Annotated in this window: 98 protein-coding genes and 6 pseudogenes; 37 read left to right on the top strand and 67 right to left on the bottom strand. The window is 62.1% G+C overall.

From position 1 onward, the window contains the following. Positions 1-7: 7 nt before the first annotated feature. Both PD284_RS26765 and PD284_RS26760 read right to left on the bottom strand, forming a co-directional pair. A complete protein-coding gene (locus PD284_RS26765; RefSeq protein WP_274631386.1) occupies positions 8-817 on the bottom strand; it encodes an SDR family oxidoreductase in 810 nt (269 codons plus the stop codon). A 43-nt stretch (positions 818-860) separates the two neighbouring features. Beyond that, positions 861-1,967 carry a Gfo/Idh/MocA family protein gene (locus PD284_RS26760; RefSeq protein WP_274631385.1) on the bottom strand — a complete coding sequence of 369 codons (1,107 nt, stop codon included), beginning with the start codon at positions 1,965-1,967 and terminating at the stop codon, positions 861-863. 245 nt (positions 1,968-2,212) lie between these two features. Between PD284_RS26760 and PD284_RS26755 the strand changes: the two genes are divergently transcribed. The 7 genes from PD284_RS26755 to PD284_RS26725 all read left to right on the top strand — a co-directional run bounded on the left by PD284_RS26755 (position 2,213) and on the right by PD284_RS26725 (position 11,269). After that, positions 2,213-3,409, top strand: a complete 1,197-nt coding sequence (locus tag PD284_RS26755; protein ID WP_274631384.1) for an ROK family transcriptional regulator — start codon at positions 2,213-2,215, stop codon at positions 3,407-3,409. A 184-nt stretch (positions 3,410-3,593) separates the two neighbouring features. Further along, entirely contained in the window at positions 3,594-4,511 is a 918-nt protein-coding gene (locus PD284_RS26750; protein ID WP_274631383.1) for an ABC transporter permease, read from the top strand. Then, positions 4,511-5,404 carry an ABC transporter permease gene (locus PD284_RS26745; protein WP_274631382.1) on the top strand — a complete coding sequence of 298 codons (894 nt, stop codon included), beginning with the start codon at positions 4,511-4,513 and terminating at the stop codon, positions 5,402-5,404. Before PD284_RS26750 ends, PD284_RS26745 begins: the two co-directional genes overlap by 1 nt. Continuing rightward, the gene (locus PD284_RS26740; RefSeq protein WP_274631381.1) at positions 5,401-6,393 is read left to right on the top strand and encodes an ABC transporter ATP-binding protein; all 993 of its coding nucleotides are present in this window, start codon (positions 5,401-5,403) and stop codon (positions 6,391-6,393) included. The genes PD284_RS26745 and PD284_RS26740 overlap by 4 nt, the downstream gene beginning before the upstream one ends. Continuing rightward, the gene (locus PD284_RS26735) at positions 6,390-7,247 is read left to right on the top strand and encodes an ABC transporter ATP-binding protein (protein ID WP_274631380.1); all 858 of its coding nucleotides are present in this window, start codon (positions 6,390-6,392) and stop codon (positions 7,245-7,247) included. The genes PD284_RS26740 and PD284_RS26735 overlap by 4 nt, the downstream gene beginning before the upstream one ends. A gap of 88 nt (positions 7,248-7,335) precedes the next feature. Further along, positions 7,336-8,865: an ABC transporter substrate-binding protein gene (locus tag PD284_RS26730; protein ID WP_274631379.1), complete on the top strand. Its 1,530-nt coding sequence runs from the start codon at positions 7,336-7,338 to the stop codon at positions 8,863-8,865. A 97-nt stretch (positions 8,866-8,962) separates the two neighbouring features. Further along, positions 8,963-11,269: a penicillin acylase family protein gene (locus PD284_RS26725; protein ID WP_274631378.1), complete on the top strand. Its 2,307-nt coding sequence runs from the start codon at positions 8,963-8,965 to the stop codon at positions 11,267-11,269. Positions 11,270-11,623: 354 nt separating this feature from the next. Here PD284_RS26725 and PD284_RS26720 read toward each other — a convergent pair whose 3' ends face one another. From PD284_RS26720 to PD284_RS26695, 6 genes and pseudogenes are all read right to left on the bottom strand, one after another. Then, positions 11,624-12,826, bottom strand: coding sequence for an aminotransferase class V-fold PLP-dependent enzyme (locus PD284_RS26720; protein WP_274631410.1), 1,203 nt, complete (start codon positions 12,824-12,826; stop codon positions 11,624-11,626). A 15-nt stretch (positions 12,827-12,841) separates the two neighbouring features. After that, a pseudogene (locus PD284_RS26715) lies at positions 12,842-13,294 on the bottom strand (RidA family protein); the annotation flags it as partial. Positions 13,295-13,303: 9 nt separating this feature from the next. After that, complete coding sequence (locus tag PD284_RS26710; protein ID WP_274631377.1) at positions 13,304-14,092, bottom strand: amino acid ABC transporter ATP-binding protein; 789 nt, start codon at positions 14,090-14,092, stop codon at positions 13,304-13,306. A gap of 3 nt (positions 14,093-14,095) precedes the next feature. After that, complete coding sequence (locus PD284_RS26705) at positions 14,096-14,743, bottom strand: amino acid ABC transporter permease (RefSeq protein WP_274631376.1); 648 nt, start codon at positions 14,741-14,743, stop codon at positions 14,096-14,098. A gap of 3 nt (positions 14,744-14,746) precedes the next feature. Beyond that, positions 14,747-15,412, bottom strand: a complete 666-nt coding sequence (locus tag PD284_RS26700) for an amino acid ABC transporter permease (RefSeq protein WP_274631375.1) — start codon at positions 15,410-15,412, stop codon at positions 14,747-14,749. A 64-nt stretch (positions 15,413-15,476) separates the two neighbouring features. After that, positions 15,477-16,355, bottom strand: coding sequence for a transporter substrate-binding domain-containing protein (locus tag PD284_RS26695; RefSeq protein ID WP_411956303.1), 879 nt, complete (start codon positions 16,353-16,355; stop codon positions 15,477-15,479). 140 nt (positions 16,356-16,495) lie between these two features. Here PD284_RS26695 and PD284_RS26690 point away from each other — a divergent pair, with 140 nt between their 5' ends. Then, entirely contained in the window at positions 16,496-17,287 is a 792-nt protein-coding gene (locus tag PD284_RS26690; protein WP_274631374.1) for an IclR family transcriptional regulator, read from the top strand. Between the two features lie 84 nt (positions 17,288-17,371). On the opposite strand, the gene PD284_RS26685 is transcribed toward PD284_RS26690, so the two are convergent. The 12 genes from PD284_RS26685 to PD284_RS26630 all read right to left on the bottom strand — a co-directional run bounded on the left by PD284_RS26685 (position 17,372) and on the right by PD284_RS26630 (position 29,082). After that, positions 17,372-18,367 carry an MDR family oxidoreductase gene (locus PD284_RS26685; RefSeq protein ID WP_274631373.1) on the bottom strand — a complete coding sequence of 332 codons (996 nt, stop codon included), beginning with the start codon at positions 18,365-18,367 and terminating at the stop codon, positions 17,372-17,374. Positions 18,368-18,389: 22 nt separating this feature from the next. Further along, complete coding sequence (locus PD284_RS26680) at positions 18,390-18,962, bottom strand: peroxidase-related enzyme (RefSeq protein ID WP_274631372.1); 573 nt, start codon at positions 18,960-18,962, stop codon at positions 18,390-18,392. A gap of 153 nt (positions 18,963-19,115) precedes the next feature. Next, a complete protein-coding gene (locus PD284_RS26675; RefSeq protein ID WP_274631371.1) occupies positions 19,116-20,117 on the bottom strand; it encodes a TRAP transporter substrate-binding protein in 1,002 nt (333 codons plus the stop codon). A gap of 62 nt (positions 20,118-20,179) precedes the next feature. Beyond that, a complete protein-coding gene (locus PD284_RS26670; protein ID WP_274631370.1) occupies positions 20,180-21,730 on the bottom strand; it encodes an acetolactate synthase large subunit in 1,551 nt (516 codons plus the stop codon). Positions 21,731-21,772: 42 nt separating this feature from the next. Beyond that, the gene (locus tag PD284_RS26665) at positions 21,773-23,035 is read right to left on the bottom strand and encodes a TRAP transporter large permease (RefSeq protein ID WP_274631369.1); all 1,263 of its coding nucleotides are present in this window, start codon (positions 23,033-23,035) and stop codon (positions 21,773-21,775) included. Next, on the bottom strand, positions 23,032-23,583 hold the full coding sequence (locus PD284_RS26660; protein ID WP_274631368.1) for a TRAP transporter small permease: 552 nt from the start codon (positions 23,581-23,583) through the stop codon (positions 23,032-23,034). Before PD284_RS26660 ends, PD284_RS26665 begins: the two co-directional genes overlap by 4 nt. Positions 23,584-23,592: 9 nt before the next feature. Continuing rightward, positions 23,593-24,252, bottom strand: a complete 660-nt coding sequence (locus PD284_RS26655) for an L-fuculose-phosphate aldolase (RefSeq protein WP_274631367.1) — start codon at positions 24,250-24,252, stop codon at positions 23,593-23,595. A 119-nt stretch (positions 24,253-24,371) separates the two neighbouring features. Next, positions 24,372-25,583 (bottom strand): CaiB/BaiF CoA transferase family protein, encoded by a 1,212-nt coding sequence (locus tag PD284_RS26650; protein ID WP_274631366.1) that lies wholly within the window; start codon positions 25,581-25,583, stop codon positions 24,372-24,374. Positions 25,584-25,597: 14 nt separating this feature from the next. After that, the gene (locus PD284_RS26645; protein WP_274631365.1) at positions 25,598-26,341 is read right to left on the bottom strand and encodes a CoA-transferase; all 744 of its coding nucleotides are present in this window, start codon (positions 26,339-26,341) and stop codon (positions 25,598-25,600) included. Beyond that, positions 26,338-27,156: a CoA transferase subunit A gene (locus PD284_RS26640; protein WP_274631364.1), complete on the bottom strand. Its 819-nt coding sequence runs from the start codon at positions 27,154-27,156 to the stop codon at positions 26,338-26,340. The genes PD284_RS26645 and PD284_RS26640 overlap by 4 nt, the downstream gene beginning before the upstream one ends. 10 nt (positions 27,157-27,166) lie before the next feature. Next, entirely contained in the window at positions 27,167-28,198 is a 1,032-nt protein-coding gene (locus PD284_RS26635) for an S-methyl-5-thioribose-1-phosphate isomerase (RefSeq protein ID WP_274631363.1), read from the bottom strand. A 116-nt stretch (positions 28,199-28,314) separates the two neighbouring features. Further along, entirely contained in the window at positions 28,315-29,082 is a 768-nt protein-coding gene (locus PD284_RS26630) for a FadR/GntR family transcriptional regulator (RefSeq protein ID WP_274631362.1), read from the bottom strand. A gap of 231 nt (positions 29,083-29,313) precedes the next feature. Between PD284_RS26630 and mtnK the strand changes: the two genes are divergently transcribed. Further along, on the top strand, positions 29,314-30,615 hold the full coding sequence (gene mtnK / locus PD284_RS26625) for an S-methyl-5-thioribose kinase (protein WP_274631361.1): 1,302 nt from the start codon (positions 29,314-29,316) through the stop codon (positions 30,613-30,615). 483 nt (positions 30,616-31,098) lie between these two features. On the opposite strand, the gene repC is transcribed toward mtnK, so the two are convergent. The 3 genes from repC to repA all read right to left on the bottom strand — a co-directional run bounded on the left by repC (position 31,099) and on the right by repA (position 34,676). Then, a complete protein-coding gene (repC, locus tag PD284_RS26620) occupies positions 31,099-32,328 on the bottom strand; it encodes a plasmid replication protein RepC (RefSeq protein WP_274631360.1) in 1,230 nt (409 codons plus the stop codon). Between the two features lie 156 nt (positions 32,329-32,484). Further along, complete coding sequence (repB, locus tag PD284_RS26615) at positions 32,485-33,468, bottom strand: plasmid partitioning protein RepB (protein WP_274631359.1); 984 nt, start codon at positions 33,466-33,468, stop codon at positions 32,485-32,487. Continuing rightward, positions 33,465-34,676, bottom strand: a complete 1,212-nt coding sequence (gene repA / locus PD284_RS26610; protein ID WP_274631358.1) for a plasmid partitioning protein RepA — start codon at positions 34,674-34,676, stop codon at positions 33,465-33,467. The genes repB and repA overlap by 4 nt, the downstream gene beginning before the upstream one ends. A gap of 108 nt (positions 34,677-34,784) precedes the next feature. Between repA and PD284_RS26605 the strand changes: the two are divergent. The 6 genes and pseudogenes from PD284_RS26605 to PD284_RS26920 form a co-directional block, all read left to right on the top strand. Next, positions 34,785-35,414, top strand: a pseudogene (locus tag PD284_RS26605) (IS630 family transposase); the annotation flags it as partial. 1,151 nt (positions 35,415-36,565) lie between these two features. Beyond that, complete coding sequence (locus PD284_RS26600; protein WP_274631357.1) at positions 36,566-36,793, top strand: helix-turn-helix domain-containing protein; 228 nt, start codon at positions 36,566-36,568, stop codon at positions 36,791-36,793. Further along, on the top strand, positions 36,790-38,046 hold the full coding sequence (locus PD284_RS26595; RefSeq protein WP_274631356.1) for a HipA domain-containing protein: 1,257 nt from the start codon (positions 36,790-36,792) through the stop codon (positions 38,044-38,046). Before PD284_RS26600 ends, PD284_RS26595 begins: the two co-directional genes overlap by 4 nt. A 578-nt stretch (positions 38,047-38,624) precedes the next feature. Then, the gene (locus PD284_RS26590; RefSeq protein WP_338036703.1) at positions 38,625-39,170 is read left to right on the top strand and encodes a DUF1403 family protein; all 546 of its coding nucleotides are present in this window, start codon (positions 38,625-38,627) and stop codon (positions 39,168-39,170) included. A gap of 2 nt (positions 39,171-39,172) precedes the next feature. Continuing rightward, positions 39,173-39,295: a DUF1403 family protein gene (locus tag PD284_RS27015; protein WP_411956302.1), complete on the top strand. Its 123-nt coding sequence runs from the start codon at positions 39,173-39,175 to the stop codon at positions 39,293-39,295. Between the two features lie 198 nt (positions 39,296-39,493). Next, positions 39,494-39,790: an SMC-Scp complex subunit ScpB gene (locus PD284_RS26920; protein ID WP_338036700.1), complete on the top strand. Its 297-nt coding sequence runs from the start codon at positions 39,494-39,496 to the stop codon at positions 39,788-39,790. A gap of 297 nt (positions 39,791-40,087) precedes the next feature. Here the strand turns inward: PD284_RS26920 and PD284_RS26580 are convergent, their stop codons facing one another. The 5 genes from PD284_RS26580 to PD284_RS26560 form a co-directional block, all read right to left on the bottom strand. Continuing rightward, positions 40,088-41,344, bottom strand: a complete 1,257-nt coding sequence (locus PD284_RS26580) for a Zn-dependent hydrolase (protein WP_274631407.1) — start codon at positions 41,342-41,344, stop codon at positions 40,088-40,090. Between the two features lie 42 nt (positions 41,345-41,386). Continuing rightward, positions 41,387-42,886 (bottom strand): amino acid ABC transporter permease/ATP-binding protein, encoded by a 1,500-nt coding sequence (locus PD284_RS26575; protein WP_274631355.1) that lies wholly within the window; start codon positions 42,884-42,886, stop codon positions 41,387-41,389. Positions 42,887-42,943: 57 nt separating this feature from the next. After that, positions 42,944-43,783 (bottom strand): transporter substrate-binding domain-containing protein, encoded by an 840-nt coding sequence (locus tag PD284_RS26570; RefSeq protein ID WP_274631354.1) that lies wholly within the window; start codon positions 43,781-43,783, stop codon positions 42,944-42,946. A gap of 61 nt (positions 43,784-43,844) precedes the next feature. Beyond that, the gene (locus tag PD284_RS26565; RefSeq protein ID WP_274631353.1) at positions 43,845-45,071 is read right to left on the bottom strand and encodes a M24 family metallopeptidase; all 1,227 of its coding nucleotides are present in this window, start codon (positions 45,069-45,071) and stop codon (positions 43,845-43,847) included. Positions 45,072-45,101: 30 nt separating this feature from the next. Beyond that, positions 45,102-46,229: a diaminopropionate ammonia-lyase gene (locus PD284_RS26560; protein ID WP_274631352.1), complete on the bottom strand. Its 1,128-nt coding sequence runs from the start codon at positions 46,227-46,229 to the stop codon at positions 45,102-45,104. A 196-nt stretch (positions 46,230-46,425) separates the two neighbouring features. On the opposite strand from PD284_RS26560, the gene PD284_RS26555 reads away from it, so the two are divergent. Together PD284_RS26555 and PD284_RS26550 are read left to right on the top strand one after the other, a co-directional pair. Next, positions 46,426-46,902 carry an Lrp/AsnC family transcriptional regulator gene (locus tag PD284_RS26555; RefSeq protein WP_274631351.1) on the top strand — a complete coding sequence of 159 codons (477 nt, stop codon included), beginning with the start codon at positions 46,426-46,428 and terminating at the stop codon, positions 46,900-46,902. A gap of 546 nt (positions 46,903-47,448) precedes the next feature. Beyond that, positions 47,449-47,595: a hypothetical protein gene (locus PD284_RS26550; RefSeq protein WP_274631350.1), complete on the top strand. Its 147-nt coding sequence runs from the start codon at positions 47,449-47,451 to the stop codon at positions 47,593-47,595. A 672-nt stretch (positions 47,596-48,267) separates the two neighbouring features. Here PD284_RS26550 and eglC read toward each other — a convergent pair. Next, entirely contained in the window at positions 48,268-49,716 is a 1,449-nt protein-coding gene (eglC, locus tag PD284_RS26545) for an endo-1,3-1,4-beta-glycanase EglC (RefSeq protein WP_274631349.1), read from the bottom strand. 188 nt (positions 49,717-49,904) lie between these two features. Beyond that, a complete protein-coding gene (locus PD284_RS26540; protein WP_274631348.1) occupies positions 49,905-51,047 on the bottom strand; it encodes an acyltransferase family protein in 1,143 nt (380 codons plus the stop codon). Positions 51,048-51,348: 301 nt separating this feature from the next. Between PD284_RS26540 and PD284_RS26535 the strand changes: the two genes are divergently transcribed. Beyond that, positions 51,349-52,125 (top strand): metallophosphoesterase, encoded by a 777-nt coding sequence (locus PD284_RS26535; RefSeq protein WP_274631347.1) that lies wholly within the window; start codon positions 51,349-51,351, stop codon positions 52,123-52,125. On the opposite strand, the gene PD284_RS26530 is transcribed toward PD284_RS26535, so the two are convergent. The 9 genes from PD284_RS26530 to PD284_RS26490 form a co-directional block, all read right to left on the bottom strand. Next, positions 52,126-54,465 carry a polysaccharide biosynthesis tyrosine autokinase gene (locus tag PD284_RS26530; RefSeq protein WP_274631346.1) on the bottom strand — a complete coding sequence of 780 codons (2,340 nt, stop codon included), beginning with the start codon at positions 54,463-54,465 and terminating at the stop codon, positions 52,126-52,128. 187 nt (positions 54,466-54,652) lie between these two features. Further along, a complete protein-coding gene (locus PD284_RS26525; RefSeq protein ID WP_274631345.1) occupies positions 54,653-55,549 on the bottom strand; it encodes a UTP--glucose-1-phosphate uridylyltransferase in 897 nt (298 codons plus the stop codon). Positions 55,550-55,599: 50 nt separating this feature from the next. Then, on the bottom strand, positions 55,600-56,562 hold the full coding sequence (locus PD284_RS26520; protein WP_274631344.1) for a glycosyltransferase family 2 protein: 963 nt from the start codon (positions 56,560-56,562) through the stop codon (positions 55,600-55,602). Next, positions 56,552-57,493 (bottom strand): glycosyltransferase family 2 protein, encoded by a 942-nt coding sequence (locus tag PD284_RS26515; protein WP_274631343.1) that lies wholly within the window; start codon positions 57,491-57,493, stop codon positions 56,552-56,554. The genes PD284_RS26520 and PD284_RS26515 overlap by 11 nt, the downstream gene beginning before the upstream one ends. After that, entirely contained in the window at positions 57,490-58,500 is a 1,011-nt protein-coding gene (locus tag PD284_RS26510; RefSeq protein WP_274631342.1) for a glycosyltransferase family 2 protein, read from the bottom strand. The genes PD284_RS26515 and PD284_RS26510 overlap by 4 nt, the downstream gene beginning before the upstream one ends. A gap of 13 nt (positions 58,501-58,513) precedes the next feature. Then, positions 58,514-59,707 (bottom strand): glycosyltransferase family protein, encoded by a 1,194-nt coding sequence (locus tag PD284_RS26505; RefSeq protein ID WP_274631341.1) that lies wholly within the window; start codon positions 59,705-59,707, stop codon positions 58,514-58,516. A 10-nt stretch (positions 59,708-59,717) separates the two neighbouring features. After that, positions 59,718-60,482 carry an endo-1,3-1,4-beta-glycanase ExoK gene (exoK, locus tag PD284_RS26500; protein WP_411956305.1) on the bottom strand — a complete coding sequence of 255 codons (765 nt, stop codon included), beginning with the start codon at positions 60,480-60,482 and terminating at the stop codon, positions 59,718-59,720. A gap of 212 nt (positions 60,483-60,694) precedes the next feature. After that, entirely contained in the window at positions 60,695-61,078 is a 384-nt protein-coding gene (locus PD284_RS26495; protein ID WP_274631340.1) for a hypothetical protein, read from the bottom strand. A 58-nt stretch (positions 61,079-61,136) separates the two neighbouring features. After that, entirely contained in the window at positions 61,137-62,621 is a 1,485-nt protein-coding gene (locus PD284_RS26490) for a lipopolysaccharide biosynthesis protein (protein ID WP_274631339.1), read from the bottom strand. 117 nt (positions 62,622-62,738) lie between these two features. Between PD284_RS26490 and PD284_RS26485 the strand changes: the two genes are divergently transcribed. Then, positions 62,739-63,698, top strand: a complete 960-nt coding sequence (locus PD284_RS26485; protein ID WP_274631338.1) for a glycosyltransferase family 2 protein — start codon at positions 62,739-62,741, stop codon at positions 63,696-63,698. 13 nt (positions 63,699-63,711) lie between these two features. Then, positions 63,712-64,662 carry a polysaccharide pyruvyl transferase family protein gene (locus PD284_RS26480; protein WP_274631337.1) on the top strand — a complete coding sequence of 317 codons (951 nt, stop codon included), beginning with the start codon at positions 63,712-63,714 and terminating at the stop codon, positions 64,660-64,662. On the opposite strand, the gene PD284_RS26475 is transcribed toward PD284_RS26480, so the two are convergent. Further along, positions 64,653-65,654, bottom strand: a complete 1,002-nt coding sequence (locus PD284_RS26475; protein ID WP_274631336.1) for a glycosyltransferase family 2 protein — start codon at positions 65,652-65,654, stop codon at positions 64,653-64,655. The two genes, PD284_RS26480 and PD284_RS26475, sit on opposite strands and share 10 nt — an antisense overlap. A 161-nt stretch (positions 65,655-65,815) precedes the next feature. After that, positions 65,816-66,067, bottom strand: a complete 252-nt coding sequence (locus PD284_RS26470) for an exopolysaccharide production repressor protein (protein ID WP_274631335.1) — start codon at positions 66,065-66,067, stop codon at positions 65,816-65,818. 592 nt (positions 66,068-66,659) lie between these two features. Between PD284_RS26470 and PD284_RS26465 the strand changes: the two genes are divergently transcribed. The 6 genes from PD284_RS26465 to PD284_RS26440 all read left to right on the top strand — a co-directional run bounded on the left by PD284_RS26465 (position 66,660) and on the right by PD284_RS26440 (position 74,034). Further along, positions 66,660-67,340 carry a sugar transferase gene (locus PD284_RS26465; protein WP_411956304.1) on the top strand — a complete coding sequence of 227 codons (681 nt, stop codon included), beginning with the start codon at positions 66,660-66,662 and terminating at the stop codon, positions 67,338-67,340. A 93-nt stretch (positions 67,341-67,433) separates the two neighbouring features. Further along, positions 67,434-68,672, top strand: a complete 1,239-nt coding sequence (locus PD284_RS26460) for a polysaccharide biosynthesis/export family protein (protein WP_274631405.1) — start codon at positions 67,434-67,436, stop codon at positions 68,670-68,672. Positions 68,673-68,695: 23 nt separating this feature from the next. Further along, positions 68,696-69,970, top strand: a complete 1,275-nt coding sequence (locus tag PD284_RS26455) for an O-antigen ligase family protein (RefSeq protein WP_274631333.1) — start codon at positions 68,696-68,698, stop codon at positions 69,968-69,970. Then, on the top strand, positions 69,967-70,998 hold the full coding sequence (locus PD284_RS26450; protein ID WP_274631332.1) for an acyltransferase family protein: 1,032 nt from the start codon (positions 69,967-69,969) through the stop codon (positions 70,996-70,998). Before PD284_RS26455 ends, PD284_RS26450 begins: the two co-directional genes overlap by 4 nt. Positions 70,999-71,051: 53 nt before the next feature. Continuing rightward, positions 71,052-72,053, top strand: a complete 1,002-nt coding sequence (gene galE / locus PD284_RS26445; protein ID WP_274631331.1) for a UDP-glucose 4-epimerase GalE — start codon at positions 71,052-71,054, stop codon at positions 72,051-72,053. 589 nt (positions 72,054-72,642) lie between these two features. Continuing rightward, on the top strand, positions 72,643-74,034 hold the full coding sequence (locus PD284_RS26440) for an FAD-dependent oxidoreductase (protein WP_274631330.1): 1,392 nt from the start codon (positions 72,643-72,645) through the stop codon (positions 74,032-74,034). Positions 74,035-74,075: 41 nt separating this feature from the next. Here PD284_RS26440 and PD284_RS26435 read toward each other — a convergent pair whose 3' ends face one another. Beyond that, positions 74,076-74,204, bottom strand: a complete 129-nt coding sequence (locus PD284_RS26435) for a hypothetical protein (protein ID WP_274631329.1) — start codon at positions 74,202-74,204, stop codon at positions 74,076-74,078. A gap of 222 nt (positions 74,205-74,426) precedes the next feature. On the opposite strand from PD284_RS26435, the gene PD284_RS26430 reads away from it, so the two are divergent. The 5 genes from PD284_RS26430 to PD284_RS26410 all read left to right on the top strand — a co-directional run bounded on the left by PD284_RS26430 (position 74,427) and on the right by PD284_RS26410 (position 79,906). Beyond that, complete coding sequence (locus PD284_RS26430) at positions 74,427-76,043, top strand: ABC transporter substrate-binding protein (protein ID WP_274631328.1); 1,617 nt, start codon at positions 74,427-74,429, stop codon at positions 76,041-76,043. Between the two features lie 74 nt (positions 76,044-76,117). Next, entirely contained in the window at positions 76,118-77,059 is a 942-nt protein-coding gene (locus PD284_RS26425) for an ABC transporter permease (RefSeq protein ID WP_274631327.1), read from the top strand. After that, the gene (locus PD284_RS26420) at positions 77,059-77,943 is read left to right on the top strand and encodes an ABC transporter permease (RefSeq protein WP_411956301.1); all 885 of its coding nucleotides are present in this window, start codon (positions 77,059-77,061) and stop codon (positions 77,941-77,943) included. Before PD284_RS26425 ends, PD284_RS26420 begins: the two co-directional genes overlap by 1 nt. A 3-nt stretch (positions 77,944-77,946) precedes the next feature. After that, the gene (locus PD284_RS26415) at positions 77,947-79,608 is read left to right on the top strand and encodes an ABC transporter ATP-binding protein (RefSeq protein WP_274631326.1); all 1,662 of its coding nucleotides are present in this window, start codon (positions 77,947-77,949) and stop codon (positions 79,606-79,608) included. 61 nt (positions 79,609-79,669) lie between these two features. Continuing rightward, positions 79,670-79,906 (top strand): hypothetical protein, encoded by a 237-nt coding sequence (locus tag PD284_RS26410; protein ID WP_274631325.1) that lies wholly within the window; start codon positions 79,670-79,672, stop codon positions 79,904-79,906. A 290-nt stretch (positions 79,907-80,196) separates the two neighbouring features. Here PD284_RS26410 and PD284_RS26405 read toward each other — a convergent pair whose 3' ends face one another. From PD284_RS26405 to PD284_RS26350, 13 genes and pseudogenes are all read right to left on the bottom strand, one after another. Further along, positions 80,197-80,829 carry a haloacid dehalogenase type II gene (locus tag PD284_RS26405; protein WP_274631324.1) on the bottom strand — a complete coding sequence of 211 codons (633 nt, stop codon included), beginning with the start codon at positions 80,827-80,829 and terminating at the stop codon, positions 80,197-80,199. 157 nt (positions 80,830-80,986) lie between these two features. Continuing rightward, complete coding sequence (locus PD284_RS26400) at positions 80,987-81,616, bottom strand: TetR/AcrR family transcriptional regulator (protein WP_274631323.1); 630 nt, start codon at positions 81,614-81,616, stop codon at positions 80,987-80,989. 162 nt (positions 81,617-81,778) lie between these two features. Then, complete coding sequence (locus tag PD284_RS26395; protein WP_274631322.1) at positions 81,779-82,516, bottom strand: 3-oxoacyl-ACP reductase family protein; 738 nt, start codon at positions 82,514-82,516, stop codon at positions 81,779-81,781. 508 nt (positions 82,517-83,024) lie between these two features. Beyond that, a complete protein-coding gene (locus tag PD284_RS27005; protein WP_411956300.1) occupies positions 83,025-83,225 on the bottom strand; it encodes a hypothetical protein in 201 nt (66 codons plus the stop codon). Next, a complete protein-coding gene (locus PD284_RS27000) occupies positions 83,131-83,535 on the bottom strand; it encodes an alpha/beta hydrolase family protein (protein ID WP_411956299.1) in 405 nt (134 codons plus the stop codon). The genes PD284_RS27005 and PD284_RS27000 overlap by 95 nt, the downstream gene beginning before the upstream one ends. Before the next feature lie 36 nt (positions 83,536-83,571). Continuing rightward, the gene (locus tag PD284_RS26390) at positions 83,572-83,856 is read right to left on the bottom strand and encodes a hypothetical protein (protein ID WP_274631321.1); all 285 of its coding nucleotides are present in this window, start codon (positions 83,854-83,856) and stop codon (positions 83,572-83,574) included. A gap of 225 nt (positions 83,857-84,081) precedes the next feature. After that, positions 84,082-84,252, bottom strand: a pseudogene (locus PD284_RS26385) (aldo/keto reductase); the annotation flags it as partial. 11 nt (positions 84,253-84,263) lie between these two features. Further along, positions 84,264-84,821 (bottom strand): annotated as a pseudogene (locus tag PD284_RS26380) (aldo/keto reductase); the annotation flags it as partial. Between the two features lie 257 nt (positions 84,822-85,078). Next, a pseudogene (locus PD284_RS26375) lies at positions 85,079-85,419 on the bottom strand (zinc ribbon domain-containing protein YjdM). Positions 85,420-85,930: 511 nt separating this feature from the next. Next, positions 85,931-87,049 carry an acylphosphatase gene (locus tag PD284_RS26365; RefSeq protein ID WP_274631320.1) on the bottom strand — a complete coding sequence of 373 codons (1,119 nt, stop codon included), beginning with the start codon at positions 87,047-87,049 and terminating at the stop codon, positions 85,931-85,933. A 610-nt stretch (positions 87,050-87,659) separates the two neighbouring features. Continuing rightward, positions 87,660-88,535, bottom strand: coding sequence for an HlyD family type I secretion periplasmic adaptor subunit (locus PD284_RS26360; protein WP_274631319.1), 876 nt, complete (start codon positions 88,533-88,535; stop codon positions 87,660-87,662). 127 nt (positions 88,536-88,662) lie between these two features. Continuing rightward, on the bottom strand, positions 88,663-90,264 hold the full coding sequence (locus tag PD284_RS26355; RefSeq protein WP_274631318.1) for a type I secretion system permease/ATPase: 1,602 nt from the start codon (positions 90,262-90,264) through the stop codon (positions 88,663-88,665). 105 nt (positions 90,265-90,369) lie between these two features. After that, a complete protein-coding gene (locus PD284_RS26350) occupies positions 90,370-92,010 on the bottom strand; it encodes a hypothetical protein (protein ID WP_274631317.1) in 1,641 nt (546 codons plus the stop codon). A gap of 243 nt (positions 92,011-92,253) precedes the next feature. Here PD284_RS26350 and PD284_RS26345 point away from each other — a divergent pair, with 243 nt between their 5' ends. Together PD284_RS26345 and PD284_RS26340 are read left to right on the top strand one after the other, a co-directional pair. After that, the gene (locus tag PD284_RS26345; protein WP_274631316.1) at positions 92,254-94,413 is read left to right on the top strand and encodes an ATP-grasp domain-containing protein; all 2,160 of its coding nucleotides are present in this window, start codon (positions 92,254-92,256) and stop codon (positions 94,411-94,413) included. An 18-nt stretch (positions 94,414-94,431) separates the two neighbouring features. Further along, positions 94,432-94,887 (top strand): hypothetical protein, encoded by a 456-nt coding sequence (locus PD284_RS26340; protein ID WP_274631315.1) that lies wholly within the window; start codon positions 94,432-94,434, stop codon positions 94,885-94,887. A 252-nt stretch (positions 94,888-95,139) separates the two neighbouring features. On the opposite strand, the gene PD284_RS26335 is transcribed toward PD284_RS26340, so the two are convergent. The 9 genes and pseudogenes from PD284_RS26335 to PD284_RS26295 form a co-directional block, all read right to left on the bottom strand. Next, positions 95,140-96,297: a serine hydrolase domain-containing protein gene (locus PD284_RS26335; RefSeq protein WP_274631314.1), complete on the bottom strand. Its 1,158-nt coding sequence runs from the start codon at positions 96,295-96,297 to the stop codon at positions 95,140-95,142. A 12-nt stretch (positions 96,298-96,309) separates the two neighbouring features. Next, a complete protein-coding gene (locus PD284_RS26330; RefSeq protein ID WP_274631313.1) occupies positions 96,310-98,370 on the bottom strand; it encodes a CapA family protein in 2,061 nt (686 codons plus the stop codon). Positions 98,371-98,737: 367 nt separating this feature from the next. Continuing rightward, positions 98,738-98,971, bottom strand: a pseudogene (locus PD284_RS26325) (IS481 family transposase); the annotation flags it as partial. Between the two features lie 88 nt (positions 98,972-99,059). Beyond that, positions 99,060-100,424 (bottom strand): M10 family metallopeptidase C-terminal domain-containing protein, encoded by a 1,365-nt coding sequence (locus PD284_RS26320; protein ID WP_274631312.1) that lies wholly within the window; start codon positions 100,422-100,424, stop codon positions 99,060-99,062. A 1,255-nt stretch (positions 100,425-101,679) separates the two neighbouring features. Beyond that, entirely contained in the window at positions 101,680-102,747 is a 1,068-nt protein-coding gene (locus tag PD284_RS26315) for a P1 family peptidase (protein ID WP_274631311.1), read from the bottom strand. Position 102,748: 1 nt separating this feature from the next. Further along, complete coding sequence (locus tag PD284_RS26310) at positions 102,749-103,591, bottom strand: ABC transporter permease (RefSeq protein WP_274631310.1); 843 nt, start codon at positions 103,589-103,591, stop codon at positions 102,749-102,751. Further along, positions 103,588-104,475 carry an ABC transporter permease gene (locus PD284_RS26305; RefSeq protein WP_274631309.1) on the bottom strand — a complete coding sequence of 296 codons (888 nt, stop codon included), beginning with the start codon at positions 104,473-104,475 and terminating at the stop codon, positions 103,588-103,590. The genes PD284_RS26310 and PD284_RS26305 overlap by 4 nt, the downstream gene beginning before the upstream one ends. After that, positions 104,472-105,539 (bottom strand): ABC transporter ATP-binding protein, encoded by a 1,068-nt coding sequence (locus tag PD284_RS26300; RefSeq protein WP_274631308.1) that lies wholly within the window; start codon positions 105,537-105,539, stop codon positions 104,472-104,474. Before PD284_RS26300 ends, PD284_RS26305 begins: the two co-directional genes overlap by 4 nt. A 57-nt stretch (positions 105,540-105,596) precedes the next feature. Next, complete coding sequence (locus tag PD284_RS26295) at positions 105,597-106,619, bottom strand: polyamine ABC transporter substrate-binding protein (RefSeq protein ID WP_274631307.1); 1,023 nt, start codon at positions 106,617-106,619, stop codon at positions 105,597-105,599. A gap of 115 nt (positions 106,620-106,734) precedes the next feature. Here PD284_RS26295 and PD284_RS26290 point away from each other — a divergent pair, with 115 nt between their 5' ends. Both PD284_RS26290 and PD284_RS26285 read left to right on the top strand, forming a co-directional pair. Then, positions 106,735-107,601: a MurR/RpiR family transcriptional regulator gene (locus PD284_RS26290; RefSeq protein WP_274631306.1), complete on the top strand. Its 867-nt coding sequence runs from the start codon at positions 106,735-106,737 to the stop codon at positions 107,599-107,601. A 369-nt stretch (positions 107,602-107,970) separates the two neighbouring features. Further along, positions 107,971-109,080, top strand: coding sequence for an FUSC family protein (locus tag PD284_RS26285; RefSeq protein ID WP_274631305.1), 1,110 nt, complete (start codon positions 107,971-107,973; stop codon positions 109,078-109,080). 428 nt (positions 109,081-109,508) lie between these two features. On the opposite strand, the gene PD284_RS26280 is transcribed toward PD284_RS26285, so the two are convergent. Then, a complete protein-coding gene (locus PD284_RS26280; RefSeq protein ID WP_274631304.1) occupies positions 109,509-109,925 on the bottom strand; it encodes an OsmC family protein in 417 nt (138 codons plus the stop codon). 407 nt (positions 109,926-110,332) lie between these two features. Then, a complete protein-coding gene (locus tag PD284_RS26275) occupies positions 110,333-111,220 on the bottom strand; it encodes an alpha/beta fold hydrolase (protein WP_274631303.1) in 888 nt (295 codons plus the stop codon). 103 nt (positions 111,221-111,323) lie between these two features. Here PD284_RS26275 and PD284_RS26270 point away from each other — a divergent pair, with 103 nt between their 5' ends. Together PD284_RS26270 and PD284_RS26265 are read left to right on the top strand one after the other, a co-directional pair. Beyond that, positions 111,324-111,917: a CGNR zinc finger domain-containing protein gene (locus PD284_RS26270; RefSeq protein ID WP_274631302.1), complete on the top strand. Its 594-nt coding sequence runs from the start codon at positions 111,324-111,326 to the stop codon at positions 111,915-111,917. 406 nt (positions 111,918-112,323) lie between these two features. Then, entirely contained in the window at positions 112,324-113,484 is a 1,161-nt protein-coding gene (locus PD284_RS26265; protein ID WP_274631301.1) for a sulfite oxidase, read from the top strand. 230 nt (positions 113,485-113,714) lie between these two features. Here PD284_RS26265 and PD284_RS26260 read toward each other — a convergent pair. After that, positions 113,715-115,343 (bottom strand): FGGY-family carbohydrate kinase (locus PD284_RS26260; protein ID WP_274631300.1); only part of this gene is annotated, 1,629 nt, incomplete at its 5' end.

Below are 115,343 nucleotides of genomic sequence, written 5' to 3'. Positions count from 1 at the left end.
GCCTGTGTCAGATGCGAAAATCCTTGGTCTCCGGCAGCACCTGCCCGCCATCGACTATGATCGACGTACCGGTGATATAGCTTGCCTCGTCCGAGGCCAGGAAGGCCACGGCGTTGGCGACGTCTATCGGCGTCCCCAACCGGCCGAGCGGGACGGCCGCCTTCATGCTGTCGATAAAATCCTGCGTGCGCTCGGCCTTCATTCCCTCGGTGAGGATGTTGCCGGGCTCGACCGCGTTCACGGTGATGCCGCATGAGGCGAATTCGAGCGCTGCTGTCTTGATGAAGCCGTTGATGCCCGCCTTGCTGGCGGAATAGTGCGCATGGCCAGGGCTGGATACCCGCGGTCCTGTGATCGACGAGATGAATATCAGCCGGCCGCCGCCGTTGCGCTTCATCGGCTCCAGCGCGGCTCGCGCGGTCAGGAATGCGCTGCGCAGGTTCACTCCCAGCACGGCGTCCCACTCCTCAACCGAGATGTCGTGGATGAGCGACCACGGATAGATGGCGGCGTTCTGCACCAGGATATCGAGCCGGCCGAAACGCTCGACCGCGGCCGCCACAAGCTTGTCCGCGGCTTCTCCGCTCCCGATGTCGATATGCATCGCATGCGCGCGTCCGGTCTGCGCAATGCGTTCGGCGGTGGCCTCGGCAAGTGGGAGATCGCGGTCTGCGACGACCACAGTCGCGCCGTCGTCGCCAAAGCGTTCGGCAATCGCCGCCCCGATGCCACGTCCCGCCCCGACCACAATCGCGATCCGGCCGGCCAGCCTGCCTGTCTGCCGCGGCATTGTCGCCGCGCTGCCATGGATGTTCATGCGTTTTCCACTCTACCAGAGGAGGCCAAAGCTCCGGCTTCGCCTAGTTGCTCGGCCCGAATTCGATGACCTTGCCCGTGCGGATGCTCTCGTCGGCCGCCATCACGATGCGCATGCTGTCGACGGCACGGCGCATATGGTCGGAGAGATCGCGGTCGTTGACGATCGCGTCGAGCAGGAATGCCTGCTTGCGTTCGCACAGTTGGGTGTGGTCGAGCTGCTCCGGAATGTCGATGTCCTCGTCGCCGTGGACAAGCCTGTTCTCCGGCCCGATTTCCGAACGGTGCAGACGCAACGGCCTGATCTTGGAATGGGTGTGGATGTCGGAGGACGTGGCAGTCATCGCGCCCGCCGGTGTCGGGTCCACGATATCCGGCGCAAGGACGCTCACCGACCCTTTCGGACCCATGAAGTCCTTCACGATGAAGGCCGTCTGGCTCATCATTGGCCCCCATCCTGCTTCGTACCAGCCCACGGACCCGTCCTCGAAGACGACCTGCAACTGGCCGTAGTTGTACATGTCGGACGCGATCTCGTCGCTGAGCCGCGCGCCTATCGCATGAACGCGAACCGGCTGCGAGCCCGTCACCGCGCACATGAAGTCTACATAGTGGACGCCGCAGTCGACCACCGGTGAAGACGACGCCATGAGATCCTTGTGCCAGTTCCAGGCGGGTCCGATGGACTGCTGGTTGAGGTTCATGCGCATGACCAGCGGCTTGCCCAGGGTCTTGATCACCTCCGCAAGCCTGATCCACATCGGGCTGTGAGGCGCCGAGATGCCCACAAGCAATTTCCGGTTCGCCGCCGTCGCCGCAGCAACCACCCTTTCCGCCTCCTCGACGGTCTGGGAGATCGGCTTTTCGAGGAAGACATGGGCGCCTGCCTTGAAAGCGGCGATCGCATAATCCGCATGCGTATTCGGCCAGGTGCAGATGGCCACCACGTCCGGCGAGAGGGCGGTCAGCGCCTCGTGATAGTCGGCAAAGCGGGGGATGTCGCTCCACCGCTCCGGCAGGTCGTTGCGGGAGGCGATTCCGCGGGCGCACAGACCGGCCAGACGGTATCCATCCAGTCGCTCATAGGCGAGCGCGTGCGACATCCCCATGTGGCCGAGGCCTACAACCAGAACACTGAGTTCGCCCGACATCGCATGATCCCCCGCCGCGAGCCATGGAGGATAGACGGTGCCATTTTTATTTGTCAAGAACCCAGACGAATTGGCTGCCGAGCAGCTGCGGGTTGAGAGGTTGGATCGTCGCGCATTCTTTGGATTGGCAAAATCGGAGCGGTTTGGATAGCTTATCAGCGGGGCGAAGAGACTGATATACCCTAGCTGCAGAAGCGTGGCTTTCAATTAAGTCAGCGACCCTCACTATGTATCCGGTAAAGGCGATGGCCAGACGGCAGGAGACGAACACACCCGTTGCGAGGCAACTGTCCGTGCAGGCAGTCATCGACGCGTTTCTTGAGCGCGGCTCGATTACCCGGGCCCGGCTTGCCGAGATCACCGGCTTGTCGAAACAGACGATGTCAGAGGTCGTGCGCGATCTCGTTGCCGAAGGGTGGCTGCGAGAAAGCGGCCAGGAAACCGGCTCGGTCGGCCGACGGGCGGTCATTTATGAATTCCAGGAGAGTGCCTGCTACGTGCTGGGGGTCGACCTTGGCGGGGTCACTCTGCGCGTGGCGGTCGCAGCCCTGAACGGCAACGTGATCGTCGAAGACGTAGAGGAGACCGACCGCCGCGGCGGCATCTATGTCATCGACCAGATTTCTACCCTCGTGGGCCGTATGTTCGCGCGCTCGGGCGTCAACCGCCGGAGTGTGCGAATGGGGGTGATCGCCGTCTCCGGCATACATCAGCAGAGCACCGGGGCAATTCTTGCCGCCTCGAACATCTCTGGCGTTGCCGACATCGACTTCGCGGGAATCCTGAGCGAAAGGCTTCAGCTGCCGCTGTTCATCGAGAACGCCGTCGACATGGCGACGCGTGGCGAGCGCTGGCGGGGCGGGGCCCGAAACGTCGACAATTTCGTGTTCATAGGCCATGGCGCCGGCATCGGCATGGGCGCGGTGATCGATGGAAAGCTCGTGAAGGGACGGCGCGGCGCGATCGGCGAGATCGCGTTTCTGCCAATCGGCGCAAATCCCTTCGACCCGCGCAACTTTGCGGTCGGCACGCTGGAAGCGGAGGTCGGCGCAGCTGCCATGGTGCGCAAGTTCGAGGGCTATGGCGGCGCAACCGGGGCAAGTGTTCGCGACATCTTCGCGGCGCTTGATGAAGGCTCGGTCGCTGCCGACATGGTGGTAGAGGAAACGGCGCGTCTCGTTGCACTTGCTGTTGCGTCGATCGCCGCCATTCTCGACCCCGAGCTGCTGATCATGGGCGGCCAGATCGGGGTTCATCCAGCGATGATCGAGCGTGTTCGACGATTCCTGCCGCGCTGCTCGCCGATCGTCATGCGCATCGAGTCGGCCACGCTCGGTCCGCGCGCTCAGCTCATCGGAGCCCTCGGCGCTGGCATCGAGCTCACCTGTGGCCAGCTGTTTGGAACGCCGCTTGCGCCGTACCCATTGCGCCCACGGCCCTGAAGAATTCCCACAGGATCGCAGTCAGGCGAGTTTCTCCGCTTCTGGTTGTTGAACAACTGCAGTGTTCGTAGGCCGGAAAAGGGCCAGTTCTACGCCTCTGGCGCGAACATGCAGCGAAAATTAGTCTGGGTCATTGACAAATTTAGATACCTGCTCGATTTTCAGCAAAAAAGGGGGAGTGCGGGTGGCTCGGTACGTCATCAGACAGTTCGCGTTGTCGCTGGCCGTCATGATCGCGGTATCGGTTGTCGGCTTCGTGCTGCTGCGCGCCTCGGGGGACCTGGCGCTGCGGATCGCCGGCGCCGAGGCGCTTGCGGAGGATGTCGAGCGCATCCGGGCCGCCTATGGACTGGATCGTTCGCTGATCGTCCAATACCTGGACTGGGCCTGGAAGGCGCTCCAAGGCGATCTTGGGCGCTCGCTTTTCTTTCCCGAGGACGTTTCCACGCTTATCGCCCAGCGCTTGCCCATCACGCTCGGCCTCGGCGCGCTCGGCCTCGGCGCCGCCATCCTGATCGGACTGCCGCTAGGCACGCTGTCAGCGCTTCGCCCCAATGGCCTTCTGGATCGCGCCGTGCTCGCCGTCGCCGTGCTCGGCCAGGCGATGCCGCCATTCTGGCTCGGGCTGCTGCTCATCATCTTCTTCGGCCTCACCCTTGGGATCTTGCCGGTTTCCGGCTCGGAAACGTGGCAACATCTCGTGCTGCCGACACTGGTGCTTGCCATTGCGACCATGCCCACGATCATGCGCCTGACGCGCTCGGGCATGATCGACGCGCTGCGCGCGGACTACATCCGCACCGCGCGCGCCAAAGGGCTGCAACCGCTGTCGGTCGTAGTCAAGCATGCCCTGCGCAATGCGCTCATTCCAGTCGTGGCCATCGCAGCCGTCCAACTGGGCGCCCTGATCGGCGGCTCGGTCGTGCTGGAAACGGTCTTTGGCATCCAGGGGCTCGGCTACCTCGCCTGGGAATCGATCAACCGGGCTGATTTCCCGGTCGTCCAGGCGACCGTGATGGTGCTCGGTGTCATCTACTGCATCCTCACCTTCGTCAGCGACATGCTGCACGCATTCCTCGACCCCCGGCTGAGGGATCAGTAATGTCTATCGAACAAGCATCTCCAGTCGAGTTCGCTCGGGTTACATTCACGCAGAATGTGCGCCGATGGCTCTCGAACACCGGCGTCACGATCGGTGGCGGCCTGTTCATCCTCATTGTATTCGCCGCGCTGGTCGGGCCGTATCTCGTGCCCAACGACGCCTTCGATCAAAGTCTGGTCAAGCGCCTGCGGCCTCCGGTGTGGAGCGGGGGGACGATGGAGCACCCCCTCGGTACCGACCATCTTGGCCGTGACTACCTCGCGCGCCTGCTTTGGGGCGGCCGCATTTCGCTGATGATCGGCTTCTCGACGATCCTCGTCGCCGGCGTCCTTGGAACCGCGATGGGCGTGCTTGCGGGGTTCTATGGCGGCCGCGTCGATTTCGTCGTGCGCTTCCTCATCATGGTGCGGCTGGCGCTGCCGGCCGTCCTGATCGCGCTGGCGATCGCCTTTATCGCCGGCCCGTCGCTCCTGCTGCTGGTATTGGTGCTGGGTCTGCTTCTCTGGGACCGGTTTGCCGTGGTGGCGCGGGCGACGACCTTGCAGTTGCGCAATCGGGAGTTCGTGACCGCCGCCTTCGCAGTCGGATGCTCTGACGCGACCATCATCCGACGCGATATTCTGCCCAACATCTCCAACCAGATCATCGTTATCGCGACGGTGGAACTGGCCAATGCCGTGCTGATCGCCGCCGCGCTGTCCTTCCTGGGCCTTGGCGTCCAGCCGCCGCTCCCCGACTGGGGCCTGATGATCGCGGAGGGCAAGCAGTATATCCTGTTCTCGCCCTATCTGATCACCTTGCCCGGCCTGGCAATGATGCTGCTCGTGCTGGCGGTGAACCTGCTGGGCGACGGCATCCGCGACGTCACCGATCCGGAGGCCAAGGGACGATGAGCGCCCGCGACCCCGTCCTCAGCGTGCGCGACATGAGTGTCACCCTGCCGCATCGCCTTGGCAAGGTTCATGCCGTGCGCGACGTTTCCTTCGACGTCGGCCGTGGCGAGACCGTCTGCATCGTCGGCGAGAGCGGATGCGGCAAATCGATGTCGGCAATGGCGATCCTCAACCTCTTGCCGCGCGGAGCCGAGCGACAGGCCGCTAGCCTCTCCTTCCTCGGGGAAGACCTTCTGACCGCCAGCGAGAAGCGTCTTCGCGACATTCGCGGGGACCGCATCGGCGTCATCTTCCAGGAGCCGCTGACCGCACTGAACCCCTCGCTGACCATCGGCGAGCAACTGATGGAGGTGTTCAGGCGTCATCGTCCCGGGCAGCGCGGCGATGCCCGCGCGCGCGCCATCGACATGCTCGGACAGGTGGGCGTGCCGAGTCCCGCCGAGCGGATGGACCAATACCCGCATCATCTCTCGGGCGGGCTTCGTCAGCGCGTTGTGATCGCCATGGCGTTGATGTGCGAGCCGGCCCTGATCATTGCCGACGAACCGACGACGGCGCTGGACGTCACCATCCAGGCACAGATCCTGCGACTGCTCATCGATCTCAAGGACCGCTTCGGGCTGGCGCTGCTTTTGATCACGCACGATCTGGCGGTGGCATCGCGTGTCGCCGACCGGATCGTGGTCATGTATGGCGGCCAGGTGGTGGAAACGGCGCCGACCGGCACGTTCTTCGCCGACCCCCTCCATCCCTATGCACGCGGGCTGTTGGGCTGTTTGCCCTCCGTCGGAGCGACGGCGCGCGGTGCGCCGCTGCAGGTCATCCCCGGCACGGTGCCCAGCCTGATCGGCGAACTGCGCGGCTGCACCTTCAGGGATCGCTGCTCCGAGGCTGGCCCCGGCTGCGATGCGGACCGTATCGAATTGCGGATGGATGCAGATCACGGCGTGCGCTGCATACGCGCTGTGCACGCGAGGGTGGCCGAATGACCCAGCACAGCCGGCGTCCCCTCGTGATCGAGGCACGCGACGTGACCAAGACGTATCACGTCACCTCTGGCATCTTCGGCAAACAGCGCACGATCGACGCAGTGAAGGGCGTATCGATCCAGCTGGCAGAGAACGAAGCGCTGGGTCTCATCGGCGAAAGCGGCTGCGGAAAGTCCACGCTTTCACGCATGCTGCTGGGTCTCGAAGCGCCGAGTTCAGGCGAGGTGCTGCTCGACGGCAAGCCCATATCGGGTCTGTCACGCCGCGGCGTGGCCCGTGTATTGCAGCCGGTGTTCCAGGATCCCTACTCGTCGCTCAATCCGCGGGAGACCGTCGAGAGCGCGGTGGAACGCCCGCTTTATGTGCACGCCATCTCCGATGCAGCAGGTCGTCGGAAACGTGTGGCCGAGGTCATCGACGCGGTCGGTCTGCCACGGCGCGCGCTCTCCAGCTACCCCAACCAGCTTTCGGGCGGCCAGCGCCAGCGGGTGGCGATCGCACGTGCCCTGGCGCTGGAGCCACGCATCCTGATCTGCGACGAGCCTACCTCCGCGCTCGACGTGTCCGTGCAGGCCCAGATCCTGAACCTGCTCAACGAACTACGGCATTCCGCCGGCCTGTCGCTGATCCTTATCAGCCACAACCTGCAGGTGGTGCAGTTTCTGGCCGACCGCGTCGCGGTGATGTTCTTCGGTGAAATCGTTGAGGAGGGGCCTTCAGCGCAGATCATGCGCGCGCCGGCCCATGACTACACAAGGCGGCTGCTCGCCTCGGCGCTGGACATCGCGCCAGGCGCCGGGATCCCGGAAATCGACAGAGCGCAGCCAAGCCTCGGCCAGACGAGGCAGGGGTGATCGAACGAAGGGCCGCAGGGCGGCTCATTTGCGGTCAGACCCCATCCGCTCATGCTTGCCGGTCCAACATCAGAGGGAGAAGTAGAACATGAAATTCATCAGGACAGCTGCGGCGATCGCCGCCCTCGCCACGACGGCGCTGGCGCCGGTCGCGGCTCATGCAGGTAAAGCGGACGACACTCTGCGTATCGTTTGGAAGGAGTCCGTGCCGAACGTCGATCCGCACTTCAACCAGCTCCGTTCAGGCATCATCATCAACTCGCTGGTGATGGACACGCTGGTCCTGAAGAATTCCAAAACGGGCGACTTCGATCCGCTTCTTGCCACGGAATGGGACTGGACCGACGATACCACCATCCGCTTCAAGCTGCGCGAAGGCGTGAAGTTCCACAATGGCGAGCCTTTCGACGCCGACGACGTCGTCTACACGCTGAACTTCCTGGTCAACCCCGACAACAAGATCCTGACCCCCAACAATAGCAGCTTCATCAAGGAAGCGCTGAAGGTCGATCAGTTCACCGTTGACGTGAAGCTGAAGACGCCGTTTCCGGCAGCGATGGAATATCTGGCCGGACCGCTCTTCATCTATCCAAACGAATACCACGCCAAGGTCGGCCCGGAGGGCATGGGCAAGGCGCTGGTCGGCACGGGACCGTATGTCATGAAGGAGATCGATGGCGTCAGCCGCTACTTCATGAGCCGCAATCCTGAGTACTTCGAGAGCCCGAAACTTCCTGCGGCGATCGGCAACATTGAGATTCGCGTTGTCAACGACGAGGCGACCGAGCTGTTGGAGTTGATCTCCCGCAAGGCTGACTGGATCTGGAAATTCAACGCGGACCAGGTGGCGCAGCTCGACGCGCAGCCGAATATTCAGGCCAATCTCTACGAGTCGATGCGTATCGGCTTCCTCAATTTCAACATCGTCGGCGCCGGCGATGGCAAGGACAACCCAATCGCCAACGTGAAGGTACGGCAGGCGTTGGCGCACGCCATCAACAAGCAGGAACTGGTGCAGCACCTCGTGCAGGGCGATTCCCGTGCGCTCGACACGCCCTGCTTCCCTGAGCAGTTCGGGTGCAATGCCGATGCGACCGTGAAGTACGAATACAACCCCGAGAAAGCCAAGGCCCTGCTCGCCGAAGCAGGTTACCCTGACGGGTTCTCGACGCAGGTGATCGGCGCGCGCAGCTCGCAGTGGGTCGCGAAGGTTCAGGAGGATTTGACCAAGGTCGGCCTCAAGGTCGATGCCTCCGTGATCCAGGGTGCGGCGCTGGTGGATCTGTTCGGAAAAGGCCAGGTTCCGGTGGGCTACTGGGATTGGGGCTCCTATTCGGTGATGGACGTCTCGGCGATCCTGCCTGCCTTCTTTGGCGGCCAGTCGTCTTCCGACCGGGTGGGCGACGCCGAGGTGGCGGAGCTTGTCGCCAAGGGCGGCAGCGAGGTCGATCCGGCCAAGCGCAAGGCCATCTACGACGAGGCCATCAAGCTGATAACGGAACGCGCTCTCATGGTGCCGATCCACTCCTTCGTGGTTCCTTACGCTTTCACCGAGGAACTGGACTTCACGCCGACCGCGGACGAAACCCCGCGGTTCTACCACGCCAAGTGGAAGTAAGGATGATCACGCCGGTCGCCCCGGCGTGACCACCCGCATCTTTCCGCGATCCGGTCGCAAGGGCCGGATCGCCCGCTCCGAGCAAATGATGGCGCCCATGCCGGCAAGTTCTGAAACCTATTCCATCGCCGGCCTCGAAAGGCCTGTCGAGATCCTGGTCGACCGCTGGGGCGTGCCGCACGTCTATGCGGCCGACGACCTGGACGTGTTCGTCGGTCAGGGCTTTGCGGTTGCCCGCGACCGGCTTTGGCAGATCGATGTTTGGCGTAAACGCGGGCTCGGTCAGCTTGCGGCCGACTATGGGCCATCCTTCGTGGAAGCCGACCGCGCGGCGCGTCTTTTGCTCTATCGCGGCGACATCGAGCCCGAATGGGCGGCCTATGGCGAAGACGCTCGCGCCGTTACCGAGGCCTTCGTGCGCGGTATCAACGCCTATATCGCGCTGGTCGACGCAGAGCCCGCGCGCATGCCGGTGGAGTTTACGCGCACCGGAACACGGCCTGCGCGCTGGAACGCCGAGGACTGTGTGCGCATCCGCAGCCATGGGCCGCTGTACAACTTCGCCCGCGAGTTGATCCGGGCCGACATCGTCGGCGCGTTCGGCATGGAGGCCGAACTCGCCCGCAAGCGCCCGGAGCCGAAATGGACGATCATTCCGGCAGAGGGGCTTGGCGCAGAGCCGATACCGGCGGAGGTCAGGCGCATCTTCGAGCTGGGCACCGGCCAGCCGAATTTTGCCGACGCCAGCAATCCCTCCGCCGAACTCGGCGGAAGCAACAACTGGGCCATCGCCGGTAGCCGCACTGACACTGGCCGGCCGATCCTCGCCAGCGACCCGCACCGGCTGCTCCTGCTTCCGGCGTTGCGCTACGTCTCCCATCTCAGTGCGCCCGGCCTCGACGTCATCGGCGCGGGCGAGCCCGCAATTCCGGGGATCGCAATCGGCCACAATGCGACCAGCGCCTTCTGCCTGACGATCCACCCGGCCGACCAGTCCGACCTCTACGTCTACGAGCTCGATCCGGAAGATTCCTCGACCTACCGCTATGGCGATGGTTGGGAACACATGGAGATTGTCGAGGAGGAGCTGGCGGTTCGCGGCGAGGTCTCGCGCAAGATCCAGCTAACTTTTACCCGGCACGGCCCGGTGCTTCATGTCGATCACCAGGCCCGCCGCGCCTATGTGCTGCGGTCGATCTGGTCCCAGCCGGGCTCGGCGCCCTATTTCGGGGCGCTGCGCTACATTCGGGCGACGTCCTGGGACGAGTTTGTCGAGGCGCGCAGTCATTGGCTGACCCCGACCGTGAACCACGTCTATGCCGATGTTTCAGGCGACATCGGGTGGATAATGTCCGGCCATGTGCCCACCCGACGCGATTGGGACGGGCTGCTGCCCGTTGCCGGCGACGGCAGCCGGGAGTGGGACGGCTTCATGCCGGCCGACGCACACCCGAGCATCCACAATCCGGCGCGCGGCTGGGTCGCCACCGCCAACGAGATGAACCTTCCGGAGGATTTCGACTACGCCACCTGGCGCCCCGGCTTCGAGTGGTGCGACCCAACACGCTATCAGGCGATCGCACGCGAACTGGAGAAGGGCAAGCGGCACGGCCTCGGAGACAGCCAGGCGCTGCAAACGAGCTTTGCCTCCATCACCGCTGAGCGTCTCGTTGCGGCACTTCCGGGCGTTACGCTCGTCGCAGGCGAGGCGCGCCGCGCCGCCGCGCTTCTCGGCGATTGGGACGGCGTCGTTGGCGGAGACTCCGCAGCGGCGATGCTGTTCGAGATATGGTTCCGCCGCCACCTGATAGAAGCAGTCCTGGAGCAGCTCGCACCCGGTGCATTCGCACGTATCGGCGCGACCGACATAGCCGGCTACGACACATTGCAGATCACCGACCTCATGGTGCGGCCGGACGCACGGTTCGGGCCTGCGCCGGAAGCACGGCGCGACGAGATCGTGGATACGACGCTTGCCGCAGCCTGGCGGGAGGCGGTGGCGCATGGCGGGCACGACCCATCTGTCTGGCGATGGGACAAGCTGCACCATGCCCAGTTCGTCCACCCGCTGTCGGCCCTGACGGGGACCGCGGACCTTGACACGCCTCGCGTCGGCAAGGGCGGATCCGGACTGACGCCGAATGCCGCCGACTATCGTCCCGACGATTTCCGGATGACCGTCGGCGCCTCCTTCCGGATGGTGCTCGATATCGGCGAATGGGACCGGGGTGTCTTCATCAACGCACCCGGCCAATCCGGCGAGCCGCGCAGCCCGCATTACTCTGATCACCTGGATTATTGGGGACGGGAAGACTATCTGCCGCTGCTCTTCAGTCGCGCTGCAATCGAGTCCGCAACCGAACTGCGGATCATCCTCGAACCGGCTAGCGATGCCCCCTGGTGAATGCAGACGGCTGGCATGCAAGCGTTTCGGCGATGGTGTGGCAGCATGAAGACCGTCTCCGCTTCTTCAAAGGCGAGCGGGCGTTAGCCCGCCCCCTTCAAAGCCAGCCCCGGGGCTCATATTCGGCGACCGAACCGGGTCCAGATCCCGGAGGCCTTGAGATAGATTCGTCGTCCGCCGCGCCGCTCCGCCTAGCGAAAGCGCTGTTCGATGCTCTCCGGCGCTCGCACGATCGAAATCAGCATGCGCAGGGTCGCAGTCTGTTCAATGAGACCCGCCAGAGGGCGGGGACGAACCGAAGCCAGCGGAACCTCGCTCCCGGTGGCGCTCCCGTACGCAGTTGATGAGTTCTTCTCAGTCCGGCCAGCTCAGGAGCCCGGAGGTATCCTTGCGGATGACCATCGTGGCGTAATCCGGCTTCGGGCTCGCAGCGAGCACCGTCTTCAGGCTCTCGGCCACGATCTCCGCTTCGCCCTCATGTAGATTGCAGGGGTCGAGATAGAAATGGCCGCGCTCGACCTCATGATTGCGCACGATGACCGGCGGGTTCGCCTGCGACAGCGCCTTGGCGAGACCCGCTGCAGAATAGCCGGATTCCGGACCAATCTCGATCAAGATGCGGTCGAGCGGATTGTCGGTCGGATCGGGAACCATGCTGGCTTTTATGCCGGGCAGCCCCGCAAGCGTCCTTTCCCAAAGTCGAAGCGCCGCGGTTTCGCGCTGCCGAATCCCCTCGTGATCCCGGTTCTCCCACGCTTCGAGCGCGGCGATCACTCCCGCAATGCTCTCCTTGCCGACTTTCATGCCGCGGCCGATACCCCGATTCTGAAGAAAGGCGGCGCGCACGAGATCCTTCCTGCCCGCGACGATGCCGCTGGTCGGCCCGCCGAGGAACTTATGGCCGCTGTAGATGACGATGTCCGCGCCCTGCCTGAGGAAGCGCTGCAGGTCATACTCCGACGCGGCGTCGACGATCACCGGTACGCCCTTGGCGTGACAGATCTCGGCGAACCGCGGAAGCGACAGCATGCCGTACTGAACGGTATGGTGCGAAACCACGAAGAGGCCGGCTGCGGTCTTCTCCGAAATGGCGTTGGCGACGTGATAGTCGTGAACGACGCTGACCGTGCCGGCCTGGATGACCCTGGCTCCGGTCATTCGGATCCCTTGGTCGATATTGCCGCCGAAATTGACCATGTGTCCGAACTGGACGATGACTTCGCTCTTCAAGCCGTCGCGGATGTCGGGCAATTGCTCGATCGCCAGCAGATCTGCGCCGCAGATGGCGCCTGCGATGGCAAGCGAGATGCCGCTGGCGCAGGAAGCGGTGATGAAGCCCGCTTCGCCGCCGGTCAGGCGAGCGACTACCTTGCTGGCGGTGCGGTGCAGATCGTCCATCTCGACGAATTGCGGCCCGATCTCCGCCATCGCTTGCACCGCTTCCGGCACCATGATGGAAGCGCCAAGCGCGGTCATCGTCCCGGACACGTTGATGATCGGGCGCAGGCCGAGGCGCTCGCGGATCGTCTGGTTCCGTCTCGTTTCATGGCCGTGCATGATCGTATCCTCAGGGTGGATCTCCACGATCGCCTCGACCTCGACCGTGATGTTGTTGGGTAGCGAAGCGACACCGATCGAGGACCGCGCATGAACGCCGTTCTCGCCGAAGACCTCGACAAGCAGGTCGGAACAGCCGTTGATGACCCGCGGATGGTCCGTGAAATCGTCTGTCGCGTTGACAAAACCCAGGAGCTTCACGATGCGGCGCACGCGCGAAAGATCGCCGAGATGCGTCGACAGAACGGACAGGAGTGTGAGGCCGGTCAGTCTGGCATGCTGATAGGCGGCATCTACGCTGACGTCGCGTCCGACCTTGCCGGTTTGCAGGACACCATCGCGACCGATCGGACCCTGTCCCGAAACATACAGCATATTGCCGACCTGCAGGATGTTGCGAAAGTTCCCGATCGGCGGCGGAGCCGACGGCAGCTCGAGGTCGAGGGCAATCTGGGGGGCAGGCGACATGGGACGCGATCAGTGCAGTTGGCTGGTGCGGAATCGGGACAGGAACGCATCAAGGCGCGTGTTGGAGCCGGCTTGCGCCATGAGTTCCTTTGGTGGGCCTTCGGCCGAGACGCGGCCATCGTCCATGAAGACAATGCGGTCGCTGGCGTCGCGCGCAAAGGCGATCTCGTGGGTGACCATCAGCATGGTCATGCCTTCCTCAGCTAGCTGCCGCACGACGTCGAGCACTTCACTGACGAGTTCCGGATCGAGCGCAGAGGTGATCTCGTCGAGAAGCAGGATCTTCGGCTCCATGGCGACCGCGCGGGCGATGCCGACGCGCTGCTGCTGGCCCCCTGACAGCTCCGCCGGCAGATTGTCGATGCGATGCCCAAGCCCGACACGTTTGAGCCAGTGTTCCGCGATCTGCCGTGCTTCCTGCTTCGACTTCTTCCGCACCTTGACGAGGCCAAGCATGACGTTCTGCGCTGCCGTCAGATGGGGGAACAGATTAAAGCTCTGGAACACCATGCCTGTCTCGGCGCGCATTCGCGCAAGATCGGTCTCGCCACGCCGGCGAGCGTTGTCGGCATCGCGATAGCCGACCTCCTCGCCATCGATCTGGATCGAGCCCTTCTCGTACGTTTCGAGGAAGTTCACGCAGCGGAGCAGTGTGGTCTTGCCGCTGCCTGATGGGCCGATGACCGCAACGACCTCACCCTTGCTCACGGTCATGTCGATGCCCTTGAGCACCTCGACCTTGCCGAAGGATTTCTGCAGGTTCCGAATGCTGAGCAGCGGCTGGTGGGCGGTGGCCATTGGCTAGTCCCGTATATAGGCGTAACGCCGCTCGACGAAGCGGCTCGTCAGTGAAAGCGAGTAGTTGATCGCGAAATAGATGAAGGCGCCGAGCAGGTAGAGTGGCATCGCCTCATAGGTGCGACCGATGACTTCGTTGATCGACTGCATCAGGTCGACGATGCCAAGCAATGAGATCAGTGCGCTGCCTTTGACCGCGTCGGTCACGCCGTTGATCCAGGGCGGGAGGAAACGGCGGACTGCTTGCGGAAAGATGACTGATCGGAGGTTCTCGACAAACGTCAGGCCGATCGCCTTGCCGGCTTCCATCTGCCCCTTGGGGATCGACGAGATCGCGCCGCGGACATACTCGATGACCTGGGCGGCCTTGAAGAGCGTGAGCGCCACGACTCCAGCCCAGAACGCGTTGACGTTGATGCCGAGCGGCGGGAATCCGTAGTAGACCACGAAGATCAGCACCAGGATCGGGATGCCTCGGATGCAGTCGCTGAACAGCCGCACCGTCCACTGGACCGGCTTCGGCCCGAAGACCAGCCCGACGCCGAGGATCACGCCGCTGATCAGCGAGAACACCACGACGAGCGCCGATACGCAGAGGGTGATCAGCAGACCGTGCAGCAGGAAGGGCAGGGCGTAGAGGACCGCGGACATCGTCTATCGCTCCGCCCTGAAGCGCCGTTCGAGCAGGCGCAGTCCGAAGAGAATGCTGTAGCCGGCCACGAGGTACATCACCGTCGTGACGAGGTAGACCTCGACGATCCGGAAGGTGTTGAAGTTGATCCACTGCGCGCCGTAGGTCAGCTCCGGCACCGCGATGACCGAGGCGACGGAGGTGTCCTTGAACAGCGAAATGAAGGTGTTCGAGAGCGCCGGCAGCGTTATGCGCGCCATGGTCGGAAGCCGCACGTGCAGCAGACGCTGCAGCGGCGTCAGGCCGATTGCCTTGCCCGCATCCATCTGGCCGCGCGGCACCGCTTCAAGGCCCGAGCGGAACACTTCCACCAGATAGGCTCCCGCATAGAGCGAGAGCGTACCGACGAAGGAAACTGTCGGGCTATAGGCGAAGTCGACGACCGTCGGTATTCCGTAGAAGACGATGTAGACGAGCAGGATCAGCGGAACGTTGCGGATGAACTCGACGTAGGCCGAGATGAAGCCGCGTACGACCTTGCCGGCGGAGACGTACCAGATGGCGAGCGCCAGCCCGATGATCGCGCCGATGAGGATCGAGATCACGGCCAGTTCGAGGCTCAGCACAAGCCCTTGCCAGAGCTTGTCGAAATGCCGCCAGATCAGATTGAAATTGAGATGGTAGTTCATTTAGCCTTCGCCGCTGCCACGATGGCAGGTAGGCCCGACCGATCAGAGCCGGGCCGTACCGCGATCAGATGGTCGGGAAGCCCGGCTTGCGTTCCGGCGGTTGAAGGCCGAAGAAGTCGCTGAACGCCTTATCGTAGAGTTCGTTCTGATGGCCGAACATGGCGATCGAGAAAGCCGTGTTGACGAACTGAAGCCAATCCAGATCACCCTGTCGAACGCCGCCGCCATAAAGCATGGCGTTCCACTGCTTGCCGGCGTCGAAGTAGCGATCCGGGTTGCGCGACACGAGCCAGCGCACGTTGGAAAGGTCGACAGCGGATGCATCGGCCCGGTTCGAGTCGAGCGCCTGGAAGACGTTCGCCTGCGTGTCGATCTGCATGACCTGCGCTTCCGGCAGCACCTTGTGCACCGTCGTTTCGGCGTCAACGTTCTGCAAGATGGCGATGCGAGCGCCGCTGCCCTTCGCCTTCAACTCGTCGAATGTTTTCGCGGCCGAATCCGGACGCGTCATGAGCGCAACGCCCTCGACGTAATAGGGGCGCGTGAAGTTGATCAACTGTGCGCGGGCGCCGGAGATCGTCATGAACTGCAGGGTGATGTCGACCTTGCCTGTCACGATGTTCGGGATGCGCTGCTGCGCGTCCTGCTTGACGAACTCGACCTTGGTCTCGTCGTCGAACAGCGCCTTGGCGATGATGCGGCCCATGGTGATGTCCATGCCGACCAATTCACCCGCATCGTTCTCGAAATGCCATGGCGCGTTCGTGCTGCCCGTCCCGACGATCAGATGACCGCGATCCAGAACGGTGCGCAGGACGCTGTCCGTCGCAGACTGGGCGGCTGCCTCCTCCGCGTTGAGGGCGACGGTGGTCACGGCAGCGCCGAGCGCCATGCCTCCAAGACCGAGTTTCAGAAAGTCGCGTCGTTCGGTGCCAGATGTCATCGGAAATCTCCCCTTCTCTTGATGACCCATCTTCGGGAGTTGATTATTTTTAGTCTTATATATCGGACCAACTTCCTATATTCAGGACGATAACTTAGCCGGATGCGTGACGCAACCGTTTTCGTGGAGAGTGCTGACGGATGGATTCGAAGGTAACGCGCACGGCGCGCGGCCCCCGTGAACGGGGTATCGACAGGGTGCTGAAACTATTCGCTTTCCTCCAGGCCAATGGCGGTCCGATCCGGCTGGCGGAACTGCCTGCTGCGCTCGATGCGCCGAAATCGACGATCTACGATCTGGTGAGTCTCCTCTCGGAGGCGGGTCTTCTGGAGATCCGGGAGAAGGATAGCCTGGTCTATTTCGGCAAGCTGATGCACCTCTATGGAGCGAGCTACCTGCGCGCCAACGACGTCATTGCAAAAGGCAGGGCTATGGTGGACACGCTGGCGCGCGAGACGGGGGAGACGAGCGAGCTGTGCATCCGCCTGCGCGGCAAGCAGGTGATCATCCACGCTTGCCCCGGCTCGCGCCCGATGCGCATCAGTTCCGAGATCGGCTCGCAGATCCCGATCCCCTGGACGGCGTCCGGTCGGCTTCTGATGTCACATATGTCGTTGTCCGAGATCGAGACTGTTCTCGATCCCGAGGACCGCGTCATGCCGAACGGACAGCCTGTCGATATCGAGGCTTTTGCGAAGGAATGCCGGCGCCATCGCGGTGTCCCGCTCGCCAAGACAGCGGGAATGATAAACAGTTTCACGCAATGCATGGCGTCACCGCTCACCGATCATTCCGGCGCGGTCGAGGCGACAATCTGCTTCGTCCTCCCGCTCGACATCGCTGAACAGAGCAAGAAGGAGCTCGAGGCGCGGCTCATCAGAGCATCGCGCGCCCTATCGCTCGGCCACGACCATCCGCTGGAAGCCGGGTAGCGCTTGCATCGGCATCAGCATGCAAGTTTGTCCGGGAGTCGGTAGCGACCAGCGCGCAGCGGGGCTGGCGCTGGCCGGTCTGCGCTAACTCCCGATCTCGATGACGACGCGGCCCTGCGTCCTGCCTTCGAGGATTTCGGCGGCAAGTACAGGCAGGGCGCTCATCGGTTCCGCCCGCGTCATGGCGTCGAGTAGGGCCCGGTCCAGGCTTTCGTCCAGCGTCTTCCACGCCCTGACGCGCCTTTCATAAGGCGCCATTACGGAATCGATGCCCAGCAGCGCCACGCCCCGCAGGATGTGCGGCAAGACGCTCGCCGGCAGGTCGGCTCCGCCGGCGAGCCCACATGCGGCGACCGCGCCGCCATAGACCGTCTGCGAAAGCACATTGGCTAGCGTGGTCGATCCGACGGAATCGACTGCGCCTGACCAGCGTTCCTTCTGCAACGGACCGCCCTTCTCGAGAAGACTCGCCCGGTCGATGAAATCACCGGCGCCAAGGCGGGCGAGATAGTCATGCGTCTGCGGGCGGCCGGTCGAGGCGGTGACGTTGTAGCCGCGCGCGGCCAGCAACGCGACCGCGACGGAGCCGACGCCGCCTGCTGCGCCCGTTACCAGCACAGGCAGGCCGTCTTTGCCGATGGCGCCCCAGTCCTCCAGGGCGTTGACGCACAGTGCCGCCGTGTAGCCGGCCGTGCCGATCGCCATCGCCTGTTTCTCGCTGAACGCCTCTGGCAGGCGGATCAGGTGCTCGGCGCGGATGCGCTGGAAGCGCGTATAGCCTCCCCATTCGGTTTCCGACAGGCCGCAGCCGTTGACGATCACGCGGTCGCCGGCCTTCCAGTCAGCGGAACGCGACTCCACCACGGTTCCGGCAAGATCGATGCCTGCCACCATGGGCAGGCGCCGCGCGATGCGCCCCTTACCGGATACGGCGAGGCCGTCCTTGTAGTTGAGGCTCGAATAGGCGATTTCCACCAGCACGTCATGGTCGGGCAGATCGGCAAGGGTGAGGGCCTTGACGCCGGCCTTCGGCCTGCCGTCCACGTCCTCGATCACCATGGCGTTGAATTGCGTCGTCATCACTTCTCTTCCGTATGTGCGCTCAGCCGCGGCCAAGCGTATAGAACTCGTCATTTGGCCGCATCGAGGTCACATTGGCGAGACGGTTCGACATGCCGAAAAAGGCCGAGATAGCGGTGATGTCCCAGATGTCCTCCTCGTCGAAACCGTGCGATTTCAGCACGTCGAAATCGGCATCGCCGACCTCGTAGGCGGCGGCGGAGACCTTCATGGCGAAGTCGATCATTGCCTTCTGGCGCGGCGTGATGTCGGCCTTGCGGTAGTTGATTGCCACCTGATCGGCGATCAGCGGGTTCTTGGCGCGCACGCGCAGGATGGCCCCATGCGCGATGACGCAATACTGGCACTGATTGGCCGTGCTCGTCGCCACCACGATCATCTCGCGCTCGGCCTTGGTGATGTTGCCGGGCTTATCCATCAGCGCATCATGATACGCCATGAAGGCGCGGAACTCATCGGGGCGGTGGGCAAGCACCAGAAACACATTGGGAATGAAGCCGGACTTCTCCTGCACGGTGGTGATGCGGGCGGCGATGTCCTCGGGAAGATCCTTCAGCGCCGGAACCGGAAACCGGCTGATGGGCTTGTCGGTCATGACTGTTTCCTTTGCGGTGGCAGCCTGGGCTGCGGGGGTCGGGTTGCAAACAAAACTGCGTAGGAAAGCCCGCGGGCAGCATTACGGCAGTTGCGGGCTTTGTGATGTCGGCTGGAACCCGAATGAGCTCCAGCCGGTCTGGGCCGCTTCGGCTCAGTTCTTCTCGGCGTACTGGCGCTTGCCTTCCTGAACCGCCTCGTAGAGTGTCCGAGCCGCGTCCGGCAGTGTGGCCAGAAGCGCGCTGTGGGTGTCGCCGACCTTGTCGGCCCATACCTTCTGCTGCTCTTCGCTCAGCGTCACGAAAGTTCCGCCGCCGGCCTCGAACTTGGTGACCTGCGCTTTCTCGTCGTCGTCCTGGCGCTGGCGCATCTCGTCGGTGGAAAGCATGGCCGACTTCAGCAACGCCTGGATCTTGGGCGGCAGGCCGTCATAGATACGCTTGTTGACGAAAAAGACCTGCTCGTGATGGTACTGGTGGGTGGTCACATAAGTTTTGGCGAACTGGGCGGCCGGCGTGGTCACGTAGAAGGTGAATGGCAGATCGCCGCCTTCCACCATGCCCTGCTCGAGCCCGGTGAAGAAATCGGGCAGCGACAACTGCACGCCGTTGACGCCGACCTGCTCCCAGAATGCGCGGGCGGAGGCGGCGGGTGGCACGCGATAGCGCTGACCTTCGATGTCGGCCGGCGTCGAACAGGAGGACTTGCAGAACATGTTCGACCAGCCGGCATCGCCCATGCCGATGATCGTGAGCCCGTTTTCCTCGAAGATCTTCTCCAGCGCCGGGCGCACCACATTGTCGGTCGCCCAGCGGCGTTGCGCGTCGGTGTCCCACAGATAGGGCATCGACAACACGGCAGCCGGCGGGATCGACACGGCGGAACCGGCAAGGCCGGTCGTTCCGATTTCAAGGCGGCCACGGATGACCTGCTGGGTCATTTCCTGATCGTTGGCGACCAGCTGGTATTCGATCTTGTAGTCGTCGCCACTCTCCTTGTTGAAGTTGGTGATGAAGGTCTGGATGATGCCGTCCATCATCGAGCCCGGACGCAGCGATCCGGCGATGCGCAGCGTTTCCGCCGCCTGTGCGGTGCCGGCGAAGGCAACCGAGGCTGCCAGCGTGCCCCACAGGGCCAGCTTTGCGATAGTCTTCACTTTGTACTCTCCTGCTTGGATATGGGTATGATGGTAAGCCGACCGTTCCGGTCCGCGCCTGGTCAGATCATCGCCTCGATCAGGAACGGGCCTCTGCGTTTCGTGGCGCTGGCAAACAGATCGGCGAATTCCTCCGCCGTGGTTGCGCGGGCGCCCTCGACGCCGACGCCCTTCGCGAGGCTCACCCAGTCGAGCGTCGGATCGACCAGATCGAGCATGGTCGAAGCGTTGCGTCCGGCAACGCCCGCGCCGACATTCTTGAATTCGTTGTGCAGGATCGCGTAGCGCTGGTTGGCGAAGATCACCGTTACGATGTCGAGCCGCTCCCGGGCGTGGGACCACAGCGCCTGCAGCGTGTACATACCGCTGCCGTCCGCCTGCAGGGCGATGACCTTGCGGTCCGGGCAGGCGACGGCGGCGCCGGTGGCCAGTGGCAGGCCGATGCCGATGGCGCCGCCGGTCAGTTGCAGGAAATCATGAGGCGCCGCGCCGTGGGTAACCTTGAAGAAGTCGCGCGCCGAGGTGATCGCCTCGTCGATTACGATGGCGTTTTCCGGCATGAGGCCACCGATGATGGTGGCGATCTTGTCGGCATCGAGATTGCCGGTGGGGATGCGCTTCTCGCCGCGCGCATTGAGGAGCGGCCTGGCGCCGGCGGCAACGCCCAGCTCGTCGGCGAGCGCTTGCAGCGCCTGCAGAAGGTCTTCCCGGTTCGAGGCAAGTTCCAGCACTGCGGCGTCGGGGCGCAGGAAGGTGCTCGGCTTGTCAGGATATGCGAAGAAGGCGACCGGTTCCTTCGCCCCTACCAGGATCAGCTGGTCGACATCGGCCAGATCCGCCGTCGCATCCTCCGCGCGATAGCGGATACGCTCGATCGCCACGCGGCCGGCGCCGCGTTCCATCCGCCCGTTGGACTGCTGGGCAAGAAGGCGCGCGCCGGTCGTCTGCGCTATGCGGCTCGCCAATTCCAGGGCCTCGGCGCGCAGCGCCTTGCCGGACAGGAACAGCATGGAGCGCTTTGAGGAACGCAGCGCGGCCGCCACCTCCTTGATGCGCGCGGCGTCTGCCTGCGCAGGCAGCGGCCTGGGACGGACGCCGATTGCAGAGCTCGCAACCTCGTTCCAGGCGGCGTCGGCAGGCAGGATGAGCGTGGCAATCTGGCCGGGCGCACCCCAGGCAGCTTCAATGGCGTCGGTGGCGTCCGAGGCAACATACTCAGCGGCCTTCGTCGTGCGCACGAAGCCCGAGACAGGTCGCGCCAGACCCTCGATGTCGCTGGTCAGCGGTGCATCATATTGCAGGTGATAGGTGGCGTGGTCCCCGACAATGTTGACCATCGGCGTGAAAGCGCGGCGCGCATTGTGCAGATTGGCGATGCCGTTGCCGAGCCCCGATCCCAGATGCAGCAACGTTGCCGCCGGCTTGTCGGCCATGCGGCCATAGCCGTCGGCTGCGCCGGTGACCACGCCTTCGAAGAGCCCGAGCACGCAGCGCATCTCCGGCTTGCGGTCGAGCGCGGCAACGAAATGCATCTCGGAGGTGCCGGGATTGGCGAAGCACACATCGATGCCATGCGCCAGAAGCGTATCGCAGAGGCTGTCCGCACCATTCATGTCAAGTCTCCTTGTCTGCAGCAGGTGAGAGGACCAGCTGCGTCAACGAATGAAAAACGTAACGATCTGGGCCACATAGGTCGTCATCAGCAGGGGAATCAGCATTAGGAACACGAAGGGCATCACCCCGCGCACGATGGTGGAGAAACTCTCCTTGAACACGCCCATGGCCACGAACAGATTCATGCCGACCGGAGGCGTGATGTAGCCGATCTCGAGATTGACCGTGGTGATGACGCCGACATGCACGGGATCGTAGCCCTGCGCCTCCATCAGCGGCAGAAGCAGCGGCGACAGGATCAGGATCGCCGAGCCGACATCCATGAAGCAACCCGCGATCAGCAGGATGACGTTGAGCGTCAGGCCGGCCGTGATCGGATTGGTGATCCACTGGCTCAGCCACTCGACCATCATCTTGGGGATGCCTTCATAATCGAGGATGGTGTTGAAGCTGCCGGCGATCGCGAGCAGTGGCAGCAGTGTGCCGAAGAGCCGGATCGTCTCGCCCAGCATCTCGGAGAAATCCTTGGCCGTCAGGTCGCGATAGACGAGTCCCTCGACCAGCAGGGCATAGACGAGAGACACCACCGCCGCTTCCGTGGCGGTGAAATAGCCGGTGTAGATGCCGCCGAGAAGCAGCACCGGCAGGAACATGGCGGGACCGCCGCGCCTCACGGCGGTAAGCAAGCGCGACATGGAGAAGTTGCCGCGTGCCGAGATCGGGGCGACGATCACGCAATAGACCGCGAAGCACACCGTCATCAATATGCCGGGGCCGATGCCGCCCATAAACAGCTTGACGATGGAAGTGTCGGTGATGATGCCGTAGAGCATCATCGGGATCGACGGCGGGATCAATATGCCCAGCGTGCCGCCGGAGCACAGCAGGCCGAGCGACAGCGGCTTGGGGTAGCCTTCCTTCAGCAGGGCCGGATACACGATCGAGCCGATGGCGGCGAGAGTGACGATCGACGATCCCGAAATGGCGGCGAATACCGCACAGGCAAGGATCGTGGCCACGGCCAGGCCTCCGCGTACGTTGGCGGTCAGCTCGATCATGATGTCGATGAGACGCTGTGCGATGACGCCGCGGCTCATGATGTTGCCGGCGAGAATGAACATCGGGATCGGCAAGAGCACGTCGCGGTCGACTGTGAACCACAGGTCCTGAATGAAGAACTCGAGCGAGGAGTTGCGCGCCACGAACTGGTGCAGGCACACCACGGCAAAGGCCAGCATAAGCACCATCGGCTGGCGCAGAATGACGAGAGCAAGGCTGCCACCGGTGATCAGGAAGCCGGTCATACGGCAGCTCCTCCGTCCCTGGGCCGCAAGGCCGGAACGCAACAGAACAGGAAGAATTTCAGAGCCGAGAAGCCGAAGGCGACCAGCAGGACGCTCTGCACCTTCCAGATGTTGAAGGGCAGCGTCATGTCGCGCTCGCCGAGCGAGTAGGTGCTGGCGACGAACAGCCAGGATGCGTAGGCGAGGCCGAGGCAAAGCAGGCAGGAGATCGCGTCCGCAAGGCGAGCGAAGAAGGCGTCGTATTTTTCCGGCACCAGGCTGTCCAGAACTGTCGGGCGCAGGTGCCCGCCATGGGAGACCACGTAGGAAAAGCCCATGATGCCGGCTACCGCCATACAGTAGACGGCGACGCGCTGCGCGCCGAATATGCCGCTGCCCAGCAACTCGCGCCCGAAGATGTCGAGCACCAGCGCAATCGTGCCGGCGATGAAGGCGATGTAACAGATGACCGTTTCAAGCCGGACAATCGCCTTGTAGAGCATACGAACCGGCAGACTGACGCTCTGGCCGGTATCGGCGAGGGGTAATGCGTGTTTCACCGTCTCCATCGCCCTGCCTCACGCCTCCCGCGGTTGCTGGCCATACGTGCGGAATTTCTCCAGCACCACGTCAATTTCGTCGTCGTCGAGACAGGGCGGCTCACCGAATGGCAGACAGTGCAGATACTGAGTGGCCAATTCCTCGACCGTCACCGCAAGCGCCAATGCGCGACCAAGCGATACATGCCCCGCAAGCACGCCGTGATGGGCAAGCAGGCATGCGCGCCGTCCCTCCATCGCCGTCAGAATGAAGTCGGCCAGCGTCTGCGTGCCAAAGGTGGCGTAAGGAGCGCAACGGATGTCCTTTCCCCCTGCGGCAGCGATCATGTAGTGGATCGCGGGGATGGAGCGGCCCATGATGGCAAGCGTCGTGGCATGGGTGGAATGGGTGTGGACGAGAGCGTTGAGATCCGGCCGTGCCCGAAGCACGTCGCGATGGAAGCGCCATTCGCTGCTCGGCAGAAAGTCGCCCGCGAAATTACCCTCCCAGTCGACTTGCACGATCTGCTCCGGCTGCAAAGCCTCATAGGCGATGCCGGTCGGGGTGATCAGCAATCCCTCACCATGACGCGCGCTGACATTTCCGGAGGTGCCCTTGTTGATGCCCAGCCGGTTCATGTTGCGGCAGGTGTCGATCAGGTCCTTCCTGAGCGCCAGTTCCTGCGGTGAATAAGACATTTCCCGATTCCCTCCCCCTTGCCGCGATCCACCGGTTTGCATTCAAGATGGTTCGCAAGGATCTCTCCTCGCGCTTCATACCGGAGGTGGCCGTTCCCCAGCCGCCTGCTCCGCACCCGTCAGCTGGTGATCTTGAGCGGCAGCACATCCTCATAGCCGGCGGGATCGAGCCCCATTCCTGCGAGAAGCTCCCGGCTGTGCTCGGCGAAGGCGGGTGGCTTCATGCGGTAGCTTGCCGGCGTGCGCGACAGCTTGATCGGGCTGCCGGTGCCGCGATAATCGCCAATGTCGACCACCATCTCGCGCGCATGGGTGTGTGGATCGTTCACCACCTCGTCGATGGAACGCACGGCGCCGCACGGCACACCTGAAGTGATAAGCGTTTCGGCGATGACTGCGCATTCATGGGGTGCGAGTGCGGCTTCCAGTTCCACCTTCAGCGCGTCGCGGTTGCCGTTGCGCTCGGCATTGCTGGCGAAGCGCGGATCTTGCGCCAGATCGGGAACGCCGAGGATTGTGCACAGCGTGGCAAACTGGCGGTTGTTGCCCACCGCCAGGAACAGCGCTCCCGTTTTCGTGGCATAGGTGTCGTAGGGCGAGATGTTGGGATGCGCGTTGCCCGAGGTCTTCGCCACCTTGCCGTTGAGATAGAAATTCGGCAGGTGGGGATGCAGCAGCGAGACGCCGCAATCGTAAAGCGCAGCTTCCACGAATTGGCCCTTGCCGCTCTTTTCCCGCTCGGCCAGAGCCAGCAACACGCCGATGGCGGCATTGAGCCCCGTCACCATATCGACCACCGGCAGTCCGACGCGCAACGCATCGCCACCCTTTTCGCCATTCACGCTCATGATGCCGCTCAGCGCCTGGATCGCGGCGTCATAGCCGGGGCGTCCGCCATAGGGGCCGTCGGCGCCGAAACCGGAGACACGGCAATGGATGAGGCGCGGAAAGCGTTCGCGCAGGGACGCCTCTCCCATGCCCCACTTCTCCAGCGTGCCGACCTTGAAGTTCTCGACGAAGACGTCGGCGCTCTCCAGCATCGTCAGCAGAAGCTCGCGCCCGGCCGGTTTGGAGAAATCAACGGCCATGCCTTTCTTGTTGCGGTTCAATCCGAGGAAATAGCTCGCGGCATCGCCAAGGAAGGGCGGGCCCCAACCGCGCGTCTCGTCGCCCTGCGGCGGCTCGATCTTGATGACATCGGCGCCATGGTCGGCCAGGATCTGCGTGCAGTAGGGTGCACCGAGAACCCGGCTGACATCGATTATGCGCAGGCCCTGCAAGGCGCCACGGCTTGCGGTCTCGACCGCGGGATCGGCCTGCCTGTCGTTCATGTCCTGTGTTCCTCTCACTTCAGATCCGCCGTCATGCTTTCGGCGAATTGCGGATAGGTTTCGGCCAGTTCGTCCAGCACGCGGCCACGCAAAAGCTCCAACGTCGACGCATCGGGATCGGGCGTGACATGCAGGCCGGTCGCTACCTCGAAGTCGAAACCGGTGAGCGAGCGGACTTCTTCCAGCGTCTCGCCCGGATGGAGCGATTGCAGAATGAAACTTCCCTTCGCCTTGTCGAACGCAAACAGCGCCCGGCTTGTCAGCAGCGCGTGCGGGCCACCCGGGCGGGCGATGTTGGGCGCGGAGGTGCCGGGCGCGCTGATGAAATCCACCCGTCTCACCAGAACGCGCGGCGTGTGCTCCTCGCGAAACAGGATGACGCGCGGGATCTGGAAATAGAGGAAGGCGGAGCCGAACGAACCCGGCCAGCGCACCTTGACCTGCGGATAGTCGCCGACGCCGACGAGGTTGATATTGCCTTGTCCGTCGATCTGGCCGCCGCCGAGGAAGAAGGCGTCGATGCGCCCCTGCGCGGCGCAGTCGAACAGCTCGGCGCTGCCATTGGTGAAGAAGTTGTGTTTCACCGAACCGAGGATCGAAATGCACACCGGCTCCGCGTCTTTCGCACGCGCGGCGCGCACCAGCATGGCGGCGGCGGCCGGGATCGGCGAGGACGCGCCGACCGCCACATGGCGGATGCCGCCCAGCTGGCCAGCGATGGTGGCGATCAATCGCTCACGATAAGTGACCGGTTTCATGCGAGCGCCTCCCTGATCCAGCCGGCATTCGCCACGTAGTCCGCAAATCCTTCCTCGGTTGCGGCGGCCTTCGCATACCGCACGATCTCGTTGGCGTCGGCGGCGTATTCGCCCCATAGTCCATAAGGCAGCGCGCCCCTCGGGACTTCCGATATGGCGTCGACATAAAGCGCGGGCAGCACGCCGGCGGCCATGGTCTCGTCATCGAGCAGGTTATGGTCGGCGATCCTTTCAACCGTCACCAGCGTGCGCCGAGCCGCGTAGGCCATGGCGGCAAGCTCGCGCCGGCGCCCGATCCAGACATTCCCGAAGCGGTCGGCGAGCGGTGCATGGAACAGGGCGGCGTCGGTATGAATCGCAGCGACCAGGACGATGGGGTCATCGGTGCCGAAGGGATTGTCGATCACCTTCCAGTCGCCTCGATGGGCGAGCACGTCGGTGCCGATCAGGCCGCGTATGGGGATGAAGGGCACGCCCTTCTGCGCCGCCAGAAGACCGGCATGGATCGCCGGACAGGTGGAATCGACAATATGGACGCCACCCTGACGCACGGCACGGTTGAAGCAGGGGGCGCCCCCGGCTTCGCCGAGGCTGACGGCGCTTGTCTCGACGCTCGCCACGAGACCCGCGCCGACCAGCATGTCGACCTGCATGCCGCCGGTGGGCACGCATACGAGATCGAGCGCGCCGGTGCGGCGGGCGATCAGATGGGGGGTGGCCGCCATGGAAACGCCCGCATAATCGACCGGCACTGCGAGCTTGCTGCCGGGCTCGATACTGCCGACCAGGTCGGCAAGCGGGAGAAAGAGCGTCACATTCGCCTCCTCAGGAACCGGTCTGGTCGAAATGCAGGAACAACGCGGCGGCCGGAAACACGCCGTTGCTGGTGACCACGCCGGAGACGAGATGAGGCGGTGTCACGTCAAAGGCCGGATACCAACCTTTGGCGAGCGGCGAAGCCGTCCGGTGGCCGAGACAATGGAGGCTTTCCTCCGGATTTCGGTCTTCCATCGGCACGTCGGCGTCGCTCAGCGCCTTGGCGTCGGGCGCCTGCACCATGGCGAAATAGGGCAGGCCAAAATGATGCGCCGAAATGGCGAGCTGCAAGGTTCCCACCTTGTTGACGACATGACCCGACATGGTCACGCGGTCTGCCGCCGTCATCAGCCGCGCCACCTTCCCGCGCGCCATCGCCCATGCTCCCATATTGTCGGTGATGACGGTGACGTCGAAACCCATTTCCGCAAGGCTGTGGGCGGTGAGGCGGGCGCCCTGAAGATAGGGCCGGGTCTCGGAACAGATGAAGGAGACCTGCTTGCCGTCGCGCTTTGCGGCAGCTGCTGTTTCGATGATGGTCGATTCCGCCCAGCAATGGGTCAGCACAGTGTCGCCGTCGGCTATCACGCGCGCTCCATGTGCCCCGAGCCGGCTGGCGGCGGCGCGCCTTTCGCGCCACACACGCTCGACGGCGGCCTCGAACCGGACGAGGAAGTCGTCGGCGCCCGCGTGGGCCTCGGCGTCGGCCAGCAACACGGCGACAACATTGGCAATATGGTCGTTGGTGGCCCGGGTCGCGACCAGCCTGGCGCCGGCGCGGCGCATAAGGTCGAGCCGGGCGTCGCTGCCAGCAAGAGCCTGCGCCTCGCGCGCGGCGAGCACCATCGCGGCGCTTGCCGCATAGAAGGGACCGCCACTCTGCGTGACCATCTGCTCGATGGCGACGGCGACGTCTTCCACAGTGCGGCAGGTGACGAAGGATGTCTCGAAGGGAAAGACCCGCCGGTCGAGAATGCGCACACAATCGGGCTCAACGAGCACGTTCTCGCGCATGACTGTGGGCATGGTAACGGTCTGCATGGTTCCTCCTAGAAAGCTGGTTCAGCCGTCCTGCCGCTCAGGTTGGAGCAAAGCCATCTTTCTAGAAAAACGATTAGCATATTCAAATTCATAATTACAATATGGCAATTACGAATTCAGGATTTGGCGTCCATCGTCCTGCGCCAATCCTGCGCTTCCGCGTATTTGGTACGCAGATAGCCCATCAGCTCGATGAAGGCCTCCTCGGCGGCGCGCTGGTTGCGGCTGTAGACACCGAGCAGGATGCGCCGATGAAAGCCGCAGATCAGCATCCGGTCGCGGAACTTGAACACCACCATGTTGGCCGGCGGGATCAGCACTTCGAGCAGTCCCTGAAGGAAGAAGCTGTACACGCCGTTGCCGGTGGCCTGGGCCAGCGCCTGGTGGAAGCGCACGTCGGCAGCGCAGAAATCGACGTCGCTGATTGTGGCGTCTTCCTGCAGCGCAAGTTCCCGCTCCAGCGCGGCGAGATCGTCGTCGGTGCGCCGCTGCACCGCGTAGGTGACGCACATGAGGCCCATGTCGTGGCGGAATTCCGCTATGTCGATCAGGGAAAAGGAGCCGAGGCTGGACAGCATCATCATGATGCCGACCATGTTCTCCCGGGCCTGCTCGAAGCTCGGGCGGTTGACGAAGATGCCGCCCCCCGGACCCCGCTTGGAGCGGATGAGGTGCTGGGCGGCCAGGCGTTTCAGCGCCTCGCGAATGGTGGGGACGGATACGCCGTAGCGCTCCGCCAGATCGTCTTCCGTCGACAGGCGCTCGTCGATCTTCAACTCGCCGTTGAGGATGCTGTCGCGGATATTGTCCGCGATTTGGCGCGTGATGTTGCGCGGCGCTTCCGCGCCTGTCTCCGCCTGCTGAAGGGGTCTGGCGTCGCTCATGGTTTCCCTTCCCGGTGATCCTTGTCAGCAGAATGCCGTACTCTAGGCCTGCAGACAACCTATATTGACAGCGCGATTTCAAATTGTGATATGGGAATTACGTCGGGGAGGGTCCATAGCCAGAATTGTTTCCAAGGAAGCAGCGGCCTCGTCGCACTCTCGCGGCTCCGCGGGCGTGAAACCCTCATGCCGGCCACGGAAACTGGAAGGTTTTCCGAAAAGCGAGGCGACATGATGGATGTGACGGGCACGATTGCCGCGACTGTGTTCAACGAGGACACGCTGAAGGCCTATCTCGCTTCGACGCCACGGCTGAGCCACGTGTTCGGCGGCGAAGTGGACAGTCTGCGCATCCATGAGATCGGCGACGGGAACCTGAATTTCGTCTTCTTCGTGCGGGGCGACAAAGCCGCGCTGGCGCTGAAGCAGGCGCTACCCTATTCACGCATGTCCGGCGGCGCGCGCGCACTGACCTGCGAGCGGCTCGCCTTCGAGACCAAGGCCCTGCAGATCTTCGCCCGGCTTGCGCCGGCCCACGTCCCGGCCGTCCATCACTATGACGCAGAAAGATCGCTGATGGCGCAGGAGTTCCTGTCGCCGCACATCGTCATGCGCAAGGGAATGATCGAGGCCATCGCCTATCCGCATTTCGCTGATCACATCTCCACCTATCTGGCGCAATGCCTGCACGGCACCTCGGATTTCGCGCTGGCGGCCACTGAAAAGCGCGAGCTGGTGGCTGATTTCGCCCGCAACATCGAATTGTGCGAGATCACCGAGCGACTGATCTTCACTGAGCCCTTCACCAACTCTCCCAACAACAGATGGACCAGCCCGGCGCTGGACGGGCAGGTGGCGCAGCTCCAGTCGAATGTCGCGCTTAAGTTGCGCGTGGCCGCGCTGAAGCAGAAATTCCTGACCCGCACGGACGCCCTGCTGCATGGCGACCTGCATTCGGGCTCGATCATGCTGACGCCGGATGACACCAAGGTCATCGATCCCGAGTTCGCCGTGTTCGGCCCGATGGGTTTCGACATCGGCATCCTGGTCGGCAACCTGCTGCTGAACTATTTCGCACAGCCCGCTTATGAGGCGAGCGTCGGCGAACGCGGCCCCTATGGCGATCACATCCTCGCCATGGTGCAGGAAATCTGGTCGGGATTCGCGTTTAAATTCGCCGCGCTCTGCCGGGAAGCTCCCGGGGACGGCATCCTGTCATGCGTCGGCCTCGAGTCGAGCGATGACGCGAGGCAGGGGCGCAACGCCTTCGTGCATGCCTATCTGGATGAGGTTCTCCAGGACACGATCAGCTATGCCTGCGTCGAGATGATCAGGCGCACCATCGGCCGCGCCCATACGCTCGACTACGACCTGATCGTGGACGATGGGCTGCGGGCCAAGGCCGAAAGCGCATCGCTTGCCTGCGCCGTCGAAATCCTGGCCCGACCCGTCGGCGTTGGATCGATCACCGATCTATGCCGCGCCAGCCGCGACTTTGCCCGCAGCGCCGGCCGTCAACCGCAAATGCCCTGAGGATGCCGACACGCTGATGGCGCTCGCATTTGTTGACGACCTCGCAGCCGCCTCGGAAACCACAGCGATCTCCAACGAGGTGGCAAGCCTCTGCGGCGCTGAACTTATGGTCGCGCCGTGGAGGCGGCAATCTGGGGCATACCCTTTGTCGCCGTGAGACGCGCAATGCACTCCTCCCCGCTCAGCGTTGATGACAAGCCGCTACGCCGTCCGTTCAGGCAACCTCACGCTCACGCCTTCCGGTAGCGAAGGCGAACTCGGGGCTTGGAAAAAACGATGGTTGACATGCTCTCGGCTCAGGGCTCCGCAACATGCTGCGTCGGCAAGTGGCGCGCCAGACGGGACCAAATGCCGGGGTCACCGATCGCGGTCTCGCCGAGCGGTGTGGACCATCCCGTACCTGACACGAGGTTTCGACGCCCCCGCAGGAGCGAGCTTCAGCGCAAAGCGATTGACGCTCATTTTGTCTGTTCCTTCCCACGCTCACCCTGTTCTCGGCAGGGCTTTGTCCCTGGCGCGCAGCAACGCCATGAGGACGGGCCCGATGGAAAACTGCCCTGCCCTCGCCTTGTGGGTCAGGCTGCGCAGATAGCCGCCGGCGCTGGAGATGGCGTCGGCCCGCTGCAGAATGGCGGCGACGACGATGGCGGCGTCGGCCGGCCCGATGACCTCGCAGGCCTGGCGCCACGCATCGGGACTGATGCCGAGCGCGGCGCGGGCAAGATCCGCGGTTGCCACCAGCCCCGCCCAGTCCGAAATGCCGTTTCGGGCGTAGTCGACGATGTCCGGGCAGGCGCGCAGCACAAGGCTTAGCGGGTAGGCTGACGTTTGGCGGTCCTGCGGCTGTTGCGGCAAGCGCTCCGCCTGTTCGGTAGGCGGCGTGGCTGCCCCCTGCTCCTTTCCGGAGCGAGGTTCAGATTCAAGATTAAGGTCTGGGTTTGAATTCTGTTTGTGGCGCTCAGTCTGAGACTCATTGGCGCTCGTATTCTTGGAATTAACGTGTCTTTCCAGGATGTTGCGGATTTCATCGGCGAGCTGGGCAAAGGCCTCCGCGAGCGGCTCGAGCTGGGCCGCCGTGGCCGTCCGCGGAATCCGGAGGGCGAGGAGGCGGTAGCGCTCGCGATAGGCCAGCCAGTCGCCGCGCATGCCTTCGTCCTGGCCGAGCTCGATCATCTTGCAGATGTCGCGGCGGCAGATGGTGAGGCGTTCGCGCAGCAGATGGAGGGCGCGCCGCTCGGCCCGCACGGTGTCGGCCAGCCGCTCGAACTCGGCCGCTCGGGCAACGAGCGGGGTCAGGTCGAAGCCGAACGCCTGCTCGATCGCACCGCCCTGCCCCTTGCGGGCGAAGCGCTTGCCGTTCGGACTGTCGCGCCGCACGATCAGGCCACACTCGACGAGCACGGCGAGATGGCGTCTGAGGGTTGCCGGGGCCATGCCGTGGGCGCGCAGCGACAGCTGGGCGTTGGACGGGAACACCAGGGCCCCCTCCCCCGAAAGCTCGGCGTCGGGATGGAACGAGATCAGCGCCGACAGCACCGCCAGGGCGCGTTCGGTGGCGCCGAGCATGCTCCTGGCCTCGCAGACGGCGCGAAACACGCGCCATTTGTCGACCACGGCGTCTGGCGGACAGGTTTTTGCGGTGCGCTGGCCGTTCACGGCGGCAAGCGACAGCGGCCTCGGCCCGAAGGGCGAAGCTGGGATATGCGTTTGCATGGTCTTTCACCTTGTCTAAGGCAAAAGAAACCTGCCCGTCAAAACGACGTCCAACTGCTTGACAGTGATTCGTGGAAATGCGATTCTCAGTCTGCTACAACTTTGAGAGAGGCTTCCACGACGTCAGTCGCCCGGGGGCCTTTTTCTTTTGCGGCTTCAGGTCTCCTGTTTCGCCGTCCAATCGGCGTAAAGTTCGTCAAGTCGATCGCTGATGTAGGCGCCGAACCCCTCGTCTTCCTGACCGGTCTTGAGAGAAAGCGTATACGCCCTGCCATTGGTCCGGATCGTTGCTGTCACTGCGCCCGTATTTGACCTCCAGACGCGAGCCTGTGGCATTGGCTTCTGCTTCCTGGACACCTCGGCCAGGATGGCCATGAAACGGTCGTCCGAGTTCAGGGCCACGAAGCCAGGCGTTTCGATTGTCTTGAGGACGGCGCCGAGGATTTTCGGATCTGCGATCCTGTCGGCGATCTCCATCCATCGGCGCCGTCCAGCAGAGGGCGCAGCGCCAATGGCTTTCACGATCGACGCGGGCACGGTCTTGGCGACGGACAACAGCTTGGAAAGCTCCGTCTTGTCGGTCGACAGCGCTTGCATGATGACCTCACGGCCGAAGCCGTGGCTTTCGAGGCCGCCAGCAAAGGACGCTCGTTCGATATAGGAAAGGTCCTTTCTGGCCGAATTCTCAATGCCCTGTGCGACGACGAGTTGATCGTCGGTCATGTCCCTGACGACCGCCCTCACCTGGCGTCGCAGCAGACGCAGTGCGCGAAGCCGCCGGTGTCCGTACGCGACCTGGTAGCGGCCTTCGCGTTCGGGATGCCGCCTGACAAGGATCGGCACTTCCTGGCCGTTTGTCTCTATTGACGTGACGAGTTCGTCCGTGGCGGTCATTTCGCCGTCGAGACGATCACGGATGAAGGAGCCGTCGATCAGGGCGGGATCAAGCTCAACAATCTTCTCGCCCGCCGACAACGCTTGCTGCAGCTGGCGCGCTTCTTCGTCCATCCGGTCGAGAGCGAGACCCATGGTGCGGACGGGGCCCGCGAGAACACGAGCACCCTCGCCTGTCAGGTTGGCCGCGGCCAACTCACGCGACGTGTCGGTGAAGATGCCGGCAAGCTTGTCACGTCTGCTCATGGCCGGCCCCACACCTGCCTGATGCCGCCGAGGATCTCGCCGTTGACGGCATCAAGCGACTCGATCGCGCGGTCAAAGGTCGATCTGCGGACCTGACCCCGTTCGATTTCATAGAGCGTCTGCTTGGTCAGGCCGGCATCGGCAATGGCCGTCGACTTGAGCACCGTAGCGGCCAGGACCTCGTCGCCGAACAGGCTGCGAAGCAGCGCCACGATCTGGGCTTGCGGGCCGTCATGCGGTTCATTGCGGGTAATGACGTAACGGATGAAATCGTGATTGAGGTCGCCGCCCGCCTTGCGGACGACGGACAGCAGATCCGAGGTCATCAAGAGGAATTGCGACATGGAGGCGACGTCGACCATCTGCGGATGGATGGTGATCAGCAGGCTCGTAGCTGCACAGACGGCGCCGAGCGTGAGGTAGCCGAGTTGCGGCGGGCAATCGATGACGACGATGTCGTACTCGGATTCGACCTCCGCCAGGGCGACACCGACACGCTTGAAGAAGATGTCGCCATGCGATGTCTTGCGCTCGATCAGTGCCGTCGGGGTCTCATGCTCGAACTCCATGAGCTCGAGATTGCCCGGCACCAGATCGAGGCCGGCGAAATAGGTCTTGCGGATGATGCTGCTGAGAGGCCGACGCTTGTCGTCGTAGCGTATCGCGCCATAGAGCGTGTCGCCATCCTTGAGGTCGAATTCAGGCTGCACACCCAGCATGGACGAAAGCGAGGCTTGGGGGTCGAGGTCCACGGCAAGGACGCGATAGCCCTGCAGGGCCAGGTACTGGGCGAGATAGATCGTCGTCGTCGTCTTGGCGCTGCCGCCCTTGAAATTGGCCACGGCGATCGTTTGCAGTTTCTCGCCGCGCCGGCGCCATGGCAGGTAGGATAACGCGTCGCGCGGCTTGACCGTGGCCATGTGGTGGCGAAGCACATTGATCTGCTCCAGCGTGTATGAGCGGCGGCCCGTCGACGACATCTCCGGCATCGGGCCCTTGCCGTCGATCGACAGTTGGCGCAGATAGCCGTCGGAGACGCCGATTAGTTGAGCAGCCTCGCCGGAGGTGAAGGTCTTGAGCGCCTTTTGTGAGGATGGGGGGAACAGCCGTTCGCGCAGCATCTGCAATTGCATGGAGAGCTGGCGCGCGTGATGCGATATGCGGGCATCGGACGAACCCGCCGTTGGTACGTTTTGTGTCTGCAACATCGATTTCCCCTTTCGATGCGCTTTTTAGCCCGCATGTATGAAAAATCCGTATCAAACATGACATGATTCGGTAACCACGCCAAGAAGCCATCAAAATCAACAAGATGCAGGCCGAAAACTGGAAAGTTGGCCGCGGCCAACTTGTCCGCCAGCGAGCAGGACCGGCCCGACGTCGCAGCCGCGCGCCAGGAGTGGGTCGCCCGCCAGCCGAGGATGCGGCTTGAACCCCATCGCCTGACGTTCATCGACGAGACCGGAACCACCACAAGGATGACGCGCCTGCGCGGCCGATGTCCAAAAGGCCAGCGGCTGCGCTCGAAGGCACCGTTCGGGCACTGGAAGACCCAGACCTTCATCGCCGGGCTGAGATGCTTCGGACTGACCGCGCCCTTCGTGGTCGACAGGCCGATGAACCGCTGCATCTTCGAAACCTATGTCGAGACCCAACTCGCACCGACGCTGTCCAAAGGCGACGTCGTCATCCTCGACAACCTCGCCGCCCACAAGAGCCCAAAGGCGCAGGCCGCCATCCGGGCGCGTGGCGCATGGATGCTGTTCCTGCCGCCCTACAGCCCCGATCTCAACCCCATCGAGATGGCCTTCTCAAAGCTGAAGGCTCACCTCAGGACGCGCGCCATCCGAACCATCGACCGCCTCTGGCAGGCCATCGGCGACATCTGCACCCTCTACCCATCAACCGAATGCCAGAACTACTTCAAGGCCGCCGGGTATGCCTGAATGCACGCCGCTCTAGGGTTTCGCCAGCGCCCCAATGTTGGCATCGGTGAAGCGGTTAGGGCGGATACCGTCCCGGCGGTCGATGTTGAACTGCGCGTTGCGGCCGGTCCCGTGCCGACGCCGTCCCGTCGTGGGGCCCCTCGCCGCCTCGGCACCGGTGCCTGCTTCCCGGAACCGGCAGTTGGTGCGTTGGCAACGGCGCGAACCCACTCGCGCGATGGCGCATTGGACTCCGGTGACGGTTTTGACTGAAACTCGGATAGCGGCCCATCGTCTTCGAAAACTGGAGCGCGTCGTCGACCTCATGCAACCTCCAGCGCTCCGATAGTCGCTGACGCCCTCTTCTTCCACAAGGCGACGAACTCGGCGCACGGGCTCGGGCGTTGGGCGGTAGCGGTTTAAGGTTGCTGATTTACCTGGGATCCAGCGTCAGCAGCGTTCCGCCGAAACCGAAGACGGCGCGGACTACGGCGCGTTGGATTGCCCCCTGGGCGGGCTGGGGGCGGATGTCGCGCAGGTCGCGCGTGACACTGCAGCGGAAGCGCGGCGAGTGGAGCAGCGCTGGCGGCTTCGACGTAGCCCGCGCGCGATCGGTGAACGGCGTAACTGCCGGGGCAGGGGAGGGCTCATTCCGCCCTCATCGATACGTCCATGTCCAACAGGCGATCGACGATGGCCGGCACGTCGTCCCTCGTCGGGTTGGCTTCAGTCTTGCGAGGGTACACGCAAGGATGAGCGAGTCCTCATCCATGATGAATTCCAGCGTGACTTGTGGGCCGAACGCGATGACGATGCGTCGGAGTGGCTTCCCGTCGCTACGAGATAGCTCCGAGGCGGAAGCGGTTATCAAGCAAGCAGAAATCAACATGTCGGAGCCTCGGCGGAGACTGGAGTGATCAGCCAATCTGCCGCCGGAATAAAAGCATCGCCAACCAACCGGACGCCCGGCCGGCAGCACGGGAGGCGCCAACCTTGAAGGCGCATGATCACGCCGGGGAGGGGCATTTGCTGGCGCACACATGCGCCATTTCATCCCGTGGGGGATGTTTTGTCTGAATGAACCGGGTGCGTTCTACTGATCGTCCCGATCGGTTCTTTTTGTGGAACCGCAGCCATGCATCTGCTATCATCATCCCGATGGGGACGATTTCATGCAGACGATCACAGACGCCAAAAGCCTCGGCTCGTTGATCCGCAAGGAACGAAAGGCGCAGAAACTGACACAGGAACAGCTCGCAGCAGTTGCGGGGGTTGGAGTACGTTTCGTGCGCGAGCTTGAAGCCGGAAAAGAGAGCTGCCAGATAGGACGCGCCCTTCAGGTGGCCGCCACCCTGGGACTCAGCATTTCTGTCGACAGCCGGCGGGAGAGCACGTCGTGACGGAGCTGCTGGATGTCTGGTTCGGCCAGGCGAAAGCGGGTGTTCTTCGTCGAGACGAGGCGGGCGCGCTCAGCTACGCTTATGATGTCGGCTACCTGGCCGGACGAGAGCCGCGCGCCATCTCATTTGCCATGCCGTTGCAGGAACCTGCCTACGCGGATCGGATCGTGCGTCCGTTCTTTTCCGGCCTGCTGCCGGATGAGGGCGCAAGACAGCGTCTCGCCGGCGCGCTCGGCATTTCAGCCGGCAATGCCTTCGGCTTGCTCGAGGTGATTGGCGGCGAATGTGCGGGGGCGCTGTCGCTCTACCCGGCCGGCGCGGCGCCGCCCTCGGACGACGACGGCATCGAAATGTTGACCCCGGCGCGACTCGAAGAAATCCTCGGCAGGCTGCGTGAACGCCCCCTGCTTGGCGGCGAGGAAGGCGTTCGACTGTCACTCGCCGGCGCGCAGGACAAGCTTGCAGTCTGCGTCGAAGGCGAAGGTATAGGGCTCGCCAAGGGCGGTCGACCCACCACGCATATTCTCAAGCCGTTCGTTCAGACGCTCGACGGCACCGTCGAGAACGAACTGTTCTGCCTGCGCCTCGCGGCTCGTCTGAATCTCCCTGTCCCTGCGGTCGAAATGCGACAGGGCGGGGCGGTCCCGTTCCTGCTGGTCGAACGCTACGACCGCGTGCTACACGAGGATGGAACAATTGCGCGCCTTCATCAGGAAGATTTCTGCCAGGCGCTCAGCGTGCCGCCGGAACTCAAATATGAAGATGAAGGCGGACCGGGCACCGACAGATCCCTCGACCTGATCGCCCGCGCCACCGCACGCCCGGCGGCTGACCGTCTGACATTCATCCGCATGCTTATCTTCCATTACCTTGTCGGCAACGCGGATGCGCACGCGAAGAACTATGCCTTGCTCTACCGGGGAAAGAGTCCCGATCTTGCGCCCCTCTATGACGTCGTCTGCACGGCCGCCTATCCAAGATTGGCGAAAAAGCTCGCCATGGGCATCGGCGGACGCTCAGTCCCAGACACAATACAGCTTCAGCACTGGCTGACGCTCGTCCCGGATACGCGTGGCGCGCAGCGTCTGCTGATCAAAGACATGTCTGACTTCGCGGAACGCGTCAAAGGCGAAGCCGACGCGCTCCTGACCGCATTCGAGGAGGCCGGCATCACACATGAAATCCTTACGACCATTTGCAGAGTCATAGAAACCCGCGCGACGCATCTGCTGCGAATCGCCGCGAAGACTTGAATGTGTCCGCAAGAACGATTGAAACCCAAGGCTCAAGGCACTCGACACGCGACGCGGATTTTCGACATGAGCAGTCGGACCGCATCCTGGCGGTTTGGGCAAAGGGGAGGGAGGACACCTCGACAGCCGCGCGCAGGCCACGACTGCCGCATCCGATCGAGCCGTCAGCTTAAGCCACAGGCATGACACTGTGCCGGGTCCGCCGGACGGTCAAGGCCCGTATTCTCGACCTCATCCCCGTTTCGCGTATCGAGCCTCTGGCGGTCGGCGGCCCCATTGCAGGGGCAGCCGTTGAGATTGGTGATTCATCTGAAGACGTTCGCAGCTGATTTGAGGGCCACCGGGCATCTTTGAATACCCCACTAGAAACGACCGATAAGCCGGCATTATCGCTCCTATTGACCCGCCGACGCCTGCCGCGCTTTCGGCGCAATCTGTTGCCGCTAAGCGCCGCCAATAGATACGCCGCCGAAATATGGATTTGGATCCTTCCGAGACCCCCACAGGCGTCCCCGCTCCGCTGCACTGCCCGGTTCCCGGCTGGCTGCGGCCGGGCAAGATCGGCCTGGTGAGCCGCAATTTGCGGCCAGCCCGGGCTGGCCGCGCTCGATCGCGTGATGCACGATCAGCCACTGTGCTCGGGCCTCTGGCAGCAGCGCCTGCAACTGCAGGCGGGCGCTGTCGCCTGCAGGCATCTTGGCCGCACGGAAACCGAGCAGAGCCTGCGCGATCTGTGGCAGCTGCGCACCGACGGCCGCGCCGTCGGACCGGCCGGCATGGTGTTCAAGGCCTACCAGGCGCTGGTGGTGCAGACGGTTGGCCGGAACAATGCCACCGACCTCGTCGCGCCGTGGGTCGCCGATGCGTTGCCGGCCGACGAGCTGGGCTGGACGGGGGCACGGCCGTTGCTGTCGAGCGAGCTGCCAAAGCGGCCCGCCTGCGCCGCGCGGCGGCCGCTTCCCGGGGAGCAGGAATGGCGGGATGCCGCCGCGCTGGCAGCGGCGGTGGCTGCGGTGCACGCCGTCGATATCGCCAACGAGGTGGCGCGGCGGGCCGCCAATTTGGAGACGGTGGCGGGGCGGGTCCGGACCAAACAGGCCGGGGCCGTCGTCAAGGTACGTTGACCGTGTCGCAGCTGAAGCCGATCTTGTCTGATCGCGCCGCGCGGCGGCTCCTTGACCGACTGGTGGCGCTCGGCGGGGTGCGGGAGTTGTCGGGCCGGCCAATCTTCCGGATTTACGGGCTTTAAGCATGTGGCGCGGGAAAGCAGCAGCGGCAGGGCAGGCATGGGATCGCGAGCTGGCGGATGTGCCGCCGCCCGAGCGCTGGCGCGGGTCGAGGCGGTGATCTTAGCTTCGCCCGCCCCCCGTCGGGCGGGAGGTGCTATCGAAATTGGTCCGGCGGCGGCTGTAGCCTCGAGGCCCATATCGACGACATCCGCGCCGAATTGCGGGACCGCCCCTACGAGATGGTGGCGGTGGCTGGCGGTTGGCAGCATCGGACGCGGCCGCGCTTGGCGGGCGCGATCCGCGCCTTGGGGATCACGGCGGTGGTTGGGGAGCTGTCGCAGCACGAAAGCCTGGTGCTGATGGCCGTTGCCGATTTCCAGCCGGTGACGCGCGGCGAACTGAGGCGCATCTTTTGCAAGGAGGTCAGCCGCGACACCATCGCCGCGTTGCCGGCGATAGCCGGATCGAGGCCGGGCCGCGCAGCCCGCAGCCGTGCGCGCCCTACGCTTATGTGACGACGCCGGCCTTCTTGTCGCGGTCCAGCTGAGACGCTAGGCGATCTGCCGGATCTCGAGCAGCTGGAAAATGCCGCGCTGCTGAGCAAGGCGGCCCTGCTCGAGCACCCGACCACGAGGGCCCCGCTTCGCGTTTCGATCCTGAGTCTGCCGGAAAGCGGAAGCATGGCGGCCGTCGGCCTGCATGAAATTCTGGGCGAAACCCAGAGAAACGATCGGGCGCCGTCCCACCTTGGTCCTCTGGCTGCCTGTTCCTATTGGTCTTCGGCGGGCTTATCGCCGGCGAAGGACACACACTCAGCCGGGTTGATCCCGACACGCAGAATGATCCAAATTCAACACGCTATCCAGCAGGACATTGGCCCCGGCGACGAGGCTGTCGTCGGGCGTGAACTCCAGCGCGTTGTGACTGATGCCACCAATGCTGGGGACAAAGATCATAGCGGATGGCGCGATGACCGCCATCGTCTGTGCATCATGGCCCGCACCTGAGACTATGCGTCGGCAGGAAAGGCCGCGTGCCTTCGCCGTGCGTTCGACCAGGTCTACGAGGCCCTCGTCAAAGGCGACAGGCGTCGTTCGGACCAGCGTCAGAAGCTCAACGCCAAGATGGCTCTCAGCTGCCATTTCCCTTGCGAATATCTCCAGAGCGCCATCCTCACGCTTGAGCACGTCCTCATCCGGACTGCGCAGATCGACCGTGAGCACTGCACTGGACGGGATCACATTGATCGCATCTGGTTCGAAACGCACCGAGCCCACGGTGACGACGAAACCTGAATCGATCGCGGAGGCGCGCTCGTGCAGGTAGCTGATGATACGGGCCGCGCCGATGCCAGGATCGCGACGCAGCGACATTGGCGTGGTTCCTGCGTGGTTGGCTTGACCGCAGATGGTCAGACGTTTCCAGCATATTCCCTGTACGTCGGAAACCGCGCCGATAGCGATGCCTTCCGCTTCCAGGATTGGCCCCTGTTCGATGTGGAGTTCGAGGTAGGCAAATGGCCGTAGAAAGCCCGGTTCACGTGCTCCGAGGTAGCCGATGCGTTCCAGCTCCGACATAAGAGTCGGACCGTCGATGCCCACGGAGTCCAAGGCGTCGTCGACCGCCAATCCTCCTGCATAGACGAGGGATCCCATCATGTCCGGCGCGAAACGAACGCCTTCTTCGTTGGTGAAAGCGCAAACGGCGAGGGGTCTACCTGTCGAAACACCTGCTTGTTTCAGAGTCTCAATCACCTCGAGGCCGGCGATGACCCCGTAGCAGCCGTCGAGTTTGCCGGCCCCGATCACAGTATCGATGTGCGAGCCAAGCATGATCGGCGCCATGCCGCTGTTCTCATCGGTTTGCCAGATGGCAATGATGTTCCCGACGCGATCGATCTGCACATCGAGCCCCGCGGCCCTGCACCATTGAACAAGGCAATCGCGTCCGAGCTTGTCGGCGTCCGTGCCCGCCAGCCTTGTGAGCTGGCCGTCAGCATCTCGTCCTAGATCGCCAAGCTTGCTGAGGCGATCGAGCATGCGTTTTCCATCAATCGCGAGATTCACGATGCCTCCTGACCGTCTGGGGAGCTTTCTTCATAAGGTTGACGTCTACAGCCTGACGAATTCGGACAACCGATCGCCATGTGTAAGGCGGTCCCGCAGCTCCGCGGGCGAACCATTGAATTGGATGTTTCCCCTCTCCATGAAGATCACGCGGTCGGAAACCTCCAGAGCAAACTTCATCTCATGCGTGACGATGACCATGGTCCGCCCGGACTTGGCCAGATCGGCCATGATCTTCAGGACTTCCCCCACCGTTTCCGGATCAAGCGCCGAGGTTGGCTCGTCGAACAAGAGTACTGAAGGCTCCATCGCCAGGGCCCGGGCTATCGCAACGCGCTGTTGCTGACCGCCGGAAAGCTGGTGCGGATACTTGTTGGCGTGCGCAAGCATGCCCACCTGGGCAAGGATCGCCTTCGCCGCGGCCTCGACTTCCTGCGTCGATCCCCGCTTGTGATAAAGCGGGCCCAGCATCACGTTCTGCAGCACTGTCTTGTGCGGAAACAGATTGAAGCTCTGGAATACCATCCCAAGTTCGAGTTTCCGCTCCGCGCCGTTCTCCAGCGGCACATCAAGCGTCTGCTCACTTCCCGCGAGGAACGCCTTGCCCCGCAGGTAGACAACGCCCTTTTGCAGCGTCTCAAGCCCGTTCAGGGTACGGATGAGGGTGGTCTTCCCAGAGCCGGAAGGCCCGATGATGGAGATGACCTCGCCGTGGTCGACCGCAAGGTCGATGCCGCTGAACACGACGTTGGCCCCGAACCGCTTCTCCCCGTTTTGCAGCCGGATGGCCGGTCCGGCAGAGCATTCCTGGTGAGCCTTCGACCGTGCGATGGGGGGCCCCTTCCACTCCGCGTCCGACAGGGCTGTCTGTTTTCTGGAAAAATCGAGGTGACGTTCCAGGTATTTCAACAGGCTGTCGAAGACCGTGACGATCAGGACGTAGTAGAACGCCACCGCCAGCATGGTCTCCATGACCAGAAAGTTCTGGGTGTAATAGCGCTGTCCAACGAGAAGGATCTCAGCGAGCGAGATCACCGAGACGAGTGAGGTCAGCTTTACGATCGAGATGTATTCGTTGCCGAGCGCGGGCAGGGCTATCCGCAGCGCTTGCGGGATGACAATCAGGCGCTGAAGGCCAAGCTTCGACAGGCCCAGGACGTGCCCGGCTTCGTACTGCCCCTTGCCGACGGCAAGCAGAGCTCCGCGATGAATCTCTGCGATGTAGGCCGTTTCACTGAGCACAAGTGCGATCAGTCCGGCAACGAAGGGAACTGAAAGCAGCGCTCCGGTCGACGGGAATGCCTGCGGCAGGTTGTAGACGAATATCAGCAACACCAGGAGGGGAAGACTGCGGAAGAACCACGTATAGGCGGACGCCACCTGGCGGATCGCCCAAACCGGCGACTGCCGCGCCAATGCGATTATGAAGCCGAGGATGACGCTCAAGATCCAGCTGAGCAGGCTGAGTTCGACGACGAGGAGGGTCGCCCACCAGAAGTCCTTGCTCCAAAACAGGCTGAGTGCGTAGTTCCAGTCAAAAGTCATGGGGCCCCCATCGGCAGACCAGGAAGGGCCGGCCGCCATCGCGGCCGGCCCACTGGTTCAATTTGAAAGTGATGTCGCGATTTCCTCAGCAGAGGGCATCCCAAGATTGTATTTCTTGAGAATTTCGTCGTAGGCGCCGGAGGCGACCAGTTCGTTTAGCTTGTGCTCAAGTGCATTCTTCAGTTCGACGTTGCCCTTCTTCACACCCAGTCCGATCACCACCGGAAAGAGGATCTCGTCAGATGTGATCTTCAGCCGTTCGCCGGATGCAATGACGGCGGCCTTGGAAACCCCGGCGTCGTCGAAAACGACATCCACACCGCGGGACAGCAGTGCCTGGGCGGCTTCCGCCGATGTTGCATACTCTTGGATCTGCATCGGGCTCGACGCGCAGTCGGTATCCGACGCGTTCTGCAACTGCGGGACCCAGGCGGCGCCCTTGAGATTGCCCACCCGCTTTCCGCACAGATCTGCCGGTGTTTTGGGCGCGAAAGTGTCGTCGCTCCTGACGACCAGCGATCCGCCGGTCTTGGCATAGGGAACATAGTCGACGACCTTGGCGCGAGCGGCGGTCACGTAGAGCGCCGACGCGATGACATCGTACCGGTTCGCCTGGAGGCCGGAGATGAGGTTCGCAAAACGGGTATCGATGAACTTGGCCTCGAGCCCGAGTTCGGGGGCGATCAGCGCCATTACGTCGGCATCGAGACCTTTCGTTTCCCCGTTCTCGACATAGTCGTACGGTGGGTAGACCTGGTCGGAGCCGATCTGCAGAACTCCGAGGCTGATCGTCTTCACGTCCTCTGCTTGAGCAAGATCCGCCATGCTCGCCGCCATCGCCACGGCAAAGGCTCCCGTCGCCAGGCGATTGAGAAGTGTATCGAAATTCAATCTCATAGTGCTCCTCCGGTTGAAGGAAGGCATTCGCGCCCTCCGGATTGTTCGTTCTCGAGAACCGCTATCGGATGATCGGCAATTCTCGCGGCGCCCTTTTGGTAAGCAGACGGGAACCGTCGCGTGTCACGACGATATTCTCCTCATGGACGATCATTTTGCCGGGCGCGTACTCCATGCCGGGCTCGATCGTCAGAACCATGTTCTCGACGATCACGGTGCCGTCGCCGATCCTATGCGAGGGCGGCTCGGTCAGTTGCAGGCCCAGCCCGTGGCCCAGGCGACCAACGTTGTTGCCGATGGCGCCGGCGTCCTCGATGATCCTCGACATTGCGCGGAAGACATCGTCGGTCGTCGCGCCCGGCACCGCCGCCGCAATGCCGGCTTCGGTCGCCAGCCAGAGGGCTTCGTGAACGCGTTCTGCTTCACTGGAAACCTTGCCGATCGCATAGTTGCGGTCGAAGTCGCAGAAATAGCCGTCGAAGGTCGACCCGGTGTCGATGAACAGGATATCGCCGGTTTCAAGCTGCCGATCGTGCGGGCCGCAGACGATCTGGGGCACGCCTCCGAGACCGGAGATCGCGGGCATAAAGGGAGTTGCGTCGGCGCCTCGGCGGGCAATGTCGATGCGGAGCTTGCGAACCGCCTCACGCTCGCTTTCGCCCACGGAGATCTGCGACGGAAGCGCTTCATAGGCGTCGCTTGCGATCTGGCAGATGTAGTGGATATGGGCGATTTCGGCCTCTGTCTTGACCATTCGGATCTGCCAGAGGCATGGCGACCCGTCCTCGATCGACGACCCCAAACCATCGCGTAGCTTCAGGAAGTCAGACACCGGCATCCGCAAGGCCATCTCGCGTCCCATTTCAGCGCCGATGCGCCCGAACCTGCGCGGAAGCGCCTCGATAGTCGACTTCAACAGGGAGATGCCGTCGTCCTCGGGAAACGGCGCCGGCCACGTGCGGATGTCCTTCACCCAGGTCAACGCCATCTCTGGCGCGCCAATCTCAGGAATCACGGCGATCGGCGCACCTTCAAGCGGCACGACGACGAACCAGGGCCGTGTAGGGCTTTCCCAGAACTGGCTATCAAATCCGGTGAAATAGCGGATGTTCGGAGGAGCCGTGACAAACAGGGCGTCAAGCCGATGATCACGCATGATCTTTTGAGCTCGAGCGACGCGGCGCTCGAATTCCGCCGGCGTGAAGCCGCGCTGTGGACTCTTGAGTTGTTCTGGCAATTCGGTCTCCTTCGGGTAGCGGGTGTTGGCGCGCGCCGGGCCGGCACGCATGGTCAGGGCTGCGTTGCGCTTGAGGCTGTTTCAGCCGATGTCCTGCGGCAGACGCCCGACTATGTCTCGATAGGAACCGGGATCGGTCGCGGTTTCGGTGTTGATCAGGAGCACACGGCTCTTGGCGTCCATCCCGAAGACGCGCCGGGCATCTGGATCGGTCGCCACCGCCATCAGCCCAGCCAAGCCGGCAGCCCCACTTTCGCCGGCGACGATCGACTGCCCGTGTCCTTCGCGAAACGCCAGCCTGCGCATCGCCTCACGGGCGTTTTCTTCCGTCACGGCGATGAAGCCGGCTGCGACCTTGCTGAGAATACGCCAGGCGATCAGGGACGGCCTGTAGCACTCGAGCATGGCCATGATGGTCGGCTCCGATGGCGTTGTGCTGACAAGCTTCTTGACCTTTGCGCTCTCATAGAGGCAGGCGGCGCGGTCGGGCTCAACGATTGCCGTCACGATCTTTTGGGGGGCCAGCGCCTCGGACAGGAAACCGGCAATACTGCTGGCGAATCCGCCAACGCCCGCCTGCAGGAAGACGTGGGTGGGGGGCTCGGACCCAAGTTCCGAGATCTGCCTGAGCGCTTCCTCCGCCAGAACAGTGTAGCCCTGTGCGACCAGGCTTGGGACCCGTTCATAACCCGGCCACGAGGTATCGGACACGAGCAGCCAACCGTTCTCTTTGCTCACCCGCTTCGAGGCGTCGACCGAGTCGTCATAGGATCCCTCGATTTGAACGATTTCGTCAGCACCGATGGCACGCGCTCGCGCTTCGCTGACGCCAGCATGTACGAAGATGACAGATCTGCAGCCGAGCAGCCTGGCCCCGGCAGCAACCGAGCGTCCATGGTTTCCATCGGTGGCACAGCAGACGGTGACCGTCTTGGCGAACTCCCTCGCCGTGGGCGACAGAAGCTGTGCAACCCGCACCTCCTCCCCCAAGTGCTTTTCGAGCAATCCCTTGACGAGGACCATGACGGCATAGGCGCCACCAAGCGACTTGAAGCTGCCGGCATTGAGACGCAACCCTTCGTCCTTGATAAAGACGGCGCCGACGTCCACCGCCTTCGCAATTTCGGGCAGCGTATGCATTGGTGTCTCGCTCACCTCGCCCCATAGCGACAGGAATGGCCGCACGGTCGCCGGAACGTGTGTTCCCACGCTGGATATCTCCACCGCGCTGAGGGGGGCGCCGAATTCGGACATGTCGTTGGTAAGGTGCATAAGAAACTCTCTCTGCTCGTTGGGAGAGAGATTATTTCGCTTGGCGCTTTTTTTGTTCTCTTTGTTGCCGATATCTGCGAGAAAAAATTGTCCAGGCGCGGCCCGCGGTGCAGCTTTCAGTCGGGGAGGGCAGATGAGCCAGAATCACAGATCCACCATCGACAACTTCGATCTCAAGATTCTCCAGATCGTTCAGACGGACAGCCAACTGCCGCAACGTGAGGTGGCGGAGCGAGTGGGGCTGTCCACGCCCGCGGTCGCAAGAAGGCTCTCCAGCCTGCGTGACCGCGGAGTCATCAAAAAGGAGATCGCGGTTCTCGATGAAGCCGCTGTGGGGCGACCGCTCACCATTGTCGTGGAGATCACGACCGAGAATGAGAGGCTCGACCTGCTCGACGAAATGAAACGCAGGTTCCTGAGCTGTACGCAGGTGCTCCAATGCTACTACGTTACCGGCGAGACCGATTTCATACTAATCGTCAATGTCAAGGATATGACCGAGTATACCGAGCTGACGCGGCAGCTGTTTTTTGAAGGCGGCAACGTAAAGAGCTTTCGAACCTGTGTCACGATGGAGACTGTCAAAGCACATGGCCCCATCCCGCTATAGTTGATCAACTGCCTTCCAGACGCGCAAACGGTCTTGCGATGATCGCCAGCGAAGCTCTGTGGCGCATCGCCGAACTCTATCACGCAGAAGACGACATCCGGGCCAACCAGCAGAGGTCCTACGCCAGGAGAGAAGCAGGCCGATCCTCGCCGACTTTGAGGTTTGGCTGCGCGAGAAGCGTCGTCATCGTTGTCGTCTCCAGGGCGGGCGTGGCTTAGCGATTCCAAGGATCTCATACGAGAGGGAGTTCCAGCGGACGGTGGAAGCGGTGAGGCGGCTTGGCGTCAAAATGGTTGGCGATAGCCACGCTGGTTCTTCTTGAGCTGGAATGACGGCCTCTGCTTCCGGTGCTGTTCGAAGGTGTCGAGGCGGGCTGGCCGCGCGTGCCGATACGACCCCGTTTGCGGGTCACACAGCTTGCGCCGAAGAGGGGAGGGGAGAGGCGCGGCTGCCCTTGCCGACGTGAAGGCCGCGTCAGGGAACTGCGATCCTCTCGTTCGCCTGGGTGCCGCGCAGGCGGCCGGCAACCTTCCTCCCGAACAGAGGATGGATGCTGACGGCGCGCTGCTTGCCGATGAGACACGCGCCGTCCGGGTGGCCGCTGTCACCGCTCTCGGCAATGCGGCGATCGCCGATCTGCTCGGCGACCAACGACGAAGCTTCGACGCGGCGCTGGAGGATCTGCGCCCTTGAGGCACAGAATGCCTACGGCCTCTTCCTGATCGGTCAACGTCGAGCGGCCGAAGCTGAAGCCGCGCTGCGTCGCGTCATTCGCTCGACGGTAGCCTTGCCGGAGCGCACGCCAATCTCGCTGAACTCTATTGGGCCACCGGTCAGAACGAGAAGTCTGAGAGTACCTATGCCGCGGCCATTGCGATATTGCCGGAGGATCCTCCGCTACGGTCACGCCCTGGCGCTCGTCCGTACGAAGGACCTCACGTGCGCCATCGAAGAGTGCAAGGAATCCGTGCAGGTCGCCCGTGCCAATGCGCGATACAGCACAACGCTTGCGCTGGCGCTCGACTCTGCCGGACCGAAGATGCCTTCGAGGGGTTGGATCAGGCCGTTACAAGTGGGGTTGCCGACTCACACTTGCTGGGGCGGCCATTCAGCTTGGCCTCAAACTTCGCCGCTCTCGCGACACGCTCAAGCATGCCGAAGCCTTGGCGCTCCTGCGGGCCAAACAATCGGGAGATCGCGAGACTTGTCAGCCGGCTACGCAGTGCAGGCAATGCCGACAACCAATTCGACGTCGCCGGTTGAAATAGCTGCAAGCATTCCATCCTCGATTGGCTCTTCCACACACATCGCTATGCCCGCTTCCGGGGGCAACCCGGATTCCCCCATCCGTTTCCCGGGCCTGCGCTACATCCACCAATCCGCGCTGTTTCCCAAAGTCGCGGCGATTCGGCCGGGATCAGACAAAATGTCCGCATCGTCCAGCTGATAGGCGCGGATATAGTCGACCTGCATTTCAGCGGGCGTCGCCAGCCCGTCCTTGGGCGTTCCGGCCACCCCTCCGACGGCCAGGTTGACCAGCATGTACATCGGCTCGTGCATGTCGTCCGGCGTGTCGGCACGAAACACCTCGACATCGTCGAAATACCAGACGAGCTGGTCCTCCGTCCAAAGCAGGCCGTAGGTGTGGAAACCTTCGGTGTCCGGCACGTTGACGGCCGATCCGACCGTGGTGCGGCTGCCGGTCTCCATGGAATGGGCCGAGACCTGGACCGTGTGCGGATCCTGCCCCCGCATTTCCACGACATCGAGCTCCGGCGGCCAGGAGCCATCCGCCGGTAACAGCCAGAATGCCGGCCAGACACCGTGATTGTCCGGCATGTCGGCGCGGATCTCGAAATAGCCGTAGGTCTGGGAGAAGGATTCCTTCGTCGTCAGCAGGCCCGATGTGTATTCGTAGTTGTTGATATGGGGCCGGATCGCTTCCGGAGCCCGCGCGGCGGTGATCGTCAGCACGCCGTCCTGGACGCTGAACGGCTTGACGGAACTCGTCGGACCATACTCATGGTCGATGTACCATTGCTTTTCACCGTTAGAGGTCAGCGAGCTGCCGTTCTTCGCGCCCCACCAGAAATTGGTGTCCCAGGTGCCGCTGGCACCGTACCGAAGGCTGAGCGCGTCGAACTCGTCGGCAAAGGACAAGGTGAGGTCGGACCGGTCGAGGCTGAGCTTGAAATGGCTCGCCGTGAACTGCCCGACGTTCGCGTTCGCAAACACCAGTTCCTCGCCATGCCCGAGGTCGAGCCGCACATCGGCGCCGGACTGCACCATGTTGGCCCTGACTTCCTCGAATGAGCTGAATCCGTAGCCGTTCAGGCGAACGGTGTCGTGGCTCTCGAAATCGAGGATCAGATCGCTTCCGGTGCCCGCCGCGAAGATGAAGATGTCGGGGCCGGTTCCGCCCTTCAACACGTCGTCGCCCAAGCCGCCGTCGATGGTCTGCCGGCCGGAGCCACCGCTGATGATGTTGTTGTCCGCGTTGCCGATGGCATAGCGCCCGTGGCCGGTGACGACGAGGTTTTCGATGTTTTCGGGCAGCGTGTAGCTCATCCACGTCTCGACGGTATCGATGCCGCCGCCAGGCTGTTCCGAAGCCCGGTTGATACTGGAATAGAGGTGGTAGATGTCGTCGCCGGAACCACCGAACATCGTGACGTTCACGCGGCTGTCACCCCACAGGGAGTCGTTCCTGGCGCTGCCGAAAAGCTGCGGACCGGAGTTCGTCGCCGAAAAATGATTGACCGACGAACCGCTGTAGGGAAGAGGCACGCCTTTGGCGTTGAGGACGGTGGCCATGGTGGTCTCCTGTTGTTACGTCACGTCCTCCCGCCAACATGCTGGCATCGGGGCCGGTTCCCTGGGCGACCCGCCTCACCGCTAACATTTGCGACAGGACCTTTGGGCGCCGACCAGAAAAGCTAGTCGGCTTACTTATCCTCACAGAGCGCTCCGCTTGGACATTGGGCGAAAAGCAATCAGCAAGCCTATGCTGCGACCCTTTCCCTCGTGGCGGCCGGACGGGCCCGAAGGCGATGGCCGGCATTGAACAGGAAAGCAAGGATTGCGGACCGGTTTGCAACGCCAAGCCCGATGACCGCCGCGAGCACGGCAAGGCAGGGCAGCACGAAGAAGGTGACCGGGAACAGATCCGAGCCGTAGTTGCCGAAGACGCGCCGGAAGATGATGCCGGCGAAGTTGAACAGGATCGCATGGCTGCAGAACAGGAAGAACGTGTACGGCTCCAACCGCGTGAACAGTTCGGAAAGCGCCGACCGCCGGATGAGTTCGGTCATTTTCCAGAAGCCCGCCGCCATCGTCACGCGCAGCAGCGTGTCGAGCGTCAGCCGGAGCGTTTCGTCCATCTCCGACAGCAAGATGCGCTCGATGCGGATCGTCAGGAAGATCGCCGCCATGACGACGAGGCCGATGGTGAGAAATCCAGCAGCGCGGTCGATCGCATCCCCGCGGAAGCCGCCGATTCGCAGCCACATGCCGAGCCCGAAGAACAGCATCAGTTGCGGCCTTTGCAGGATGTGGAGATTTTCGCCGAACAGCGTGAAGGCGACCAGCAGCAGCAGGGTCGCGACCGGAGCGCGGCGCAACCCCAGATAGAGAATCGGCGCAAACAGGCAGCAGACGAACAGGTCCCGCAGGAACCATAGCGGCACGACGAGCGGCCATTCGGTGATGGCAAAAAGCGCATTTGCCAGGCCGCCCGCGCTGAGTTCGGGAAAATCCCGCCAGTTGCCGGACATCACGCCATAGGCCGCAAGCAGCAACAGCATCAGGAGGTTCCAGGCGAACAGAGGCACCACGAGCGTCTTGAACTTGGAGACGAACAACGGGATCGCGCCAACCTTGAGCAGGCTCGAAACGATGAAATAGCCGGACACGATGCTGAGCAGGGAGACCGAACTCAGTCCCATCAGGCGCGTCAGGATGAAGTAGACGATGTCGAAGAAGCCGGCGTCACGGTCATAGACATTCTCGGCGATGCCCGGCTGGACGTGCACGAAGGTCATGAAGAAGATGCAGAGCGTGCGCGCGATCTTGATGCGGTCCGATATCTCTTTCCCGACCGGCGCTGCCGTGTCGTCGGGCGCGAGAAAAAAGGCACTTCTGGTCACATGCATCTCCCAAACCGCTGATTGCCGTGGCGTTCCCGGCGCCCTGCCAAGAACCGCTCGTCAAGCCGCGAAGGACGCCGACGCGCGATGCGGGCGCGTCTCCTGTTCTCGGTCGCAAAACGCGGCCATCCGCCGAATCGGCTTGCGCCGACGGCACGCCTGCCGCGTCGTAGACTGCGCAGTTGGACCAAATGTGATGGGAGCGGGATTTGCTCCTGTCGCCGGTTCACCATATGCAGCTACTTCCAACAGGAGGTCGGCGACCGGACCCGGCCGCATCCAGGAATTGCAAGAGCCTTTCATGAGAAAGCTGGCCGGCCTTCTGGGCCTGCGCAAACACGCGGACAGGGAGCGCAGGGCGCGGCTGAGGCTGGATACCGCCGGCGTCGCCATTTATGCGGTGGGCGATGTCCATGGGTGTCTGGACGAACTGCTTTCGCTGGAGCGCGCCATCGTGGCGGACGGGAAGGATCTTCCGGGCCGCAAGCTGATCATCATGCTCGGCGACTATGTCGATCGGGGACCGGCATCGTCGCAGGTCCTGGATCATCTGAGCGCGCCCCCGCCTGCAGGCTTCGAACGCATCTGCCTGGCAGGAAACCATGAAGTCATGATGCTCGACTACATCGACGGCCGGCTCGGGCTGGCGGAGTGGATGGGCATGGGCGCGGCGTCGACCCTGCATTCCTACGGCATCGACCCTGAGCGCCTCAATCAGGTCTACCGATCCGGCCGGCAGGTCGACGAAGTGATCAGAAAAGCAATTCCGGCCGCACACGTCGCCTTCCTGAGATCGATGCCGATCCTGGTCGAGGCGCCGCGCTTCATCTTCGTGCATGCCGGGCTCCGTCCCGAACTCGCCATCGACCAGCAATCGGACGACGACCTGGTGCTCATCCGGTCGGATTTCTACGAACGCGTCTCCCTGCTCAGGAAATATGTGGTTCATGGTCACACGCCCGTTTCCGAGCCGGAACGGGAAGGCAGGCGCGTCAACATCGACACCGGCGCGGTCTTCGGGGGCCGCCTGACCGCCTTGCGCATCTGGCAGGACAAGGGACAATATCTGACCAATTGACTAGCCGGCCTTGCCGTTCATGCCGACCTGCTCGACGTAGTAGGCGGAGTAGCGGTCGAGATACTGTTCCGAGCCGCCGAAGGACGCGTAACGCGCCAGTTTCTTCATATCCGCCTTGTTGAGCATGATTCCGAGCACCTTGGCCGCGAGTTCAGGCTCCGCCTGCAAGGTGGCGCGAACGAGCGCGCGCGGCGTCTGTCCCCATTCGGCTACCAGCACGAAGCCGTCTGCCAGCGGCGCGAAGGCCTTGGCGTCGACGACCGGGCCGAGCGGCGGCAGGTCGACGATGATGTAGTCGTAGGCCGTGCGCGCCTCCTCGATCAGGTCGCGCATCCCCGGCCCCGATATGAGTTCGCTGGTGTGAGACAGACGTCCTCGCAACGTTGCGGGCATGACTGCGAGCTTGGTTGAACGGTCGACCAACACCGCGCTTCGCCAAGGTTGATGGCCGACGATCGCTTCGACCAGCCCCTTGTCAGGCGCCAGCGCGAGACCGCGGCTCAGCCCGGGATTCCTGAGATCGCCGTCGATGAGCAGCGTCCGTGCCCCCTGGGAAGCGAGCAGGCCGGCGAAATTTGCCGCTGCCGTCGTTTTGCCCTCGTGCGGCAGCACCGAGACGAAACCGATCACCTTGCAGGGCTTGTTCTGCAGAACGACATCGATGGCGATCTTGGCGTTGCGCAACGTTTCCGCAAACAAGGAGGCGGGCGCCTTGACGGCGACCCGCAATATGCCCGGAGTGACGGGGTCGCCCTGATCCGGCGGCAGCCTGTCTCCGGGTCTCGGGCCAGTCGCGGCCGGCCTCGTCGCCGTCGCCAGACCCGCGCCGACGATCGGCAGGTAGCCAAGGAAACTGATGTTGAGTGCGGAGCGGACATCATCCCCCGTGCGGAAGAACCGCTCCCTGAATTCCTGCAGGGCGCCCACCCCAGCTCCGGCAAAGACGCCCAGCACCAGCGACAGGCCCAGCACCATGGTCTTGCGCGGGCTCGAGGGCGAGACCGGATTACCGGCCTCGGAGATCACACGTGCCTTGGCGATGGGAAACGAGCGTTGCTGCGAGGCTTCCTCGTGGCGGGCCAGGAAGGTCTGGTAGAGCGCCGCCAGGGCCGTGGATCTCTGCTCCAGTGCGCGCAGCTGCACCATGGACTCGCTGGTTTCAGAACTCTGGCCCGCCATGTCGCCGACATTTTCGCGCAACGAGGTCTCACGCGCCTTGGCGACTTCATATTCGTTGCGATAGCTCTCGGTGATCTGTTGCAGCTCCCGGAAGATCTGCCGCTCGAGATCGGCTTCCTCGCGACGCAGCGCAACCGCCTGGGCATGGTCTTCGCCGAAGCGGGCGGCGATCTCCCGCTCGCGCTTGGTGACGCCGAGGTAACGCGTCTTGAGATCGTTGATGACGGCGCTGTTGCCGTTGTCGGACGGGATCGTCGCATTCCTGACGGCGTTTTCCGGACCGCTGTCGATGATCGACTTGAACTGGCTGTAGCGGCCGAACGCGTTGGCCGTCTCGGCCTGTGCGAGGATCAGCTGGCTGTTCAGGTCGGACAGCTGCTGCTCCGAAATCAATTCGCCTCGCGCCGCGGTCAGTCCGTTTTCGGCGCGGAACTTTGCGACCTCGAGCGCGGCGGCCTGTGAACTGTCGCGCAGTTCGTCCAGCCGTCCCTGCAGCCAGATGGTGGCGCGCTGAGTGGCGTCGAAGTTGGCGTCCAGCTGATCGGAAAGATACGCTTCGGCATAGGCGCGCGTGATGGCGCCGGCCAGATTGCGGTCGTTGGACTTGAACGACACGTCGATCACGTAGCTCCGCCCCGCCCGCTCGGCTCTCAGCGAGCTTTGCAAAAGCGCGACGGCCTTTCCGATCCTGGCGTTCTCGCCCGAAGCAGCGGAAGGCGTCGCGCTGAACGAAAACAGTCCGGCAATGCTCTTGACCTGGTCCTTGGCCCATCCGATCGGCGAGCGCGGCGGGTTCAGGAATGCCTCGTTGTGATGCAGCTTCTCGGCCAGCACGACGGCGCGCGCAAGACGGGCGGATTTCAGGATCTCCACCTCGCTGGAAATCATCGAATCCGCCTGGATCCGAACCGGCGCCCCATCCTTCTCCTCGGCGAATTTGGTGAGGCTGTCGTCAAGCAGGATGCGCGTCGCGGCCGTGTATTCGGCGGGCGTGAAGACAAGATAGAGAACGCCGAGAGCGAGGCCGACGGCGGCGCAAAGCGCCACAACCCTTGTCTGCCGCAGCGCGATCGCGGCCAGCCTCTCCACGTCGATGAAGCGGTCTGCATCCTCGGATGCGATCGACAGCCGGCTGCGCGGCGGAAAGCTGGTCTGATGCATGGTCCTCGCAGGCGTCGCACGCCGCTTTTGTTCTTCCTGGCTGCCGTTGGGGAGCCGCGACGAGGCGGCATCAAACATGCCTATTGGGCGAGAATGCGTCTCATGCCATCTGCGGCGACAGGTGCATCAGATCGCAAGGGTCTCCACAGCCGGACACTGCGTCCGGCTGTGGACAGGTGAGATGTGCTCAGGCCGCTTCGGCGCGGGATCCTGCTTGAGCCATCATCTCTGCTATCGGCTCGAAGACGAGATCGCGGATGTCGCCGCGGGCAAGCGCCAAGGCCACATTCGCCTGGATGAAGCCTTCCTTGGAGCCGCAGTCGAACATGCGTCCGTCGAATGGATGCGCATGGAAACGCTGGGTTTCGGAAAGCCGCTTCATGGCGTCGGTCAGCTGGATCTCGTCGCCCGCGCCGCGCTCCTGTGTGCCGAGAAGCTCGAACACTTCCGGCTGCAGGACATAGCGTCCGTTGATGTAATAATTTGAAGGAGCGACGGCGGGAGCCGGCTTTTCGACCATCTCGGTTACGACAAATCCCGAGCCGACGTCCGCGCCTTTGCCGACGATTCCGTATTTGTTGGTTTCGGTCGGATCACATTGCTCGACGGCAATGACATTGCCCCCCGTCTTCCCGTAGAGCTCCATCACGCCGGCAAGACATCCCTTCTTCCCGAACGAGACCATGTCCGGCAGGAGAAGGGCGAAGGGCTCGTCGCCGACGATGTCGCGGGCGCACCAGACGGCGTGGCCGAGGCCATCCGGCGCCTGCTGCCGCGTGAAGCTGACCGCTCCTGCCGGCAGTTGCATCGTCTGCAGCGTCGCCAGTTGATGGTGCTTTTTCGCTTGGGTCAGTGTGTCGAGCAGTTCCGGCTGGATGTCGAAGTAGTCCTCGATCACGTGCTTGTTGCGCCCGGTGACGAACACGATGTGCTCGATGCCCGCCTCCAGGGCCTCGTCGACGGCGTATTGCACGACGGGACGATCGACCACGGTCAGCATTTCCTTCGGCATGGCCTTCGTGGCCGGAAGGAACCGCGTTCCGAGGCCAGCCACCGGTATCACTGCTTTTCTGACTTTCTGCATGTCATATCCCTCGTGGAAATTGCGCCCCCGCCCAATTCCGTGTTTTCCGCCTATCCGGTCTGTTGGAGTGTCCCTCGCGAACGGAACGCCTTGCCGAGCCGATGCAGCCTGGCTGCGATCGGCATCTTCAGATGCCTGACCGCCATCGGATCGCGTAGCGCAGTCATGATCGCCTTCAACGGCGCGCGCTGCTTCAGATGCTGCACGAGAGTGAGGAAGGATCTGCCCTCTTCAAGGCTGCGCATGCGCCTCGCCTGCGCGGTCTGCGCGGCCTGATCCAGCGGATGGTCCCGCATGAAGGCTTCATCGGCGGCCAGCATCGCTTCGACGTGGTGCAGCTCGAGCACGCGGGAGATGGAGCCCGATCGAATATGGTAGGCGTAGCCCGGCTCGGAGACCACGACGCAGCGGCCGCCTCTCGCCAGCGCCGAGGCGAGAAAGACATAGTCCTCGCCGATGCGCACCGTCTCGACGTAGCGCAAGGCGTTTCGCTCGACGAAGCGTCGCTCGAAAATCGGCTTCATGTAGCCGAACGAGAAAGTGTTCTCGAACAGCAGGTTTGCCGCAATGAAGTCGGCGAGGCTGAGCTCGGAAAGACTTGCCAGTCGCGCCGACTCGAACATGACCGTTTCGGCGCCATTCGCCTCCTGCACCACGCTGAGATTGTCGACCGCGATCTGGGCATCGAACCGCTCGGCGCGGCGGATCATTCGGGCGAGACGGTCCGGATAGACCGTGTCGTCGGAGTCGAGCACCGCGATCCAGCGCCCGCGCGCGATCTCCAGCCCGGCATTGCGCGCGGCGCCCGCGCCGCGGTTCTTCTCGAGCTGGACCACCCGCACCAACTCGGCCGGAAAGGAACATGCCACCTCGACGGTCCGGTCGGAGGAGCAGTCGTCGACGACCACAACCTCCACGGTCACGTCGCGCTGGGCGATCGCACTTTCGATGGCGCGAGCGATCGACCGCTCCGCGTTGAACGCGGCGATCACGAAGCTAACGTCAGGCCGCATCGGGCTGCCGCCTCTCCGCTTCGCCATACTGGCGGATTTCACGGAAGCCGAGCAGCCCGCTGACCACGCCGGAATGCAGTATGCCCCGCAGCACGAAGCGATTGCGCCTTACCGGGGCGATTGCGAGCGCTGCGGCGGCAGCGAAGCAATAGCCTGCCTTCGCCGCGGCAAGGCCGACCTGCCGCAGGCCCGCGAGACCCTGGCGTGTTTCGCCGAGCAGTCGGCCATGGGTCTGTCCGAACCTGAACCGGCGTTTCGTGAGCCAGTTGAACAGCGCACGGTTCTGGGGAACTTTTTCGTAGACCGTTGCTGCCGGCGCAAAGGTGATCCGGCCGCCAGCCTGGTGCAGCTGCGTGAAATACTCGGTGTCCTCGCCGCCCGTGCTGCCAAGCGCGAGATTGAACCGGCGTTGCGAAACGTGGGGCGAGGCGAGGCGCAGCAGCACGTTGCAGGTATAGCCGGTGCGGATATCGCCATTGACCCAGACGGGAGCGGTCGAGTGAAAATCGCCGCGCTTCATCCAGCCGGGCGCATCATCGGAATAGACGGCCTGCACCGGCCCGAGCACGGCATCCGCTCCGGTCGATTCGGCCACCTGCAGCAACTCGGCCAGCCATTCCTCCGACGCCGTCTCATCGTCGTCGATGAAGGCGAGATAGTCGCCCGTGCTATTTTCGACGCAGGCATTGCGCGCGATGGAAATGTTGGATGCCGGGCAGTGCACATAGGCGACCGGGAACGGAAGTTCCGCGGCCAGGGCATAGACGCGTTCCCGCGCGCTCGGCACGACATCGTTGTCGGCCACGATTACCCTCACCGTCGCGTTCGCCGGCAAGCTCAGCGCGGCTATCGAGAGCAGCGTGTCGTCCAACTCGCGCCTGCGATAGGTGCATACGCAGACATCAATTCGCAAGGTTCCGCCGGTGGTCATGGTGCAGGCGCCTCGCGCTTTCGGAAATTCAGCAACTGCAGCCAGAAGCCCGCGGACCAGGCGAGGTGCATCACCATGGCGGAAAACCCGGCGAGCGGAGCGTAAGGATTGCGCTGGCTGACCGCCATCCATGCGCCGTAGCCGAGGCAAGCCGCAGCCCACAAGCCGGCCGGCAGCAGCGCGGCAAGGTTGAGGAACGCCAGCGACATGCCGACAACCACGGGGAACACCATCAGCGGAATCATCTGCCGGATCTTCGGCATCGCCCGGTGTTTCAGGATGTTCTTGGCGCGACCCCTGCCGTAGCCGAGATATTGCCTGAACAGGGCCGGCACCGATGCGCGGGGGTAGTAGACCATGAAGGTCTTGTCGGTCATCCAGATGCGATGGCCAGCCGCCCGTAGTCGGTAGTCGAGTTCGGCATCCTCGTTGTGGCTGAAGCTCTCGTCGTAACCGCCGACCGATCGAAATGCGGCCACACGCATGAAAGCGTGGTGTCCATGGTCGGTCCAATGACCCTTGGCGCCGTGCCGGTGGGGCGAGCCCCCGTTGCCGAGCCTCGAATTCTGGGCAATGGCGGTCGCCTTCTGGAAGGCGCCGAAACCTTTCGTCGCCATCGAAACGACGACGGACGCAGCTTGCGATGCTTCGGCCTCCTCGATCAGCCGGTCGCAATAGTCCTCGGGATAGTCGCCATGCGCGTCGATCCGGATGAAGCTTTCGAACTGGTCGCCGAGTTCTTCGACCGCAAGGTTCACCGCCGCGCTCTGGATCTTCCTGGCATTGTAGAGCAGCGATACCTCGGGCTTGGCCGCGGCGATGGTCTTCACGATCTCCTGCGTTCCATCGACGCTGCCGCCGTCCACGACCACGATCTTCATCCCGAGACGGTTTGCCGACGGGCTCAGCCGGTCGATCAGCGCCTCGATGTGTTCCGCTTCGTTCAGGCAGGGTATCACCACCATGCACGGCAACACCGGCATGGAACCCGTCGTCTCTCTACCCATGTCACTCACTGCTTCACGCCGCCCGCACCGCCCCATCGGATGAACTCGAGCCGGCCAGGGCCTTCAGCCTGTCGACCAGCGCCCGGCAGTCGCGCAGACCGCTGACCCACGTGCCGCGGTCTTCAGCCAGGATTTTCTGGCGGGCGGCCGCATAGCTGCCGGCATTCATCTCGCCGAGGCGCGCGCCAAGCGTCCAAGCCGAAGCTTCGTCGAGCAGGATTCCCATCTGGCGCGCGGCGAGGAACCGACCCGTCTCGGTCTGCCTCATCGCGATCGGAACGACACCGTAACGACAGCCTTCATAAAGCCGATTGGGCAGCAGCCAGCTTGAATTCAGCCCTTCCTCGAAGAAGTCGATGGCCCAGGCGAAATGCACCTCGCCATAAATCCGGGCGAGGTCTTCCGGGTTGCGGTAGGAGCCCTCGAAGCGAAGATGCGGCTCGGAGCCGACGAATGCGTCGAAATCGGGAAACTCCGAATAGGCCGGCCGGCCGCGCAGGACGACCTCGTAGCGGCCTTCCATCTGCCGGGTGAACGCGGCAAGCAGGTGCAGCGATTTTCGGCAGCGCAACGCGCCGAACCAGCCGATCGTCCACGGCTTGTGACTTGAGGCTTCGATTGCCTGGCTTCTCGGGTCTGCGGAACTGTCCGAGAGATCGAGCACCTTGTTCTGCAGCAGCATCACCGGGGCATCGATCTGCCCGAGGCGCTGGAAGTAGTCGCGCACGAAGGCCGGCGAACTCGTCATCAGCAGCGCGGCATCCCTGCCAAGCGCGCGTTCGGCACCCCGCATCGCCCTCGACACCTTGTTCTGCCCGAGCAGGAGGCGATGGATGTCGAGGCATTCATAGGCGACAGGGATATCGGCCGAAAGCAGCGTCCTGGCCCGTTTGGCCAACGCCAGCATTTCAAGATTGCGGCCGATGATGACGTCCGGCTTTGCAATGCCCTTCAGCTTGGCACGCAGCGACAGCGACGCCTTGGCAATCGCGAGGAGCCGTTGCGCAAACCTGCCGTCTTGCGTCGGTCCCAGGTCGATGGGCGAAAGCCCGTCGATCTGTGCAGTCGCCGGGTGCATGCTCCTGCGAAATCCGGCCAGCGTCACCTTGGCTCCGCCCGCCTGAAGCATGATCACCCGACGGCGCACGGCCGGGTCGGAGAGATCGTGCACGAGATAGAGAACATGCAGAGTGGAAATCGAATTCACTCCTGGCCGCTCAGTTCAGCTTGCAGACGATGGATTCGGGGAACTGGCAGGCATCGCCGGCTGCAGTGAACGCGATCCGATCGATTTCGGCGGCAACCGGTCCTGCGGGCTCTGCAAATGTGCCCATCCACGATTTCAGCGTGTCGCTGCCCCACAGGCTGAGATAGATCTTGGATGCATGGCTGGGCAGCTTGGCAGGGTCCGTCGCTTCACCGACGAGTTCGTCGTTCACATACCAGCGGATGCGGTCCTTCTCCCACACGAAGGCATAGTCGTTGAAGCCCTGGTCGGCGCCGCCGGGAACGTCCACCAGTCTTTCGGGGCCGGCGTTTTTCCCGTCGACATACGTGTTGATCTGCACCTTCGAGGGGTTCTTGCCGAGAACCTCGAAATCGATCTCGTCATGCGGCTGTTTGTGAACAGGCCCGATATAGGTGAAGAAGCCCGTGTTCAGGCCTGAACCGGCCACCGCCTTCATGCGAATTTCGTAGGCGCCGTAGCCGTAGCGCGGGTTGGTCTGGATCTCGCCGCAGACATAGGCGCGATCCTTGGTCTGCTGCTTCGCGAAGCCCAGCCGCAGCGTGCCGTCGGCGACCTCCACCTGACCTTTCGACCAGGTGCAGTTCTGATGATCGCCATTCGCCCAACCATCTGAAACGTACCAATGCTTCGTGTCGAGGCGGTCGAAATTCTCGATGAAGGATTTGCCTCCAGCGAGCTCTTCCGCGAGCGCGGCGGTCGGAGTGCAAGCTAGCGAGACAACAAACAGTCCGATGGCGAGGATAGGGGATTTGAGATTTCCGGTCGTGTTGGTCGCGTTCTGAATCACAGGCCCATCATCTGTACCTTGGCAGCAGGCTTCGCACGCCGCCTGTCAAATCACAGCGAATGCTGACGAGGTCCGTACATGGGCAACAGGTATGATCGGAATGTGACGAGCCTTCACAATTCCCCAAAAGAACGGCGATAACGTTTTGTGAGCGCTGGTTATCTCCGTCCCTGCCGCACGGTGTCCAAAGGCAGGTCTTCCGCAGCGTTCTCCTGCGAAAAGACTTCCACCTGGCCCCGGAGCGCGATCACGAAACCGATCTGTTTTTCCAGTGATCGGATGCGCCTTCTGTAGCGGATCATCGTGTCGGTCATGTCATCGATTTTCGCGGACATGGACACTTCGGCGCCATCGTTCTCCAAGGCTTCATATGAAAACGCGGCATCGGCGGCGAGTTTTTCGTGGCGGGCGCGAAGGCCGTTTCGCTCACGCTCTATTTCCAAGCGAAGGTCGTCGAGCACCTTATGGAGCCGCTGCAGCCGGCTCGCATCTGTCTCTCGGTCCCGATTCGGGTTTCGGATTTGAAAGCGAAACAGCGCCATCGTGAGTCGATCCCCTTTTTGTCCACGGCGAAGCCTATCGGCGACGTGGCGCCGAATGCTAGCCGCCGGCGCCGACGCTTGCCCGCGGCGCCATCCTCTCGCGCAGCAATTGAAGCAGTTTCCGCATCAAGTCCCGCTCGGTCAACAGCACGAGGAAGGCATAGATGATGCTGCCGGCCAGGCCGCAAATCACCACCTGCAACGCCGCGTTCGGTACGTCGTCCCTGATCTGATCGAGCAGGAATCGCACGGCGACGGCCATGATGAAAGCGGTGACCATCGGTCGGCTGGTCACATAAAGGCCGGACAGGAATGGCGTGCCGTCGGAGCGGAACACCACCCATGAGTAGCCGACCAGGGTGATGATGTTGGCGATGCACAGCCATATCATCGCGTCCACGAGTCCCCCCGTCATCACGCCGTAGCTGACACAGCCATAGACGAGGATCGCCCGAATCACCGCGACCCACCACAGCACGCTGCTCTGCCCGGCGCCCTTCAGATAGGGAATGAAGGTGCTGCACGGGGTGAGAATGCCCTTGGACAGGGCAAGCAATCCGAGGATCGGCCACGCGTAGGCCCACTGGGGTCCGAAGATCAGCAACATCCCGGGCTCGGCGATCGCCCAGATGCCGAACATCATCGGCGCCAGGAAGACGGTCGACACCTGGGTGCTCAGCAACAGCGCATGCGACCGGCGCGCGCGATCGTCGTTCATGTGGCTGAATGCCGGAAACAGCACGCCCATCAATGCTGTGAGCACGACCTGGTTGGGGATGCTCGAAAACCTGTTCGCCGCCGAATAGGCGCCGGCATCGGCGAGACCGAGATGGCGTGAAATGATGATCAGCGGCGACTGGAAGGTGATGAAGTTGAAGATCTCCGAGCCCATCAGGCCGAGGCTGAACGTCACAAGCCTCCGAAGCCTGCCAAGGGACATGACCAGCCGCGGCCTGTAGCGGCTTGCGTAAAAAAGCCCCGCCAGCCGCACCACCGCCGAGACGAAAAGCTGCGCCACCAGCGCCCACACTCCCCATCCGAGAACCGCCAGTGCGAGCGCAGTCACCGCACCGATCGATTCGGCAAGCACGCTCCAGGCCGCGTCCTTGCCGAAAGCCATGTTCCGCGCCAGCAGCGAATAGGCCACGTCGCCGCAAAGCTGGATCGGGATGAGAAACGCCATGACCTTTACAAGGTAGGCGGCGTCCGCGGCGCCGAGCATCTCGGCGAAGAAATCCGCCCACGCATAGAGGCCTGTCGCGAGTGTGCAGGCTACCAGCAGATTTGCCCAGAAAACGGAATGCACGGTCTCCGTTTCGAGGTCACGCCCGAGCACCAGCGAGGCCGCAAGACCGGCGCTGCCGACCATCGTCAGAAAGATCACGACGGTATGGGCGACGGCGACCATACCGAACTCCTCGGGCGAGAGGATGCGGGCGAGAAGCGGCACGGTGACAAATTTCAGCCCGAATGTGGCTGTCTTGGACAGCACGCTCCAGCCCACATTGTTCGTCACAGTTTTCAGGTTAATTGCAGGCGACATGGACGAGCACCGTTGTTCTTCTGGTCTTTGTGTCCTCATCCGGACCCGAAACAGGCCACCGAAAGGGAAGATTCCGGTGAGCCCGCAGACCTCCTAGATTTGATAAGGCGCGAAAAAATGACGAAGTGCACAGTCATCATCCCCTTCTACCAGCGAGAGCCCGGCATACTGGCGCGCGCGCTGAGGTCGGTGTTCGCGCAATCGCATCCGGATTTCGACGTGACCGTCGTCGACGACGCCTCGCCGTCGCCGGTCGAGATCGAACTGCAGGGGTTTTCGCCGGCCGAGCGGGCCCGGATAACCGTTATAGCTCAACCGAATGCCGGTCCCGGCGGGGCGCGCAACATGGGCCTCGACCACGTGCCGGCCGAAAGCTCCTATGCGGCATTTCTCGATTCGGACGACGAGTGGACACCCGACCATCTGGAGCACGCGGTCGCCGGCCTGTCACGTTTTGACGCAGACTGCTACTTTGCATCGATCAGGGGCGGTGAAGAATTCCACTACCATTTCGGCGTGTCTGCACTGGCCGAGACCACCACCGTCCTTCGGCTTTCAGACGAGCCGCCCCTGGTGGAAATCCCCGATCTCGCCGGCGTCATGCTGAAGAACTGGAGCTTTCTCCACCTCTCCTGCATGGTCATCGGCAGGAACCTGTTCCGCGAGATCCGCTTCGAAGCCGCCTTGCGGCTGGCCGCTGAGGACGTCCTGTTCTTCTACGACTGCGTTCGAGGCGCGAAGCGAATCATCCTGAGCGACGGCATAGGCGCCACGCGCGGCGAGGGGATCAACATCTTCCACGGCCTGGACAACGATTCGCCGCTGTTCCTCAAGCAGCAGTTCAACACCTGGGTCGCGCTCGACAAGCTTGAAAGCCGCTTTTCGCACGGCCCCGAAGACCAGGCATCGATCGAAGCCTACAAGCAGGTCGCGCGCCGCCAGGCGCTGTGGGGGCAGATGCGGCTGGTTCGCCGCCGCAAGGCGCCGCAGCTCGGACTTTTGGCGGAATGGGCCTGGCGCGATCCCAAGCTGTTGCGCAGCGCGGTGGAACTCGCCGTCGCCAAGATCACCCGCTAGCGAGGACAACCGCATGCATCCGTTCTACTGGGAATCCGCCCACGGCAATTTCGGCGACGACCTCAACCTCTGGCTCTGGGATTTTCTCCTCCCCGGGTTTCGCGAAGTTCACCCCGAAATACTGCTCGTCGGCGTAGGCACCGTCCTCAACCAGGCGCTGCTGCCGAAAGCCACGCGCAAACTCGTGGTCGGCAGCGGCTTCGGATACGGCAAGCTGCCGGATCTTTCCGACCCGTCCGAATGGGACATACGCTGCGTTCGCGGTCCGCTGACGGCGGAGAAGGTCGGCCTCGACAGGCGGCTCGGCATCATCGACCCGGCCGTCATGGTCGCCGACATGCCGGAGTTCGCCAACCTGCCGAAGACCGACGATGCGATATTCGTTCCGCACTGGGAATCGACCGTGGGCGGCATCTGGCCGACCGTCTGCAAGGCAGCCGGCCTGGTCTATGTCGATCCGTGCGGCGAGGCGAAATCCGTCATCCGGGCCATCGCGCAGTCGCGGCTGGTGGTCGCCGAATCCATGCACGCGGCCATACTGGCGGACGCTTTTCGGGTGCCCTGGGTCGCCGTCAGCACATCGCCCAACATCAACAGCTTCAAATGGCAGGATTGGGCGGCAACCGTCGGCGTCGCCTACAGGCCCCGTTACATTCCGGTTTCCTCGAGGGCGGAGGCGATCACGAAGGGAGCGCGCTTCTGGGGCGTGGATTTCGCCAACAGCGAGCCACAACCCGACAATCCCAACGAGCGAAGCTTCGACGACAGCCTCGTCATGACGCGCAGCGACCCTCGTCCATCCGCGCTTCGCAGCGCCGCAAAGCAGCTTCTGGCGGCACCGTCCACGCTTGCCTTGCGCCAGGCACGCAAGGCTGAGCCGCAACTGAGCGCCGACGGCGCGCTGGCCGAGCGCAAGGATCGGCTGCGCGAAGTCCTTGCCGGAATGCGCCGCGACTACTTCTGAGCGGCCGTTGCCGGCAGCAGGTAGCGAAGGGGCGAGGGGTTCGCGGTGTCGGGTTGGCGATGCGCCATGAAGGCGGCGAGTTTGTCGGCCGCCACCCCGCCGGAGATCGCCGGAATCGCGGAAGGGTTCCTGAGCGCGTAAAGGCCAGCCTGCCAGGTCCCCGCCTCGGCCTTGATGTCGAGGAAGCGGCGCAATTCGTAGCGCCCGCGAATGTGGCATTCGTGCCTGCGAAGCACGGCTGCGCTCTCCTTCGGCAGGCCGGGCGTGGCCAGGATCGCCCGGTCGGCCTCGTAGAGCCGTTGCAGATCGAGTGTCCGATGCCGGCCACTGAGCGAATCCGGTCGAACGACAGCGCCATAGCCGCACCCGTGGACGATCTTGTAGCGCGCGCCATGCAGCAGGGCGCGCACGTAGAGTTCGTAGTCCTCGCCGAGACGCAAGTCCTCCCTGTAGCGAAGCCCATGGGCGTCGAGGAAGGACCGCCGCATGACCGGCTTGAGGAACCCGATCTCACCACGGGAGACGCCGGGCCTGGAAATGTTGCCTTCGACGAAGCCGCGAAGATCGAGGAAGCGTGGCGCTGCTTCGAACTCCGGCACCTCGGGGTCCACCACCTGGCCTCGTCCGTCGATGAAAACGATATTGTCGGCGACGAAATCCCAGTCGTTCTTTGCGAGCAGCCTGTCGAAGCGACCGGCCAGATAGAAATCGTCGGCATCCAGCACCGCGATCAGCGGCGCGGACGAGTGGGCGATGGCGTGGTTGCGGGCGAAAGCCGGCCCCTTGTTGGTCTCGAGCGAAAGAACCCGCAGGCGACCGCTGCCGTCCTCCGCTGTCCTTGACGCGGCGGCAGTACCGTCGGTCGATCCATCGTCGACGACGACCACTTCGGCAACGCGATCTTCACGCAACGCCGAACGGATGGCGCGCGCAATCGTGCCGGAGGCATTGTTTGCGGCAATGATGACGCAGATAGTGGCGGGGGATGTCATTCACACCTCGATCAATCCGATTCCAAAAGCGGAGCAGACCACGCAACAGATTGGTCGCACCCGGCCAAATCGGTGTGTGCTGACGCTACCGACTCGGACTGGAAGACGAATTGTTCGCAATTGCGAACGGCGATTTCATGACAGGTCGGCGGGCGCTCGTCTTACGAATGATCCGAGCGCGGTATCCCAGGCAAACGGCCCACCTTGCGCGCCTGCGGATCTTCGGTCGGCGTGTTCTGCAAGGCCGCGTCCTTTGCCGCGCTCTCATCAAGACTCGGCTTACCGGCCGATCGCCACACGAGGAACAGCACAGCGGCGAAATACCCGATCTGCAACAGGACTGCGCAGATCACGGTCTGCACCAACGTCGTCCATACCGACTGCGTCATTACGTATGTAGTAATGGCGAACACCAGCAGGACTCCGATAAGGCCACGGAGAAAGAGCACAAAAGACATTTCTATGCCGTCGCCCCGTTCGCCCGCGATTTCGCGGCCAAGATCATTCCCAAGATTCCTTCGAAACGTTCGGCGTCGATGGTGTCGGGACCAACCGCCAAGCCCAAGATAACATATTCGTCCAAGCCCCATCCGGCAACTGGCCGGCTTTTTCCTTTGAACTGCTTAACCACGCAGCCGCCGGTTGAACAATTTGTCGTGATAGCCGAGTTTGCTCATGGGAGCCTGGAGGTCCCCATGAAGTTACGCATAGTTATACAAGAGAGAGGTATTTTATTGTTCGGCGCGGCTTGAACCGATTAGCGCCACGTGCGGCAAATTTACAAAATCTATCTTCTGCACATCTTCGGTTTTAGCCAGATATGATTTGCATCTCTGCCTAGGCTTGGACTGGCGACCGGGCATGTATCCACATGCCACATAATATGATCTGCCTATTATCCTAGTTTCACATTTCGAACACATAAGTGACTCATCCATCGCGGCGTCACTGGCCATGTTGCGTCGCAGCATTTCCCCGCCGTCCCGACCACTTGTGGAGCAGCAAATGAAACCCGCCCCCAGATTGGCCAACTCGACAGAACGACTGCGATCGGTTTCCAAGACGCAGCCGCCGATCGGCGGGGTTTTCAAACGCGGTTTCGACATCATCGGCGTCTCGGCGGGCATTCTCCTACTGAGTCCCCTGTTTCTCATGCTGGCGATGCTGGTGAAGTTTTCCGATGGTGGACGGGTATTCTACGGCCACAGTCGGATCGGACGGAACCGCCAGGTTTTCCAGTGCCTCAAATTTCGCACCATGGTCGAGAATGGGGATGAGGTTCTGGCGGCCCACTTCGCTAGGAACCCGCAGAGCCGCGAGGAATGGCTCGCCACCCGCAAGCTACAGAACGACCCTCGCGTCACGCGCGTCGGCGCCGTGCTGCGCAGGCTCAGCCTCGACGAGCTGCCGCAGATGTTCAACATCCTGCGCGGCGACATGAGCATCGTCGGCCCGAGACCGGTGGTGATGGACGAACTCGAGCTCTATGGAACGGCAGCCGCCTACTATCTGAACTCACGCCCCGGCCTGACCGGATTGTGGCAGGTCAGCGGCCGCAATGACGTTTCCTACGACGCCCGGGTCGCCTTCGACCGGCACTACGTTGAAAACTGGTCCTTCTTTTTTGACCTCAAGATCATCGTCAAGACGGTTCCCGCCGTTTTCTCGTCTCGTGGCAGCTACTGATCGGCGCAGCTTGCGCACGATGTTTCGGCAGCGCTCACAGAAAGGCTTGTCTTGAAAGCGAAACCCATCAATTACCGCGCCGCATGGCTGCGCATGAGGCGTTCTTTCCTCGCGGGCGTGACGAAATTCGCGTTGGTAGTGGCGGCGTTGACCGCGATTTCAGCGCAGGCCGCGGACTACCGGCTGGGGACCATGGACAAGCTCCGCATCCGTGTCGTGGAGTGGCAGACCGCGGAAGGCGCGGTTCGCGACTGGTCGACGATCAGCGGCGAGTATGCCGTCGGCCCCTCAGGCAAGATCTCGTTGCCACTCGTAGGCGAAATGGATGCCGCCGGGAAAACGACGTCCGAGATTCGCGAGGCAATCAGCGAGACGTTGCAGCAGAAACTCGGGCTGCTCGACCGCCCGGACGCGTCGGTTGAACTTGCCGAGTTTCGGCCTGTCTTCGTCTCCGGCGACGTTCAGACGCCGGGCAAATACCCCTATGCTCCGGATCTGACGGTATTGAAAGCAGCCAGCCTGGCCGGAGGAATACGTCGCGCGGCCGATGCCGGCCTGCGCACCGAGCGCGATTTCATCAACGCCCGCGGCAACTACGAGGTTTTCGTCGCGGAGCGGGATGGCCTCTTGGCCAAGCGCGCGCGGCTGATTTCCGAAGCCAAGGGTCTCCAGGAAATCGACTTTCCCAAGGAGCTTCAGGAAACCGCCAATGGCAAGAAACTGATCGCGGACGAGAGCGCTTTCAAGACAGCGCGCGAGACACGGCTGCGCGTGCAACTCTCTGCGATCGAGGATCTGAAGACGCTTCTACAGAGCGAGGTGGTTTCGCTGGAAAAGAAGATCGCCAGCCAGAGCCGCCAGATAGAGCTTTCGCGCAAGGAGTTGAAGGGCATCGGCGACCTTGCCGACAAGGGCCTGGCGGTGAATTCCCGCGTTCTTTCGATCGAGCGTTCGACCGCCGAACTGGAGACCAAGGTCCTGGACATGGAGACTGCCGCCTTGCGGGCCAAGCAGGACATAAGCAGGGCCACACAAGACGCGACGAACCTGCAGAACGAGTGGGATTCCGGGGTCGCCCAGGAACGCCAGCAGGCGGAATTCGCCATCGAACAGCTGAACCTGAAAATCGCGATGTACAGGGACTTGATGGCTGAAGCATTGGCGCGCGATCCGCAGGCCGGGCGCACAAGCGGTGACGCGTCGCCCGAGATCGGCTTCTCCATTGTCCGTGAAGCGGAAGGAAAGACGACTGAGATGCCGGCTGAAGAGAACACTCCGGTTCTGCCAGGCGACGTCATCAAGGTGGGCATCGCGGCGATACCGGCCAACTAGCGTCGACTTGCTCGGACCTGTCCATGAAGATCGCAAAGGCAAGTCTCGTCAGCCCGGACCACAATTTCTGGTACGGGTCTTTCGCGGTCGCAATCTCGACCTTCATCCTGGCCTATTCGGCGCGGTTCGGACAGGTTTCGGTACTTGCCTATTACGGACTGTGGCTGCCGCTGATCCTGGTCGATTACCGGCATTCGCTGGGGAACTACACCCGCTTCTACTGGATCATCGCCTTCGGCGTCTTTGCCTGCCTGTCGGTGTTCTGGTCCGCCGCGCCCGGCGTGACAGCGCGCGCGGGCGTGCAATATTTGTCCCACATCGTCTGTGCGCTGATCGCGGCACGGACCGTCAATGTGCGGACGATGGCGCTCGGCATGCTCGCCGGCGTCATCTTCGTGCTTCTCTACTCCCTTGCCTTCGGCGGCTACCACTATGATCCGCTGGACGGCGACTACAGCTTCGTGGGCGCCTTCGCCTCCAAGAATCAGCTCGGCTTCTTCGCCTCGCTCGGCATCTATTTCGCTTTTGCCTGCATCTTCGTCCTGGGCGAGCGCGGATTCGCCCGGCTGCTTGCCCTTTTTGGCGGATGCCTGTCCGGCTATGCGCTGATCGCCTCGCAGTCCGCCACATCGATCATAGCCACCGCAGCCACGCTGGTCGTCATGATCGGCCTCAGCGTCACGGTCCTGTTTGCGCCGCGCACCAGGAAGACCCTCTTCGCGCTCGGTATCGTACTCGTGCTCGGACTCGTGTTCGTCGGATTGAATCTTGGCGGCATGGCGATGGTGCTGGGCGCCTTCGGCAAGGACGCGACACTGACGGGGCGCACCTATCTGTGGGCGGAAGGTATCGCGGCGGGTTGGGAGTCTCCGGTCGTCGGCGCCGGCTATTATGCCTACTGGGTCCAGGGCTTCTCCGAAGCCGAGCGCCTCTGGGAGGAATTCTACATCGGCTCCCGCAGCGGCTTTCATTTCCACAACACCTACATCGAACTGTTCGTCGAACTCGGCTTCATCGGACTTCTGCTCGCCGGCCTGGTCATCGTCCGGGTCTGGCTCGGCTATCTGCTCCGCCTTCTCCACGGCCACGACGTCATGCGCTCCCATCTTCTGTTCGGCGTCGCCTTCATGCTCCTGGTCCGCTCTTTCTTCGAAGTCGACGTGATGCACCCATACGCGATCGGATCATTCCTGCTCTACTATTCGGCGGGCCTGCTCGCGGCATCGAAACCGGCGCGCGACCTGGCATTCCCCGCCGCGCAACCGGTCTCGCACCTGCGGGTTCGTCACGCCCGATGAACAGGCTGCATGGCATCCAGTATCTGCGCGCCGTGGCGGCCATCGCCGTGGTGGTCTTCCACGCGGCCGAGCGCACTGGCGGGCATTTCGTCATCGGCGCCGCCGGCGTGGACGTGTTCTTCGTCATCAGCGGTTTCATCATGTGGGTGATCTCGGAGCGCAGGCCGACCACGCCCGCCCGGTTCATGCGCGATCGGCTGCAGCGCATCGCACCGGTCTACTGGGTCGCGACCGGCATCATGATTGCCGGCGCACTTGCCGGCCTGTTCCCGAATTTGAAGCTCACGCTCGGCCACATACTCGGCTCGCTGTTCTTCATCCCGCATCAGTCGCCGAGCAACGGGCAGGTCTGGCCGGTTCTGGTCCAGGGCTGGACGCTGAACTATGAGATCTTCTTCTACGTCGTTTTCGCCGCCTGCCTGCTGCTGCCGTCACGGTTCCGACTCGCGGGCCTGGCGTTGGTGCTGCTAGGCCTGGCTGGAGTGGGCTTTGTCCAGGACAGCGGCAATCCAATTGTGGCGACATACACCGACCCGATCATCCTGGAATTCCTGCTCGGCGCCCTTGTGGGAAAACTCTGGCTGGATGGCAGGATTCCCTTGCCCGCCACGGGCACTGTCCTGATCGTTGCCGCGCTCCTCGGCTTCGCGATCGTCGGCACCACCCATGTCGGTTTTGGCCCGCTCTCCTTCGGCCCGTTGGCTGCCGCGCTGCTGATCGGCGTGCTCGCGCTGGAGAAGGCTGGCGCGGTCCGCCATCTCCGGCCGATGCTCTATCTCGGCGACGCGTCCTATTCGATCTACCTGTTCCACACCTTCGCGATTTCGGTCGTCGCCAAGCTGGCTGCATTGCTGGCGATGCCCGCTGCAGCGGCAATGATCCTTGCCGTGGTCGCAGGCGTGACGATCGGCACTGCGGCTTATGAAATGCTGGAAAAACCCATGATCGCAGTCTTCAAAGGCTCGTCGAGCCGAAAACGCGCACGCAAATCGGTCGAGGACAATCGACCGGTCCCTGAGAGCGTCTGAAGTCCGCAGACGGGATCCGGTTTGTCGTCAAATGTGATGTTGAGGTAGCTGACATGCGAATTTTCGTGACAGGGGGAGCCGGCTATATCGGCTCGCATTTCTGCGTGGCAGCACTGCAAGCGGGCCATGACGTCGTTGTCTTCGACAATTTTTGCAACAGTGACCCGGGGGTTCCGTCGCGGATCGCGCGCATTGCGAGGCGGCCTTGCAGCGTCGTCACCGGAGACGTTCGGCGCAAGCAGGACATATCGAATGCCCTGCGCTCGGCTCAGCCTGATCTGGTGGTGCACCTGGCAGGGCTGAAAGCCGTCGGGGATTCGGTCGCCAGGCCACTGGACTATTTCGAAACCAATGTGGGCGGCACTGCATGCCTCCTCGAAGCCATGAAGGAACACGGCGTCCACCGTCTCATCTTCAGTTCCTCAGCTACCGTCTATGGCCAGCCCGTCGAGCTACCGCTGAAGGAATCGCACCCCCTGAATCCGACCAATCCGTACGGGCGTTCCAAGCTCATGGCGGAGTGGTTGTGCGATGATTTCCAGCGCGCCGAGGGCAATGTCAGCATCGTCGTTCTCCGCTACTTCAATCCGGTCGGCGCGCATCCGAGTGGAGGGATCGGTGACGATCCCGTCGGCGTGCCCAACAATCTGATGCCCTTCGTGACTCAGGTTGCGAGCGGCCAGCGCGAGCGTCTCCATATTTTCGGGACGGACTACCCCACCCCCGACGGAACCGGCGTCCGCGACTATCTCCATGTCTGCGATCTCGCCGAGGGGCATCTGGCGGCTATTTCCAGATCGGACACGCCTGGCTTCGTGACCGTGAACCTGGGGACCGGGACAGGATATTCGGTCCTGGATGTGGTTCGTACCTTCGAACGGGAGACGGGGCGCGCCATACCCGTTGCATATGGAAAGCGGCGCGAGGGGGATCTCGCCCAATACTACGCTGATCCCGCCAGGGCGCTGCACCTGCTCAACTGGCGGGCCCGAAGGGACCTTGGGGAAATGTGCCGCGATGCCTGGGCGTGGCAACGGGGGAGCTCCACCGAGTAGTGCGCAGGCGTCCATGCGTTGACGTCGATATTGAACATCGTGGCGCACATTGAGGCACCCGGCCCAAAAAACACCGTGAGGCAACGACCTCGCAAAGGACCTTGACCCCGGCGATGGCATCAGGCCGATCTTGCGACTTGGCTTCGCCGGTCGCTTTCATCTGGTCGCGCCAAGTCGGGTCAGTAGCGCCGCGACATCCATCCCCAGTGTCCGCAAGGCAGTATTGTCCCGGCAGTCGAAAAACGCGCGCGATGTCTGTGTCATAGGAGAGCGTCGTCGGCTGGAAGCTGCCCTCCTGATTGGCCTCGCGCAACGCCGTCATGACCGACAGGGACGTATAGAGGGCCAGCGGCCCTTTCGATTGACGCCGCCGCCGTACAGCTCTGCCCCACGGCCGCCACCGGTTCGCGCGAATAGATCGGGTCAAGCGCCGGTAGAAGACTCCCTCGTAGCGCATCGCTGCGCCGCCATCGCGTCGGCAAGGGTGAGCCTCCCCACTTCATCCGGTTCCTCCTCTCATATCTCCGACGCGCATGTTGCATCATGGATCCAATGCTGCCATAACCGCCCGGGGCGGGAGGAACTGATCGTGAAGTGTCAGGATTACGACGTGATCGTTCTGGGGGGCGGCAGCGCCGGCATTGCGGCGGCGGTCGCTGCGGCCCGGAACGGCGCGCGCACGGCCCTGGTGGAAGCCGGTCCGATGCTGGGTGGAGAGCTGTTGACGGGCATGACCGTCGATGGCGCGATCAACGGACGCGGCGAGGAGACGGTGGGCGGCGTCCTGACCGACCTTCTCCAGCTTTGCCGAGACATGGGCGGCTTCGTCGCCAAGCTGAATGACTGGCGGCTGATCCAGTACGTCGCCTACGATCCGGAGATCATGAAGATCGCGATCCCGCAACTGGTGTTCGGGGCCGGGGTCACCGTCTATCTCCAGACCTTCGCCGAGGAGACGGTTCAGGACGGCGGCAGGATTTCGGGCCTGGTGGTGCGCAACAAGGGCGGCCGGCAGCTGCTGACGGCGCGCGCCTTTGTCGACGCTTCGGGCGACGGCGACCTCTGCGCCATGGCCGGCGCCGAGATGCTGAGCGTGGGCCGGGACGAGAAGCCCCAACCGATGTCGATGATGTTCCGCATGGCCAATGTCGACACCGCCGGGCTTCTCGGCTTCGTGCGCGAGCACCCCGAGTGCGTCGCCGTGGGCGAAAGCCAAGCGATTCGGGGCGGGCGGACAGATCGCGAGATCACCGAGGAAATCTACCGGCAGGGCCAGCCCTGCGTCTTCTTCAAGGGCGATGGGCCGCTGCTCGGCGGCGCGATCGAGCGCGGCGAGATGTTTGCGACCGCGCTGATCATGATCCAGCCCACCTCCGACACCCGTCGCGAGGTCTGCATCAACGCGACGCGCATAACCCTCGACGAGCCGACCCGGCCCGACAACATGGCGACGGCGTTGCGCGTCCTGACCGCACAGGTGTTCCAGTGCGCCGAATTCCTGCGCAAGTCCGTGCCCGGCTTCGGTGCAGCCAGCATATCCGGCATGTCGCCGCGGATCGGGATCCGCGAAACCCGGCGCGTCGTCGGCGACTACATCCTGACGGAAGAGGACGTCCTGGAGGCAAGGAAGCGTGGGGACGGTGTGGCCAAGGGTTGCCATCACGTCGACATCCATCAGGACGGGACCGGACAGATCCGCATCCCGGTCGCCGACGGCGGTTCATACGACATTCCGCTTGCCAGCCTGCTGCCGCAAGGTCTGGAGAACGTGGTCATTGCGGGGCGCTGCCTGTCGGCGAGTCGCGAGGCGCAGGGGTCGGCGCGGGTCATGGGCAGCTGCCTGGCGATGGGCCAGGCGGCGGGCAGCCTGACCGCGATGGCGGTCACCCAAAGCAACCACGCCAGGCTGCGCGACATTCCTGTGGCCCGGCTGCGTCAGACCCTGAAGGATCAAGGCGCGATCCTCGAAGGAACCAGGTGATGGACGCTGGCCGCGGCCGATGTCTTCATCCCGCAATGAGATCAGGCTTCTGCGTCCGCCGTTTCGGGCGACGTCAGCATCGCGCAAACCTGCTCCTGCGTGCCCCGGTTGTGCGCCTTGAGCCGCTGGCTCAGAAGCTCCAGGTCGCGCGCGCGCAATGCGTCCATCATCGCGCCATGCTCGTCGCGCGAGCCGCGATGTGCGTGCCAGGCAGAAATCTCGGGTTTCGCTGTGAACGCAAGTCGCTCTTGTCCCGGACAGGCCGCATCCGTTCTTGGGGATTGGAACTGTCACCCCGCGGAGACGGTTCGCCGTGCGAATGGAGCGGAGCAGCATCCCCACAGTCAACAAGACTTAATTGAAATACAGGCAAACCAAACGAAGAGGGAAAGATGACACTGCTGTCTCGTGATTTTGCGAGATCGATCATGACGAGAGTCCGTTCGATCGCGGCCGCTACCATGCTTGCGGCGCCCATCATGTCCGCCGGAGCAGCGCTTGCGCAGGACGGCAAAACTATCACCGCAGTATTGCATTCGGGCCTGCGCGTACTCGATCCGATCATCACCACGGCTCACATTACCCGCAACCATGGCTACATGATCTACGACGTGCTTGTAGCGCAGAACAAGGACTTCGCGCCACAGCCGCAGATGGCCGACTTCGCAGTCTCCGAGGACGGGTTAACCTACACCTTCACGCTACGCGACGGCCTCAAGTTCCACGATGGCGCGCCGGTCACCGCAGCCGATGCCGTTGCATCGCTGCAGCGCTGGGGCAAACGCGATGCCGGCGGCCAGCTTATCTTCGATGTCACCGCGAGCCTTGAGGCCACAGATGACAAGACCATCACCTGGACCCTGTCGACGCCATTCGGTCCGCTTCTCGATATCGTCAGCAAGCAGTCATCGGTACCGCCCTTCATCATGCCGGCGCGCGTTGCGCAAACCCCCGCAGACCAGGCGATCAGCGACAACACCGGTTCGGGACCCTTCGTCTTCGTGAAGGAAGAATTTGAACCCGGTGTCTCCGTGACCTACGCGAAATTTGAGGACTATGTGCCACGCGCGGAGCCCGCAGACTGGATGGCGGGCGGCAAGGTCGTCAAAGTCGATAGGGTGAAATGGGTTACGATGCCTGATGCCCAGACCGCGATCAACGCGCTGGTTTCAGGCGAAATCGACTATCTGGAGCAGACGCCGATCGACCTGCTTCCGCTCCTCGAAACCAGCCCGGATGTGGCGGTCGAGGTGCGCAATTCGCTCGGCTACCAGACGATGGGCCGCATGAACTTCAAGCATCCGCCGTTCGACAATATGAAGATCCGGCAAGCCGCCTTGAAGGCGATGAGGCAAGAGCCGATCCTCGCGACAATGATCGGTAATCCGAAATACTATAAGAAGTGCGGCGCTATCTTCGGATGCGGAACTCCGCTCGCATCCGAGGCAGGCACGGAAAGTCTCACCGGCGCCGGTGACGTGGCCGGGGCCAAGGCTTTGCTCAAAGAGGCCGGCTACGACGGTACGCCGATCGTGCTGATGCAACCGACGGATGTGGTTGAACTTACAGCCCAGCCGGTCGTGGCTGCGCAGCTGCTGCGCGAAGCCGGCTTCAACGTAGACATGCAAGCGATGGACTGGCAGTCGGTCGTGACACGCCGTGCCAACCAAGCAGCTCCGTCGGAAGGCGGCTGGAACATCTTTTTCACCAACTGGATGGTGCCGGAGATTTCCTCGCCGTTGCTCAACTCGATGGTCAACGGAGGCGGCGACAGCGCATGGTTCGGTTGGCCCGATGATCCGGAACTGGAAGCGTTGCGCGCGGAATTCATTGCCGCCACCTCGTTGGAAGCACGAAAGCAAGTTGCCGCACGCATCCAGGCACATGTAGTCAATGTGGTGAACTACATACCGCTCGGCCAATATCTTCAGGTCCAGTCGCGCCGCACGAACATCGTGAACATGATTCCCTCACCGGTGTTGGTGTTCTGGGAGGTCAACAAAACTTAGTCGGCCAGTTCCGTCCCCCGGCCCTCGGGGCGGGGGACGCCATCTCGTCTGATTTCAGAAGGAGCCTTCTCGCGATGCTTGGCTATATCATCCGGCGAATCCTCGCCATTTTTCCGGTGATGGCGATTGTCGCGATCTTCGTGTTCCTGCTGCTTCGGCTGACGCCGGGCGACCCGGCGGCGATCATCGCGGGCGATTCAGCCACGCCTGCGCAATTGGAGCGTATCCGTGAGTCGTTGGGCCTCGCCGAACCGCTGCACGCGCAATTCGTTACTTGGATGGGACAGCTTCTCCAGGGAGATCTGGGCACTTCCATCATCTCTAACCAGCCTGTCACCCGGCTGATCGGTCAGCGCATCTGGCCGACATTGCAGATCGGAACGCTGACGATCATCTTGTCGGTGCTGATCGCCGTGCCGCTCGGCGTACTCGCGGCCTGGCGCCACCGCACGTGGGTCGACTATGCTGTGATGACCTTCTCGGTGCTGGGTTTTTCCATCCCCGTCTTCGTCATCGGTTACATCTTCATCAAGATCTTCGCCATCGACATGCGCCTCGTCCCGGTGCAGGGCTACATGGCCCCGTTGCAGGACCCTCAGGGGTTTTTCATCCGCGCGATCCTGCCCTGCCTGACGCTGGCAACCATCTATGTCGCGCTGATCGCGCGCATGACGCGCGCCAGCCTCCTCGAAGTGCTCGGTGAGGACTATGTACGCACGGCGCGCGCCAAAGGCGTCAAGGAGCACATCGTCCTTTTCCGCCACGCGCTCCGAAACGCTGCTGTGCCGATCATGACGATGATCGGAACAGGATTCGCACTACTGATCTCCGGCGTCGTGGTGACGGAAAGCGTTTTCAACATTCCTGGCATCGGACGCCTGACGGTCGACGCGATCCTCGCGCGCGACTACCCAGTCATCCAGGCGATGATCCTGCTGACGAGCGCGATCTATGTCTTCGTCAATCTGATCATCGACCTTTCCTATTCGCTATTCGATCCGAGGATACGCTACTGATGGCCGCCCAACCGCAACCGACGTCCGCAATGCAGGTGGTGCTCGGCGCGATCGGCCTGCCGCGCCGCTGGCGTCTCGGCGTCGGTCCGATCGTCGCCGGGCTCGTGCTCGCCGCGATCGTACTCGCCACGGCCACCGCCTATCTCTACGTGCCGCACAATCCAATGCATATGGACGCGCTCCTACGCCTCAAAGGGCCGAGCGAGGCTCACTGGATCGGCACGGACGCCTATGGCCGCGATCTGCTCTCGCGCGTCATGGTCGGCGGACAGGTCTCGCTCCTGATTGGTACCGGTGCAGCCATCGTATCGGTGCTGATCGGCCTTGTCATCGGGCTCGTTTCCGGCTTCTTCCGCACGGCTGACGCCATCATCATGCGTATCATGGATGCGCTTATGGCAATCCCGTCGATCCTGCTCGCCATCGCGCTCGTGGCGCTCAACGGTCCAAGCCTCTGGTCGGTCATCTTCGCAATCACCATTCCCGAAATCCCGCGCGTGGTGCGCCTCGTTCGCTCGGTCGTCCTGTCGGCGCGCGAGGAGCCGTACGTGGAGGCAGCAATCGCGCTCGGGTCGTCCATGCCGAAGATTCTGTGGAACCACCTTATGCCGAACACACTCGCCCCACTCATTGTGCAGGGGACCTACATCTGTGCATCGGCAATCCTGACCGAGGCGATCCTATCCTTCCTTGGCGCGGGCGTCTCCACCGAGATTCCCACGTGGGGCAACATCATGGCCGAGGGGCGCATGTTCTTTCAAATCAAGCCGGAGCTGATCTTCTGGCCCGGCCTGCTCCTGTCGCTGTGCATCCTGTCGATCAATCTTCTGGGTGACACCGCGCGTGATCTGCTCGATCCGCGCCTGAAGAAGCGGGAGACCTGAGCGATGCAGTTCCGAAACCGCAAGTTCGACAACGCGCCGGCCGCACTAAAAATCGACGATCTCGTCGTGCGTACGGCCGGCGACGGCGACCCCGTCACGATCCTTGACGGAATCGACGTGATCATCCGCCAGGGCGAAACCGTGTGTCTTGTGGGCGAAAGCGGCTCGGGCAAGTCGGTCACCTCGCTCGCCATAATGGGACTTCTGCCCAAGGGCGCGCTCGAAGTCTCGGGCGGACGCATCGAGTTCGACGGCCGCAACCTCATAGAGCTCGACGCATCGGCGATGCGTAAATTGCGCGCCAGTCGAATCTCGATGATCTTCCAGGAGCCGATGACCGCGCTCAACCCGGTCATGAAGGTGGGCGATCAGATCGAGGAGGTGCTGGACAGCCACGCCCGACTTCCCGCGCACGAAAAGCGGAAGCGTGTCGTCGATATCATGCAGCAGGTCCATCTGCCTGATGTCGAGCGCATCTACGGCTCCTACCCGCACCAGCTTTCGGGCGGCCAGCGCCAGCGCATCATGATCGCTATGGCGCTTATCCTTGAGCCGAAGCTGTTGATCGCCGACGAGCCGACCACGGCGCTCGACGTGACGACCCAGAACCAGGTTCTCAAGCTGATCGCTGAGCTTCAGGAACGGCACGGGACGGCCGTGCTCTTCATCACGCACGACATGGGCGTCGTCGCCGAGATTGCCGACACCGTCTATGTCATGCGCCACGGCGAGCTCGTGGAACGCGCGCCCATCGAGACACTCCTGCGCTCTCCGCAGCAGGATTACACGCGCAATCTTCTCAAATCGGTGCCCAGCCTCATTCCGCGCGACGCGCGGCCCCCGACTGATGCCGGACCGGTGCTGGATGTCGAGGGGCTGGCGAAGATCTACGACACGCGCGGCCTGTTCCGAAAAGGTCGCGAGACGCGCGCGGTGCAGGATGTGCGTTTTGCGATCCGGCCGGGGCGGACGCTCGGCATCGTCGGCGAAAGCGGTTCGGGCAAGTCCACCGTCGCGCGGTGTATCATGCGGCTGATTGACCCAACCGAAGGTCGCATCAAGGTGGGCAATGCAGACATCGCAAGGCTCGGCCGCGTCGCGCTGCAACTGTACCGCAAGCAAATCCAGATCGTCTTCCAGGACCCCTTCCGCTCGCTCAATCCGCGCTGGACAATCGGCGACAGCCTCATCGAGGGGCCGCGGAACTTCGGGCAGTCACGCAGGCAAGCGCTCGCCCAAGCGCGCGAACTCATGGAGTTGGTCGGCCTGCCTGCGGACGCGCTCGGGCGCTACCCGCACCAATTTTCGGGCGGTCAGCGCCAGCGGGTGGCGATCGCCCGCGCCATTGCCATGCGACCGGATATCCTCGTCGCGGACGAAGCCGTCTCGGCGCTCGACGTTTCGGTGCAGGCGCAAGTGCTTAAGCTGCTCGACGACCTTCAGGAAAAGCTCGGCATCGCCATTCTGTTCATCACGCATGACCTGCGTGTCGCAGCGCAGATCTGCGACGAGGTCGTCGTCATGCAGCACGGCAGGATTGTCGAGCACGACACTGCCGCGAATGTGCTCGCCAGCCCGCGCCACGATTACACGCGCGCACTGATCGAGGCCGCGCCCGGCCGCCACTGGGACTTCGGCAATTTCAGGGAAATCGCGACGAACTGAGCGTCGTGGATGGGGATAAGTCTGCCGGGGATCCAGGAACCAGCCTGGTCCCGGGGGGTGGATGCAGCGCTTGCAGTTGCAGGGCGGCGGCCGGCGGCCGCCGAGCGAGAGTCTGGTGCGGATGGCGATCGCGCGAATGACCCATTCTTCACGGTTGCGGGCGCTCGGGCGTATCAGCGATCTGGTCAAAAGCGAACTGCACTTGTTCGAGACCGGCCATTTCGCACTGGAAGAGGGGGCTCCGGCGATTGCGCATCTCATGCTCGATTTTTTCCAGTGCAGGCTGGTGGCACGGTAGAGAGCGCTGCGGGCAACCTGAAGAACAGGCAGCTTGACGGGCCATGGGCCGCCGCTGAGCCAGGACCGCTCCCGCCCCGTTCGGAACTATTCAAGCGACCGTGAGACTGTTGGAGCATCCGTCTGGAAAGCCGCTTTTGGCGAGGTGGCGCCAGCTTATCGGGACCGTTCCGCACGACGACGCCGGGAAGCCCACCATCCCTCAGGTGGCCTTGGCTAGAACCGTTGCCAGTTCGGTCAGATTGCTATCGCAGCAGTCCCATTTTTCAGGTAGCTCCGCGTTTGCCGCCATTAATGGATCAGATGCGTGCTCGCGAAGGACATAGCCGTCTTAAGTCCACATGAACGCGCAGCATCCAGATCGTAGCCATGCGCGGCGACCAGCATGACGCGTTGCGGAGGCACATCCAACAGTTCACAGGCATGGAGATAGGCTCGAGGCGTAGGCTTATAGGATTGGGAAACGTCTGCGCCGAAAACCATATCCCACGGCAAGCGCGCGTGTTTGGCCATATCGACCAACAGCTTGGTGTTTCCGTCGGATAAAGGGGCAACGATGAAATGTTGCTTTAGCTGGGCGATGCCCTCAACCGAATCCGGCCAGGGCCGCAGCTTGTGCCATGCAAGGTTCAGTGCTTCCAGTTCACTGCATGCAAACTGCGTCGGCGTTAGATCGAACTGCGTCAGACAGGCCTTCAGGTTCTCCATATTTATGATGTCGAGAGAGGTGAAGGCCCGTTTGCCGGAGCGGATCGGTTCGATTGCGGCATCATAATTTCCGACCCACGCATCCGCGAAGCTATGGGCATCGATGTTCCGCAGGTCATGACGCTTCAGAAATGCTTGGACCTCGTCCGCAATACTGCCCCGCCAATCGACGACCGTTCCCAAAACGTCAAAGAACAATACCTCGATAGTCGCCATAGCGTGTGTTCCTTTCCATCCGTCTGCTTCGGGTTTCGTCAAGACGATGGCGGGCCGCAAGAACGCCTGCCAGGGCTGTAGGGCAGACTGTCCCCAGGCGACGCACCTCCGCCAGAAGCGAAGAGCATTTCGCTCTCGCATGCTGGGCCGCTCGGCGTCAGTCTGCGGGCCAGGCAAGCATTGCGACATTGATGACCATATTGAGCTTCTGTTCGGACGCCCCATCCCGAGCCTGGATCGACAATCCCTCCAATACCGTCGTGTAGAAGGACGCCAAGCTGTCGAGGTCAGCGGAAGGCCCCAAATCACCTTCCGCGACGCCACGTGCAAGACGAGCCCTCAGCGCCATTTCTCCGTCTAGTCGGTTCTTGGCAAGGAACGCGCGTACCCCCTCATTCTCGGGAGCGCCGAGCAAAGAGGACAAGACGATCATGCAGCCCCGGGGACCCTTGGACACGGCGTAAGCGCGAGCGTTAGCTCGCAGCATGGTCTCAACCGCTTCGCGAGCGGTCGCCGCTTCAGCGAGGCTCTGTGTCGTTGCTCGTCCTTCGAGACGGTCGTAAAGTTCGACAGCTTCCCGGAAAACCTCCTCCTTGCAGCCGAAAGTTGAATACAGGCTCGGCTTGTTGACGCCCATGGCGGTAACGAGATCCTGAATTGATGTGCCCTCGTAGCCTTGTTTCCAGAAGGTTCGCATGGCTGCAAGCAAGGCCGCATCTCTGTCAAAGCCCCTCGGACGCCCGATTGGCGAAGATTCAGATCTCTTCTGCTTGTTGCCAGCGCTCATTCTTCAATCACCCGCAGCCCCAACGTTAAAAGAGTAACTTCGCCCCATCTGCACCTTTTTCCTTCTTACGACAGGCCCGTTTCGGGCTCCACCTACAGTCTTGGCCGTAAGCTTGGACGCGGCAGGAACTGCGGATGGCTCCAGAGTCCTGCCGCAGCGGCACTACGCGGTGAATCCCCCGTCGATGGCCAGGGAGGCTCCGGTGATGAACTGGCTCTCCGCCCCCGCGAGATATCGGACTGCGGCAGCGATCTCCTCGGGCCTGGCGTAGCGCTTGACCGCCATCAACTCCAGTTCGGCTTCGACTGTAGGCCCGTCGGCGGGGTTCATATCCGTGTCGGTCGAACCGGGATCGACAATGTTGACCGTGATGCCGCGCTCGCCCACCTCGCGCGCCAGGCCTTTGGTGAAACCGATGAGCGCGGACTTGCTCATCGCATAGAGGGTCACGCCCCCGTAGGGGACCCGCTGAGCGAAGCAGGAGCCGATCGAGATAATGCGTCCACCAGAGCCCATATGCGCAAGCGCAGCCTGCGAGGCCACGAAGACGGCACGCGTATGGATTGCCAACGTGTCGTCAATCTCCTGGAGCGAAGCGTCCTCGACCGGACCAGCGTAAAATATGCCGGCGCTGTTGATGAGAATATCCAGACGGCCCAACTCGCGGGCCACTTGATCAACGGCCCTGCGCACTGCGCCCGGGTCACGGCTGTCTGCCTTGATGCTCAAAATCCTGCCGCCCTGGACTTCAAGTTCACGGGTGAGGTCCTTTGCAGCTTGATCGGAAGCGGCGTAGGTAAAGGCAACATCAGCCCCTTCCCGTGCGAGACGTCGAACGACCGCAGCTCCGATGCCGCGCGAGCCCCCAGTGACGAGGGCGACCTTACCCCTAAACGGCATGATTCCACCTTTTTGTACCGATCGTTCAAGAACGCTATAAGCGAGAACCCTCGCGTCATCAAGCGTTTTCTACCGATCGTTTCACATGTCTTATTGCGGGCTCGTGCAGCGGAGAGGCTCGAGATAATCGGGTTGGTCGACCCTTGGAGGCCCTCAGCTTAGGCGATGGCTGCATGAGCCCGAAGCAGCCGGGACGGATGAGCTGACCTGCCAGCTGCACTTGTGAGCAAATCCCCGAAACGTCGTTGCATGTTCAGGGAGCGGCGACTCCGCTGCAGGTGGAAAGCATCACGACCGAAACAATCATTGGATTTGAAACCCTGATTGGTATCGCTGCCTGCTCACCGGGCCCGAATGTGGTGGCCGTCATCTCGCACGCTGTGCGATATGGCGTCCGCGGCTGTGCTTGCTATCCTGGGAAATCCGCTGGCTTTGATTCAGTCTCGAGCGCGGCAGCTTTCGGGGTCGCCCGCTTGCTCAACCCGACGTGTTCACTGTCATGAAGCTGCTAGCAGCCACACGCTGTCAAGTTTGCGCCTTCATGTCGGTCGTCAAGGCATGCGCAGCCGAAGCCTTGAAGCTGACTTGCCACTCGCTCAGTCGGCGCTGGCGGCCTACCTGCAGAGCGATATTGCCATCCCTTTCCCGGGTAGACGTGATACTCGACTGGCGTGCCCTGACGCCTGAGCGCGGCCACTCGGCGCTCCATGGCAGCGGGAGGTGCGATGCCATCCCGCTCGCCGACGACAACGAAGGTAGGCGGCTCCCGGGTCGAGATGTCTGAATGGCCCGTTTAGGCCATGACCACGGTCGAAGGTGGCGACACGTTGTCTCCGTCGAAATTGACACACCATGGGAGCAAGGGACGCTGCCATGCGAGCACCAGCCGAACTTCCCCAAAGCGAATAGCCTACGGGATCCACGTCAAGCTCGTCCGCATGGCGGATGATCCAGGACACGGCCGCCGCCAGGTCCCGCGTCGCCGGAGCGCCGGCGGCTCCAACGCGATAACGCAGCACGAAGGCGTTATAGTCAGCCCTACTTATGGCTTCCGCTTAGGGAAAGCCCTCGTGCACGGAGCCCACGTAGGAGAAACCGCCGCCCGGGGCGATGACCGCGAACGGCGCGCCGGGACGTCCTCGGATGAAGAACAGTCCGGTATTCGCAGGCGATGGATCCATCGCCTTGGCCTGCTGGTCGTAGATGTCATAGAAGGCCTGATGTCCCGCTGCAGCATCGTCGATGGGCCTGTTCAGCCCGGCCGCGACATCGGCTGTGTTGACGTTGCTGTGGTACGCCAGCAGCGCCGCGATCTGGTCCAGTCGCATCTCCGGGTTCACCGGGCGAGCGTCCCGTGGGAGGAGGAGCCGCGCATGACCTGCGAAGGCCGGATGATCGAGAACATCGCCAAGCCCGCTGTCTGGTAACAGACGCCGTAGAGCGGCCGGTTCGCGAGCCGCGCCATCCTGCGCCTGCGCTTGGCTCGCCGCTTCGGATACTTCCAGCATACCCACCGGCTCAGGGCAAGGACGAGGCGACGGTTGCCGAGCGCGCGATCACCGGACCGGGCCGTAGGCCTCGGCCGTGTCGAAGAAGGTGAGGCCAAGCTCGTGAGCGGCTCGCAGCAGGCGGATCATTTCCGCCCGGTCAGGATCCGCACCGTAAGTGCCGCTCATGCCGATGCAGCCGAGGCCGAGGGCCCAGACTTCCAGAGTGCCGATTGTTCGCTTTTTCATCGTATGCTCCTTCACGTTCTTTCCTGAGCCTCAACTCCCGAGAAGAAGAGGACGGCGTCGGGCAGGCGCTGCCCGCGCACTTCGATCGCAGCCACCGCAGCGTTAAGCTCGCTGATTTCGCCAGCGTCGGAGCTGACGGAAGCCGCACCGATATTCTCGAGCATATGTGCCACCTGGGTCGTGCCGGGAATCGGAACGATCCAAGGCTTCTGTGCCAACAGCCATGCCAGCGCGATCTGCGCAGGCGTCGCCCGCTTGCGTTCGGCCCAGCGCTTCAGCAGTTCCAACAGCTGCAGGTTATGCGGCAGGTTCTCCGCCGAGAAACGGGACTCGATCCCGCGGATATCGCCTTCGGCGAACCGGGTTCTCGCATCGATCGCGCCAGTCAAGAAGCCGACGCCGAGCGGGCTCCAGGGGACGAAGCCGATGCCCAACTCCTCGCACAACGGGATCACCTCGGCTTCCGGTCCGCGCCACAGCATCGAGTATTCGTTCTGGGCTGCCGTGACAGGCAATGCGGCATGCGCGCGGCGCAGGGTCTGTAGCCCCATCTCCGACAGGCCCCAATGCGAACCGCCGGCGCCCGGCCCCTACGGAGCCGATTCTGGCCTGCCATGTTCGCGTGGTTGGTTCGCTCGCGCAAACCGGGCAAAAGATAGCCGAGTGGTGCTGCGCGTATCTGCTTCGCATCCTGGAGCAGGAACCGCGCCTTATCGCCTAAAGACGAGACATCCGAACCGGATGCTTCTGTTGCCCGCACCAACCAGGGCGGGGGCTTTCTCCATGGGCCTGATGAGGCCCCGCTCATTGCAGTTTCTGTGCGAAGCTATTCGGAGACTTTTTTGACGAACTGGGACTTCAAGCCGATCTGGCCAAATCCTGGAACCTTGCAGTCGATGTCGTGATCGCCCTCGACGAGACGAATGCCGCGGACCTTGGTTCCAACCTTTATCACCGAAGACGAACCCTTGAGTTTCAGGTCCTTGATCACCGTCACGGTGTCGCCGTCCAAAAGAAGATTCCCCACGCTGTCGCGAAACTCGCGCGCGTCGTCGGATGGCGCCCCGGGGACCATTCATGTCGACATTCCGGGCAATTGAGGAGGGCATCGACCTGATAGGTGTAGGTGGAGGAACACGCGGGGCAGGGAGGCAGGCTGTCAGTCATGTTTTTCAGCCTATAGCCAAGTATCTGCATTGGAGCCATCAAAAGCTTGGTCGCCCTGCGCGCGGAAGCGGTCGCACCTTGCGCTGGCGCGCGAGAGCTTTTGGATACCGCGCGAACAGCCGATGCATCTCCTCTGCAGGCTTTAGGTGTCGGTCAGCGTGCCTCTCGCGACAGTCGCCCAACTGGTCGATGGTGACGTTGTGCCGGATGCACGTAACCGCGTCCTGCCCCATCCGGCGAAGGGCCCATCCCCCGCCACCGCAACGGCCGCGAGGAGCTGATGGAAGACGCGACGCTGATGAGGGGGGTGAGTTGGTTCAGGCAGGGAACGAACCCCCTACGTTTTCACCTCCCGGCGAGACTGGTCCGACTGTGGAAGAAGGGGCATTCTATGCTCGTTTCTAGGTCTTGATCGTGAATTTCCGCGAGATAGCACCGTCAAACCCAGAGACCGTCAGCGCGCTGGGATTGGCGCGTCTGGGTCCGCTTCGGCACAGCATGATGGCGTTCTCTACCGCCCGGGCGGGCCGCATATGACCGCCTCCAGTTTATCCTCGGCCACGTTCCGTACCCACCCTGTGAGCCCGCGTAGGCGCGCTGTTCGGCGAAACCATTGCCTGAAGCCTACATTTGTGACCTGGCCGACAACCTCGACGCGCACCTTTCTCCAGAGGCGCTCCTCCATCAGCCGATTCCCAGGGAACAGATGCTCGATCAGCTCGCCAGCTACGTCCCTCGGCGTACCGGAGATCGGAAAGTGGTGCATCGCGATATCAGGTACCGAGTTGACCTCGCAGATGGCCCATCGTTGCTCACCTGGCGACCGTGTAATATCCTCAGCCAGCAAGTCGACCCCACAATGGATCGCTGAGGGCAACGCCTTGCGGGCGCGCACTGCAATATCGGCGAAGTCGGGGTGGACGGTTCCAGTGACGTCGATGCTCTCGCCGCCGCCACCGATATTTGCGACCAGGTGGAGGTACAGCCGTTCACCCGAGGTCAGGACACTGTCTGTACTTAGTCCTCGAGCTTCGAGGTTGTGCAATATCGCCGGGGTGAATTTTATCGGCTTGGCGCCGACGTAAGGGATAGCTTTGCGGGCTTGGTTCTTTTTTTCTACGAGCCCCGCGATCGACGTCTGACCGTCCCCCTCAACATAGGCCGGCACGCGCTGGATTGCCGCGCGGAGATGGTCTCCAATGACGAACAGCCGAAAGTCATTGCCACTAATATGTTGCTCTACGATGACCGGCTTTCGTTTGGCGCTGCGCGCGACCTTCCATGCCAAGGAGAAATGGTCCCGGTCCTGGATGTTCGACGTAACCCCGCGTCCTCCACTTCCATGAGTTGGCTTTACGACAACCGGACCGCCAATCTCTGTAACAAACGTCCAGGCCCTGTCTTCCTGATCCTGGTCGAAAACACTTCCGTTTGGCACGTTCAGTCCAGCACCTTGGAGCACCTGTTTCGTGACGTTTTTCGAATTCGCAACTCGGCGTGCAACGAGCGAAGTGGTATCGGGTATCGGGCCCCAGAAGCTGACAACGCGATGCGAATCAGAGACGCGATAGGCCTTAACTGAGATGCGTTCTACGTGCAGGTTCCGAACGAACGCAGCATGCTTGATCAACTGCGCGTGAACCGAGGATCCGATAGCAAAAAGCCCAGTCGATCGCGGCGACCACATTGGAGCAGGCGCCAAGCAGGTTTCGCGGGTCTCTTGAGAACCCACTCCTTTGGTCTCGTCTATGAGAATACATTCCCTCATGGAGATCCTCTTTTGTCGTGAGTCAGGGTCCTCGCATGCCTGCACCTGCGCATTCAATTTTCTCCCGGGGAGGGAGAGAAACCCGGCAATACCGGGACATCCTTTGGGCGTCGCCGCTTTATCCCCTGGTATGCACCCGACACCGGCGGTTATTCACGAAGAGCACGACCCATGGCCGCGTAGACGGGAGCGCTGAGATACTCCCAAGCCGATCTCGCTCCGGTTTCGATCATGACCTGCGTGCTCATGCCGGCTTGCAATCCGACACCAGCCGTTTTCAAAGACTCCGGCCTCAGGACAATTCGCGCTGAATAGAATGCCAGTCCAGTCCGAGGGTCTATGAGGCGATCCGCAGAAAGGGTGCGGACGTCACCGCTCATGGGTTGTTGATAGCGTCTGTTTATGGCGCTAAGCCAAACCGTCGCGTGCAGTCCAACTCTGACTTGATCGATGTCGAGGGGGTCAACGTTTGCTACAACCACCAGATTATCATCTTGGGGACGATGTCCATGAGCGGCTCTCCTGCTGCAATGACACCGCCGTTTGTGTGGACCTTGAGCCCCACTATGGTGCCTCCGATGGGAGCACGAATTTCGGTACGCGTGTTCACGTCCTCAGCAGCGGCCATCCGCTGAGCGTATTCATATATTTTGGCGCGTGCTTCTCTGAGTTGTTCGACAATCTCGGCCGCTGTGGACGCGGTAAGCTCAGCGATCTTGAATTTTGTCTCCTCCATCTTTTGCTTCGTAGATCCGATCGACGCTACATATCCGCTTAAGGCACCTTTCACGTCTGCCTTTTCTCTCTCCAGATCTATGAGGCGTGACCTCACCACCAACTTCTTGCCGTAGAGGTCACGGACATCACTCAGTTGCTCCTCGATAAGCTCGAGTTTCCGAGTAGCGGCGACGACTTGCCCCTCAAAGCCCTCGATTTCCTTGGCCAAGCTTCCAGTCGATTGCTGCAGCAGGGATAGTCTCTCTCTGAAGAGGTTCTGACGTGACCGAAAGATGCTTTCCTGTCCGGAAATGGCATCGACTGCCAAACTGTCTTGGCCGCTTAATTCCGAGGGAACTTCGATCGAGTCCTTTCCGTCTCTTTCCGCGAGCAAGCGAGCCTCGGTGGCCTTGGCTTCGTACCACTGCGCCTTGATTTCATTTGCAGCGGCCGTCGAAGCAGTGCTCTGCAATCGCACCAGCACTTGGCCTGGCGACACGCGAGTTCCCTCTTGAACCAATATCTCCGAAACGATCCCGCCTTCGAGGTGCTGAACTGTCTTAACGTTTGACGCTACGTTGATTACCCCGTGGCCAGAACTGCTCCTTGGATCGGAGCCGAGACAAGCCACATGCCCAGCAGCGCAGAGAAGGCTGCGACGATCGCGAAACCGGAGATCACAAAGCCCCTGCCGAAGGGCGCAGGATCCGCCGTTGGCTGAGTACCGGAGTGGTTAGCGCCAGGGATGAACGACGGGATCACTTTACACTCCGCAGTGCAGGTTTCTCGGGGCGCATGCTGCGATCAGAACGTTCGGTGTAATTGGTGATCTCAGGCGTTCGGCCACCCAAGATCAGCGACCTGTCAACCAGCGCGGCAAGACGGCTGGACTGTCCGGACACGGTGATGACGACCGAGCATCCCAAATCCTTCATATGCCCCACGGCCGACTCAAGCGCCCGTCTCGAGGAAATGTCCAGATTGGCGAACGGCTCGTCCAGGACGATGAGCCGCGGCGCACGGAACAGCGCCCTGGCCAGGGCTATCCGTTTCCGTTCACTCCCGGACAGCCCGATCTCGTCACTAAGCGGCGTGTCATAGCCTTGGGGCAGACGGACGATAACCTGGTGGATCCCGGCAGTTTTCGCTGCTGAAACCACTTCATCCAAGGAGGTTTGTTGGAACCGCGCGATGTTTTCCGCGATGGTTCCATCGAACAGTTCGACATGCTGAGGCAAATAGCCGATGACCTCAGCCCTGACGTGATCCGGCAGGCGGGTGATGTTCATGTCCCCCAAGCGGATCTGGCCGGTGCGCGGCTTGAGGAGACCAATGAGAAGACGAGAGAGCGTGGTCTTGCCGGAGGCTGCACGCCCTACGACCAGCAGCAATTCTCCGGGCTCCAGCGAAAGCGACAGTTTCCTGAATACGTCTCGCGATCCGGCGTGCCGGAACGTGACTTCGTCAAGAACCAAGGTGCCTTGCGGTGTTCCAGGAAGCAGCGACGGCTTCACCTCGAATGGCTTCGCCAGATCCGCCTTGATCTTGTAGTATCCCTCGCGCGCTTCCTTGAAGCTCCGGATCTCTCGAACCGCCCTTTCAACCATTCTATAAGCGAAACTGGCAAAAAGCCGGGCGGCGAATACGCCGCCGAGAGTTGCCGCGTCGTTCAGGAACAGCCATATCCCAGTCGCCAGCAGGATTACATGAAGTCCTCGGCGCAGCATGCGGATGGCTGCATCAAGGCTCGTTCCTCTGGCGTTCAGCCGTTCCCGCTGTAAGAAGCCGTCCAGCCGGTTCCTGCCCCAGCGCCCGGCGATCGCGTCGGCCATTGCGAACGCGCCGACTATGTCTTTGTTCCTTTCCGCTGAAACCAGTACCGCATTTGCCTGCCTTGCAGCTTCATACTGCGCTTGGCGGGGTTCTCGCGTGAGCTTCTCCTTGAGCAGGCCCATGCCCACCAGCAAGGTCACGCCTGCAATCGCGACGATGCCGAGAACCGGATGAATGAGATATGCACACAAAAAGAAGATCGGAGCCCAAACCGCATCCATCCAGGGGGCAAGCCCTCGCTCAACAAAGCCGGAGACTTTCTGAATGCTTGTCAGGATCGGCGGATTGGCGACACCTGCCGTCAACCCGGCTTTCACGGATTGGCTCGTCAAGTGGTGCTCGATCCAGACGCTCCAGCGGGAAAGCATGCGACGGCGAATGGTCTCGAGCACGCCGCCAGTGACCATGGCGAGCAAGGCAGCCAAGGTCAGAACAATGAGGGTCTCGACGCTGCGGCTGGAAATAACCCGGTCGAATACTTGGATGAGGTAAAGCGGGCCCGCAAAGCGGAGGGCATTGATGAACACACTGAAAGTCACGACGGCGGCAAGGCCGGGTATCGACCTTCGCCACATTTCGCTGAGGGGCGCGCTGTACCGCCGCCTGCCTCGTATGCTCATCGACTAGCTCTCTCACGCCCTCCCAAAGGGAGAATGTTGATCGGTGGCCTCGTTGAAAACTCCGGAGAAGTTCAGAGTCATCGCATCCAGATCGTCATGAGCGCTCAACCCTTGGTCTGCGAGACCATTTGGCAGGTTCGAGTTCGCGGTCTCAAAGAGGCGCTGATTGCGATCAGCCGCCGCCTCCAACGTCGACCAGACCTCGCTCACGAAACTGGACATTTGGGGAGCTGACAGCGGAGGGCAACCGAGTGCCTGGACCAGCCCCCCCAGAGATGCCTTCAAAGCACCAGGCGTTTTTGCCAGCATTGCCGCTTCGACCAACTCTGCGGGCACGTGTGCCGACATGAAGGCAGGATTCGAGCGGCGCGCTGGCAATTCAGGCAGGGCGAAAAAAACGCATCCGAATGGAGTATGCCATGTTGCCGTGTTGTCGCTGGCAGGCCTGCTCGCGCCGCGCGCATCTTCTCCCAGTTCCGCCACAACCAGCTCGTGCGCCAACTTCTCCAAAATATCAATTCGGAGCCGGGCTCGATCATGGCCGATCGTCACAGCTGCATCCGAGGATTCAGCAATGCGCCGAAGATACGGATTGACCTTCCATTTGGTCAGTTCTTCAGAAGCGCGGGCCCTCAAGATGGGGGTCAGAGCGCCATCTTGGAGCTCCCATGGGGAATAGACATGCAGGCCAGTGGCTTCCTCAGCCTCCCTGACGCCGAGGGGGGACCGGCCGATCCTGCCACTGATGGCAAGCACCTTGTGGCCGGCAGCGCGGAGGGTATCAACTCCACACTTCGCTCCCATCGCGTCGTAGGAAGCGAATACCGCGCCAAGGGCCATGCTGCGAAACGATTCAGCCAGAATTAGCTCGGACGTTTCCTTCTGCTGTAGCCCGTCGGCGATCTCGATAACAGCAACGTCACATCCGTTCTCGGCCGCGTGGTTCAGTAAGCGGAAGGCGCCCTTTTCGATCAATCCTATCGGGGCCAGATAGGTGGTTGCAAACCCCGCATCGGTGAAATCAAGAACGACATCAGCGCCGGCGTCTTTGACAATCCAGGTGTCGCCCCCGGAGCCAGTTCCGGTGATCTTCAGCGCGGCGACCTTCAGCCCTGCTTTCTTGAGACCTCTGACCAGCGACGTCGCTGTCAGGGTCTTTCCGGCATTCATGGACGTCCCAAGCGAGAGAACGATCGGCAGGGAAGGGCGTAGATCGTCTGAGCCGACCTTGTAATCCCATACGTTCAACCGGCGACCGAACTTGTCGCCAATCAGGCCGAGAGGGACAATCCTTGTCGGGGGTTGCATCCGAGCATGTCGGGAAAGCTCACATGCAGCAATTCCTCCCGCAGCCACTAAGTCACACTGCCCGAGGTCGGGACCGACTACAGCCTCGAACTGGTCGGGCGCATATCTGTTGCCATAACACAGTATTATCTCGTCACCGGGAAACATAATCGCCTTTCTCCCGCTGATTAGCTCCACTCTGCTGTGGTTGCCGAGTTCCTCAACGCGGGCCAGGAGAAGATCGCCTGCGGCGGGCTGTATCGGCCCGGTGACAAGCGTGCGCATGTGCGAAGCCGCAACCCGCCGAGTAGCGAAGGCGCGCTTGGCTTTCTTTACGCGTCCGCGCTGAATTGTAGAAACGGGCATGAGATTACACCTCCCATTACAACGATTAGCCCGCCCTAATTATTAAGTAAACTACCCCATTACTGGGATGAATCAAGTCAAGTCACATTTGTTCACATTTTGTTTCTGATTGACATCTCATCCTTTTTGTGGTGTTGTTAAGGATTTTCGGCGCGTTAACCATATTATAGCCACGAGCTCCGCGCAAGCTACGGAAACGGGAGATGATCGGACGGCAGATGGAGAGTGACGGGAAACAGGCTCGTGGCGCGCGCATCTGATGCATTTCCCACGGTTGAGGTTGCCGGTTTCAAGACGTTATCGGGATGCAATGTGTATAGTCCGAACACGGTTGTGAAATTGACCGTGAACATTGGGCGCATGGCGACGGCTCGGATCTCTGATTTAGCTCCCCACGCGCGCTTGGCGTTATCCGCATTGTTTCCCGAGTGCACACAGGACGCGTCTGCGCCTCAGTACATCGCCGATGCTATACGATACGCTGATCTTGAGCTTTGCCGGGCGATGAATTTCTATTCGTCATTAGGGCTGCCGTTCCTTGTGAGCGATCCGTCCCAAGGCGCTCTTGAGATCGTTTGGGAGTCCGACGACCCGCAGATGTCGCGCGCCGCTGCTTCGGCTGTGGTTGAAGCGGTCTGTGAGGTGGCGCGGGGCGAGAACGCCGCACCGAAATTCGCCCACCTCCGGGAGCTAAATCTGGAAAGAGCAAAGAAACGACGTCTTTCAAATTCGACCGCTTCCCTGGTGGCCGCCGCCAAGAGGCATGGTATCCCGTTCGAGTTTGTGAGCCGCAACCACCTACGCTTTGGCCAGGGAAAGCACCAGAAGCAGCTTTTCTCCACGATCTCGGGTTCGACATCGTTTGTGTCTGCGAAGGTGGCCCTGGACAAAAGGCTGGGCAATAGACTTTTGGCGCAGGCAGGCATGCCGGTACCCCGCCAAATTGCCGTTCGTACCAAGTCCGATGCGGTCGCGGCCGCCAAACAACTGGGCAAGACCGTGGTGGTGAAACCAGCTAAGGGAAATCAGGGCCGAGGAGTTTCGGTTCACCTGCGGGGGCGTCGTGCTGTTGAAGCTGCATTCGACATAGCGCGCTCGGAGCGGTATGCGGTTTTGGTAGAGCAGTTCATCGCCGGCCCTGAATACAGAGTGACGGTCGTTGATTTTCATGTCGTCGCAGCAGTCATGTGTTGCCGACCCCAAGTCACCGGCGACGGTGAAAAAACGATACGCCACTTGATTGATGATTTGAATCGAGAGCCCGACAGGGATGGTAGTCGGCTGTCTCGTCTGGAGATTGACGACGAACTGCTACGAGAACTGTCCTTGCGACGTCTGACACTGGAGTCTGTCCCAATTCCCGGGCAGCCGGTGGTCCTCCGACCTACTGGTCACCTCGCCCGCGGGGGCGTCCCGGTCGACGTCACAAGCTCCGTTCATCCAGATAACAAGCAGCTGTGCGAGCGCATCGCCAGTGTCGTTGGGCTCAGTATCGCCGGGGTGGACCTTGTCATGCCCGACATTGCGAGATCTCACAGAGAGGTCGGGTGTACTGTCATCGAGGTGAATGCACGACCAGGGGTTGAATTTCATCTTTGGCCGCGAGCGGGGACGTCAAGAGATGTAAGCGAAATAGTCTTGGCCAATTTGTACCACAATCCGGGCTCATCCAATGTCGCCACCGTTCTCGTTGTTGGCGACCGGCACACCAATGTGGTGGCTACGGCGATTGAGCACCGGTTCCAGGCGGAAGGCCGAAGGGTTGGTCTGTTGTCGAAGAGAGGCGCTTACATCAACAGCGTGCCCCAGGAATCTGGGCAGAGAATAACGCCCCGAATGCTGGCGAGAGACCCGGCCCTGGAAGCTCTGGTTTACGCGGCCTCTCCGGAAAGAGTCTGGGCGAACGGTCTTGGCCTGGGTGCTTGCCATGCAGTCTCGATGACGCCGTCGGACGTCGACAATGGCAAAATGCTCGGCGAGCTCGCTCGGAGAATGTTACTACACGCAAATCGTGGCTATTTCATCGTGGACAAGGAAGATGATGGGTCTCGTGGTGCGCTGTCGACACTGCCGCGGGCAAGATTGATCTTGATCACTATCGAAACCGATCTCGACGCTGACTTGCAGCAGCATTTGCACAAGGGCGGCTTGGTCCTGTCGATCAGATGGCGCGCTGATGGCTCCGGAGCCGAGATGGCACTGATGTCGGGATCCGGTGAGCTGGCGGCGGAGCCGTTCCCATCAATGTCCCAGTTGCGTGCACCGCAAGTCAGGGCCGCCATGCATGCAATGGCAATGTCGTATTTGGCAAACAGCGATGGTTGGTTCGACGAGGAGATCTTGTCCTCGTCGAGCCCCTCAAATCAAGGGGTCGAGAGCGGGGTGCAGTTGTCAGCCCACTGAGATAGAGGAGAGGATGTCATGGCTTCTATGTCGCCCGGTGACGCGCTTGGTGTGTCGGTACTCGATGCCGCAAAGCTCGTTGCTTTGGCCCTGGAACGCACCACGAGCAAAGTCGGACGGCCACGAAACCGTATCAGAATGTCATACAGGACATTCAGGCGCCTGACCGGACGGCGAATTGGCGGCGCGAGCTTCGTGAAGGGGTTCACCACGGAATTGATGAACCTGGGGTGGCTGATGGTGCGTATGCCGTCCGCTTACGGCTTCGTGCGCGCCGCCTCCCTCGCCAAGTGGCCGCTGACAAAATCGGATGTGATAGCTGAAGAACTTAAGCTGATAGAAGAGGGATCTCGCATGGAGGTGCTGGAGTACGCTCGGCAAGAGCTTGATGGATCCGGCGACGTTGCCCATTTGATCAGACAGCCCCAGGGAGCCAGCACGGGGAGAAGGAAGAAAGAGAGGGTAGCCAGGTAGCGAACAGTGTATTTCGCTGGGAGATGATGATCCGTCCTGGATCCAATGGTCTTGATGCCTGCGATGACAGCGACACCAATGAGGGTCCTGGCGCCGAACTTAGGGACTCGGGTCTCGGAGCCTGTCGCCCCTAGGGCTCTTTCCACCGGCCGATCGAGCACGCTTGGGGTGATATGGATCCAGCCCGCAAGCTGACACGTCACAAGCGCTCGCTGCGGACTTCCACCGTGCTGCCTCTGTCCAGTTGTCGGATCAGTCCTGACCGTCACCATCCTCGTCGGGCTCAATGCCAGTCATCGGATCGACGTCGGTTCTCGTCTCTTGAGCGTTAAGTATCATTCTATACAGCCGCTTGACATTGCTGTTCTTGACCTTCTGTCCGCCGGACGTGTCCGCAAGGTGCACGATAACGAGACCACGTTTTGGGACTACATAGAGTCGCTGCCCTCCTCGACCAGCTGCATAGAAGCCATCCTTCGTCACCTGCCACAAATAGCCGTAACCAGCCGATGGTTGGTTCTGCTTCCACGCATGTTTGACCGACGTGCTTCGCTCCACCCAATCTTCCGAAACAAGCTGTTGATCACCGAATTTGCCCTTTCTCAGGTACAGCAACCCGACGCGCGCCAGATCAAGAGCACTCATTCTGAAAAGGTATGCCGGATGTTTGGACTTGTCCGCCTCGCGGTAATAGCGTGTGTCCTGCAAGCGGAACTGCTCCATCCCTAATGGAGCGGCTATTCGGGTGGCAAATACGTCGAAGAAATCCTGCCCGCCCGCTTTATTGAATATGGTCACCAAGGCATTGAAGTCCCAGTTATTGTAAAACCAATACTCGCCGGGCATATAGGCTCCCCTGTCCGGGCGCCGCTCTTTCATTCCCCTGGTTTCGTAAGCTGCTGTATGGAAAACTCCGGACATTGACGTCAAAAGATCCGCAACCGTCGCGCTTTTCTCGACCTCGGTAAGCCCTCCTGCATCATCTATGCCGAGTTCGCTCAGCGTTTTGGAGAGGTCCACAATACCCATGTCGGCGTAGAGTCCATAAGCTACGCTCATCAGGCTCTTTCGGACCGAGTGCAAATCAAATCTCTCCGCGTATCTGCCGTAGTCCAGGACAACCAGACCATTGAATATGACCAGCAGCGCGTCGGTCCCTGAAGCCTCAGCATAGGCCTTTACCGCATCGAGTTTCTCGAGCGACCATCCAGCCTTGTCGGCGGAGAGCAGGCGCTCCCACCGAGGACTCGGAGAATACTCGTGGCGCGCATCGTAGCGCTCAATATCCGCGAACTCATAGACTGGAGGAGCGCTTCGTGATTCGGCGCTATGCTGAGAGATCAGGAGGATCGCACCGAGCGACACGGCGAGAGCGAGGATAACGGACGCAGGTAGAACCAGTCGTCGCATCTCTTCATCCTCCTACCCCGCTCGAGCCTGACCACTTGATGCGAAAGAGGCTGCATGCCTTGACCGATCAGCCGTGCCCGGCAGCGACAAGGCCAGCGATAAATAATAGCCCCAGTTGTCTTTTCCGCTCTGAACTGTCGAGGCAATCGCGCCGCCCTCTTCATTGGAGGGCATGTAGAACTTCGCCACCCGCTCGAAGTCCTGTGCGGACACGAAATTCGGCTGGTATGAGGTGACTCTGTTGTCACTCTGTATCGGATAGAGATAGAGCTTCGGCGCCAACCGCTCATTCTTCAGTTGCAGTGTCAGACGTGCGATGAGTCCAAAGGGCAAGACCTCATATCCGGCAAAGCGACCGGGCGAATTGAAGACAAAGTTCCCGATCCCATACACTATCCATTTGTGCCCATAGCGAGTGATTTGTTGCATCATGTGCGATCCGTGACCGATCACCAGATCGGCACCACAATCGCAAAACACCCTAGCCAGGCTCTGCTGGCGCTCCGAGGCATATTCGTAGTTGCTGCCCCAATGCGGGAACGCAATGATGAACGCGTCAGGGTATTCTTTGCGGAGCGCGCATAATTGTTCTCTGGCGGAGGCCTTCGACCACATATTCACGCCAGCAGTCGCGGGTCCCGCATAATAGCCCCATTGCTGATGGTTTCGTCTGGATTCGAAGCCCCCGGCAAAAATGAGGTGGAGTGCCAAGTTTCCGACTGTGACATGGTGGTGAACGACAGCGGTTGCCGCATCACGCGTCTCACCCGCTCCAAAGAAGCCGATGCCGCCGGCTTTCAACGCCTGGATGGTGTCCATCAACCCGGCTTCGCCGAAGTCCATCGTATGGTTGTTTCCCAGCGATACCGACTTTATACCGAGATCATGCAGGAGTCGTATTGTTCCTTCAGCAGAGGCGCGGTCCAGGTAAGGCTTGATGCCGGTGAGGGACGAGTCACGCCGATCAGTCAGGCTCACTTCAAGATTGCCGACGGTGTAGTCTGAGGATTCCAATATGCTGCGGAACTTCGCGGCGGTGGCTTCAGCGCTCTTTCGCTTTGAACTGCGTTGGCGTTTTTTGACGTCAGCTCGCTCCCAGTAGCTGTCGCCCGGATTGATGTCGCCCAGGATGGTGATGACGCTTTCATATCCAGGCTCAGCCACCGGAGCCGGTTCGGGTTTCCGGGACCGCCGGCTGATCACGGCATGAACGCGTCGGGGAAAGTTGACCAAGCCCAGCCGGTCCAGACCGGAGAAGCCCGGCGTGCGGTTTACTTCAATGACGTGGACGCTACTGGTATCAGTGACGGCAAGATCGACCCCATATACGCCGTGTTTCAGTTTTTTGGCTAAACCGGGCCAAACGGTCGTTAGCAGCTCCGACTTCAGCCCGTCATCTATGGCGACCACAGACCCGCCCTGGTGCAGGTTGCTGACTACGCTACCCTCTTGCTTTCGTCTCTCGTAGGCTGCGATGGGATTTCCGTCGACAACGTAGACACGATATTCGTTCCGGTAGTTCATGTACTTTTCGAGAAGCAATACATCTTTGCTTCGCGTGAAGTGGGTTTTGCAGGCCGCAAGTGCTTCCTGCACGTTTTCCACGCGTTTTATGCCTCGTCCTTTATTGCCAGCGACCGGCTTCAGAAGAAGAGGATATGAATCGGCGCCAAGCTGCTGGAAATACGTTGTGGCAGCTTCAATTGACGGCAAGACGTGGGCTGTCGTTCCGAAACCGGATTGCACGAACGATGCGAGATCATTCACCTTGCCAAGGCCATCACGGCTGATCAGGTGATAGGGATCGGATGTCGGGCAGCCAACGAACTGCAAGAACTTCGCCAGTAACAGTGTCTCTTGGGCGTAGCCGAATGTATAGAGCATAGACAGATCATTCAATGAATTGCCATTATGAACGATACTGACTGAGCGTGCGCTGCGATCCAGGTTATACGTTACGAGTCGAGGGTTTATGTAGACGACCTCGTCGTAATAATTCAGCGCTTCTATGTAATACCGCCACTCGTTGCTTGACCAGACGCCTCTGACAATACCTGCTACGGTTTTTGTCATGGTACCCTCTCTTGAACCGATCCCACGATCATGCCCCGCGAAAGGTCTAGCTGGCGGCCAACTCGTCGCGCTCTCCGGCACGGCCAGGAAGATCAGCGTGCCACGGGCAGGCTGATGAAGGGATCATCGCTCAAATGGGCGGTAGTTTCCAGCGTTACGGATCTGGCGCGCTGGAAAGCGCATCCATCGCCCTCTTCGGCAACAGAGCACCGATGATGCGAAAGACGACGGCGTTCAGCAAACGAGCGCAGCGAAAGCCGCAAGAACGCGGCACGTGGTCCTCGTTCCGTTTGGTTTGCCGGTTGCTTCCTGGATCAGTGACACGGCCGGCGCGCCCGTTTCGGCGCACACTGCGTGGTGGCCTTCGGCAGTCATCGGGAGGGAGCAGTGTGTGTCGGCGGAAGGCTACGATGAGTGCCTCGTCTTCCAAGGACGGCACTGTCGAGCGCGCTTTATTCGGCCCGGTCGGCAGATCGGCGACCGAGGAGCGCTTCGGCCATTCGCAACCCTCATCTGGTTGATCCGGTAGCGCTTGGCCGGACCCCTCAGGTATCCGGACCCCTCAGGTATACTGTATCGCTCGACGGATCGCCGCTGTCATTGTGGCGCTCCCCTCCCAAAGCGCATCCTTTGAGTCGGAAGACGGGGTGCCCCATCAACACCCCGAAATCCAGCTTTTCACGCAGGCCTTAGAGGATAAAATCCCATGCCGTCAGGCTGCTTACGCCGGTCACGTTGACCTGGAAGTCGGCGACCTTGTCCCCGTTCACGTCTCCCGACAGGACGCCGTTGACGAAGTTCAGTTGGCCAGCGGCGCCAGTGAATGCGCCCTTGCCGATGAACGAGAATGCTTGGTCGCCGGACACCTTGGTGTTGGCGTCGATCGTCCGCAGGTCGATGTCGTCCACGCCGGGGACGAAGTCCATGATGGTGTCCCTCGCCGTGGGAGTCGACCAGGACGTGAAATCGAAGTCGAACACGTCTGAACCCGTCCCGCCGTAAAGCTTATCGCTGCCCGTCCCGCCGCGGAGGATGTCGTTGCCCGCCTCGCCGCGGAGGATGTCGTTGCCGGCGTTGCCCTCCAGCACGTTCGCGGCCTGGTTCCCGACGATGGTGTCGGCTCCGCTTCCGCCCTTGGCGTTCTCGATCAGCGACCTGGCGTCCCCCTTGTAGAGGAGAGCGTTGGCGATCTCGCCCTCGGCACCCTTGATATGCTGCGTCCCCAGGGACGTCCATGCACCAGGGTTCAGGTCGATTTTCAGCGCCGTCGCGTAGTTCGAGAAGTCATAGGTGTCGGTCCCGCCGCCGTCCCACACCGTCATGGCGATCTTGTTGGCGGTAGGCTTACCCTGGCCGACACCGTTGATGGACAACTCCCCAGTGGTCGTGCTCCACTTGTAGGTGGTGTTGCCGCTGTTGGTGTCGTAGTTGGCCCCGTACATGTGCTGGAGAGCCGCGATGTCCTTCTGCATGTACGTCTGTACGTCGCCGCCTGACAACCTTTCGTAGCTCATGACCGTGTAGTTGCGGTTGTCATACGCATCGGGCATCAACGTGCCCCTGGCGTCGTGGGGATGCGCGAGGCCGATCTGATGCCCGATCTCATGCATCATCGTCGCGTAGGAGCGGTTGCCGTATGCGGGGGTGTTGTACCCGTAGTTGGCGCCCGAGGTGTTGTACCAACCGTCGCCGGCTCTCTCGGTGGTCGACGAGGGGTGGTAAGTCCATGCAGACGTGTGGCCTGAGCTGTAGACCGCCGTGGTCTCGGCGAAGCGGAGAGTTGCGTGCTGTGTATCGGTCTCCGTCATCTGCGTGAAGGTGGCTTTGGTGAACCCTTCGATGGAGTCAAGGATGCGGATGACCGCCGCTTTCTGCGTGCTGTTGAACGCCTCGAACCCTTTGTACGGCTCGCCGGCGGAGCTGTAGTTCTTCCCGTAGTTCGACGCTTTTGTCGGGAAGCTGAACGTGATGTTCGGGTTCTCCCACTTGTTGGTCAGAAGAATGCCGTCGACAGTGGCGTCGCCGGTGAGGGTGTTCTTGATTGCAGCCGTCATTTTGTTTCCAGTTGTGAAGGCAGGTGGCTTGCCATGCAGACACGCGTGCCGAGGGGGCCCTCAGCCGTCGCGAGACCTTTGGCGTGAGCGAATGAGCTTCGGGACCACCTACTTTTGTGGGTGCGATGCCCAGAGAGGGTCGTAAGTGGTGATCGCGCGGGCGCGTGCGCCTACGTCAGGCGGACCAGAAGTGGGAGGCGGAGAAATCGGGCTGTCTGCGGAGATTCGTCCTGTCGACACCATCGATGCTGAACTTGCCGCCGGCAGAGGTCGTCACATCCAGGATCACATCCTGCGGAGCTCTCCAATGACCTCGGGGCAGCTGCACCGACGGGAGCCTTGTCCCGCCTGGCTAGTAAAACCATTCTTGAAATGAGTCTACTGATTGTGCTGAGTTTGTGAATATTGCGCGAATGCATCTCTATTCATAACGTATTGATTCTGCACATGAAGGATAGAGGCATTGATCTCGAACGTATATGTGGCGACATTGTGACAACACTAGGTGACGCTGGGAAAGACTGGCGCATGCATGTCGCTGTCACTCGCGAGTCTTTCGTCGGAGGCGGTCCTATGGACCTCGCGTGACCGCAAAGTCGGTGATCGGAACGGCAGGCGCCCGATGCTGCCATGGGCGACGTGATCTAGAGTCAGCGAGGGTCCTCCGAGTCGGCGCTTACGGCCGCAGATTTCGTCGTGCCCTAAGGAGCAGCCGCGCGAAAAGATTCGTGTTAACGACACGTTCTCCTGCGGCGCATCCGGCAAGGCTTCGCAGTACCGGGCCCACGCGCCCGAGTGCGTCGATGGGGCGGTCAGCAGCCGCCCGGCAGCAGCACGCCCGTGCTCGCGCAGTGCGGTGACGCGGAACACGTAGGGCAGCGCGATTCCTCCAGCCGGCCGGAAGCTGCCTGACGATAGCCGGCCGACGAGCACCGCCGCCAGATTTGAGAGCAAAGCGCCAGATCCGCGGTCGCTCCAACCATTTCACGGGGCGAAGCGCGGTTCATATTCGCGCAGCCTCGGAGCGTGGATGACCTGCTCGCGTGGTCCGCAGAATGGCAGCCTTCTGGCTTGTCCGTTCCAGAACCGGACCGGCTGCTTCCGGTCCCGTTTGAGCCGCCAAGCAGCCGACCGCAACACGCTCGTCTCGATCGCAAAGAACCGCTTTGTCACTTCCCTAAAGCAGCCAGCTCCCGCGAGGACGCTGGAGATCGCGGTTGCGCATTTGCGGACTTCCGCATTCCGCGCGCTGGGATCAGTACGCGAACAGCTCAGCAAGCCGCTCGCGGTCGATTGCGCGACAGACCTGACCCGGAGGCTTAATGGTGGGCACGTCCTCGCCCGCGACGAGGGAATTGACGACAGCCTCTTCCACCGCCTCGACGGCTGCGAGGTAGAAGCGGTCGAGCGCATCCTGATTGATTTCCTCGCGGATCGAGAAGACGGGAGCCGCCTCTGGCATCGGTCCCGGATTCGCCGTCGAGAACGCGAGAAACAGATCTCCGGAATTGTTACCTCCGGGAGTGCCCCCGCGGCCGATGCCGATTGCCGCACGCTTGGCCATCTGCCGTAGCGCCAACGGCGACAGTGGTGCATCCGTGGCAACAATGACAATGATCGAGCCAGTCTCCTGCCTGTGCAGGGGGCCCTCCGTCATCAGCCTGCCCACCGGACGGCCAAGAATGTTGAGCCAGGGCCGGATGCCGTGGTTGGCTTGCACCAGCGTGGCAACAATGTGTTGGCGCCCGCCGACTTCAACCAGGCGCGATGCGCTGCCGGTTCCGGCCTTGAACTCATAGGCGATCATGCCGTTTCCGCCGCCCGTAGAACCCTCGGCCACCGGTCCGGTCGAGCGCGCCTCGAGTGCTGCAATCGCATGCTCGGGGGTGACGAACATGGCGTTGATATCGTTGAGGACGCCGTCGTAGGTCTCCGCGACGATCGGCATTGCCCAGGCGTGGTGGAGGCCGCGGAAATGATCGCTGTAGTGGTCGAGCATCCAGCGGGTCGCCCCTGTGTGGGCCGCTCCTACCCCATGCGTGTTGGTGATCAGTACGGGGCCGACGAAGTACCCCGCGTCGTTCACCCAATGCGTGCCGGTCATCTCGCCGTTCCCGTTCAGCGTGAACTGGCCGGCCCAGACCGGCCTTGCCTCGCGCTCCGGACGGGGAAGTACGGCGGTGACACCGGTGCGGATATTCCGCGCGGGATCGGTCAGCGTGCAGAAGCCTACGGCCAGTCCCGGAATGTCGGTGATGGCGTTCAGGGGACCAGGCGTGCCCGGAAAGGGCAGGCCCAGGTCGCGGGCGCGTGGACGGCTCATGTCAGTCTGCCTTTCTCGCCCGCAGCCACAGGCCAAGCCCGGCGATGATCACCGAGGCCAGGATCATCAGCGTGGCGATGGCGTTGATTTCGGGTTTCACCCCACGTCGAATCATTCCGAAGATGAAGACAGGAAGGGTGGTGTTCTCGGTCCCGGCGATGAAATAGGTAATTACCAGATCGTCCATCGAGATGACGAACGCGAGCAGCGCGCCGCCAATGATACCGGGAGCCAGTTGTGGCAGAAGCACCTTGCGCAGGGTGATCCATTCCGATGCGCCCAGATCGGCCGAGGCCTCCTCGAGCGCCGGGTCGATGCCGGCGATCCGTGCCTGGACGATGATGAAGACGTAGGAAATCAGGAAGGTGCAGTGGCCGATGATGATGGTCAGCATCGACAGCTTCATCCCGAGCGTGACGAAGAAGATCAGCAACCCGATGCCAAGCACGATATCGGGCATCATCATCGGCAGCAGCAGGAAGCCGTTGTAGAACCGCTTTGCCCGGAACCGGTAACGCGATAGCGCGATCGCGGTGGCAGTGCCGACGAGCGTCGAGAAGGTGGTGGTGAAAAGCGCCACGGTGAGCGATGTGCGCAAGGCTCGGAGCAGTTGGTCGGTACTTTCCAGATACAGGGAGCGGTTCTGGTCGCCGATCTCGGGGCCGCGCTCGCTCAGCCCGAACAGACCCGCGTACCATTCCGTTGTGAAATGGTCCCATATCATCATGTTCACTGGGTTCGAGTTGAACGAGTAGACTATGATGATGAGCAGCGGCGCGTAGATGAAGGCGAAGAAAAGGAGCGAGATCGTGGCAAGGCCGATGCGGCCGGCAAGCGGATTCATGCCTCGCCTCCCGCCTTGCGCGCGCGCCCGACCACGACCAGCAGCACGATCAACACAACCGACATGATCAGCATCGACAGCGCCGATCCAAAGGCCCAGTTGCGTGCCGACAGAAACTGCTGCTCGACGAGGTTGCCCACCATCAGCCCCTTGGCGCCACCAAGGATGTCCGGCACGACAAAATTGCCCACCGAGGGAATGAAGACGATCACCGCGCCGCCGATGATGCCGGGCATCGTCTGAGGCAGGACCACCTTGAGGAAGGTCTGGGTGCGGTTGGCGCCGAGGTCCATCGAGGCTTCGACCAATGCCTGGTCGAGGTTGTCGATGGCCGCATAGAGCGGCAGGAACATGAACGGCACCATCACGTAGACCATGCCGAGTACCACTGCCATCGGTGTGTAGAGAATCTCGAGCGGCTCGCGGATGATGTGCAGCGCCAGCAGCGCCTCGTTCAGCACGCCCGAAGGTTTCAGGATCAGCAGCCAGGCATAAAGCCGCACGATCAGGCTGGAAAAGAAAGGCAGCGCGACGAGGAACAGGAAGAAGAGACGCAGCTTCTCATTCAAGCGTGAGACCCAGTATGCCACCGGGTAGCAGAGGATCAGGCAAAGCAGCACCGTCATCGCGCCGAAACCGAGCGAACGAAGCAGTATCCGCAGATAGACCCACTCGAAGACCTCGTTGATGCCGTCCGCCCAGCCGAAGATGCGTCCGTAGTTCCAGTGATAGAAGTTCCACTCCACCCCGCCGTAGAGTCCGGGTTCGAGAAAGGAGAACACGGCGATGATCAGGAGCGGCATCAGGAAGAAGATGCCGAGAAACAGCGTCACTGGCGTTAGCAGGGCTGAGAAGACCAGCGACTGCCGACGGATGATCATCATGATCCCTCCAGCACTTGCACGGCCGCGGGATCATGCGCCAACCGCACTGCAGCACCGACATCGGGCGCATCAGCGCCGTCGCGAGCGGTGACGCGGATTTCCTCGCCGCCGCCATCGGGACGCACGAAAAGGATGAGATCCGCGCCGAGATAGACGGCTCGGACCACCGTTCCGGCGATGCCCTCGGCTCCCAGCGTGAAGTCCTCCGGGCGCAGCACCGCCGTCACCTTCTCTCCGATGCTGCGGCCTGCCCCCGCGATGGCGAAAGCTGCACCACCGGGGGTACGAGCCAAGGCCCGCGCGCCCTCAAGCCGCTCAATCGTCAACGAAAAGATGTTGGTCTCGCCGATGAACTCAGCCACGAAACGGTTCTTCGGCCGCCGGTAGATTTCACGGGGAGTGCCGATCTGCTCGATCCGGCCCGCGCGCATCACCACGACCCGGTCGGACATGGTGAGCGCCTCCTCCTGGTCGTGGGTGACGAAGACGAAAGCAATGCCAAGGCGGTTCTGCAGCGTCTTCAACTCCAGCTGCATCTGCTGGCGCAGGTTGCGGTCCAGCGCTGAGAGCGGTTCGTCGAGAAGTAGAATCCGCGGCTCCGCGATAATGGCGCGGGCCAGCGCCACACGCTGGCGCTGGCCGCCGGAAAGCTGCGACGGCCGCCGCGCGCCCATGCCGGCAAGTCCCACCTTCTCAAGGGCGTCGGTCACTGCACGTTCACGCGCAGAACGATCTTCGCCGCGCACTTCAAGTGCATAGCCGACGTTGCGCGCCACACTCATGTGCCCGAAGAGAGCATAGCTCTGGAACACCGTGTTCACCGGACGCCGGAAAGGGGGCAGGTGGGAAAGATCCGCTCCCTCCAGCCGGGTGCTGCCCTCGTCAAGCGCCTCGAAACCCGAGATGGAGCGTAGGAGCGTGGTCTTGCCGCAGCCCGAGGGCCCAAGGAGGGTGACGAATTCGTTTTCCTCGACGTCGAGGTCGACGCCGTCAAGGGCCGCGACGCGCTCGCCCTCCGGCGTGGTGAAGATGCGCCGCGCGCCGCGGATTTCCAGTAATGCCATCGTCCTACCCCGAAATCTGGCGCCCCGTCCTCGGGGCGTCAGCCGCTCATCGCCCGCCTATTGCGCGGTGCGTATGGTGTTCCACGCGCGGTCGTAGAGCTTGAGCGCCGCACCAAGGTCGACGAAGGTCTGAACCCGTTTCAGCGTCTCCGGCGCAAGCGTGATGTTGGGGTTCGTCTTGATGTAATCGGCCACCAGTTCGCGCGCCGGAATATTGGCCGAGCCGTTGAACTGCTGATCCACATTGAGGGCCGCGATCTCGGGGCGCAGGTAAAACTCCATAAACCGCTTGGCTGCCTCCTTGTTGGGCGCAGTCTTCAGCATGCAGATGTCTTCCTGATAGAGCGTCGCGCCTTCCTTCGGGATGACGTACTTGATGTTCGGCTTGTCGACGAAATAGACATGCCCGCCGACGAAGAAATGGGCTGCCGCGATGTCGTTCGACAGGAGAAGTGCGGGCGATTCATAGGTGAAGGCCGAAACCACAGGTTTCTTTGACAGAACGTAGTCGGCCGCTTCCTGCACTTCGGCCGGATCGGTCGAGTTGATCGAATGCCCCTTCATCATCAGCCCCACCGCCATTACCTCGCGCATATCGTCAAGGATGGTGATCTTGCCGCCGCTCTTTTCCGGGATGTTGAAGAAATCCTCCCATCCGGTGATGGGCCCGGTGATGTCCTCGTTGTAGAAGATGCCCACGGTGCCGAAGGCATAAGGCAGGCAATACTCGGCTTTCGGGTCTTCCTTTGAGCGGAAAGTCAGCGGGTCGATGTTCTTGAAATCAGGCGAAAGGTTGATGTCGGTCTTCTCAAGCAGGCCCAGCTTCATCATGATGTCGTGCATGTGCACGGATGGAAAGATCAGGTCATATCCGGTTGCCCCGGCCTGAATCTTGGCCAGCATCTCCTCATTCGAGGAATAGGTGTCGAGGCTTACTTCGATCCCCGTCTCGTCGCTGAACTTCTTCAAGATCAGCGGGTTGATATAGTCGCCCCAGTTGTAGAGTGCGAGCTTACCCTCCGCGCCTGCGGCTGTCGCCAGCAGCGAGAGTCCCAACGCCAAGCCGACTGCGCTTTTCATGTTTTCCTCCCGATTGATACAGTGCCGGGCCGGTCAAAGTTCATGGCCACGACTTTGTGGATACTATCTTTTTGTTAGGATGCTATCATTCACAAGCCATGTTGTAAATTCTGTCATGATCGCGAAGAAACCTGAACCGAACCAGACCCCTCTCGGCGCGCGCCTGCGCGCTATGGAGGACGTATTCACGAAATCCGAGGCGGTAATTGCCCGGTGGCTGATTCTGAATGAGGCGACACTTGCCCTGGAAACCGGAGCGTCGATAGCGGCGAAGACGGGGGTGAGCGAGATCACCGTCAGCCGTTTCCTCAGACGCGCGGGCTTCAAGGGTCTCGCGGGCCTAAAGGAGGAATTGAAGCTGACGCGGATACATCATCTCGCGTCGACACCCGACTATTTTCTGAGGCTGATCGATGGCGGGATCTCTGCTTTCCTCAAGCGCGATGCCGAGGCCATTCTGGCGATCGCTGAGGAGATCAAAAAGCCCAGCTGGCAAGAGGCGATCAAAACCCTCGCCGTAGCCGACGAGGTGTATGTGACCGGCTTTCAGACAGTCCGCGGCTTGGCTGAAGACTTCGCCCGGCGTCTGGGAATAATACGCGGCAGCGTCCGGTTTCTGTCTCCACACGACGACGGTCTGGTGGAATGGATCCCTTCGGAGCGGCGCAAGGGCGAGCGGCGCTGTCTGGTGCTGATAGACATGGTGCCCTACGCCCGCGAAGCCCTGCCCATCGTGCGTACCGCGCGTAAGGGGCAGATCGACGTGGTGATCGTGACCGACATACTCAATAGCTGGGCCGCGGCCGAGACACCGTTCGTCTTTCACGTAGCGACCAAGATGGATACCTTCCTGGAAAGCACTGGGCCAATGACCACGATGATGAACGTGATCATTCACGCCGTGGCCAGCGAAAATCCCGAAAAGGCTCACCGCCGGATCGGGGACTGGCCTCCGCTGATCGCTGCTCTGTGCCTCTATTGAGCGGTCATGTGGCTCTCATCCGAACCCGGTAACGGCTCGATTTCGCAAAGGTTCGGATTGCGACGGTGCCTGCGCCAACCTGAACGTCTGCTCCTGAAGGTTCGCGGCCCCGTTCTTGTCGGTCGCCGATGGCTGCGTCGCCCTATATTGTAGGGCTGCGCAACCAGGTTCATGATCAGCCCGCATGGGAATATGGCCGGTTCGAACCCACAGATATCACGGCAGTCATTGAAACTGGCCATTTCGTCTCCGCGAGCAGTGCTGGAAACGATGCTGTTGGCTGCTGCGATACGAAAAGGATCGACGTGACCATGCAGGACGAAGGCGCCCCTTGACTTGTCGAGTGCGGGAGTTCCAGGAGCCAAGGTCGTGACCGCTCCAAAGGACCATTTGCGGCGTCATGCGGTGCGCGACCTGCTGCATCCGCATCGGGTGAAGGACAGCATGGCGCTGGCGCGGCAGCCATCGCTCCGGAACTCGGCGCTGGCGGGATTGCAGGCGGGCACAGCCGCGGCCATTGCCCTGCCGCTCGTCTGGTTGTCGCCCTGGTCACACCTGCTCGGCTTCGCGTCGCTCGGCGCGTTGGTGGCGCTGTTCGGGCGCTTCGCTCCAGAGCGAAGCCGCAACCGGATCCTGCTTCTCTGCGCCCTCTGCCAGGTAACCGCGGTCCTTTCGATGTCTCTGGTCGCCTGGCTCGGCGCGCCCCTGCCTGTCCAGCTCGCCCTGCTGGCGCTCTTTTGCGGAGCCTTCCTGTTCGTGGGCCTGACCGGTGGGTTTGGCCCCCCGGGCGCCCTGATCTTCGTCTTCGCGGCCGCAGCTTCCATGTCCTCGAGCATGACGCTTGGGCAGGTGTTTGAGCGGGCCGCCGCCACCGCGATCATCGCCCTGCTCGCCTGGGCGATCTGCGCCGCAACCGAAACATTCCGCCACCATCCGACAGAGGAGCGACCTCTCCCTGCGGACCCGCCGCTTCCCGTCCGCCATCGGCTCATCATGGCCGTGCGCGCCGCGGCCGGCGCGGGGATCGCGGTCTTCGCAAGCCACGCGCTGGGCGCGCACCACCCGGCCTGGGCGGCGATGGGGGCGCTGGCGGTCCTTCAGGGGACGCATCTGCACATCAACATGAACCGTGCGCTGCAGCGCACGGTGGGCACGACGGTCGGCGCCGTGCTGGCTTGGGCGCTGCTGATCCAGGATCCGTCGGTCTGGGTCCTGATCGCCGTTCTGGTTGCCTTGCAGATCCTGACCGAAATAGTGATCGGCGCGAACTACGCGCTCGGTCAGGTGCTCGTCACGCCGATGGCGCTTCTCATGACGCATCTCGCCGCGCCGCAGGCTGGAGGCCCGCAAATGGCTCCTGAACGCGTCCTCGATACGCTGCTTGGGGCGGCGGTCGGCATCTCTATCGCTGTGCTCCTGTCAACGATCGACGATCGGCGACACCTTGCGGAGCATCAGGCCAAATCCAGGAACGAGTAATTGCTCGTGAACCCCGGACCGGATCCGGGGCAAGCTCATGTCCGCTTCGCCTATCAATCAGCGGCCACCGATCCGGGGAAATGAAGCCGTCGATCTAACCGGGTTCGCTCTGGTCGCGCTTCGCCAAGCGCGAATGCCCTGCGCCCAGAGTGACAACCCCGGCCGCTCAAAAAGCTGCCGCGCGGTTTGGGCTTCGCAACCAGGCCAAGCTGACCGCCAAGCCCCTCAAGGACGACATTCTGTAGCCGGCTCCGTCGACGCCGAAGTCGGATGCGAAATGAGTATCGGCTTTCGGGAAGCCGTCAGCACTCTCGGAACGCCGGAGCGGCGGCGGTACATTGGCCGAGATCAGCCCTCGTTGAGTAGCCACTTCTGGAAGCTAGAGGCCCGAAAGCAGACCGTCCGGGAGACGGCCCCCGAGCCAACGTTTAGGACATCGGCGGCTCGCCGCGTAGCTTCACGGAAATGCCGCGTTTCAAGGAATTCATGGCCATCGATATCTCACTCGTTCGCCTAATGAGATCGGCGCAATCCGAACCGTCGGCCGCTTGAACCGAGACACGTAAACTCGCATCGGTCGCGATGATCGGGTCACCTTGCAACGTGACCTCGACGGAAATGCTGATATCCTTGATCTTCAGACCTCTTTCAAAAGCGACGTAGCGCAGATCATTGGCGAAGCATCCGCCGATTGTCAGCCCCAGCAGCTCGGCCCCATTGAAGCCGAGCCCAAGGCCGCCTGCTTTACCCACGGCTCGATCGATTACAAGAGTGTGGCTGCCGGCCCAGCCCAAAGCAGCTTCCGTGCCCTCCACATTCCTGATCTCGATCGTTGCGGTCTGCATCCTGCACGCCTGTCCTGCCGGACCCAACATTCTCAGAGCTTTGCACCAAAGATGGATGACAGCAATATTTGTCATCGGCGGTTGTGGCGGCACAAAGGAGCAATCGCCGAGACGCCCAGTGCAGACGGGGGCGGTTCGCTTCTGAACGCCAAGTTCTCGGCCATCAGCAACGCCCATGAGCGATGATGGTCGCCCTTGGTTTTTCCTCTCGCCAATCAAAGCCGAGGAGAACTCACATGGGCCATTCTCATTTCGATAATGCTACCCGGGAGCGTGCAGCGTGACCCAGCGCGGTCATCCGAGGCATCGCGGATGGCCGCTTCGGACTGGAAACGTTGCTGTTTCGCCGGTCGTGGGAAGGGAAGCGGTCTGACCGCTGCTAACGACATTTCATGCAAGAGCAGCTGTCAGCTTTCTGTCTTCTCACATTGCACATTGACGATGAAGCTTCGCATCATGCGCGCGCATTCCTCATAATGCGTCTCAAGCAGCAGATGGGTGCCGTCGTAGATGTGCACGTCGATCCGGTCGAGATCCTTGGCATATGCGTAGGCCTCTTCGATTTCGTAGTATGGGTCGTGTCGCCCCCAGAGCAGCAGCGCCGGGGGGCGATGATCGCGATGGAAGGCTGCATATTCCGGAAAGCGGGCCACGTGCGAACTGTAGTCGGAAAAGATGCGGAGCTGGATTTCGACACGTCCCGGCTGGCTCATGCGCTCCCAGTCGAGATGCCAGCCTTCAGGCGCAACGAGCGGCACGAGTTGATCCGGGATATCGCCGACATAGGTATGCTTGACGCCCTCGAAATTGAGCCATTCTGGAATTTTGGCAAGGTTTGCGGGAGTGGGATCGGCCCAATATGACCTGACCAGATTCCAAGGCGTCCCAAGGCCTTCTTCATGGGCATTGCCATTCTGAATGATAAGCCCGAGCACGCGATCCGGGTATTTCAGTGCCAAAGCATAGGCGACGGGCGACCCGAAATCGTGGACGTAGAGAAAGAACCGATCCATGCCGATCTCGCGCATCAATGTGTCGATGGTTTCGGCCATGGCGTCGAAAGTGTAGGGATAGTCATCGGGTGCCTCCGTAAAGCCGAAGCCCGGCAGGTCCGGGGCGACAATATGCGCGACTTTGGACAGCGGGCCGATGACGTTGCGGAAATAGAATGACGAGCAGGGCTGGCCGTGCAGGAGCAGCAGTCCTGGCGTGCCGCGCTGTCCCGCTTCCCGATAGAAAAGGTGTACGCCATCCACGTCAGCGGTGTGATGTCTGGTTTTCTCGATGGTCTGCATGGTGCCTCCTGGACTGCTATCCTCGGTCGGAAACACCGATTAAAGCAAGTATACCGGTTAGCTGCTTTGCAACCGGATAACTGCCCTTATATGGTTAGGTTCCATGTCGAATAATTTGGATACCGTCTGGACGCCCGGACATTTCATAGGTGGCCACCCGGCGATCGACCTCACCAACGCCGTCTTCACCCGGCACATGCCCGACGACGACAATGATTTGTTGAACTCCCCACGGGATGTCGGAAATTGGCTGCATTTCGCTGGACTGGCCACGAAGGCTCAGGCGAACGCGATTTCGGATATTCCGGCCCCGGCGTTTCTGGAAAGCGTTCGGGAATTGCGAGAGGCATCCTTTTCGGTTTTCGATGCGCTTGCCGCAGGAAAGCCACCGGCAGCGGAAGCGCTAGGACATCTGTTCGAGCGGGCGGCGAAAGGGCTTTCGGCAGAACGGATCACGTTGGTCGAAACCGACACCACACCGCGAATTGTGCGCTTTGATGACCCCAAGGCCATTGTCGCCTTTTTAGCGGCCATCTCGATCGAGGCGTACTTCGTTCTGCCCATGGAGAGGCTGCATGCCTGCCCTCGGTGTGGCTGGCTTTTCGTCGACACATCGCGAGGCGGAAAGCGGCGGTGGTGCAGCATGCAGACTTGCGGCAACCGCGAGAAAGCATCGCGGCATAAAGAAAAAAGCTGATGATCAGCAGACACACACGGATATAACAACGGCCGCTTCGGGAAGCTTGGCCCTTTGGCTGCATGTGTCAAACGAGGTCGCAAGCCGCCGTCGAGATCAGCCCCACATTCAACGGCCGCCATTCGACCCTCGACGTCCGAACGCCGACTGTCCGCTTGTGTGGGCCGCCTAGCGACCGTTCAGGGCACCCTTGTCGTCGCCCGAAGGAAGACGTCGCAGATGACAATGCTGTAGGTCGTGGTCAGGCCTCATTTCGGCTTTTCCCGCGCCCCTTGACTTTGACATCAAGCAGGATTGAAATCCATCGCGTACCGGCATCAGCAAGTATTGCCCGGTGCCAAATCAAGCAGACCGGTCGTCCCATTTTTTGCATCCGGCAAGCCGGTCGCAATCGGGAGACGCCTTCATGCAGAAGATTCAGCGTCGGGAATTCATCACAAAGGGCAGTGCGGCCCTTACGGGTCTTACGGCCTTCCTTTCCACCCGATACGCCCATGCCTTTCCAAGCCGTCCCGGCGAGGAAGTCGTCAAATGGCTCGATGAACTGCCGCCGAACCCAGTTCCGGAGGTGATCAAGAACCAGCTCGTCTGGGAGGATCTCAATTCCTGGATAACGCCCAACGACAAGTTCTTTTCGATCGCGCATTTCAACCGGCCAGTCATTGACCCAAGCACGTGGAAGCTCGAAATCGGCGGCTTGGTCAAAAAGCCGACTGCGCTGACGCTCGACGATATCAGGTCTCGGCCGCGCCAGGAGGTCACGTTTACGGTCGAATGTTCGGGAAATACCGGCCTGCCGTTTTTCAATGGGGGCATAGGCAATGCGCAGTGGGCGGGCACGCCGCTCGCCCCGATCCTGGAGGAGGCAGAGGTCCTCGCCAGCGGCATCGAGGTCGTCTTCTGGGGTGCCGACGAAGGCGAGGTCAAAAAAGCCGACGACGTCAAGTTCAAGCAGAATTTCGCGCGCAGCATGTCGCTCACCGAAGCTATGGATCCGAAGAACATCCTTTGCTACGAGATGAACGGAACTCCCCTGCCGCCCGACAATGGCTTCCCGCTCCGGCTGATAGCGCCGGGCTGGTATGGAATCGCGAATGCGAAATGGCTCAAGCGCATCGAGGTGCGCGACCAGCGCTTCGAAAACCAATTCATGGGACGCGACTACGTTACGCTTCGAGAGGAAGATCACAACGGCGAGACTGTGTGGGTGGAAACTTCCGTCGGGAGGGCGCGGCTCAAATCTGCGCCGGCCCGGGTGACCCGTACAGGCAACGACTACCGGATCGTCGGAGCCGCGTGGGGCGCGCCGGTCGAGCGGGTCGAAGTCCAAATCGATGATCAACCTTGGATCTCGGCGACCATCGATGAAACCGACAAGGCGGAGTTTGCCTGGCAAATGTGGTCTGTCGACTGGCCCAATCCTCCTGCTGGAGAGCACACCGTCACCTCACGCGCGATCGATACGAGCGGCAACGTCCAGCCGGCGATGAGCGATCCGTGGATCGCCAAGAAACACACCTACTGGGAAAGCAACGGGCAAGTGACTCGCCGCATTCAGATTGCTTGACCGCCCAGCGGCCCGTAGCGGATCGGGTCTGTGTAGAATTGTGTTCGGGCGACGTCCTTGCGCCGTCCACTCGATCTGACAGGAGATTTGGACCTGTGCTCACGTCTCATCGGGGCGCTGTATACAACTCCGTCCAGTCCGCCTTGAGCCGCGTCAGACCGAGATCGTACCGATGTCAAGAACGGCCGCTTTCGCCATCCGGAGGCCGAAAGCTGCCGTTTGCAGTGAGTTCAGTCCGGTGCTGTCTGCCCGGCGGTCGACTGTATCCTCCGCCCGACCGCCTGCAGCATCTCGAAGGCGCCGAAGCGGCTTTGATGCCAGGCAGCGACGGCCGGATCAGGCCGGTAAACGTCACCCAGCTCCGACATCTCAAACATGGCGGTCGGCACATCGGCGTGAAGGCCGGCAGCGACGGCGGCGAGGATGGCGGACCCCAGGAGGACTGGCTCGGGAGACGTGGAGGCAGCCACCGTCAGTCCCGTTGTGTCGGCGAGAATTTGCCTGACCAGCGGGCTCTGCCCGGCGCCGCCGCTGACGACCATGGTGTCGGTCTGGACGCCGGCGGCGCGCTGCGCCTCCACGATCTGGCGCGCGCCGTAGCCGAGGCCGCAAAGGCCTGCCAGGTAAAGGCCGACAAGGCTGTCGATGCCGGTGTCCATGCCGATCCCGGCGATCAACGCCTTCGCGTCGGGATCGGCGAAGGGCGCGCGGTTGCCGAGGAATTCCGGGACCACCAGCAGGCCGCCAACTAGCCTCTCGATCGCCGCCGCGCCGCCAGCGGCCGTGGCCCTGTCGGCCAGAAAGGCGCCGATGCTGACGCGGTCCGCGTCGGCCTGACGCCGCGCTTCCGCGGAAGCCGGATGCATCCGCACGAGATGGTCGATCGCAGCGCCGGCGGCCGACTGGCCGCCTTCGTTCAGCCAGAGGCCGGGCACCATGGCGGAAAAATACGGACCCCAGACCCCGTCGACGAAGGCAGGTTGCTCCGTGGTCGTCATGGAGCAGGCCGACGTGCCGAACACATAGGCCATGCGCGTCAGGACGGCGCCGGGTCCGCCGCGCGCTCCGACCGTCCCGATGCCACCGGCATGGGCGTCGATCAGGCCGGCGGCGACAGGCGTGCCCGGCTCCAGCCCGAGTTCCGCAGCCGCATCCGCCGTCAGACCGCCCCCGAGCGGCGTTCCGCCCGGCACGATTTCGGTGCCGATGCGGGCAAATTTCTCGTCCGCGAACGCGCCGAGCCCGACGCGGCGAAAATAGGCATCGTCCCAACGCCGCTCATGGGCAAGATAAGTCCATTTGCAGGTCACGGTGCAGGCCGAGCGCGCGAGGCTGCCGGTGCAGCGCCAGGTCAGGAAATCGGTCAGGTCGAAGAACTGCCAGGCCGACGCAAGCGTCTGCGGCATGTTCTCGGCCAGCCAGAGCAGCTTCGGCGTCTCCATCTCGGGCGAGATGGCGCCGCCGACATAGCGCAGCACGTCCTCGCCGGTGGCGTTGATCCGCCGCGCCTGCTCGGTTGCGCGGTGATCCATCCAGACGATGACGTTGCGCTCGTCGCTTCCCGATGCGCTCACCGAAACCGGCCGCCCGCCGTCGCCCAGAACGACGAGCGAGCAGGTCGCGTCGAAGCCGATGCCGGCGACGGAACCGGGTTCGATGCCGGCGGAAGCGACCGCCTCGCGGATGCAGGCGCAGACGGAGAGCCAGATGTCGTCGCTCGATTGCTCGGCAATGTCGCCGGCCTCGCGCCAGAGCCGAATGTCCGCCTTGGCCGAGGCAAGCATGACGCCCGAAGCGTTGAAGATGCCGGCACGCGCGCTGCCGGTGCCGACGTCGATGCCTAGAAAATGCTCCGCCAT

Origin of the sequence: Mesorhizobium shangrilense, from assembly GCF_028826155.1 — a bacterium.
Lineage (GTDB): Bacteria > Pseudomonadota > Alphaproteobacteria > Rhizobiales > Rhizobiaceae > Arvimicrobium > Arvimicrobium flavum.
This window is presented reverse-complemented; position numbering and strand designations above follow the sequence as displayed.

Coding starts and splice junctions, on each gene's coding strand:
- PD284_RS26765 (WP_274631386.1), bottom strand. CDS start 817: ATGAACATCCATGGCAGCGCGGCGACAATGCCGCGGCAGACAGGCAGG.
- PD284_RS26760 (WP_274631385.1), bottom strand. CDS start 1,967: ATGTCGGGCGAACTCAGTGTTCTGGTTGTAGGCCTCGGCCACATGGGG.
- PD284_RS26755 (WP_274631384.1), top strand. CDS start 2,213: ATGGCCAGACGGCAGGAGACGAACACACCCGTTGCGAGGCAACTGTCC.
- PD284_RS26745 (WP_274631382.1), top strand. CDS start 4,511: ATGTCTATCGAACAAGCATCTCCAGTCGAGTTCGCTCGGGTTACATTC.
- PD284_RS26740 (WP_274631381.1), top strand. CDS start 5,401: ATGAGCGCCCGCGACCCCGTCCTCAGCGTGCGCGACATGAGTGTCACC.
- PD284_RS26735 (WP_274631380.1), top strand. CDS start 6,390: ATGACCCAGCACAGCCGGCGTCCCCTCGTGATCGAGGCACGCGACGTG.
- PD284_RS26730 (WP_274631379.1), top strand. CDS start 7,336: ATGAAATTCATCAGGACAGCTGCGGCGATCGCCGCCCTCGCCACGACG.
- PD284_RS26725 (WP_274631378.1), top strand. CDS start 8,963: ATGCCGGCAAGTTCTGAAACCTATTCCATCGCCGGCCTCGAAAGGCCT.
- PD284_RS26720 (WP_274631410.1), bottom strand. CDS start 12,826: ATGCACGGCCATGAAACGAGACGGAACCAGACGATCCGCGAGCGCCTC.
- PD284_RS26710 (WP_274631377.1), bottom strand. CDS start 14,092: ATGGCCACCGCCCACCAGCCGCTGCTCAGCATTCGGAACCTGCAGAAA.
- PD284_RS26705 (WP_274631376.1), bottom strand. CDS start 14,743: ATGTCCGCGGTCCTCTACGCCCTGCCCTTCCTGCTGCACGGTCTGCTG.
- PD284_RS26700 (WP_274631375.1), bottom strand. CDS start 15,412: ATGAACTACCATCTCAATTTCAATCTGATCTGGCGGCATTTCGACAAG.
- PD284_RS26695 (WP_411956303.1), bottom strand. CDS start 16,355: ATGACATCTGGCACCGAACGACGCGACTTTCTGAAACTCGGTCTTGGA.
- PD284_RS26690 (WP_274631374.1), top strand. CDS start 16,496: ATGGATTCGAAGGTAACGCGCACGGCGCGCGGCCCCCGTGAACGGGGT.
- PD284_RS26685 (WP_274631373.1), bottom strand. CDS start 18,367: ATGACGACGCAATTCAACGCCATGGTGATCGAGGACGTGGACGGCAGG.
- PD284_RS26680 (WP_274631372.1), bottom strand. CDS start 18,962: ATGACCGACAAGCCCATCAGCCGGTTTCCGGTTCCGGCGCTGAAGGAT.
- PD284_RS26670 (WP_274631370.1), bottom strand. CDS start 21,730: ATGAATGGTGCGGACAGCCTCTGCGATACGCTTCTGGCGCATGGCATC.
- PD284_RS26665 (WP_274631369.1), bottom strand. CDS start 23,035: ATGACCGGCTTCCTGATCACCGGTGGCAGCCTTGCTCTCGTCATTCTG.
- PD284_RS26660 (WP_274631368.1), bottom strand. CDS start 23,583: ATGGAGACGGTGAAACACGCATTACCCCTCGCCGATACCGGCCAGAGC.
- PD284_RS26655 (WP_274631367.1), bottom strand. CDS start 24,252: ATGTCTTATTCACCGCAGGAACTGGCGCTCAGGAAGGACCTGATCGAC.
- PD284_RS26650 (WP_274631366.1), bottom strand. CDS start 25,583: ATGAACGACAGGCAGGCCGATCCCGCGGTCGAGACCGCAAGCCGTGGC.
- PD284_RS26645 (WP_274631365.1), bottom strand. CDS start 26,341: ATGAAACCGGTCACTTATCGTGAGCGATTGATCGCCACCATCGCTGGC.
- PD284_RS26635 (WP_274631363.1), bottom strand. CDS start 28,198: ATGCAGACCGTTACCATGCCCACAGTCATGCGCGAGAACGTGCTCGTT.
- PD284_RS26630 (WP_274631362.1), bottom strand. CDS start 29,082: ATGAGCGACGCCAGACCCCTTCAGCAGGCGGAGACAGGCGCGGAAGCG.
- mtnK (WP_274631361.1), top strand. CDS start 29,314: ATGATGGATGTGACGGGCACGATTGCCGCGACTGTGTTCAACGAGGAC.
- repC (WP_274631360.1), bottom strand. CDS start 32,328: ATGCAAACGCATATCCCAGCTTCGCCCTTCGGGCCGAGGCCGCTGTCG.
- repB (WP_274631359.1), bottom strand. CDS start 33,468: ATGAGCAGACGTGACAAGCTTGCCGGCATCTTCACCGACACGTCGCGT.
- repA (WP_274631358.1), bottom strand. CDS start 34,676: ATGTTGCAGACACAAAACGTACCAACGGCGGGTTCGTCCGATGCCCGC.
- PD284_RS26600 (WP_274631357.1), top strand. CDS start 36,566: ATGCAGACGATCACAGACGCCAAAAGCCTCGGCTCGTTGATCCGCAAG.
- PD284_RS26575 (WP_274631355.1), bottom strand. CDS start 42,886: ATGACTTTTGACTGGAACTACGCACTCAGCCTGTTTTGGAGCAAGGAC.
- PD284_RS26570 (WP_274631354.1), bottom strand. CDS start 43,783: ATGAGATTGAATTTCGATACACTTCTCAATCGCCTGGCGACGGGAGCC.
- PD284_RS26565 (WP_274631353.1), bottom strand. CDS start 45,071: ATGCGTGCCGGCCCGGCGCGCGCCAACACCCGCTACCCGAAGGAGACC.
- PD284_RS26555 (WP_274631351.1), top strand. CDS start 46,426: ATGAGCCAGAATCACAGATCCACCATCGACAACTTCGATCTCAAGATT.
- PD284_RS26550 (WP_274631350.1), top strand. CDS start 47,449: ATGGATGCTGACGGCGCGCTGCTTGCCGATGAGACACGCGCCGTCCGG.
- eglC (WP_274631349.1), bottom strand. CDS start 49,716: ATGGCCACCGTCCTCAACGCCAAAGGCGTGCCTCTTCCCTACAGCGGT.
- PD284_RS26535 (WP_274631347.1), top strand. CDS start 51,349: ATGAGAAAGCTGGCCGGCCTTCTGGGCCTGCGCAAACACGCGGACAGG.
- PD284_RS26530 (WP_274631346.1), bottom strand. CDS start 54,465: ATGCATCAGACCAGCTTTCCGCCGCGCAGCCGGCTGTCGATCGCATCC.
- PD284_RS26525 (WP_274631345.1), bottom strand. CDS start 55,549: ATGCAGAAAGTCAGAAAAGCAGTGATACCGGTGGCTGGCCTCGGAACG.
- PD284_RS26520 (WP_274631344.1), bottom strand. CDS start 56,562: ATGCGGCCTGACGTTAGCTTCGTGATCGCCGCGTTCAACGCGGAGCGG.
- PD284_RS26515 (WP_274631343.1), bottom strand. CDS start 57,493: ATGACCACCGGCGGAACCTTGCGAATTGATGTCTGCGTATGCACCTAT.
- PD284_RS26510 (WP_274631342.1), bottom strand. CDS start 58,500: ATGGGTAGAGAGACGACGGGTTCCATGCCGGTGTTGCCGTGCATGGTG.
- PD284_RS26495 (WP_274631340.1), bottom strand. CDS start 61,078: ATGGCGCTGTTTCGCTTTCAAATCCGAAACCCGAATCGGGACCGAGAG.
- PD284_RS26490 (WP_274631339.1), bottom strand. CDS start 62,621: ATGTCGCCTGCAATTAACCTGAAAACTGTGACGAACAATGTGGGCTGG.
- PD284_RS26485 (WP_274631338.1), top strand. CDS start 62,739: ATGACGAAGTGCACAGTCATCATCCCCTTCTACCAGCGAGAGCCCGGC.
- PD284_RS26480 (WP_274631337.1), top strand. CDS start 63,712: ATGCATCCGTTCTACTGGGAATCCGCCCACGGCAATTTCGGCGACGAC.
- PD284_RS26475 (WP_274631336.1), bottom strand. CDS start 65,654: ATGACATCCCCCGCCACTATCTGCGTCATCATTGCCGCAAACAATGCC.
- PD284_RS26465 (WP_411956304.1), top strand. CDS start 66,660: ATGAAACCCGCCCCCAGATTGGCCAACTCGACAGAACGACTGCGATCG.
- PD284_RS26460 (WP_274631405.1), top strand. CDS start 67,434: ATGAGGCGTTCTTTCCTCGCGGGCGTGACGAAATTCGCGTTGGTAGTG.
- PD284_RS26455 (WP_274631333.1), top strand. CDS start 68,696: ATGAAGATCGCAAAGGCAAGTCTCGTCAGCCCGGACCACAATTTCTGG.
- PD284_RS26450 (WP_274631332.1), top strand. CDS start 69,967: ATGAACAGGCTGCATGGCATCCAGTATCTGCGCGCCGTGGCGGCCATC.
- galE (WP_274631331.1), top strand. CDS start 71,052: ATGCGAATTTTCGTGACAGGGGGAGCCGGCTATATCGGCTCGCATTTC.
- PD284_RS26435 (WP_274631329.1), bottom strand. CDS start 74,204: ATGATGGACGCATTGCGCGCGCGCGACCTGGAGCTTCTGAGCCAGCGG.
- PD284_RS26430 (WP_274631328.1), top strand. CDS start 74,427: ATGACACTGCTGTCTCGTGATTTTGCGAGATCGATCATGACGAGAGTC.
- PD284_RS26425 (WP_274631327.1), top strand. CDS start 76,118: ATGCTTGGCTATATCATCCGGCGAATCCTCGCCATTTTTCCGGTGATG.
- PD284_RS26420 (WP_411956301.1), top strand. CDS start 77,059: ATGGCCGCCCAACCGCAACCGACGTCCGCAATGCAGGTGGTGCTCGGC.
- PD284_RS26415 (WP_274631326.1), top strand. CDS start 77,947: ATGCAGTTCCGAAACCGCAAGTTCGACAACGCGCCGGCCGCACTAAAA.
- PD284_RS26410 (WP_274631325.1), top strand. CDS start 79,670: ATGCAGCGCTTGCAGTTGCAGGGCGGCGGCCGGCGGCCGCCGAGCGAG.
- PD284_RS26405 (WP_274631324.1), bottom strand. CDS start 80,829: ATGGCGACTATCGAGGTATTGTTCTTTGACGTTTTGGGAACGGTCGTC.
- PD284_RS26400 (WP_274631323.1), bottom strand. CDS start 81,616: ATGAGCGCTGGCAACAAGCAGAAGAGATCTGAATCTTCGCCAATCGGG.
- PD284_RS26395 (WP_274631322.1), bottom strand. CDS start 82,516: ATGCCGTTTAGGGGTAAGGTCGCCCTCGTCACTGGGGGCTCGCGCGGC.
- PD284_RS27005 (WP_411956300.1), bottom strand. CDS start 83,225: ATGGAGCGCCGAGTGGCCGCGCTCAGGCGTCAGGGCACGCCAGTCGAG.
- PD284_RS26350 (WP_274631317.1), bottom strand. CDS start 92,010: ATGCCCGTTTCTACAATTCAGCGCGGACGCGTAAAGAAAGCCAAGCGC.
- PD284_RS26340 (WP_274631315.1), top strand. CDS start 94,432: ATGGCTTCTATGTCGCCCGGTGACGCGCTTGGTGTGTCGGTACTCGAT.
- PD284_RS26335 (WP_274631314.1), bottom strand. CDS start 96,297: ATGCGACGACTGGTTCTACCTGCGTCCGTTATCCTCGCTCTCGCCGTG.
- PD284_RS26330 (WP_274631313.1), bottom strand. CDS start 98,370: ATGACAAAAACCGTAGCAGGTATTGTCAGAGGCGTCTGGTCAAGCAAC.
- PD284_RS26320 (WP_274631312.1), bottom strand. CDS start 100,424: ATGACGGCTGCAATCAAGAACACCCTCACCGGCGACGCCACTGTCGAC.
- PD284_RS26315 (WP_274631311.1), bottom strand. CDS start 102,747: ATGAGCCGTCCACGCGCCCGCGACCTGGGCCTGCCCTTTCCGGGCACG.
- PD284_RS26310 (WP_274631310.1), bottom strand. CDS start 103,591: ATGAATCCGCTTGCCGGCCGCATCGGCCTTGCCACGATCTCGCTCCTT.
- PD284_RS26305 (WP_274631309.1), bottom strand. CDS start 104,475: ATGATGATCATCCGTCGGCAGTCGCTGGTCTTCTCAGCCCTGCTAACG.
- PD284_RS26300 (WP_274631308.1), bottom strand. CDS start 105,539: ATGGCATTACTGGAAATCCGCGGCGCGCGGCGCATCTTCACCACGCCG.
- PD284_RS26295 (WP_274631307.1), bottom strand. CDS start 106,619: ATGAAAAGCGCAGTCGGCTTGGCGTTGGGACTCTCGCTGCTGGCGACA.
- PD284_RS26290 (WP_274631306.1), top strand. CDS start 106,735: ATGATCGCGAAGAAACCTGAACCGAACCAGACCCCTCTCGGCGCGCGC.
- PD284_RS26280 (WP_274631304.1), bottom strand. CDS start 109,925: ATGCAGACCGCAACGATCGAGATCAGGAATGTGGAGGGCACGGAAGCT.
- PD284_RS26275 (WP_274631303.1), bottom strand. CDS start 111,220: ATGCAGACCATCGAGAAAACCAGACATCACACCGCTGACGTGGATGGC.
- PD284_RS26270 (WP_274631302.1), top strand. CDS start 111,324: ATGTCGAATAATTTGGATACCGTCTGGACGCCCGGACATTTCATAGGT.
- PD284_RS26265 (WP_274631301.1), top strand. CDS start 112,324: ATGCAGAAGATTCAGCGTCGGGAATTCATCACAAAGGGCAGTGCGGCC.